Below are 112,187 nucleotides of genomic sequence, written 5' to 3' on the forward strand. Positions count from 1 at the left end.
TCCTGCGCGACGATCCGCAGGTACAGTCCTTCGCGGAGCGGGAGCTGGACGGGCTGCTGTGCGAGGCCGACGAGGACCTGCTGTCCGTCCTGCGCACCTACCTCGCCACCGGCCGCAACAAGTCCCGCACGGCCCAGCTCCACCACGTCTCCCGCCCGGCCCTCTACCGCCGCCTGGAGGCGATACAGGTCCGCCTCGGGGTGGACCTCGACGACTTCGAGCAGGCCGCCTCGGTGCACATCGCACTCCTCGCACACGACGCGCAACAGCAGTGAAACACGTGACCACCTGGGAAAACGGCGGTGAAACATGGACCCACGGAAGGGTGACACGGTGGCACGCCGCACGCCCTCAGACGTGACACGGTGCAACTCAAAGAGGACTTCCGGACTTCCTAGGCTCACGGCACACCGAGCGACCGGAGGTCCCGATGAGCAGAGTGATCCGTGCCGCCGTCTTCCAGACCGCCTGGACGGGCGACAAGGAATCGATGATCCAGGTCCACGAGCAGGCGGCCCGCGACGCCGCCGCGCAGGGTGCTCAAGTCCTGTGCTTCCAGGAGCTGTTCTACGGACCGTACTTCTGCCAGGTCCAGGACCCGGCCTTCTACGAGTACGCCGAGCAGATCCCCGAGGGCCCCATCGTCCGGCGCTTCCAGGCACTCGCGAAGGAACTGGGCATCGTCCTGGTGCTGCCGATGTACGAGGAGGAGCAGCCCGGCGTCCTCTACAACACCGCGGCCGTGATCGACGCGGACGGCTCCTACCTCGGCAAGTACCGCAAGACCCACATCCCCCAGGTGCGCGGCTTCTGGGAGAAGTTCTACTTCCGCCCCGGCAACACCGGCTGGCCGGTCTTCGAGACGGCCGTGGGCAAGGTCGGCGTCTACATCTGCTACGACCGCCACTTCCCGGAGGGCTGGCGGGCACTGGGCCTCGCCGGCGCCGAGCTCGTCTTCAACCCCTCGGCCACCTCGCGCGGCCTGTCGGCCTACCTGTGGCAGCTGGAACAGCCGGCGGCGGCCGTCGCCAACGAGTACTTCATCGGCGCGATCAACCGGGTGGGCGTCGAGGAGTACGGCGACAACGACTTCTACGGCACGTCGTACTTCGTGGACCCGGAGGCCCAGTTCGTCGGCGAGGTCGCGAGCGACAAGCAGCCCGAACTGGTCGTCCGCGACCTGGACATGGCCAAACTCCGCGAGGTCCGCGACCGCTGGCAGTTCTACCGGGACCGGGCGCCGGGGGCGTACGGACCGCTGACAGCACCTTGAGACGTCCGCGGGGGACGTGCCCTCAGGGGCGCGGGGAACTGCGCGATCAGCCACTGACGACCCGCACCAACCCACAGCGAGGAGCGACCACGACATGAGCAGCCGTACCGTCATCCGCGGCGGCCTCGTCATCACCGCATCCGACGAGATCCACGCCGACGTCCTGATCGAGAACGGCCGCATCGCCGCCCTCGCAGCCTCAGGCACACCCGCCGCCGAGACATTCACCGCGGACCGCACGATCGACGCCACCGGAAAGTACGTCATCCCCGGCGGCGTCGACGCCCACACCCACATGGAGCTGCCCTTCGGCGGCACCTTCGCCTCCGACACCTTCGAGACCGGCACCCGCGCCGCCGCCTGGGGCGGCACGACGACGATCATCGACTTCGCCGTGCAGAGCGTCGGGCACAGCCTCCGCGAGGGCCTGGACACCTGGCACGCCAAGGCCGACGGCAACTGCGCCATCGACTACGGCTTCCACATGATCGTCTCCGACGTCAACGAGCACACGCTCAAGGAGATGGACCACCTGGTGGAGGAGGGCGTCACCTCCTTCAAGCAGTTCATGGCCTACCCGGGCGTCTTCTACAGCGACGACGGCCAGATCCTGCGCGCCATGCAGCGCTCCGCCGACAACGGCGGCCTGATCATGATGCACGCCGAGAACGGCATCGCGATCGACGTCCTGGTCGAACAGGCGCTGGCCCGCGGCGAGACCGACCCGCGCTACCACGGCGAGGTCCGCAAGGCCCTGCTGGAGGCCGAGGCCACCCACCGTGCCATCAAGCTCGCGCAGGTGGCCGGTGCGCCCCTGTACGTCGTGCACGTCTCGGCGACGGAGGCGGTCGCCGAGCTGGCCCGGGCCCGCGACGAGGGGCTGAACGTCTTCGGCGAGACGTGCCCGCAGTATCTGTTCCTGTCCACGGACAACCTCGCCGAGCCGGACTTCGAGGGCGCCAAGTACGTGTGCAGCACCCCGCTCAGGCCCCGGGAGCACCAGGCCGCGTTGTGGCGGGGCCTGCGCACGAACGACCTCCAGGTCGTCTCCACCGACCACTGCCCCTTCTGCTTCGTCGGCCAGAAGGACCTCGGCCTCGGCGACTTCTCCAAGATCCCCAACGGCCTCCCGGGCGTCGAGAACCGGATGGACCTGCTCCACCAGGCGGTCCTCGACGGGCACATCTCCCGCCGCCGCTGGATCGAGATCGCCTGCGCCTCCCCGGCCCGGATGTTCGGCCTGTACCCGAAGAAGGGCACCATCGCGCCCGGCGCCGACGCCGACGTCGTCATCTACGACCCGCACGCCGAGCAGGTCATGTCGGCCGAGACGCACCACATGAACGTCGACTACTCGGCGTACGAGGGCAAACGCACCACCGGCCGGGTCGAGACGGTCCTCTCGCGCGGCGAACTCGTCATCACCGAGCGGGAGTACACCGGGCACGCCGGGCACGGCGTCTTCACCCCGCGTTCCACCTGTCAGTACCTCAACTAGGAGTGGTGCGGATGGACTTCGGACTCGTCCTGCAGACGGACCCGCCGGCCTCGCGGGTGATCAGCCTGATGAAGCGCGCGGAACGGAACGGCTTCTCGTACGGCTGGACCTTCGACTCCGCCGTGCTGTGGCAGGAACCGTTCGTGATCTACAGCCAGATCCTGGCCAACACGACCAGACTGAAGGTCGGGCCGATGGTGACCAACCCGGGCACCCGTACCTGGGAGGTCACCGCCTCCACCTTCGCCACCCTCAACGACATGTTCGGCAACCGCACGGTCTGCGGCATCGGCCGCGGCGACTCCGCGATGCGCGTGGCCGGCCGCAAGCCCAACACGCTGGCCCGGATCAGCGAGGCCATGAAGGTCATCCGGGAGCTCGGCAGCGGCCGGGAGGCCGACCTCGGCGGCACCGTCGTCCGGTTCCCGTGGGTCGGTGAGGGCGCCGAACTGCCCGTGTGGATGGCCGCGTACGGCCCCAAGGCCCTGAAGATGGCCGGGGAGGAGGCGGACGGGTTCATCCTCCAGCTGGCCGATCTGTATCTGACCGAGTACATGGTCAAGGCCGTGAAGGACGCGGCCGTCGCCGCCGGCCGTGACCCCGCCGAGGTGACCATCTGCGTCGCCGCCCCGGCCTACGTCACCGAGGACGACTCGCCCGAGGCGCTGGCCCACGCGCGTGAGCAGTGCCGGTGGTTCGGTGGCATGGTCGGCAACCACGTCGCCGACCTGGTCTCCAAGTACGGCGAGCACTCCGCCCAGGTACCCGACGAACTCACCGACTACATCAAGGCCCGCCAGGGCTACGACTACTCCCACCACGGGCGCAGCGGGAACCCGGACACCCAGTTCGTGCCCGACGAGATCGTCGACCGGTTCTGCCTGATCGGCCCGGTCGAGCGGCACATCGAGAAGCTCGAAGCGCTGCGCGCGCTCGGCGTGGACCAGTTCGCCGTCTACGACATGCACGACGCGCAGGAGGCCGTGATCGACGCGTACGGGACGCGGGTCATCCCGGCGATCGTCGGCTGACGTACCCGCCCGGCCGCACCTCCCCTCGAACTCCCCCTTCCCGGCGGCCCGGGAAGGGGGCCAGGACGCTCCCGAGCGCACCCCCCATCGGCGTCACCCGCATGGCCTTTCCCGACCCACCTCCCCTGATTGGCCTGGCACATGACCGATACCGCTCCCACGGCCACACCGCCGACCTCCCAAGTCACCCTCGCCGACGGCCGGGTGGAGATCGCCCCGGGCGCCCCCGCACCGACCGGTCCCTACGCCAACGAGGACCTGCTGCCGGTCCCCGTCGAGAAGCGCACCTGGACCACGTACAACTTCTCCGCGCTGTGGGTCGGCATGGCCCACAACACGGCCTCCTGGACCCTGGCCTCCGGGCTCATAGCCGTCGGCATGGACTGGAAGCAGGCGGTGCTCACCATCGCCCTGGCCAACGTCATCGTGCTGATACCGATGCTGCTCACCGGGCACGCCGGACCGAAGTACGGCATCCCCTTCCCGGTCTTCGCCCGTGCCTCCTTCGGCATCCGCGGGGCCAACCTGCCCGCCGTGGTGCGGGCGTTGGTGGCGTGCGGCTGGTTCGGCATCCAGACGTGGATCGGCGGCGAGGCCATCTACTTCCTGGCCGGCAAGCTCATCGGGAGCGGCTGGACGGACGCCGCGAAGGTCGGCGGCTACGCCTGGACCATGTGGCTGTCGTTCGCGATCTTCTGGGCGCTGCAGGTCGTCATCATCTACCGGGGCATGGAGACGATCCGCCGCTTCGAGAACTGGGCGGCGCCCTTCGTGCTCGTCGGCGCGTTCGTGATGCTGTGGTGGATGAGCGACAAGGCGGGCGGCTTCGGCCCGCTGTTCGACCAGCCGTCGAAGCTCGGCTGGGGCGCGGACTTCTGGAAGCTGTTCGCACCCGCCCTGATGGGCATGATCGGCTTCTGGTCCACGCTGTCGCTGAACATCCCCGACTTCACCCGCTACGGCAAGAGCCAGAAGGCGCAGACCCGGGGCCAGGCGCTCGGCTTGCCGACCACCATGACCCTCTTCGCCTTCCTGTCGGTGATGGTCACCTCGGGCTCGCAGGCCGTCTACGGCGAGGCCATCTGGGACCCGGTGCAGCTCGCGGCCAAGACGGACAGCACGGTGGGCCTGCTCTTCGCGCTGGTCACGGTCCTGGTGGCGACACTGTCGGTCAACGTCGCGGCCAACCTGGTCTCACCGGCCTTCGACTTCTCCAACATCGCGCCCCGCAAAATCAGTTTCCGCGCCGGGGCCCTCGCCACCTGCGTCCTCGGTGTGCTGATCTTCCCGTGGAAGCTGTACTCCGACCCGCAGGGCTACATCTTCACCTGGCTCGGCCTGGTCGGCGGGCTGCTCGGCACCGTCGCGGGCATCCTCATCGCCGACTACTGGATCCTGCGCCGCGGCCGGTTGGACCTGGCCGACCTGTACCGCGCGGGCGGCCGCTACTGGTACGAGGGCGGCTGGAACTGGCGGGCCGTCGTCGCCTTCGCGGCCGGCGGCATCCTCGCCGTCGGCGGCGCGAGCTTCAAGCCGCTGACCGACGGCCGCCCGATCCCGGCGCTGGCCGACCTGGCCGACTACGGCTGGGCGGTGGGCCTGGGCACGTCGATGGTCCTGTACCTGGTGCTGATGGCGCCGCGGGGCCGTCGCACCACCGTCTGACACGGTGGGTGCGCTGGAGGGCGATCAGCCCTTGCCGCCTTCGGCCTCCAGCGCGGCCACCGCTTCCTTGGCGGCCTTGATGGCGCCCTTGTTGATCGTGTCCGTACTGGGTGCCTTCTTCGACTCGAAGTCACTGCCGTTGTACGTGATGGTCACCAGCGCGTTGGACGCGGCGACGAACACCTGGCCCTCGCGGGTCTCCTGCTTGTCCTCGGTGGTGAGGTTGACGATGGAGTACGCGGTGTCGCCGAGGCCGGGGACGGCGCCGCCGCCGCTCTTCTCCTCGGTGTGCTTCCGGTAGGCCTTCTGCGCCGCCTCGTCCGACTCCAGCACCTCGTAGGACACGTCGAGCCAGCGGTAGTCGTACCCCTTGAGCGCGTTCCAGGAGCAGGTGCGGCGCAGCTTGGAGTCCGTGGACGGGATCTCCTTCCCGGCCGTCTTGGCGCCCGGCACCAGCGACTCGACCGTCTTCTTGGCGACGCTCTCGCACGGCGCCGGCGCGGCCGAGTACGCCTTCGACACCGTCTCCGTCGACGGGCCGGACGCGGACTGGGTCTCGGTCTTCTCTTCGGCCGTGGTGTGCTCGGCGGCCTGCGGCGCGGCGAGCGGACCGGACGACAGAGCCCAGCCCATGGTCGCGAGCACGACCACCGGGGACAGGCGTGCGGTCAGGGCCAGGGGCAGAGGTAGGGAACGCACGGCGCCCTTCTGTGGGGGACAGACGGTGCGGAGCGGGCCCGCACGGCGGACGGGACGACAGTGTCACATGCCTCCCTGTGGGGCGGAAGTGCGGCCTCCCACCTACGTCTCCCGAATACCGTGCGCGTCGGCGCCGTCGCGCTGCGCTCAGCGCATCCTGCCGTCGTCACCCCGGACAAGGCCGGACATGCCTCAACTTCCCGCGACAGTAGGGGACATTCACTCCACGGTCGACGCCCGCAGCGCGTGGTCGAGGAAGCGCCGGGTGATCGGCGGCATGGCGCGGGAACTCAGCCAGGCGATGCCGATGTCCCGGGCGCCTCGTACGTCGGTGATCTCCAGGTAGCGGATCGGGGACTCGGAGGCCGCCGTGATGTCCGGCGACGGCGGGATCAGGGACACCCCCAGACCCGCGGCGACCAGACCGCGCAGGGTCTCCACCTCCTCGCCCTCGAAGGCGATGACCGGCGTGAAGCCGGCCTCGCGGCACAGCCCCGCGGTGATGTCACGCAGCCCGTATCCCTGCTTGAGCAGGATGAACCGTTCCTCGGCCACCTCGGCCAGGCGGATCCGGCGGCGCCTGGCCAGCCGGTGCCGGGACGGGACGGCCAGCCGCAGCGGCTCCACCAGCAGACGCCGCCATGTGATGAGGGGGTGGCCGGGGTCGCTGCTGGTGATGACCAGATCCGCGGTGGTGTCGAGGAGGTGCCGGGTCAGGCCCATCTCGCCGTCCTGTTGCAGCCCGAACTGCGCCTGCGGGAAGGTCCGCCGGAAGTCGGTGACGAGCCGGGGGACCAGCCAGGTGCCCAGGGTGTGCAGGAAGGCCAGCGACACCACGCCCGAGTCGGGGTGGACCATCTCGGCCACGGCTCGTCGGCCCCGGTCGTAGTTGTCGAGCACCCCGTCGACGTACTCCTTGAACACCCGCCCCGCCGGGGTGAGGCGCAGCACGCGCCCGACTCGCTGGAGGAGCTCGGTGCCGACCTCGTCCTCCAGCCGGGCCAGGGCGCGGGACAGGGCGGGCTGGGTGATACCGGCGTCCGTCGCGGCGTCGGTCACCGTCGTTCCCTCCGCGACGGACTGGAAGGAACGCAGCACCTGGAGATCCATGGTGCCATTCTTCCCCGTCATGGGTCGCTGACGACCCAGGCGGCGGGAGCATGGATCACCCCAGCGCCGGACTGGGATCCGCTCCGCCGGGCTGGGATCCGCTCTATCGGACCGGGTTCGCCGCACCCGCGACCGCGTGCCCGGTCACCTGGTCGCAGAGCTGCTCGGCCGCCGTGATCGCGCTCTCCAAGCCGGGCAGCGGCCGCCCGCGGCGGGCCGGTTCTCGCCGGGCGTGAGCGACCGTCCGCCGTGCCTCGGCCAGCTGGTGGTAGGCGGCACGGCGCAGCGCCTGCCGCTGGACCGTACCCGCTTCCGGCGCGGCGTCGCGGTAGCGCCGTGCGGCGGCCACGGCGGCCTCGGTCTGTGCCTCGGCGCGGTGGGCGGAGGAGTCCGGCCACACCGCGAAGTGCGCGACGAGCACCAGCGCGGACGCCACCGCCGTGTCCACCACCCGCGTGCCGTACAGCGGACGGTGGTCGCCCAGCAGGTCGAGCAGCACGAACACGACGGCGGTCAGGCCCAGCGTGGCGAGCGCGTAGTGGTGCCGCACGCCGATGGCCATGAGCGCGCCGAACACGGCTACGACGCCCACCACGGCGTACGTACCGGGGGCCGCCGCGGACACCGCCCCGATGGCGGCCACCCCGACGATCGTGCCGACGCACCGGTGCAGTGCGCGCGGGAACAGCGGGCCGAAATCGGGCTTGTAGACGAAGGCCACCGTCATGGGCAGCCAGTATCCGCGAGGGTGGTGCAGCACCTCCGCGAGCACATGGGCGGCGAGCACGCATCCGGCCAGCAGCAGGGCGTACCGCACACGCGCCGCCCGTCCGGGCCCGTCGTGCGCCGGCAGGCGCAACTCCGGGTCGGCCCCGTCCGGTTCACCGTCCACGGCGGTGACCAGTTCGGCCAGGGCGCGCCTGCCCGGCGAGCCGGTCACCGGTGCCGGCCGCGCCGCGCGGTCCTCCGGCACCGCGAGGTGTCCCGGCAGCAGACGCCCGGCCAGGTGCCGCGGTACGCGGGTCAGGGCGGGTGGGAGCGCACGGCCCTCCCACACCACCGCCGTCACGGCCTCGCCCAGCCGCACGGCGTAGTGGAACGCTCGGACCAGGTCCCCGGTCTTGGCCCGCTGCCGCCGCCCGCGTGGGCCGAGATGGGGGGCCATCACCTCGTGGGCGTGGTTCAGGGCCAGCGTCATCCGCAGGCGGGCCTCCTCGGCGGCATCGGTACCCGTCGCGGCCAGGGCGTCGCCCGCGCTCCGGTACACGGCGAGCACGGCGGCCCGTTCGACGTGGTGCCGGCGCCACAGCCACGGGGCCGCGGACAGCACGAGGACGAGGGCGACACCGGCGAGCAGCGCCAGCGGCGGCTGCCACCACGGCCCCGGCACGGGGATGCCACTGCCGATCGTGACACCGAGCAGCAGGTGCATGCCCGACACGGACGCGATCCGCCCGTGCAGGCTGACCCCGCCCGCCACGAGCGCGCCCGTCACCAGACACCCCGCCACCGCCGCCGGCTCCCCGCTGCGCAGGGCGACTTCACCGGTGAGCAGGCCGAGCGCACTGGACACCCCGGTCCAGCCCAGTCGCCGCACCCGGACCCGGTACGGATCGGAACCGTCCTGGCTCACCCCCCACAGGGCGCCGATGGCGGCGATCACCGACAGCACGACCCATCCGGTGGCGAGTCCCGCGAGCAGGGGCAGGGCGAGCGCGACGGCCCCCCGCGCCGCCGCGGCCCACGGCAGGGATCCGGGCAAGCGGCCGAGAACGGAGCGCGGCCACCACGGGCGCGACGGGCGGCGCGGACGATCCGGTCGCGAGTCTGCAGCTGGTGTCATGAGGCCGTGTCCTTTCGGGGGGATCGGCTGCAAGGCGGGTGCGGAGCGCGTGAGGCGTGGCCCCGGCAGCGCTGCCGGGGCCACGCCAGCGCTGCCGCGACCGCGGTCAGCCGACCAGCTCGATGAGCAGGGGCAGGGTGACGAAGGAGAGCAGCAGGCTCAGTACGACGGCGGAGCCGATGGTCCGCACGTCCTTGCCCGAGCCGTGCCGGGCGGCGAACATCAGAGGGACGGGCGAGACGGGGAACGCGAGAATCAGCGCGGCCTGGGCGGCGACCGCCTCGGAGGCCAGGAGCAACCCCGTCCCGTAGACGAGCAGGGGCAGGACGACCACGCTGGTGAGCGAGATCGCCCACACCGCGGGGGACAGCGTGGGCCGGCCGATCCGGGCGACGGAGACGCCGACGTACAGCAGGGCCGTCGCCGAGGCGGCGCCCGCGAGCAGACTCAGCGCGGAGTCCGCGATCTCCGGCACACCGACCCCGGCGATCGACAGCACCAGGCCCAGGACAGGGCCCCAGCAGAACGGCTCGCGCAGCGCGTGCCCGACGGTGCGCAGCGCGGAGGGGCGAGGGCCGGGCGACCCGGCCTCGGCGTGGACCGGCCGGGCGGCCGCCTCGGGCGTACCCCCGCCGGCGGTGACGAGGGCGGGCCGCCGAGCGAGGGCCGCCGCCCCGGCGGTGACCGTCCGAGGCTCCGCATGTTCCGGCATGCCGAGGAGGATCAGGACGACCGGGTCGAGAACGACGTTGACGATGATGCCCGCGACGGCGATCGGCACGGCGGCCTCAGCGGTCCCGAACAGGCCTCCCAGGATGGACGTGCCCATGAAGGCGTACTGCGGCTGGACGCACGCCAGCGCGAACAGGGCCGCCCGCCGGAGCGGCCGACGGGCCGCGAGACGCAGCACGCCCAGCAGGACGGCGTACACGGCGAGGAACCCGAAGGCCAGCAGGCCTACCAGGGGCAGCTGCTCGACCAGCACGTGCCGTGGTGTCTGCCAGATGCTCAGCAACAGGGCGGCGGGGAGCGCGAGTTGCATGGTCAACTCGCGCAGCGCCTGTGCACCGCCCGCGTCGAAGAGCGCCCGGCGGCCGGTGCCGTAGCCGACCAGGATGAGGAGGAAGACCGGCACCACAACGGTGAAGATCTCGGCGAAAGACATGACTGCGTCAATCCTTGAAGTAAGGCGGGGGTGCGACCGTGCGGGCCGGTGACGGTACGTCAGAGAGCCGAGTGAGTCCGGTCGGCGCCCCCCTGGGGGTGGGGAGCGATACCCGGGCGGAGGCCCGTCAGACGGCCTCGATCGGCGGATACACGGGATGCCACATGGCCGCTCGGACGCGCTCCTCGATCGTCTCGTCGGCCGTCTCCCGGGCGACGCCGCCGGCGACCGCGGCGCGGGCCACGGCCACGGCCACGGCCACGGAGGTGGTGCGCAGCCGGTCGATCGGGGGGAGGATCGGCGCGCCCGGTGCCGCGGGGTCGGTCTGGTCCGCGATGGCGCGGGCCGCGGCCACCAGCATGCCGTCGGTGATCCGCTCGGCCCGGGCGACGGCCGTGCCAAGACCCAGGCCGGGGAAGACCAGTGCGTTGTTGGCCTGCCCGATGTGGTGGGTGACGCCGTCCGTCTCCACCGGTTCGAAGGGGCTGCCGGTGGCTATCAGGGCCCGGCCGCCGGTCCAGGCGAGCAGGTCGGCGGGGACGGCTTCGGCCAGCCGCGTGGGGTTGGACAGGGGCAGGATGACCGGACGGTCGGCGTGCGCGGCCATGGAGCGGACGATGTCCTCGGTGAAGGCGCCGCCCTGCCCCGAGGTGCCGATCAGGACGCTCGGACGTACCCGGTCGACGACCTCGGCCAGCGGCACGCCGCCGAGGTCCTCGTCGTGCCGCCAGCCGGCCACCTCGGCGCGGCTGCGGGCGAAGGGCATCTGGAAGTCCCGCAGCCCCTGCTGGCCCTCGGTCAGCAGGCCGTGGCGGTCGACGGCCCAGATGCGCTCCGCGGCCTCCCGCGGCGTCAGCCCGTCGGCGATCATCGCGTCGCGGAGCTGCTCGGCGATCCCGACGCCGGCGGTTCCCGCCCCGAAGAGCACCACCCGGTGGTCGCGCAGCGCGGCCCCGCCGGCGCGCACGCCGGAGAGCACGGCGGCCAGATTGACGGCGCCGGTGCCCTGGATGTCGTCGTTGAACGTCAGCGTCTTCTCGCGGTAGCGGTCCAGGATGCGGCGGGCGTTGGACGAGCCGAAGTCCTCCCAGTGCAGCAGGGCGTCGGGGAACAGCTTCGTGGCCGTGGCGACGTAGGCGTCGACGAACGCGTCGTAGCTGTCCCGGTCCACGCGCGGGTGCCGGTTGCCCAGGTACAGCGGGTCGTCCAGCAGCTCCTGCCGGTCGGTGCCGACGTCCAGCATCACCGCCAGGGTACGGGCCGGGTCGACCCCGGCGGCGGCCGTGTACACGGCGAGCTTGCCCACCGCGATGTCGATGCCGCCCACCCCCCAGTCGCCGATGCCGAGGATCGCCTCGCCGTCCGTCGCCACGATCAGGTCGACGTCGTCGGCACCCAGCCCGGAGGCGCGCAGGGAGCGCTCGATGGCGTCGGGGTCGTCGACCGAGAGGTACACGCCGCGCGGGCGGCGGTACTCGTAGCTGTAGCGCTCGATCGCCGTACCGACGGTCGGGGTGTACACGATCGGCAGCATCTCGGCCAGATGGTCACCGAGGAGCCGGTGGAAGAGCACCTCGTTGCGGTCGCGCAGTGCCGTCAGATAGACGTTCTTGGCGAGGTCGTCGGGCTGTGACCCGAACTGCGTGTAGGCGCGGGCGGCCTGCTGGTCCTGCGTCAGGACGTGTGGCGGCACCAGACCGACCAGTCCGAGCTCCTGCCGCTCCCGCCGGGTGAAAGCCGTACCCCGGTTCAGACGCGGACTGTTCAGGACGGAGTGGCCTCGCGCACTCGTCCGGATGACACCGTCGACGGTGCTCCTCTCTGTGCCCATGATGACTCCTCAGTGGTCGGGACCGGGGCTCGTTCCAGACTGTGACGGCGCGTCGCATGCGTCCAATGCCTGGTAGGAAGGAGATCCATAACCTGTAGACATTCGGGCTCTGACCTGCTGGTTTTCACGGGTCGGAAGCCGGTGGAGCCGACGACTGTGATTGACATCGCCAGGCCCGGGGCAGCGAAGGGGAGAAGGCTCCGGACCCGAGCGCTCCGGCTCCTGGTCCCATGTCCCCAGGCCCGGTGAGAGGTCAGATGTTCACCACCCGCCCGACCCTCCAGGGCACCTTCGGCATGGTGTCCTCCACCCACTGGCTCGCCTCGCAGTCGGCGATGGCCGTCCTGGAGGACGGCGGCAACGCCTACGACGCGGCCGTGGCGGGCGCCTTCGTGCTGCACGTCGTCGAGCCGCACCTCAACGGCCCGGCCGGCGAGGTGCCGATCCTGCTGGCCCCGGCCGGCGGCGAGGTGCGGGTGCTGTGCGGGCAGGGCGTCGCACCGGCCGGGGCGACCGTCGCGCACTACCGGTGCCTCGGCCTGGACCTCGTCCCCGGCACCGGGCCGCTCGCCGCCGCCGTACCGGGCGCGTTCGACGCCTGGATGCTGCTGCTGCGCGACCACGGCACCAAGTCGCTCGCCGATGTCCTGAAGTACGCCATCGGGTACGCCGAGCACGGGCACGCGCCCGTGGAGCGCGTCGGGGAGACCGTCGAGACCGTGCGCGAGCTGTTCGAGACGGAGTGGACCTCGTCGGCCGACGTGTACCTGCCCGGCGGGAAGGCGCCGCGCCCCGGCGAGCTCTTCGCCAATCCCGTGCTCGCCGCCACCTGGAAGCGGCTGCTCGGCGAGACCGCCGGGGCCGGCGACCGGGAGGCGCGGATCGAGGCCGCGCGGCAGGTGTGGCGCACCGGATTCATCGCCGAGGCCCTCGTGCGCCAGGCCGCGCGCCCCACCCTGGACACCAGCGGCACCCACCACACCGGCACCCTCACGGCCGCCGACCTCGCCGCCTGGTCCGCGACCTACGAGACGCCGGCGACGTACGACTGGAACGGCTGGACCGTGTGCAAGCCCGGCCCCTGGAGCCAGGGCCCGGTCCTCCTCCAGCAGCTCGCCCTGCTCCCGCCCGAGCTGCCCCGGTACGGCTCGGCCGACTACGTCCACCTCCTGGTCGAGGGCTGCAAACTCGCCATGGCCGACCGGGAGGCCTGGTACGGGGACGCCGCCGACGTGCCGCTCGACGACCTGCTGTCCGACGGGTACAACACGGCCCGGCGTGCCCTCGTCGGCGAGCGGTCCGACCACGACCTGCGGCCCGGCAGCCCCGGCGGACGCACCCCGAGGCTGTGCGCCCACGCGCGCGTGGCGGCTGCCGCCCAGGAGGGCTTCGACGCCCTGGGCGCCGGTGAACCGACCGTCGCCAAGAGCCCGACGTCCCCGGTGCCGGGCGAACCGGAGGTCCTCGCCGACGGGACCACCCGGGGGGACACCTGCCACCTCGACGTCGTCGACCGCTGGGGCAACATGGTCTCGGCCACGCCCAGCGGCGGCTGGCTCCAGTCCAATCCCGTCGTGCCCGAACTGGGCTTCCCGCTCGGCACCCGGCTCCAGATGACCTGGCTCGAGGAGGGCCTGCCGGGCTCCCTCACCCCCGGCCGCCGCCCTCGCACCACCCTGACGCCCTCGATCGCCCTGCGCGAGGGCGTGCCCGTCATGGCGTTCGGCACCCCGGGCGGCGACCAGCAGGACCAGTGGCAGTTGCACTTCTTCCTCGCGGTCGCGCTGCGCGCCCAGGTCCGCGGCGGCCCTGACCTGCAAGGCGCGATCGACGCCCCCAACTGGCACAACGACAGCTTCCCCGGTTCCTTCTACCCGCGCGGCATGCGTCCGGGGAGCGTCACCGTGGAGTCCCGCACCGACCCCGGGGTCGTCGCGGAGCTGCGGCGGCGCGGCCACGACGTGACCGTCGGCGGCCCCTGGTCGGAGGGCCGGCTGTGCGCGGTCGCGCGCGACCCGGAGACGGGCGTCCTGTCGGCGGCGGCGAATCCGCGGGGCATGCAGGGGTACGCCGTCGGCCGGTGATCCGGCAGGGCCCGCCGCTGTCCGGCCCGCCCGGACACGTCGCTGTTCATCGTGATGCCATCCGGAGTGCACCCGGAGGGTGGGGATTGTCAGTGGCGCGTGTTGTCATGGAGGGGTGATCGACAGCAACGAAACCATCGAAGAGTTTCTCGCACAGCACGCCTCCGACGTCGAGGAGGCCATCCGCAAGGCGGCCGCCACCGAGATCATGCCGCGCTGGCGCCGGCTCGCCGCGCACGAGGTCGACGAGAAGGACGGCCCGCACGACCTGGTGACGGACGCCGACCGCAAGGCCGAGCTGTATCTGACCGACGTCCTGGTCGACCTGCTGCCCGGCTCGGTCGTGGTCGGCGAGGAGGCCGTCCACGCCAACCCGGCGTCGTACGAGGCGATATGCGGCGACGCCCCGGTCTGGATCGTCGACCCGGTCGACGGGACACGCCAGTTCGTGCACGGCGACGCCGGGTTCTGCACCCTGGTCGCGCTGGCGCACGGCGGCACCCTGCTCGCCTCCTGGACCTACGCCCCCGCCCGCGACCAGTTCGCCACCGCCCAGCGCGGCAAGGGCGCCTACCTCGACGGGGAGCGGCTGTTCGCCGGTGTGCCGGAGCCCGGCCGGGACCTCCGCGTGGCCACCTCCCACCCGGACTACACGACGGACGAGCAGAAGCACGCCCTGACCGGCCTGCGCACCGAGGGCGTGGCGCCGCGCCCGTGCGGCTCGGCCGGTCTGGAGTATCTCGCCATCGCCCGGGGCGAATTGGACAGTACGGCATTCTCGTGGGAAGCCGCCTGGGATCACGCCGCCGGGCTGCTCCTGGTCGAGGAGGCCGGCGGCACCCACCTGACCCGCACGGGCGAGCCGTTCCGCATCACGGGTGGCAACGACCTCCCCTTCACCGCGGCCCGCGACGCGGCCACGGCCCGCCACGTGGCCGGACTGCTGTCGGGCGGAGCCTGACGGTCACCGACCGTACACACCCCGTCGCCCGAAACGGCGCTCCAGGCGTCCTCCAGGCGTTCTCCAGGCATCGTCCGGGCCAGAAAGCACCCGCGGCCGGTGACTGTCAGTCTCCGGGCATATCCTGATCCTCAGTGGCCGTCGGCTGACGAAGGGGTCCGAGGTGCGGTCGATGCTCGATGCCGTCGTAGTGGGTGCGGGACCGAACGGACTGACCGCGGCCGTGGAGCTGGCCCGCCGCGGCTTCTCCGTCGCCGTCTTCGAGGCCCGGGGCACCGTGGGCGGCGGAGCCCGCACCGAGGAGCTCACCCTGCCCGGCTTCCGGCACGACCCGTGCTCCGCCGCGCACCCGCTGGGCATCAACTCACCGGCGTTCCGCGCCCTGCCCCTCGAGCGGTACGGCCTGGAGTGGCTGCACGCCGAGCTGCCCATGGCACACCCCTTCCCGGACGGCACGGCGGCCGTGCTGTCCCGGTCGGTGGGCGAGACGGCCGCCTCCTTCGGGCCGCGCGACGCCGGGGCGTACCGCAGGCTCGTCGAGCCCTTCCTGCCCAAGTGGGACACCCTGGCCCGGGACTTCATGTCCCTGCCGCTCACCGCGCTGCCCCGCGACCCGGTCACCCTCGCCCGCTTCGGCCTCGTCGGCCTGCCCCCGTCGACCCTGCTGACGCGCCGCTTCCGCGACGAACCGGCCAGGACGCTGTTCGCCGGGCTCGTCGCGCATGTCATGGCACCGCTCGGCGGCTTCGCCACCGGCGCCATCGGCCTGGTCTTCGCGCTCGCGGCACACGCCCGCGGCTGGCCCGTCGCCCGCGGCGGCTCCCAGGCCCTCTCCGACGCCCTCGCCGCCTACCTGCGGGACCTCGGCGGCAGCGTCCACACCGACTACGAGGTCAAGCGCCTCGACGACCTGCCCCCGGCCCGGGCGTACGTCTTCGACACCTCACCCACCGCCCTGGCCCGCATCGCGGGCTTCGGCGACTACTACGCCAACTACCGCTACGGCCCGGGCGTCTTCAAGATCGACTACGCGCTGGACGGCCCCGTGCCGTGGACCGCGAAGGAGGCCCGCGTCGCCGGCACGGTCCAGATCGGTGCGAACAGCGCGGAGATCGGCACCGCACTGCGCGCGGCGTCCCGGGAGGGCCGGGCCCCCGACAAACCGTTCCTGATCACGGTCCAGCCGAGCGTCGTCGACCCCACCCGGGCCCCGGCGGGCAAGCACGTCTTCTGGGCCTACGGCCACGTCCCGCACGGCTGGACCGGCGACCTCACCGACGCCATCGAGCGCCAACTGGAGCGCTTCGCCCCGGGGTTCCGCGACCGTGTCCTGGCCCGGGCCACCGCCGGCCCGCCCGAGATCGCCGCCCGCAACGCCAACTACGTCGGCGGCGACATCGCCTCCGGTGCGGTCTCCGGACTCCAGCTCCTGCTGCGCCCCCGAGTGACCCCGTTCCCGTACCACACCCCCCACCCGGCCGTCTTCATCTGCTCGTCGGCGACCCCGCCCGGCCCCGGGGTGCACGGCATGTCGGGACACAACGCGGCGAAGGCCGTATGGCGGCGGCTGAGGCAGTCATGACCACTATCGAACTGGTCCGGGGCGACATCACCCGAGAGAGCGTCGACGCCATCGTCAACGCGGCCAACTCCTCCCTGCTGGGCGGGGGAGGGGTCGACGGAGCGATCCACCGGCGCGGCGGCCCCGCGATCCTCGAGGACTGCCGCAAGCTGCGTGCTTCCCACTACGGCAAAGGCCTCCCCACAGGGCAGGCCGTTGCCACCACCGCGGGCGACCTGGACGCCCGCTGGGTGATCCACACGGTCGGCCCCGTGTTCAGCGCGACCGAGGACCGCTCGGACCTCCTCGCCTCCTGCTACCGCGAGTCCCTGCGCGTCGCCGACGAACTCGGCGCCCGCACCGTCGCCTTCCCGGCGATCTCCACCGGCGTCTACCGCTATCCGATGGAGGACGCCGCCCGTATCGCGGTGGACACGGTGCGCACGGCGCGGACCGACGTCGAGGAGGTCCGGTTCGTCCTCTTCGACGAGCGGGCGTACGAGGCGTTCTCCGGACAGCTCCGCTGAGGCACCCACGCACTCAGACCGGCTCGGGCTCGAAGTGCCGCAGCAGGTCACGGCCCGGCTGGACGACGCCGTAGCTGCTCTCCGGTACGGCGTTCCAGACACCGGGCAGATCGCCCAGCGGCTCCGACACGACCAGCCGGGTCTCCTCGGAGACATGCCTCAGGAACGCGAGGTCGGGGTGGAGGGCACGCACGTCGTCCACCCGGCTGCTGTAGTACAGCGACCGCGAGTCCCCGCCGCTGGAGTACCGGAAGAACCACACCCGTTCGCCGTCGGTCACCGCCACCGTCATCTGCAGCGGCTGCGCCACTCCGTGCTCGTGCCCCAGCCGCTCGACGAGCCCCGCCATCCGGGCCACCGCGCCCGGCGGATCGCCGTCGAGCCCGAACGTGAGGGCCACGTGGAACATCACCTCGGAGTCCGTCGTGCCCTCCAGCGCCGGGAACAGCGCCGGGTCCACGGTCAGCATGAGGTCCCGGCGCAGGTCGTGGAACCCGGAGATCGCCCCGTTGTGCATCCACAGCCAGCGTCCGTGGCGGAAGGGATGGCAGTTGGTCTGCTGCACGGTCGTCCCGGTGGAGGCCCGCACATGGGCGAAGAACAGCGAGGAGCGGACGTGGTCGGCGATCTCCCGCAGATTACGGTTGCTCCAGGCCGGACCGGTGTCGCGGATGACGGCGGGCGTCCGCAGATGCCACGCGTACCAGCCGACCCCGAAGCCGTCGCCGTTGGTGGTCTCGACCCCCATCCGCGCGTGCAGGCTCTGGTCGATCAGCGAGTGCTGCGGCCGGTAGAGGACGTCGTCGAGCAGCACGGGGGTGCCCGAGTAGGCGAGCCAGCGGCACATGGTCGGTACCCCCGTTCCGAGCCGCCCGGGCCGTGCCGCACGGCTGCGTAGGTGGTGTGTGTGGACCTCAGCGAACCTCGGCCGCCCCGCGGGCGCATCGCCCGTCGCGGGTGGTTGCGCGGCAGCCGTCGAGGCCGGTCACGGCCCGGCCGTGGGGTGCGCAGGGGGGTGAGGCTTGAGATCCTGGGTGATACGAGCGCTGCTCGTGATCCGACGGACGGCAACCAGGGTGGGCCCCATGGCCGTGACCGAGGAGACCGGTGCGGAACCGGCGTCCGCGCGCGTCGACCCGACGGGCGACCCGCTGCTGCGCACCCGGTTCTCCCCGCCGAAGCGGCCCGCCACGTTTCTGCGCCGCTCCCGTCTGGTCCGGCACCTCGACCAGGCTCTGGGGACGCCGCTGACGATGGTCAACGGAGCGGCCGGTGCCGGCAAGACCCTCCTGGTCGCCGACTGGGCCGCCGGCCTGACGGAACCGGTCGCCTGGCTCACGACCGACACCGCCGACCAGGCCCCCGGGATCTTCTGGGCGTATCTGCTGGAGGCACTGCGTGCCGCGGGCGTACCGGTGACGGGCGACGTCGGCTGCCCGGCGGAGGCGGCCCATGTGGACCAGCGGACACTGACCTGCCTGGCCGCCGACCTGGAGCGCCGGGACCACACCACCGTCGTCGTACTGGACGAGTTCGACCGGGTGACCTCCCGCGAGATCGCGGAGCAGTTGCAGTTCGTCCTGCACCACGCCGGACGAGGCATGCGCCTGGTCCTGGTCTCCCGCACGGAACCCCTGCTGCCGCTGCACCGCTACCGGGCGTCGGGCGAGATCACGGAGATCCGGAACGCCGAGCTGGCCTTCACCTCCGAGGAGGCCCATGAACTGCTGTCGCGGCACGGACTGCACCTGGGGGCAGGCGCCGTACGGGCTCTGGTGGAGCGGACCCAGGGCTGGGCCGCGGGACTCCGGCTGTGCGCCCTGGCCGCCCGGCAGGGCGCCGACGCCGACGCCTATCTGAAGCAGTTCGAAGCCGACCACAGCGCGGTCGCCGACTTCCTGCTGGCAGAGGTGCTCGACCGGCAGCCACCCGGCACCCAGGACCTGCTGCTGCGCATCAGCGTCCTGGACCGCTGCTGCCCCGACCTGGTGAACGCGCTGACGCTGCGCACCGACGCGGAGCCGATCCTGGCCGCGCTGCAGCGCGAGAACGCGTTCGTCCACTACCTCGGACACTCCTGGTACAGCCTGCACCCCCTGTTCGCGGAGATCCTCCGGGCCCACCTGAGGGAGCGCTTCCCCGGCCTGGAGCCGGAGCTGCGCAGCCGGGCCGCCCAGTGGCTGCGGCGTTCCGGAGCCCTGCCCGACGCGCTCGTCCAGGGGGCCGCCGCGGACGACTGGGAGTTCACCGCCCGCGCCGTGGTCGACGATCTCGCCATCGGGCAGCTCTTCACCGGGCTGCGCTCCGAGGAGCTGTCCGCCCTGTTCGCACGGATGAGCCCCGAGGCCACGGGACCGGCGCCCGACCTCGTGCGCGCCGCCCGCGAGCTGGGCCTACGCGATCTCGACCACGGCCTGGAGCATCTGCGCCGGGCCGAGGAGGCGCTGGGCCGGGACGGCGCCGGTGCGGGAGCCGGTGCGGCACCGGCGCGGCTCAGCAGCGCGCTCCTCGAAGCCCTGGCGGCCCGGCTGACCGGCTCTCCCGACCGGGCGGAGCGTGCCGCCGAGCAGGCCAGGCTCCTCCGGCGGGAGGTCCCGGGGCAGCTCCTCGACGAGCACCCGGAAATCACCGCCCTCCTCCTCACCCACCTGGGCTCCGCCCGCCTGTGGGCCGGGCGCTTCGACGACGCCCGGACCGCCCTGTCGGCGGTGGCCGGGTCCCCGGACGGAGCGGCTACGGCACTGCCCCGGTGGGAGGCCCTCGGCCATCTGGCACTGATCGACTACCTCAACGGCCGGCCCGGCCCGGCCGAGCACAAGGCCCTCGCGGCGGCAGGCCAGGCGGAGCGGTACAGCCTCCCGCAGCGCTCCTTGTCCGGCATCGGCCCGCTGGTCCTGGCCGCCGTCCTCATCGACCGCGACGAACTCGACGAGGCGCAGGCGCTCCTCGACGAGGCGGCCGTCTCCCAACCGCTCGTCGAGGACCCGGTGGTGCGGGCCGGCCGGGCACTCACCCGAGGGCGGCTGTTCCTGGCCAGGGGGGACGCCCGGGCCGCGCTGGCGGCAGCGGCGGACGCGACCGTCCCGGCGGCCGTGAGCTCACCCTGGGCGGAGGACCACGCCGCCCTGCTCGCGTCCGCCGCCCATCTGGCCGAGGGGCATCCCGAGCCGGCCCGGCAGGCAGTGGAGAGGGTGGCGCACCACCGGAGGGCGTGCGCCGTCGAGGCGGCCCGCGTCCGGCTCGCGGCGGGCCACCCCGAAGGCGCGCTCGACCTGCTCGACAGCGCCCCGGAGAACGACCGGCCCGGCCCTGCCGTGACCGTCCGCGCCACGCTGGTACGCGCCCGGGCCGCCCTCGACACCGGGGACCCCACCACCGCCCGTCGCCTGGTCGCCCGGGCACTTCTGGACGGCCGGCGCGAGCGGCTGCGCCGCCCGTTCCTGGAGGCCGGTCCCTGGATCCGGCCGCTGCTGAGCACCGGCCGGCCCCGGGAACTGGCCGCCGGCTGGCTCCTGCCGGGCCTCGGCCGGTACCGCGCCCCCGGGCCCGCCCCACCGGACGGGGCCCCGGAGCTCGCCGTCGAGGAGCTGAGCGCCCGCGAGCGTGACGTGGTGCGGCGCGTGGCCGAGATGAGGTCGACGGAGGAGATCGCCGCGGACCTCCACGTGTCCGTGAACACCGTGAAGACCCACCTCAAGAGCATCTACCGCAAGCTCGCGGTCACCCGGCGCGGCGACGCCGTCCGCCGCGCCCGCGAACGGCGGCTCCTGTGAGGGAGACCCCGACGACGGCCCGTGGCCCCGCTCGGCGGACACGGGGTGCCGAGCGGCGGTCCCGCGCCGACTACACCGGCGGCGTCTACGGCTCCATGCTCGCCGCCTCCGTGGTGATCGGTGTCGGAACCCTGGGCTCGCTGCCCCGGGTGGAACTCGTGGCGCTGTTGCTGCTGACCGGTGCGGTGTTCTGGCTCGCGCACGTGCACGCGCAGCTGTTCGGGGCGCGTCTGGCGCAGGGGGCCGTGGGCCGCCGGGCCGTGCTCCAGGTGTGCCGCGAGGAGTGGCCGATCCTTGAGGCCGCCGTCCCGCCCGCCGCCGCCGTGGCCATCAGCCCGCTGCTGCCCCTGGACATGCCGGGCACCCTGTGGCTGGCGCTCTCCGTGGCGGTGGCGGGACAGGTCGGCTGGTCGCTGACCGCCGCGGCCCGGGCCGGCGCCTCCTGGAAGCAGATGGTCCTCTCCGCCTCGGTGAACCTGCTGCTCGGTCTGCTGATCATCATCCTCAAGATCGTCCTGAAGGAATGAGGTGTGCCGCAGGTTCACCTGCGCCGGGTGAGGGCGGACGGCGGGCCAGGGCGGACCATCGCAAGGGAAGGGCGCGCACGGCCCGCCCCACGCCGCCCCCCGCGGGAGAGCAGCTCATGCGCTACGAGATCCGTGTCGACGGACACATGTCGGAGACGCTGGCCAGGGTCTTCCCGGAGCTGGATCACGTGGTGATGTCCGGTCAGACGGTCCTGTTCGGCTCCGTCATCGACGAGGCCCACCTGTACGGACTGCTGACCCGCTTCCAGTCGCTGGGTCTCAGGGTCGTGGAGATGCGCCAGCTGCCGGAGTGAGCGTTGGCGTGCGTCCAGCCCAGGAGGCTTGGCTCAGCCCTCCGGCCGTGCGGAGATCGGCTCAGCCCTCCGGCCGTGCGGAGAAGTCCTCCGGCGGCTCGTCGCCCCGCCTGCGCAGCCCGGCCTGGACCGCGCCGGCGAGGATCCGTGCCGCCACGCCCACCAGCAGCAGCCCGCCCGCCATCTGAAGCATCGTCAGCACCCGCCCCGTCTGGGAACGGGCGACGATGTCGCCGTACCCGACGGTGGTGAGCGTGGTGAGCGTGAAGTACAGGGAGTCCGTCTTGGTCAGCGGCTCGCTGAAGGAGCCCGGGGTGGAGTGCTCCAGCAGGAAGTAGGTGCCCGCGAAGAGCACCAGGAACAGGGCCAGCGTGGTGGCCAGAGTCTCGATGGCCTTCAGCCGGGGAAAGGGCGAGTGGGTGATGGCCTGGACCTCCCACCAGAAGACCACGACGACCAGCACCAGGCCGCAGACCAGAAGCGCCGAAGTGCTGCCCGTACTGCGCCCGTCCAGGGGCAGCACGTAGTAGACGGTGACGAGTCCGGTCGCGATGAGCGCCGCGCGCACCAGGACGGCGACCCTCGCGCGCCGCCTCCGGCCCTCGTGCTGTCGGTGCCGCTCCGGCATCTTTCGAGGCCGGGTGGGCTCGGTCCGGGCGGCCGCTGGGTCGTTCATCTCATGTCTCTCGATCCTGTGGGGTGCGCTCGCGCCCTCCACCTCACCGCCACGGCGCCGGATACGGATCACCCGCCGCGGGTGACCCGGCGGCCGGCGGGGGGCGGGAGGCTGGCCGCGTCGCCGATGGTCCGCGGACAACCCGCCCGCAGCTGAGGAGGCAGTCATGACCATGCCGTCCGGTCAGGTGCCGCCCACCGGGGCGGAGCCCGGGCCCGGGGGAACGGCGCCCGATCCCGCGCAGCTGCTGGCGGCCGTGGGGCGCTCCTGGAAGTGGATCCTCGCCTCGGCCGTCGCGACCCTCGTACCGGGCATCCTGGTCCTGGTCTGGCCGGAGGCGACCCTGCACGTCGTCGCGGTCCTGGTCGGCCTGTACCTGCTGGCGGCCGGAGCGTTCCGCTTCGTGGAGACCTTCGCCCGGCAGGAACAGGGCCACCGTCTGCCCCGCCTGCTCCTGGCCGTGCTGAGCGTCCTGGCCGGGGTGCTGTGCCTGAGGAACCCGCTGCAGACCGTCACCGCGCTGTCACTGATCGTCGGACTGGTCTGGCTGGCGTCCGGCATGCTCACCCTCTACACGGCCCTCGCCGCCCGGGACCTGCCGCACCGCGGCTTCGTCCTCGGCGCGGCCGTGCTCGGCATCGTCGCGGGCGTCGTGGTGCTGGCCCTGCCGGCGGAGTCGGCCCGCGCGCTGACCCGGCTGCTCGGCCTGTGGCTCGTCCTGCTCGGGCTGGCCGAGGCGGGGCTCGCCTTCGCATGGCGGGCGGCGCTCCGCGGTACCGGCACGCTCACCCGTCCCGGGTGAGGCGGCCCCGTCCCGGACATGGGCACGCTGAGAACGGCACGGAACGGCTGCCGGGCGTGCGCCCGGGACGGAGGAGTGACATGAGTGCGCAGACCTACCTGGCGTACGACTTTCCGTTGTTGAGCGCCTTCTGGGCGATGTTGTGGTTCTTCCTGTGGATCATGTGGTTCGTGCTGCTCTTCCGGGTCGTCTTCGACATCTTCCGTGACGACGATCTGAGCGGCTGGGCCAAGACCGGGTGGCTGGTGTTCTGCATCGTCCTGCCCTTCATCGGCGTGTTCGTCTACGTCATCGCGCGCGGCAAGAACATGGGCCGCCGGGAAGTGTCCCAGGCCCGCGCGCAGCAGGAGGCCTTCGACAGCTACATACGGGAGACCGCCAAGGGCGGCGAGGGACGGGGGAGCAGTGCCGACGAACTCGCCAGGCTGTCCGAGATCCGCGCCCGCGGCGACATCACGGACGACGAGTTCCGCAGGGCGAAGGAGCTGGTCCTGAGCGGCTCCGGCCCGTCGGAACACTAGCCCCCGACAGAAACGAGGCAGCAGGATGACCGCCACACACCCTACGCACGCGCACACGGCGAAACGCGAGTGGGCCGTCGGTCTGATGGTCTTCGCGGCCATCATGCTCATGATCGGTGGGATCCTGGGCATCATGCGCGGTATCGCGGCGATCGCCGAGGACGAGGTGTTCCTCTCGACCCCCAACTACGTCTTCGCGTTCGACCTCACGAGCTGGGGCTGGATCCACCTGGCGCTGGGCGCGGTCGCCGTGCTCGTCAGCATGGGGCTGTTCCAGGCGTCGACGTGGGCACGTGTCGCCGGCGTGGCCATCGCCGGACTCATCATCATCGCCAACTTCCTCTCCCTGCCGTCCTACCCGGTCTGGTCGGTCGTGATGATCGCGATCTCCGGGTTCATCATCTGGGCCCTGTGCACGGTGAAGAAGGACGACGCCTGGGAGCCGTTCGAACAGACCCCGAGCAATCCGTGAGGTCCCTCTTGGCGCTCCGGGCAGGCGGCTGAGCCCGCCCGGAGCGCCGCGCCGTCAGCGTGTCGTCGTGCCCACCCCCGTCTCCGCCCACCGCCGCTGCGACAGTGCGAGGCGCGGCCACGTCGCGATGTCGCGCCGCAGTTGGCGGTCGTGGGTGGCCAGGACGACGGCCGCCTGCGTGGAGTGCAGCGCTTCGGTGAGTTCGTCGAGCAGGGCGATGGACAGATGGTTGGTGGGCTCGTCCAAGAGCAGGACGTGGGGGCGGGACGCCAGGGCCAGGGCCAGGTCGAGGCGCCGCTGCTGACCCATCGACAGCTCGGCCACCGGCTTGTCGGTGTCGCGTGAGGTGAGCAGGCCCAGCGAGCCGAGCCCCACCACCTCGCCCTCCTTCAGCACGCCCGCCGTGACGAGCTTGAGTCGCCGACCGTGCGCTCGTCCTCGGCCGGCATCTCCTGCTCGGCCAGGGCGAGGGTGCCCACGCGGTGCACGGTCCCCTAGTCCGGGGCCAGGAGGCCGGCCAGGACGTGCAGCAGGGTCGACTTGCCGCGGCCGTTCTCGCCGACGACGCCCCAGCGCGACCTGGGGGAGACCTTCATGTCGACGTCGTGCAGCACGGTGCGGCCACCGCGGTCGACGCGGATCGCGGCGCAGGTCAGCTGGGCCCGGTCGCGGGCAGGCAGAACAAGGGTGGTCACGTTCTCTTCCTCCGTGAGGAGGCACACTTCAGCCCCGGCGAAGGGCGGGGATGCGAGCGGGCCATCGGATCCGACGGGCGGCCGGGCCCAGAACAGGGCGGGCCGTGGGCGACGTCGCGGCTCTCAGCGCCCCGTGCGAGGGCGGAGCCGGTGGCCCGGATCAGAGGAACGCTCAGACGCGCGTGCGGACCAGCAGCAGCGCCACGTCGTCGTCGGGCTCCGGGCTCAGCGCGCTGAGGAGGCTGTCGCTGGTCCGCTGCAGATTGGGTCCCGCGTTCCGCAGGAGGTGGGTCAGCGTGCTGAGGCCCGTGTCGATCGGCTCCCCGCGCTTCTCGACCAGCCCGTCCGTGTACAGGGCGAGCAGCGAGCCCGGGGGAAGCTCCACCTCCACGGTGCCGAACTCCACGCCCCCCACCCCGAGCGGTACGCCGCCGGGCACGTCGACGAGTTTCGCGCTGCCGTCCACCCCGGCGAGCACGGGCGGCAGATGCCCCGCGCTGGACAGGGAGCAGGTGCCGCGCCGCAGGTCGCACACGGCGTACACGCACGTGGCGATCGCGTCGCCGAGCGAGCCTGCGATGTCGTCGAGGTGCCGCAGCAGCTCGGCGGGCGGCAGATCCAGCCGGGCCAGCGCGCGCGTCGCCGTGCTCAGCTGCCCCATGATCGCCGCGGCCTGGACGCCCTTGCCCATGACGTCCCCGACGACGAGCGCGGTGCGCCCCGGGCCCAGCGGCAGTACGTCGTACCAGTCGCCGCCGACCTCGCTGAGCGCGGGACGGTAGCGGGCGGCGATGTCGAGCCCCTCCTGCTCGGCGGGCGCGGCGGGGAGCAGGCTGCGCTGGAGAGTGAGGGCCGTGCCGCGCTCGCGTCCGTAGAGGCGGGCGTTGTCGATGCAGATGGCGGCACGCGCGGCGAGCTCCGAGGCGAGCACCCGGTCCCGGTCGTCGAAGGGGCGTTCGTCGACCGTGCGGTACAGGGTGAGCGTGCCGAGCACCTTGCCCCGGGCCATCAGGGGCACCGCCAGGTAGGAGTGCGCACCGGCCTCGTGCAGGGTCTGGGCGGCCCGGGCGTCCCGGGCGATGCGCCGCATCATCTTCGCGTCCACGCGTTCGACCAGGACGGGGCGGGCGCTGCGGACGCACTGCGTGATGATCCGTGACGAACCGTAGGTGGCGAGCTCGCCGACCGGGTCGGCGGCGTGGATGGCGTCGGTGGGGTAGCCGGCGGCGACGGCCAGTGCTCGGAACTCGGCGGGCGCGCCGCCCGACACCGGCGCGATGGTGCCGTGCGCCACGACGGATTCCAGGACGTCCACGGCGGCCAGGTCCGCGAGCTGCGACACCACCACGTCGGCCAACTCCCGGGCGGTCTGCTGGAGGTCCAGCGTGGTGCCGATCCGCACCCCGGCGTCGGCGATCACCGACAGGTGCTGGCGGGCCTGGGCGACCTCGGCCGCGGCCTGCTGGCGCTCGGTGACGTCCAGGACGGCCATCGCGAGGCCCAGCACCCGCCCGTCGGTGTCCTCGATGCGGTGGTAGGACTCCGAGTACGCGCGGTCCTGGACGTCCGCCGCCGTACGGCCGATGGTCTGCTGGTCGAGCAGGGGTCTGCCGGTCTCCAGGACGTGCCGCATCCGGGCCTCGATGGCCTCCACGTCCAGGTCCGGCAGCACCTCGCCGACCCGGCGCCCCAGCACGGCCTCCTCGGGCACGCCGTTCATCCGCTCCAGCGCGGGATTGACCCCGACCCAGCGCAGGTCGTTGTCGAAGACGGCGATGCCGAGCGGAGTCTGGTTGACGAGGCTGTGCGAGAGGGCGAGGTCCCGCTCCACGATCCGTACGGTCGTCGCGTCCGTGGCGAGGCCCAGCAGATGGGGCTGGCCCTCGGGGTCGAGGAGGCGCATCGTGCGGAACTCCACGGCGCGGTCCGTGCCGTCCTTGTGCCGCAGCGGGAAGACACCGGCCCAGCGGGCTCCCGAGCTGACCTGGGCGAACAGCTCCCTGCCCCGGGTCCGGTTCTCGGGCGCCACCAGGAGCGTGTCGGCGCGCTGGCGCAGGGCCTCCGCCGGGGTGTAGCCGAGCAGCTGCTCGATCTCGGGGCTCCACAGGGCGATGTGCCCGCCCGCGTCCAGGACCACGGCCGCGACCTTCAGCAGGTCCAGCAGCCCCCCGGGCGCGGCCGTGACGGAGTCGCGATCCGAGGTCGCATACCCGTTCATGCGAGCCGCTCCTTCCGGCGCGGCAAAAGGTCCGGCCAAGATCCGTTGCGCAGGCTGTCCGATGAGGTCACAGTACGGTCGGAGGAGCGACACTGTCGCGCCGAAATGACAAAAAATCGCGGGTCGGAACGGGGTTCCGTCCTCCGGCCGGTCGCGGAGCACGGCCATGTCTCCGGGCGGGTGCCCGCGCCGCCGCACCAGGCCGGGCCGCCCTCCACCGCCAGATCGCGCCGGCGGCTGCTCGCCTCCTCCGAGGCTGAACCATCAGGACCGCACAAAGTCCGACGGGGTCATTGATTCGATTGTGTGCGAGTCCTAGGGTGTGCCTGCTCAGCAGTTGCTCCGTCACCGTCAGTTGACACGCATCCCAACAGAAACACCCATCACGGATGTGCAGTTGAGGATCGCGTCTGACGTGCCCTCAGTCCGTGCAGCACCCTGTCGTACCGAGGAAGGCCACGGTCATGCCGCACCCGCACCCGCTCCCGTCTCCCGCCGACCGGCCCGTAGTCAGCCGCCGTCGTCTGCTCGAAGGGGGCGCCGCCGTGCTCGGCGCGCTCGCCCTCTCGGCGTCGCCCACCGCAGCGCACGCGGCCGGCCGGCGCCCGGCGGCGGACGGCCCTCCGGAGTGGAACGACGGACTGAGCGTGTACCGGGTGGGCACCGAGCCACCGCACACCACGCTCATGCCGTACGCGGACCTCGGGCAGGCACTGGACGCCGACCGCACGCGCTCGCCGTACCGGCAGAGCCTCGACGGCAAGTGGAAGTTCGCCTACGCCGACCGGCCCGACGACCGGGACACCGACTTCTACCGCACCGACGTCGACGACTCCGGTTGGGACACCATCCCCGTGCCCTCGGCCTGGCAGCTGCAGGGCTACGACTTCCCGATCTACATCAACATCACCTACCCCTGGTGGGGCCCCAACGGCGGCGGCGAGGACGCGCAGCCACCGGCCGCCCCGACCCGCTACAACCCCGTCGGCCAGTACCGCCGTACGTTCACCGTCCCGAGGAACTGGTCGGGCCGGCGCACCTTCCTGCACTTCGAGGGCGTCAAGTCCGCCCACTACGTGTGGATCAACGGCGAGTTGGTGGGCTACCACGAGGACTCCTACACGTCCGCCGAGTACGACATCACCCGCCACCTCAAGCCGGGCACCAACCAGATCGCCGTCGAGGTGTACCGCTACTCCGACGCCGAGTGGCTCGAGGACCAGGACATGATCCGGCTGAGCGGCATCTTCCGCTCGGTCCACCTGTACTCCACGCCCTCCGTGCACCTGCGCGACTTCAAACTGGACACCCCGCTCGGCGACGACTACGCCTCCGCCGACCTCAAGGTCACCGCGCACGTCCGCGACTACGGCGGCGAGGGCGCGGGCCGCTACACCGTCGAGACCCAGCTCTACGACGCGCGCGGCCACGCCGTCTGGTCCCGGCCGCTCCAGCAGCCCGTCGACGTCCCGGCCGGCGACGAGGCCACCGCCGAGGCGTCCAGAGCCGTCCCCTCGCCGAAGCTCTGGTCGGCCGAGCACCCGAACCTCTACACCGCCGTGCTGCGGCTGCGCGACCCGGCCGGAAAGGTGGTCGAGACCCTCTCGCACCGGGTCGGCTTCCGCGAGTTCGCGCTCAAGGACGGCCTGATGCGCATCAACGGCAAACCGGTGTCCTTCCGAGGCACCAACCGGCACGAGATGCACCCCGTCACCGGCTCGGCGCTCACCAGGGCCCAGATGATCGAGGACATCGAGATCATCAAGCGCCTCAACATCAACAGCGTCCGAACCTCGCACTACCCCAACAGCCCGCTGTGGCTGGAGCTCGCCGACGAGTACGGCCTGTACCTCGTGGACGAGACCAACCTGGAGACCCACGGCATCCGCGACAAGTTCCCCGGCAGCGGCCACCCCGAGTGGACCGAAGCGTGCGTGGTCCGCGCCCGGAACATGGTCCACCGCGACAAGAACCACGCCTCGGTGGTCATCTGGTCCCTCGGCAACGAGGCGGGCGGCGGCACCACCTTCAACGCCATGTACGACTGGATCCGCGGCTACGACCCCACGCGCGTCATCCAGTACGAGGGCGACGACCGCCCGGGCATCAGCGACATCCGCTCCGAGATGTACGACAGCCCGCAGCGCGTCGAGGCCCGTGCCAAGGACACGAACGACAAACGGCCGTACGTGATGATCGAGTACTCCCACGGCATGGGGAACTCCAACGGCAACTTCAAGAAGTACTGGGACATCGTCCGCCGCTACGACGTCCTCCAGGGCGGCTGGATCTGGGACTTCGTCGACCAGGCCCTGAGCTGGCCCACCCCGGCGCGCAAGCTGCTGACCGAGTCCGGCCCGGGCGCACTGCGCGGCGAGGTCATCGCGTCCGCCGGCACCTTCGACCGTGCCAAGGGTGTCTCCGGCGGCACCGTCTTCCCCCGCGACGCCCGCCTCGACCTCACCGGCTCCCTCACGCTGGAGGCCTGGGTCACCCCGCACGTGACCGGCTTCCACCAGCCCATCATCGCCAAGGGCGACACCCAGTACGCCCTCAAGCAGTCCGACAGGACGCTGGAGTTCTTCATCCACGGCGGCGGCCAGTGGGTCACCGCGAGCTGGGCGCTGCCCGACGACTGGACGGGCAGGGAGCACCACGTCGCCGGTGTCTTCGACGCGGACGCGGGGACGCTCACCCTGTACGTCGACGGATCGGTGCGAGGCACCCGTACGACCACCCGGCGCCCCAGCGACAACACGGCGTCCCTGGCGCTCGCCACCGACGTCGACAACCCGACCCGGGAGTTCAGCGGCACCATCCGGCGCGCTCGCGTGTACGCCCGCCCGCTGAGCGCGGCGGAGCTGGCCTCGGACGACCGCGGCCCGGACGACGAGGGCGTACGGTTCTGGTTCGACGCCGCCACCGTCGGGCTCACCGAGAAGCGCCCGCGCGACAAGACCTTCTACGCCTACGGCGGCGACTGGGGCGACAACCCCAACGACGGCGCCTTCTCCGGCGACGGCATCGTCACCGCCGACCGCGGCCACACGGGCAAGGCCGCCGAGGTCAAGCAGATCTACCAGGCGATCAACGCCGCCGCGGCCCCGGGCGGCCCCGGTGCCGTCAAGCTCACCAATGAGTACCTGTTCACCAACCTCCGCGAGTTCGACGGCCGTTGGTCCCTCGTCGCCGACGGCAAAGTCGTCCAGCGCGGCCGGCTGACCCGCGACCAGCTCGATGTGGCGCCGCTGACCGGCAAGGAGATCAAGGTGCCGGTAAGGCTGCCGGCCAAGCCCGAGCCGGGCACGGAGTACTTCCTCCAGCTCTCCTTCACCACCAAGGAGCCCGCCAAGTGGGCCAAGGCGGGCTTCGAGGTGGCCAAGCAGCAACTGGCCCTGGACGCAGGCAGCCCGGCGGTGAAACCGGCGCCGCTCGGCAGCGTGCCCACCCTGCGCCACACGGACGGGGACAAGACCCTCTCGGTCAAGGGCAAGAACTTCTCGGTGACGTTCGACAAGAGCACGGGAACCATCACGTCGTACGAGGCGGCCGGCACGCCTCTGATCACCTCCGGCCCCGTCCCGAACTTCTGGCGGGCGCCCACCGACAACGACCGGGGCAACGGCCACCACACCCGCAACCAGCTGTGGCGCGACGCCGGAGCGAAGCGGAAGGTGACGGACGTACGGGTGCGGCCCCTGGGCGACCGGGCCGTCGAGGTCACGATCACCGGCACGCTGCCCACCGGCACGGAGTCCACGTACTCCACCACCTACACGGTCTTCGGCAACGGCGAGATCAAGGTCGACAACACCCTGCACCCGGGCGCCTCGAACCTGCCGTACATCCCCGAGGTCGGCACCCTGCTGTTCCTGCCGCGCCGGCTGGACCGGCTGCACTACTACGGCCGCGGACCCGAGGAGAACATGTGGGACCGCAACAACAGCACCGACGTGGGCCTGTACTCCGGCACCGTCTCCGGGCAGTGGACCTCCTATCTGCGCCCCCAGGAGAACGGCAACAAGACCGACGTCCGCTGGGCCGCGCTGACGGACGGCGGCGGACGCGGACTGCTCGTCTCCGCCGAGCCGCTGCTTGAGGTCAACGCCTCGCGCTTCACCCCGGAGGACCTGTCGGTCGGCGCCCGCCACGACTACCAGCTCACCCCGCGGGACGCGGTGGTCCTGCGGATCAACCACCGCCAGATGGGCGTGGGCGGCGACAACAGCTGGGGCGCGCACACCCACGACGAGTTCAAGCTGCTCGCCGACCGCGACTACGCGTTCACCTACCGGCTGCGTCCGCTGACGCGGGTGAGCGAGGCGATGGAGGCCGCACGCCGGCCCACGGCGGCCGAATAGCACGAACGGTGGGACAGCGGCGCCGCCTCAGTCGGCGGTGTCGCTGATCCCCAGGCGCAGATGCTCCACGTGGTACACGGCCTGGTCGAGCAGCTCGGCGACATGGTGGTCGTGCAGCGCGTACACGACCGAACGGCCCTGTCGTTCGCCCACCACCAGACCCAGATTGCGCAGCAGCCGCAGCTGGTGCGAGCAGGCCGACTGCTCCATGCCCACCTCCGCCGCCAACTCCGTGGCAGGCAGCGGGCCTTCTCGCAGCCGCGCCAGGATCAGCAGGCGGGAGGGTGTGGACAGGGCCTGGAGCGTGGTGGCCACCTTCGCGACGTTGTCCGCGTCCAGGCGTACGCGCTCGCCGGCGTCCTGCGCGGTGGTGACGGCTCCATGACCCATGACGTCATCGTACCGGGCGCACACGAACACATGAATGAATCTTCATCTGTCCCGGTCCGGGCAGGTCGATGTCGGATTCTCGCCAGACCCGCCCGTCGGCGGTGACCGATGCTGGACGTATGCAGATGGGGATGCACACCGACACCGAGCGCTGCGTACGCGCCGTCCGGTCCAAGGACGCGCGCTTCGACGGCTGGTTCTTCACGGCCGTCCTGACGACCCGCATCTACTGCCGTCCCAGCTGTCCGGTCGTACCGCCCAAGCCGGAGAACATGGTCTTCCACCCGAGCGCCGCGGCCTGCCAGCAGGCCGGGTTCCGGGCCTGCAAGCGCTGCCGGCCCGACACCAGCCCGGGCTCCCCGGAGTGGAACCAGCGCGCCGACCTCGTGGCCCGCGCGATGCGGCTGATCGCCGACGGCGTCGTGGACCGCGAGGGCGTGCCGGGCCTCGCCGGCCGGCTCGGCTACAGCACCCGGCAGGTCGAGCGCCAGCTGCTCGCCGATCTGGGCGCGGGCCCCCTCGCGCTCGCCCGGGCCCAGCGCGCCCAGACGGCCCGGCTGCTCATCGAGACGACGACCCTGCCGATGGCGCGGCTCGCCTTCGCCGCCGGCTTCGCCTCGATCCGCACCTTCAACGACACCGTCCGCGAGGTCTTCGCCCTGTCCCCGAGCGAGCTGCGCACCCGGGCCCCGCGGCGGCAGGGCACGAGCACGCCCGGCGCGCTCGCCCTGCGGCTGCCGTTCCGGACCCCTTTCAACCCCGACAACCTCTTCGGCCACCTCGCCGCGACGGCCGTGCCCGGGGTGGAGGAGTGGCGCGACGGCTCCTACCGCCGCACGCTGCGCCTCCCGTACGGCCACGGCATCGTGGCCCTCACCCCCACCCCCGACCACATCGCCTGCCGCCTCACCCTCAGCGACCTGCGCGATCTGACCGTCGCCATCAGCCGCTGCCGCCGCTTGCTCGACCTGGACGCCGACCCGGTCGCGATCGACGACCAGCTGCGCACCGACCCGGTCCTCGCGCCGCTGGTCGACAAGGCGCCCGGCCGGCGTGTCCCGCGCACGGTGGACGAGGCCGAGTTCGCCGTCCGGGCCGTGCTCGGCCAGCAGGTCTCCACCGCCGCCGCCCGCACCCACGCCGCCCGCCTGGTCACCGCGCACGGCGAACCGGTCGACGACCCCGAGGGCGGCCTCACCCACCTCTTCCCGGCACCCGAGGCCCTCGCGGCCCTGGACCCCGAGTCACTGGCGATGCCCCGCAGCCGCCGCACCACCTTCACCACCCTGGTCCGTCGACTCGCCGACGGCGAGCTCCACCTGGGAGTGGAGAGCGACTGGCCGCAGAGCCGCGCCCAGCTCCTCGCCCTGCCCGGCTTCGGCCCCTGGACGGCCGACGTCATCGCCATGCGGGCCCTCGGCGACCCGGACGCCTTCCTCCCCACCGACCTCGGCATCCGCCGCGCCGCCCGGGAACTCGGCCTGCCCTCCACGCCCGCCGCGCTCACCGCACGCGCGGCGGCCTGGCGCCCCTGGCGGGCCTACGCCGTCCAGTACCTCTGGGCGACGGACAGCCACCCGATCAACTTCCTCCCGGTATAAGGACGTTCGATGAAGCAGCACACCGTGACCGACAGCCCCTACGGCCCCCTCACCCTCGTCGCCGACGACGGGGTCCTGTGCGGCCTCTACATGACCGACCAGCGCCACCGCCCGCCGGAGGAGACCTTCGGCACCCGCGACGACACCCTGTTCGGGGAGGCGGAGGAACAACTCGAGGCGTACTTCGCGGGTGACCTCGAGGAGTTCACCGTCGAACTCCGCCTGACGGGCACCCCGTTCCAGCGCACCGTCTGGGAGCAACTGAGCCGCATCCCGTACGGCGAGACCCGCACCTACGGCGAACTCGCCGCCGTCCTCGGCACTCCCACCGCCTCCCGGGCGGTCGGCCTCGCCAACGGCCGCAACCCCGTCGGCATCATCGTCCCCTGCCACCGCGTCCTCGGCGCGAACGGCAGCCTCACGGGTTACGGCGGCGGCCTGGACCGCAAGCGCCGCCTGCTGGAGTTCGAGAGCGCACCACGCTCCCGTGCCGCCTCACCGAGCTGACGCAGGCGCGTCAGTGGTGGTCGCCGTGCCGGCCCAGGGTCTCCACGGGGGTCGCGCCGGGGCGGGTCCACTGCGGCACGGGGCGGCTGGCCGGGCCCCAGGTGGCGTTCCCGTCCGCGTCCGAGCGCCAGTACCAGCAGGCCTGGCGGCCCACGGCCGGGTGCCCCTCGCGGACATCGCCGAGCACGGGCCGGCCCTCGGGGTTGTCCTCCCACGCCTCGCCGCGGCCGTAGGGCGTCATGTCGAGCAGGCTCAAGGACCCGTTGACCGGCTCGTTGCCGCGGCCCGTCGTGGAGTAGGTGAGGAACACCCGGTCGCCGTCGCGCAGGAAGCAGGCGATGTGCCCCATCTCTCCGCCGACCGGTGCCTCCACGCCCCGCACCGAGTACCAGGGCTGGGTGTAGCCCATGAACGCGACGTAGGCGGCCACCTCGTCCCACGGGCCCGAGGTCAGAACGGCGAACGAGACGCCCCGGGCGTTGAGGTACACGGCGTCCTTCACATGCCAGGCCGTGGTGGTACAGCCCTCGCACTGCCCCTGGTGCGGTGCTCCGTCGTACCACATGTGCTGGTAGACCACGAGCTCGTCGCGCCCCTGGAACAGGTCGAGGAACGGGACCGGCCCGTCGGCGCCGGTGACCGCGACCGTGCCGTCGAGCTCGACCATCGGCAGCCGCCGCCGGGCCGCGGCGATCGCGTCGCCCTCACGGGTGTGCGCCTTCTCGCGGACCAGCAGCTCCTCGCGCGCCGCCTGCCAGGTGGCGAGGTCGACGACCGGCGGCTTGCCGGGGAGGTCGCCGCTCGGGTTGCCGGGCGTGGTCGTCATGGTGGCCTCCAGGGTGTCTCGTGCCGGGCAGCGTCGTACGACGTGCCACGACGCTCACCGGAAGAGACTCGCGCCCCGGCCGGAACTCATCGCGGCAGGAGGCGCCCTCAGCCGATCCGCTTCAGCAGGGCCGGGAGCGCCGTGCCGATGGGTTCCCGCACGATCTCGTCGGCGCGCTCGTCGTACGGCGTCGGCTCGGCGTTGACGATGATCAGACGGGCGCCGTGGTCGGCGGCGACACCGGCGAGGCCGGCGGCGGGCTGGACCTGGAGGCTCGTGCCGACGGCGACGAACACCTGGCAGGCCTTGCTGATGGCGGCCGCCTCGCCGAGGACGACGGGGTCGAGCCGCTGGCCGAACATCACCGTCGCCGACTTCAGGACACCGCCGCACTCCAGACACGGCGGATCGTCCTCACCGGCCTCGACCCGGGCGAGCGCGTCCTGCATCGGGCCGCGGGTGTGACAGCCGGTGCACACGAAACTCCGTGCCGTGCCGTGCAGTTCGAGGACCTTGCGGGCGGGCATCCCGGCGAGCTGGTGCAGCCCGTCCACGTTCTGCGTGATCACCCGCACCGGCACCCCGGACCTCTCCAGGTCGGCGATGGCCCGGTGGGCGGCGTTGGGCTCGGCCTGCAGCGTCCGGTTCTTGCGCCGCATCTGCCACGACCGCCGCCGGATCTCCGGATCGCCCATGTAGTACTCGTACGTCACGAGCTTCTCGGCCTCCGGATCCCGCCGCCACAGCCCGTTCGGCCCGCGGTAGTCCGGGATCCCGGAGTCGGTGCTGATCCCGGCACCGGTGAGGAGGGCGACTAGGGGCTTGGCCATGAGCCGAGGGTAGGACGCCGGGCCGTACGGGGCGAACGGATATCCGAGGGACGTGCTGGGCGGCGCCGACCGGTGTCGTACCACCCCCTGGGCGGAGGGGGAGGACCGGCCGAAGTACGCCGCACTGTTTCAGCCGACCCGGTCGCCGTTCTCCAGCTCCGCCGTGCCCGAGCCGTCCGCCAGGACGTCCAGGGCGGTGAGGACGCGGCGGCCGAGAGCGCCCGGGAGGTACTCGGTCAGCTCCTCGCGCGGTACGAGCCGCCAGGACAGCAGTTCCTCCTCCTGGAGGCGGATCGCCTTGAAGTCGTCCTCGCCCAGCACCCCGCCGTCGTACAGATACGCCACCAGCGGCGGACGCCCCGGGCCGTGCACCCAGTCCACCGCCAGCAGCCGGCCGAGCTCACGGTCCAGGCCGATCTCCTCGGCCGTCTCGCGCCGCGCGCCCTGCCGAGGGGTCTCGCCGTCGTCGGACTCGATCGTGCCGCCGGGCAGCGTCCAGCCGTCCCGGTAGTTGGGCTCGACGAGCAGCACCCGGCCCTCGCCGTCCCGGAACAGCGCGGCAGCGCCGGCCAGGACGCGGGGCAGGGACGCGATGTAGGCGGCGAAGTCAGCAGAGGTCGTCATGGGGGCAGGGTAGCTTTACGGTCGGGTTCGACCGGCGTCGTCGGGTGAGGAGCGCCTGGCCGGAATCGGCCGGTTCGCTTCGGTCAGGCCTCCAGCTCGGCGAGCCGCAGCGTCCGCTCCGCCAGCTCGCTGATCCGCACCCCGTCGAAGCCGAACACCGCGCTGCGGACCGTGTCCTCCAGCGGGGCCTTCCAGCGCTCCGGGATGGCGGCCGCCCCGCCGAACACGCCCGCCACCGAACCCGCGGTCGCGCCGTTGGAGTCGGTGTCCAGACCGCCGCGGACGGTCAGGGTGATGGTGCGCGTGAAGTCGCCGTCGCCGTAGAGCAGGCCTGCGGTCAGGACAGCGGCGTTCGGAACGGTGTGGATCCAGCCCATCCCGACGGTCTCCTCGGCGATCGTGGTGAGCGTGTCCTCCCAGGACATCCGGGTGTCGTGCAGGGAGACCACCCGGCGTACGGTGCGGGCCAGGCGGCTGCTCGCCGGGATCACGGCCAGGGCCTGGTCGACGGCGTGCCGCACGGTGGGTGCCGTGAACGCCGCCGCGATCAGCGCCGCGGCCCACATCGCCCCGTAGACCCCATTGCCGGTGTGCGACAGCACCGCGTCCCGCCGGGCCAGCGAGGCGGCCCGGCGCGGCACGCCCGGGCAGGTCCAGCCGTAGATGTCGGCCCTGATCAGCGCCCCGATCCACTCCTGGTACGGATTGTCGTACGTCGCCGTCAGCGGCGGCTTGAGCCCGTCGGCCAGGTTGCGGTAGGCGGCCCGCTCGGCGGTGAACGTCTGGAGGTACGGCAGCCGCAGCAGCCACAGGTCGCCGACCTGCTCGGTGCTGAAGCCGAAGCCGTGGGTCTCCAGCAGGTCGAGGCCGAGGATCGCGTAGTCGACGTCGTCGTCACGGCAGCTGCCGTGGATCCGGCCGCGCACACACTGGCGCCACTCGGGCCGCAGCGCGGTCGCGTCGTCGCCGGTGGGCTCGGGCAGGTAGTCGGTCAGGGGGAGGGCGGCGGCCTGTCTGAGGTAGCGGTCGATGCGGTCACGTGTCCAGACCTCGCCCTGTTCGACCGGTTTGCCGAGCATGTTGCCCGCGATGCGGCCCAGCCAGCCGCCGAGGATGCGGTCGGCGAGTCCTGCTTCGGTGTCGACGAGGGTCATGGTTACGGTCTACCCGTTTCCGCGGGATCGCCCGAGGGGGTGGGGCCGCCGGTCCAGGAGTCGGGCAGATGCTGACGCCCGGGGCGTGCTCCGGTTAAGGTCACAGCGGCGCGACTGGCCCTGACGTGCGTGAGGGCCCGGAGAGCAAGGGGAGTGCAAGTGGCGGACGCTGCAGTGAGCGGGACCCGAACGACGCAGCGGGTGCTCGTCGCCGCGGACAAGTTCAAGGGGTCGCTGACGGCCGTGGAGGTCGCCGAGCGGGTGACGGCCGGGCTGCGCCGGGCCGTGCCGGACCTCGAGGTCGAGGCGCTGCCCGTGGCCGACGGCGGCGACGGAACCGTGGCCGCGGCGGTCGCGGCCGGGTTCGAGCGCCGCGAGGTACGGGTCGCCGGCCCCCTCGGCGGTGAAGTGACGGCGGCGTTCGCGCTGCGCGACGGCACCGCGGTCGTGGAGATGGCCGAGGCGAGCGGACTCCAGCGGCTGCCCGCCGGGGTCTTCGCCCCGCTCACGGCGTCCACGTACGGCTCCGGCGAGCTGCTGCGGGCCGCCCTGGACGCGGGGGCCCACACGATCGTCTTCGGGGTCGGCGGCAGCGCCACCACGGACGGCGGCGCCGGGATGCTGTCCGCGCTGGGCGCCCGGTTCCTGGACGCGGACGGCGAGCCGGTACCGCCGGGCGGCGGCGGCCTCGCCGATCTGGCCACAGCCGATCTGTCGGGCCTCGACCCGCGCCTCACCGAGGTCGAACTGGTCCTCGCCAGCGACGTCGACAACCCGCTGACCGGCCCGAAGGGCGCGCCCGCGGTCTACGGCCCGCAGAAGGGCGCCTCGCCGGACGACGTGGCGGCGCTGGACACCGCCCTCGCGCACTTCGCGAAGGTGCTGGAGGGGCCGGCCGGCTCGAAGGCCGCCGAGTACGCCGCCTCGCCCGGCGCGGGCGCGGCGGGCGGCATCGGCTACGGCGCCCTGCTGCTGGGCGCCCGGTTCCGCCCCGGCATCGAGGTGATGCTCGACGTCCTGGGCTTCGCGCCCGCGCTGGACCGTGCCGATCTGGTGATCACCGGCGAGGGCTCACTCGACGAACAGACCCTGCACGGCAAGGCCCCGGCGGGTGTCGCCGCGGCGGCCCGCGCCGCCGGCAAGGACGTCGTGGCGGTCTGCGGCCGCCTCGCCCTGCCCCCGGAGGTCCTGGGCCGGTCCGGCTTCCGCCGGGCCTACCCCCTGACGGACGCGGAGCCGGACGTGGCGAAGTGCATCGCCGAGGCGGGCCCGATCCTGGAGCGGGTGGCCGAGCGCATCGCCAGGGACTTCCTGACCTGAGCAAGCAAAGGGCCCCGGACCGAAACCCGGTCCGGGGCCCACGCGAGAGTCAAACGCTACGGAAGCTGCGCCGCCCGCGCCTCGCGCCGGTTGCCGCGGAAGTTGTTCACCCGCCGGGCCGTCGCGAACAGCGGAATCACCGCACCCATGACCAGCTGAAGCGCACATCCCGTCTGCAGCAGCAGCTGTCCGCTCGGCGCGTCGAACGCCCACGCCGTCAGCAGCCCCATGCTCAGCACGATCCACGACAGCATCGCCACGGCGAGCCGCCCCCGCGGCTTCGGGTACTCGACCCGGCTCACCATGAGCCACGCCGTACCCAGGATCGCCAGCAGCGTCGCCACGAAGGGCAGCTCAAGCAGCACGATCGAGACGACCGTCAGCGCCCCGAACGGCGACGGCATGCCCTGGAACGTCCCGTCCTTGACGGTGACGCACGAGAACCGCGCAAGCCGCAGCACCACCGCCAACAGCACGACGATCGCGCCCACCGCCGCGACCCGCTCATGCGCGTCCCGCGCGACCATGCCGTACACGAGCACGAAGTACGCGGGTGCCAGGCCGAAGCTGATCAGATCGGAGAGATTGTCCAGCTCCGCACCCATCGGGGACGACCGCAGCTTGCGGGCGACGAGGCCGTCGAACAGGTCGAAGACAGCCGCGCACAGCATCAGGATCACGGCCGTGGCCGCGCTGTTGCGGGCCATGCCCAGATCGTCACCCGAGAGGTGCGGGATGAGGATGCCGGTGGTCGTGAAGTACACCGCCATGAACCCGCACGTGGCGTTGCCGAGTGTCAGAGTGTCCGCTATCGAGAGGCGAAGGGAGAGGGGCATCTCCTCTTCTTCGTCCACCTCGTCGGCCTCCGGGACCCAGCCGGCCTTGGTATCAGGATCAATCACGGTCAATGCGAGTCACCCCAGCCACGGTCTTCTGACCGACCTCGACGTCTACCTCCACGCCCTCGGGCAGGTAGATGTCCACACGCGAACCGAAACGGATCAGGCCGATCCGCTCGCCCTGCTCGACCTTGGTGCCCTGGGGCACGTAGGGAACGATGCGACGGGCGACCGCGCCGGCGATCTGGATCATCTCGATGTCGCCGAGCTCGGTGTCGAAGTGCCACACGACCCGCTCGTTGTTCTCGCTCTCCTTGTTGAAAGCGGGAACAAAGCCACCGGGGATGTGCTCGACGGACGTCACCGTGCCGGCCAGCGGCGCGCGGTTGACGTGCACGTTGAGCGGGCTCATGAAGATCGCGACGCGGGTGCGGCCGTCCTTCCACGGCATGATGCTCTGCACCACACCGTCGGCGGGCGAGATGACCCGGCCCTGGGTGATCTCGCGCTCGGGGTCGCGGAAGAACCACAGCATCCCCGCCGCGAGCGCGGTGGCGGGAACGGCGACGGCCTTGGCGGCGCCGGAGCGGCGGGCACGGGCCAGGCTGAGGGCTGCGGTGGCGACGGTCGGAAGGAGCCACGGCGATGCTCCGCGCGCGAGGCGTACGCCGGCCCGGCTGTCGCGTGGTGCAGAGGTTTGGCTGTGGGGCATGGATGACCTTCGTAGCGGATGAGGCCGCACTCTGACGGGGGACGGCGGCTTTCCGGCGATCGTAGCGGCTCGGGGCCGTAACTGGGTAAGCCAGGCAGCCGAGTCGGCGGCTGAAGAGTGCTGACGGGGTGTGATCTTCTTCTCCAAGAAAACACCCCGTATCCGGACATCTAGCCCTGGAATCGATACTCTTCGAGCAGTCGCCGACCGATGATCATTTTCTGGATCTCGGCGGTACCTTCACCGATGAGCAGCATCGGCGCCTCACGGTAGAGGCGCTCGATCTCGTACTCCTTGGAGAAGCCGTAGCCGCCGTGGATCCGGAAGGCGTCCTCGACGACTTCCTTGCAGTACTCGGAGGCGAGGTATTTCGCCATCCCGGCCTCGAGGTCGTTTCGCTCCCCGGAGTCCTTTTTGCGAGCTGCATTCACCATCATCGCATGCGCGGCCTCGACCTTGGTAGCCATCTCCGCGAGCTTGAACTGGATCGCCTGGTGCTGGGCGATCGGCTTCCCGAAGGTGTGACGCTGCTGCGCGTACTGTACGCCCAGTTCGAAGGCACGCTGAGCGACGCCGCAGCCACGTGCCGCCACATTGACGCGCCCGACCTCGACCCCGTCCATCATCTGGTAGAAACCACGGCCCGTGACCCCGCCGAGCACGCGATCCGCAGGAATCCGCAGGCCATCCATGATGAGTTCGGTGGTGTCGACACCCTTGTAACCCATCTTGTCGATCTTGCCGGGGATGGTGAGGCCGGGGCGGACCTCGCCGAAGCCGGGCTCCTTCTCGACGAGGAAGGTCGTCATCGACTTGTGGGGCGCGGTGCCCTCGGGGTGACCTTCGTCACTTCGGACCAGAACGGCCACCAGATTCGACGTCCCGCCGTTCGTCAGCCACATCTTCTGGCCGTTCAGGACGTACTCCTCGCCGTCCCGCACCGCCTTCGACGTGATCGCCGAGACGTCCGAGCCGAGGGCCGGCTCCGACATCGAGAACGCGCCACGAATGTCGCCCGCCGCCATCTTCGGCAGGAAATGGTCCTTCTGTTCCTGCGTGCCGTGCTGCTTGAGCATGTACGCCACGATGAAGTGGGTGTTGATGATGCCGGACACCGACATCCACCCGCGGGCGATCTCCTCCACGCACAGCGCGTACGTCAGGAGAGACTCGCCCAGGCCCCCGTACTCCTCGGGGATCATCAGGCCGAACAGGCCCAACTCCTTCAGCCCGTCGACGATCTGCTGCGGGTACTCGTCGCGGTGTTCCAGCTCCGTCGCGACCGGGAGGATCTCCTTGTCCACGAAGTCCCGGACGGTGGACAGGATCTCCTGCTGGATGTCCGTCAGACCGGCTGTCTGGGCGAGTCGCGCCATGGCTACTTCTCCTGCTCCTTGAGCTCGGGGCGGCCGGGCTGCTCGCCGCCGCGCTCCTTGATGTACGTCTCGGTCGGCACCATCACCTTGCGGCGGAACACGCAGATCAGCGTGCCGTCCTGCTTGTAGCCCTTGGTCTCGACGTAGACGATGCCGCGGTCGTTCTTCGACTTCGACGGCCACTTGTCGAGCACGGTCGTCTGGCCGTAGACGGTGTCGCCGTGGAAGGTCGGCGCCACGTGCTTGAGCGACTCGATCTCCAGGTTGGCGATCGCCTTGCCGGAGATGTCCGGGACGGACATGCCGAGCAGGAGGGAGTAGATGTAGTTCCCGACCACCACGTTCTTGCCGAAGTCGGTCGTCTTCTCGGCGTAGTTGACGTCCATGTGGAGCGGGTGGTGGTTCATGGTGAGGAGACAGAACAGGTGGTCGTCGTACTCCGTGACCGTCTTGCCCGGCCAGTGCTTGTACGTCGCGCCGACCTCGAACTCCTCGTAGGTGCGTCCGAACTGCATCGCCGTCACGCCTCCGGGATCTCGAACTTGGTGGTGCGCCGCATGCCGGCGGCGCGTCCCTTGCCGGAGACGACCAGGGCCATCTTGCGGCTGGCCTCGTCGATCATCTCGTCGCCGAGCATCGCGGAGCCCTTCTTGCCGCCCGCCTCGGACGTGTAGTAGTCGTACGCGTCCAGGATCAGCTCGGCGTGGTCGTAGTCCTCCTGCGAGGGCGAGAAGATCTCGTTGGACGCCTCGACCTGGCCCGGGTGCAGCACCCACTTGCCGTCGAAGCCGAGGGCGGCGGCGCGCTGGGCGACCTCGCGGTAGCCGTCGATGTTGCGGATCTGCAGGTAGGGGCCGTCGATCGCCTGGAGGTTGTTGGCGCGGGCGGCCATCAGGATCTTCATCAGGATGTAGTGGTAGGCGTCCGCCGGGTAGCCGGGCGGCTGCTCGCCCACGACCAGCGACTTCATGTTGATGGAGGCCATGAAGTCGGCCGGGCCGAAGATGATCGTCTCGACGCGCGGGGAGGCCGTCGCGATCTCGTTGACGTTGTTCAGGCCCTGCGCGTTCTCGATCTGCGCCTCGATGCCGATCTTGCCGACCTCGAAGCCCATCGTCTTCTCGATCTGGGTCAGCAGCAGGTCGAGGGCGACGACCTGCTGGGCCGTCTGCACCTTGGGCAGCATGATGCAGTCGAGGTTCTGGCCGGCTCCCTCGACGACCGTGACGACATCCCGGTACGTCCACTCGGTCGTCCAGTCATTGACGCGCACGACGCGCGTCTTGCCCGTCCAGTCGCCCTCGTTGAGGAACTTGACGATGGTGTGCCGCGCGTCGGGCTTGGCGAGCGGGGCGCACGCGTCCTCCAGGTCGAGGAAGACCTGGTCCGCCGGGAGGCCCTGCGCCTTCTCCAGGAAGCGGGGGTTGCTTCCCGGCACCGCGAGACACGAGCGGCGGGGACGCAGACGGTTGACGGTCATGCGGGGACCTCCAGGGGGTCGAGCTTGTTCGCTTTCCGGATCTCGTCGACGATGCGGCCGATGATTCCGGTGATGTCGAAGTCCTTCGGGGTGAAGACGGCGGCCACTCCGGCTTGCCTGAGCTGCTCGGCGTCACCATTCGGGATGATGCCACCGGCGATCACGGGTATATCTGTGGCACCGGCCACACGGAGCCGTTCGAGGACGTCCGGGACCAGCTGGGCGTGCGAGCCGGACAGGATGGACAGGCCGACCGCGTGCACGTCCTCGGCGAGGGCCGCGTCCACGATCTGCTCGGGCGTCAGCCGGATGCCCTGGTAGACCACCTCGAAGCCGGCGTCACGCGCGCGCACGGCGATCTGCTCCGCGCCGTTGGAGTGCCCGTCCAGGCCCGGCTTGCCGACCAGGAAGCGCAGCTTGCCGACGTCCAGGTCCTTGGCCGTCAGATCCACCTTGCGGCGGACCAGGGCCAGCGCGCTGCCCTCCTCGACCGGGACGGCCACGGGCGCCGACGAGACGCCCGTCGGGGCGCGGAACTCGCCGAACACCTCGCGCAGGGCCCCGGCCCACTCGCCGGTCGTCGCCCCGGCGCGGGCGCACTCCAGGGTGGCCTCCATGAGGTTCTCGGTGCCGCGGGCGGCCTCCTTCAGCCGCTCCAGCGCCTTGCAGGGGCGCGGGTGGTTGAAGGGCGGCTGGTAGCGGTTGTCGCGCCACTGCTGGAGCGAGGCGATGACGCGGGCCTCGACCGCCGGGTCGACCGTCTGGATCGCGGTGTCCAGGTCGGCGGTCAGCGGGTTCGGTTCGGTGCCCTCGAAGGCGTTGACACCGATGATCTTCTCCTGGCCCGACTCGATGCGGCCCCGGCGTTCCGCGTGCGAGGAGACCAGCTGGGACTTGAGGTATCCGGACTCGACGGCCGCCATCGCGCCGCCCATCTCCTGGATGCGGTCGATCTCGGCGAGGGCGGATTCGACCAGTTCCCCGACCTTCGTCTCGATCACCTTCGAGCCGTCGAAGATGTCCTCGTACTCCAGCAGATCGCTCTCGTAGGCCAGCACCTGCTGGATGCGCAGCGACCACTGCTGGTCCCAGGGGCGGGGCAGGCCCAGCGCCTCGTTCCAGGCGGGCAGCTGCACGGCACGCGCGCGTGCGTCCTTGGAGAGGGTCACGGCCAGCATCTCGAGCACGATCCGCTGGACGTTGTTCTCCGGCTGGGCCTCCGTCAGGCCCAGGGAGTTGACCTGGACGCCGTAGCGGAAGCGGCGGTGCTTGGGGTTCTCGATGCCGTACCGCTCACGGGTGACCTTGTCCCAGATGCGGCCGAAGGCGCGCATCTTGCACATCTCCTCGACGAAGCGGACGCCCGCGTTCACGAAGAACGAGATCCGGCCGACGACATCGCCCATGCGCTCCTGCGGCACCTGGCCGGAGTCGCGCACGGCGTCGAGCACGGCGATCGCGGTGGACATCGCGTACGCGATCTCCTGCACCGGCGTGGCGCCCGCCTCCTGCAGGTGGTAGCTGCAGATGTTGATCGGGTTCCACTTCGGGAGGTGGGAGACCGTGTACGCGATCATGTCCGTCGTCAGACGGAGCGACGGCCCCGGCGGGAACACATGGGTGCCGCGGGACAGGTACTCCTTGACGATGTCGTTCTGGGTCGTGCCCTGGAGCTTGGTGATGTCCGCACCCTGCTCCTCGGCGACGACCTGGTAGAGCGCCAGCAGCCACATGGCCGTGGCGTTGATGGTCATCGAGGTGTTCATCTGCTCCAGGGGGATGTCCTGGAACAGCCGGCGCATGTCACCGAGGTGCGCGATCGGCACACCGACCCGGCCGACCTCGCCGCGGGCGAGGATGTGGTCGGAGTCGTAGCCGGTCTGCGTCGGCAGGTCGAACGCCACCGACAGACCCGTCTGCCCCTTGGCGAGATTGCGCCGGTACAGCTCGTTGGACGCCTCGGCCGTGGAGTGACCGGCGTACGTGCGCATGAGCCACGGCCGGTCCTTCTGACGCTCACTCATGGACGGACCTCAGATGTTCCGGAAGCGGTTGATGGCGTCGATGTGCTTGGCGCGCTTCTCGTGGTCGCGCACGCCCAGGCCCTCCTCGGGGGCCAGCGCGAGCACGCCGACCTTGCCCTGGTGGAGGTTGCGGTGCACGTCGTAGGCGGCCTGGCCGGTGTCCTCCAGGGAGTAGACCTTGGAGAGCGTCGGGTGGATCTTGCCCTTCGCGATGAGCCGGTTGGCCTCCCAGGCCTCGCGGTAGTTGGCGAAGTGCGAGCCGATGATCCGCTTCAGCGACATCCACAGGTAGCGGTTGTCGTACTCGTGCATGTAGCCCGAGGTCGAGGCGCAGGTGGTGATGGTGCCGCCCTTGCGGGTGACGAACACGCTCGCGCCGAAGGTCTCGCGTCCGGGGTGCTCGAAGACGATGTCGATGTCCTCGCCGCCGGTGAGTTCGCGGATGCGCTTGCCGAAGCGCTTCCACTCCTTGGGGTCCTGGGTGTTCTCGTCCTTCCAGAACTTGTAGCCCTCGGCGTTGCGGTCGATGATCGCCTCGGCGCCCATCGCCCGGCAGATCTCCGCCTTCTGGGGGCTGGAGACGACACAGATCGGGTTGGCGCCGCCGGCCAGCGCGAACTGGGTGGCGTACGAGCCGAGTCCGCCGGACGCGCCCCAGATGAGCACGTTGTCGCCCTGCTTCATGCCGGCGCCGTTGCGGGAGACCAGCTGCCGGTAGGCGGTGGAGTTGACCAGGCCGGGGGCGGCGGCCTCCTCCCAGCTGAGGTGGCCGGGCTTGGGCATCAGCTGGTTCGACTTGACCAGGGCGACCTCGGCGAGGCCGCCGAAGTTGGTCTCGAAGCCCCAGATGCGCTGCTCGGGGTCGAGCATCGTGTCGTTGTGGCCGTCGCTGGACTCCAGCTCGACGGAGAGACAGTGCGCGACGACCTCGTCGCCGGGCCGCCAGGCGTTGACGCCCGGGCCGGTGCGCAGGACGACGCCCGCGAGGTCGGAGCCGATGACGTGGTACGGCAGGTCGTGGCGCTTGGTGAGCTCGCTGAGCCTGCCGTAGCGCTCCAGGAAACCGAACGTCGACAGCGGCTCGAAGATCGAGGTCCACACCGAGTTGTAGTTGACCGAGGAGGCCATGACGGCCACCAGGGCCTCGCCCGGGCCGAGCTCCGGGACCGGAACCTCGTCCAGGTGGATCGACTTGCGGGGGTCCTTGTCGCGGGTCTCGAGGCCCGCGAACATCTCCGTCTCGTCCTTGTGCACGGTGATCGCGCGGTACGACTCGGGGAGCGGGAGGGCGGCGAAGTCCTCCGACACGGAGTCGGGCGACTGGATCGCGGCCAGGATGTCCTTCATGGTCACGGTGTTGCCTCCGGCGGTGTGCGCCCTGAGGGAGGGGCGCTGAGGGTTACGTCGGTGCTGCTGAGGGTTGAGGGTGTGCCGTCGGTTCGGCGGTGGTGCTGTTCGGCAGCGCTTTGTGGCGCGGGAGGTTGCCTGTGACGCAGGCGTCCGGGCGAGCAGGCGGTGGGCTTGCTGGGACGTCGCCCGGACCTCTTCAACGTATGACACCGCGTGTCACCTCGCAAGGCACTGAGTGCCAGAACTTGCTCTCAGATGAAATCTTTACGTAACAAATGAGCGATGATCGATCGAATGGCCTCGGTGGGGCATGCCAAAACGGCCCCTGACATGCCAAAACGGCCACCCCGTGGGGTGGCCGTCATCACAGGTGGTGCGAGCGCTCAGCGCTCCTTGAGCGCCTGCTCGATCGTCCTCATGACCTCGTCCAGCGGGGCGTCGGTGCGGGCGACGGTCACCAGCACCTCGCCCTGGGTCGAGGCCGTGGCCGCGGCCGGCTGCGGGTCCGTGGAGCGCCCGGCCCCGATGCCCGTGCCGAAGGTCTTGCGCACGATCGCGAAGGCGTGGTCCAGCTGCGTCTCCACGTCCCCCTGCCCGCCGGCCCGCAGCCAGCGCCGCAGGACGTGGTTGTGGGCCGTGACCACGGCGGACGCGGCGACCTCCGCCAGCAGCGGGTCGTCGTTGGCGTCGTCGGCGTGCGCGCGCTCGTCGAAGTGGCCGAGGAGATAGCGGGTGAACAGGCGCTCGTAGCGGGCCACCGACGCGATCTCCGCCTCGCGCAGCGTGGGCACCTCGCGCGTCAGCTTGTAGCGGGCGACCGAGATCTCCGGCCGGGCCGCGTACATCTTCATGACTTCCTTGATGCCGCGGCACACCGTGTCGAGCGGATGCTCGTGCGCGGGCGCGGCGTTGAGCACCGCCTCGGCACGGATCAGGGTGTCGTCGTGGTCGGGGAAGATCGCCTCTTCCTTGGAGCGGAAGTGGCGGAAGAACGTGCGTCGGGCGACCCCGGCCGCGGCCGCGATCTCGTCGACGGTGGTCGCCTCGTACCCCTTGGTCGCGAACAGCTCCATCGCGGCGGCCGCCAGTTCCCGGCGCATCTTGAGCCGCTGGGCGGCGGCGCGAGAGCCTGCGGCACGTTCCGGCGCGTCGGTCGTAGCTGATGTACGTGAGGACTTGGCGGGCTGGGGCATGCCCTGAACGTACTGCATGTGCGCAGCTCGCTGCGCATGGCCTGGTTCGTGGAACCGGTCCGGGCCGAGCAGGCCACCCCACTCGGCGCCGGACCGGAACCAGTCGCCGGGACCCTCAGCGCTTGGCATATTCGCGGAAGCCACGGCCGGTCTTGCGGCCGAGGCAGCCCGCGGCCACCAGGTGCTCCAGCAGCGGCGCCGGGGCGAGCCCCGGGTCGCGGAACTCGCGGTGCAGGACCTTCTCGATGGCGAGCGAGACATCGAGTCCGACGACGTCCAGCAGCTCGAAGGGACCCATCGGGTACCCGCCGCCCAGCCTCATCGCCGCGTCGATGTCGTCGAGGGACGCGTAGTGCTCCTGCACCATCTTGATCGCGTTGTTGAGGTACGGGAACAGCAGCGCGTTCACGATGAAGCCCGCCCGGTCCCCGCAGTCCACGGCGTGCTTCCTGATCCGGCCGCAGACCTCGCGCACCGTCGCGTGGACGTCGTCGGCCGTCAGCACCGTACGGACGACCTCGACCAGCTTCATGGCCGGCGCCGGGTTGAAGAAGTGCATGCCGATCACGTCCTGCGGGCGCGAGGTGGCACGGGCGCAGGCGACGACCGGCAGGGACGAGGTGGTGGTCGCCAGGACCGCGCCCGGCTTGCAGACCTTGTCCAGGGCGGCGAACAGCTGCTGCTTGACCTCCAGGTCCTCGGCGACGGCCTCCACGGCCAGGTCGACGTCGGCGAAGTCGTCGTACGTGCCCGTCGGCGTGATGCGGTCCAGGGTCTGCGCGGCGGCCTCGGCGGTCAGCCGGCCCTTGTCGACCGAGCGGGCCAGGGACTTGCCGATCCGGGCCTTCGCGGCCTGGGCCTTCTCCTCGCTGCGGGCGGCGATGACCACGTCGTACCCGCCCTTGGCGAAGACCTCGGCGATACCGGAGGCCATGGTGCCCGAGCCCGCGACACCGACCGAGCGGACCTCCCGGCCCGCGGTCAGGCTGCCGCCCTCCAGCGGGGTCAGCGCGTCCCGCACGACGACCGGGCTGTCCGGCGCCTCGTACGTGTAGAAGCCACGCCCCGCCTTACGGCCGGTCAGGCCCGCCTCGCTCAGCTGCTTCAGGATCGGGGCCGGTGCGTGCAGACGGTCGCGGGACGCGGCGTACATCGCCTCCAGGACCGTGCGCGCGGTGTCGACGCCGATCAGGTCGAGCAGCGCCAGCGGGCCCATGGGCAGCCCGCAGCCCAGCCGCATCGCGGCGTCGATGTCCTCGCGGGAGGCGTACTTGGCCTCGTACATCGCGGCGGCCTGGTTGAGGTAGCCGAACAGCAGGCCGTCGGCGACGAAGCCCGGGCGGTCGCCGACCGCGACGGGCTCCTTGCCCAGGTCCAGGGCGAGGTCGGTGACTGCCGTGACGGCCGCCGGCGCGGTCAGCACCGAGGAGACGACCTCGACCAGCCGCATCGCCGGGGCCGGGTTGAAGAAGTGCAGGCCCAGCACCCGCTCCGGACGGGAGGAGTCGGCGGCCAGCCGGGTGACGGACAGGGCGTTGGTGCCGGTCGCCAGGATCGTCCCCGGGCGCACGATCCCGTCCAGCTCCCGGAAGATCTGCTGCTTGACCTCGTACGTTTCCGGCGCCACCTCGATGACCAGGTCGGCGTCGGCCGCCGCCCCGAGGTCGGTGGAGGTGCGGACCCGGGCGAGGATGTCGGCGCGTTCCTGCTCGGTGAGCCGCTCGCGCTCGACGCCACGGGCGGTGGAGGCCTCCAGGGCGGCGACGCACTTCGCGGCCTGGGCCTCGCTGATGTCGATGCCGACGACCTCGCGGCCGGCCTTGGCGAGGACCTCGGCGATGCCGGTGCCCATCGTGCCGAGGCCGACGACGGCGATGGTCTGCAGCGGGGACTGGGACGGGTCGGACAGGGGAGTGGCCATCGCGGGACTCCAGGAATGAGGGTGACGACGGGGAACACGCCCGGGTACGCCTAGGGGCGCACCGGGTGCGTGAGAAGTGCGGGTGTTGCCGGGCTGCAAGCGCACACGCCCGGTGAAGGAGGACCGGCCCTGTCCCGGGGCCGAGTCGCACCGCGGTACTGAATGAAGTACCGAACCGACTGCTCTCACGACGGCCGCGTCACCAGACCGCCGCGAGGAAATACGAGTGGGTAACTCGCTCGTCTGAGCTTAACTGGCGGGTAACGAGCGCGCCAGCCCTCGTCTTTGTGATGTACGTCCCGCGCGGCTCCCGGCACCCCTAATCTCTCCACCATGGACGAAGAGTTGCGATCACTCACGCTGCGCTTACGGCAGGAGTCGGGGGCGACGCCCGCGTTCGAGCGGCTCGTGGCGACCGACGACGTCGACGCCCTGGCAGGCGTGCTGACCGAGCCCGGGCAGCAGCTGTGGGCGAGGGAACTGGCCGCGTTCCGGCTCGGGCTCGCGCGGGACCGGCGGGCCTTCGAGGCCCTGGTGCTGCTGCTGAACCACCGGGACCCGCCGCGCTGCGCCTCCGCCGCCTACGCCCTCGCCCGCCTCGGCGACCCGCGCACCGCCCGCGCGGCCGCGGCCCTCGCCACCAACGAGCTGCGCGTCGCCTACGCCCTCCACCCCGTACGGCTCCTGGTCGAGCTGCGCGCCCCGGAGGCCGTGCCCGCGCTGATCACCACCCTGCGGCGGCGGCTGCGGCCGCACGACCCCTACCGTCGTGTCGCCCTCGCCTGTGTGGACGGACTCGGCACGCTCGGCGACGCCCGGGCCAGGCCCGTCCTGGACGAGGCCCTCGCCCATCCCGTGCTCGCCGAGGCGGCGGTGCGTGCGCTGGGGAGGATTCCGAAGCAGCGGTGAGGTCAGCGGGGGAGCGGTCTCGCGTAGCGCACTTCGGGGACGGTGGTGCCCTCCACCTCGAAGGGCTCCTCGGCACCGTCCGCGAGGAAACCGGCCCGTTCGTAGAAACGGCGGGCCCGGCCGTTCTCCTTGAGGACCCACAGGAGCAGCCGGCCGTGTCCCGCGCGGGAACAGCGCCCGACCGACTCCGTGAGCAGCGCCCGCCCCACGCCGCGTCCCAGGTGCTCCGGGTGGACGTAGATGGCGTACAACTCGGCGTCCGGCGTAAGGACTTCACCGTCCCGGTACGGGCCGTGGCAGGCCCAGCCGACGAGCTCGCCGCCGGCGTCCTCGGCGACCAGGTTCACCACGCCGCCGTCGGCCTGCGCGAAGTACGTACGGCGGCGCTCCGCGTCCTCGGTGGGGTCAAGGCCGTCCAGATACCCCTGCGGGATCAGGCCGCGGTACGCGCTCTGCCAGCCGCGTACGCGGATCTCCGCGACACGGTCGCAGTCGGAGAGCACCATCTCCCGGATCCGGAGCGCCTTCATTCCGCCACCACGGCGAAGGCCTCGACTTCCATCAGGAACTCGGGCCGGACCAGGCCGGCGACCCGCACCGCCGAGGCGGCCGGCAGCCGGTCGTCGGGTATGTGCTCGGCGCGGGCCGCGCGGATGGCCGGCATATGGGCCATGTCCGTGACGAAGTAGGTGAGTTTGACGACGTCGTCGAAGGTCGCCCCGGCCGCGGCCAGGCAGCGCCCGAGGTTCTCGAAGACCTGGCGGGCCTGCGCCGCCGGGTCGCCCTCGCCGACCAGCCCGCCCCGCTCGTCCAGCGCGAGCTGACCGGCGACGGCCACGAAACGGCCGGTGCCCATGACGACGTGGCTGTACTGGGCCGCGGCAGCGACCCCGTCGGGGGCGGGGATCCTCGTCAGCTCGCTCATGGGTCCATAGTGGACCACGGGTCTGACAGTGCCCGCCCCGACGGACGGTCAGATGCTCAGCCGCGGAAGCCGAGCAGGCGGTGCAGTGTCGAGCCGCGTGCGGACATCGACGCGGTCTTCGACGTCAGCGGCTTGGGGTCCGGCAGGGCGTCGCACGTCGCGTCCCGTGTGCCGACACCACGCGGCACGGTGCCGTCGGACAGATAGGTCGCCAGGTACTTGTCCAGGCAGGCGTTCCCGCTCAGCGTGATGCCGTGGTTGCCGCCGCCCTGCTCGACGACCAGGCTGGAGCGTGCCAGCAGGTCGTGGACGGTGACGCCGCCCTCGTACGGAGTGGCCGCGTCGTTCGTCGCCTGGAACAGCAGGGCCGGCGGCAGCTGGCCGTTGGCGATGCTCACCGGACGCGCCGCGTCGGTCGGCCAGAACGCGCACGGTGCGTTGTACCAGGCGTTGTTCCAGGTCATGAACGGCGCCTTCTCGTACGCCGCCCAGTTGTCCTTGCGCCACTGGTGCCAGTCACGCGGCCAGAACGCGTCCCGGCACTGCACCGAGGTGTAGATGCTGTAGCTGTTGTCGTCGGCGGCGTCGATCGCGCCGAAGTTCTTGTACACCTCGACCAGCGGGGCGGTGGTCCTGCGGTTCACGTATGCCGCGAACGCCTCCGCCAGATAGGGCCAGTAGCCGTTGTAGTAGGTGCCCGGGACGAAGGTGTCCTCCAGCTCGGCGGCGCCCACCTTGCCGCCCGCCGGGTCCTTGCCCAGCGCCGCCCGCATCGCGTACCACGTGGCTTCGATCTTCTCCGGGTCGGTGCCGAGCCGGTAGCGCTCGTCGTGCCTGGCGACCCAGGCCATGAAGGCACGGTGGCGGTCGTTGAAGGCGTGGTCCTGGTTGAGGTTCGCGGTGTACCAGACGTCGGTGGGGTCGACGATCGAGTCCAGGACCATGCGCCGGACGTGCTGCGGGTACAGCCGCCCGTAGACCGCGCCCAGATAGGTGCCGTACGAGTAGCCGAAGTAGTTGATCTTCCGCGCGCCCAGGGCCTGCCGGATCGCCTCGATGTCGTGCGCGGCGCTGACCGTGTTGATGTACGGCAGCAGGTGCCCGTACTTCTCGGTGCAGGAGACGGCGAAGGACTTGGCGCGGGCGAGGTTGGCCCGCTCGACCTCGGGCGTGCTCGGCACGGAGTCGGGGCGCACCGGGCCGAAGTAGCCGGGCCGGCAGTCCAGTGCGGGCCTGCTCTCGCCCACGCCGCGCGGGTCGAAGCCGATGATGTCGTACTGGGCCGCGACCTCCTTGGGCAGCGAGGTCGCGACGAAACCGGCGAGCGTCAGACCGTCGCCGCCGGGGCCGCCGGGGTTGACCAGCAGCGGGCCCTGGAACGTCTCGGCGGTGTGCGGGACGCGGGACAGCGCGAGGGTGATCTGCGGACCGCGCGGGTTCGCGTGGTCGAGCGGCACCTTGACAGACGCGCACTGGAGCATCGGATAGTCGGTGGTGCCGCACTTCTTCCAGCCGGGTTTCGCGGCGCGAAACGTTTCCGCGGAGTGCGGTGCGCTCGCCTCGGCGGGCACGGCCGTAAGGCTCCCGGCCAGCACGACGGCAGCGCCGCACAGCACGGCTGCGCGTGTTCTCATGGAGTCCTTCCAGGACGGAGAGGCGTCGGACCGCGGAGTTCACGGTCATCGCGGATTCGTCCCGGCAAGCGGCTCTGGAAGAACGTGTTCTGTCAAGACTTGACCCGATTGGGTCGCGAGATGCGCTCGAACGCTCCTATATGAGCGACAGTTGGGTGGGTTCGGACGTCGGCGGCCCGGCCGGTTCGGGCGGCCGGATCCGGCGCGGCAGGTCCGCGCGCGTGGGCCCGATGCCGTACTCCTCCGCCAGCTCGTGGACCTGACGGGTGATCCGGCGCTGGTACCACTTCGGGGCGTAGGAGCCCTCCGCGTACAGCCGCTCGTACCGGGCCACCAGGTGCGGATGGTGCTGACCGAGCCAGGCCATGAACCACTCGCGGGCGCCGGGCCGCAGATGCAGCACCAGCGGCGTGACGGACGTGGCGCCGGAGGCCGCGATCGCCCGCACGGTGGACCGCAGTTGGGCCGGCCGGTCGCCCAGGAACGGGATCACCGGCGCCATCAGCACCCCGCATCCGATGCCGTGCTCGCTCAGGGTCCGTACGACGTCCAGGCGCCGCTCCGGCGCGGGCGTGCCCGGCTCGACGGTGCGCCACAGCTCGGCGTCGGTGAAGCCGACCGAGACGGAGACGCCGACGTCGGTCACCTCCGCGGCCTGCTTGATCAGGTCCAGGTCGCGCAGGATCAGCGTGCCCTTGGTCAGGATCGAGAAGGGGTTCGCGTGATCGCGCAGGGCCGAGATGATGCCCGGCATCAGGCGGTAGCGGCCCTCGGCGCGCTGGTAGCAGTCGACGTTCGTGCCCATCGCGATGTGCTCGCCCTGCCAGCGCCGCGAGCCGAGCTGCCGGCGCAGCAGCTCGGGCGCGTTGACCTTGACCACGATCTGGGTGTCGAAGCCGAGGCCCGTGTCGAGGTCGAGGTAGCTGTGCGTCTTGCGCGCGAAGCAGTACACGCACGCGTGCGAGCAGCCGCGATAGGGATTGACCGTCCACTGGAACGACATCCGCGAGACCGCCGGCACCCGGTTGATGATCGAACGGGCCCGGATCTCGTGGAAGGTGATGCCCGCGAACTCCGGCGTGTCGAAGGTGCGGGTGGTCACCGCGTCCGCGCCGAACAGCGCGGAGTCGGCCCGGCTGTGTTCGGAGTCCGTGGTGAGGTTCTCCCAGCGCATGACGCCTCCTCGGTAGCACTGCCCACAGAATAGAACACATGTTCCCTTAATCGTGCGAGGGTGTTTTACGAACGTGTTCGACCGGGTTCGGGGACCCCGATTTGGGGGGCCGGGCGGCGGGGTGGTTGGCTTGCCCCGACCCCCGAGAAACCATGTCCTGGAGGAACCTGATGGCGCAGGTCGAGGCCACTACGGAGCGGATCGTCGCGGCGGACGCGGAGACGGTGTTCGACGCCCTCGCCGACTACAGCGGGACGCGCGAGAAGCTGCTGCCCGAGCACTTCAGCGAGTACGAGGTGCGCGAGGGCGGCGACGGCGAGGGCACCCTCGTCCACTGGAAGCTCCAGGCGACCAGCAAGCGCGTGCGCGACTGCCTCCTGGAGGTCGGCGAGCCCAGCGACGGCGAGCTGGTCGAGAAGGACCGCAACTCCTCCATGGTCACCACCTGGCGGGTCACCCCGGCCGGCGAGGGCAAGTCCCGGGTCGTCGTGACCACCACCTGGACCGGCGCCGGCGGCATCGGCGGCTTCTTCGAGAAGACCTTCGCCCCCAAGGGCCTCGGCCGGATCTACGACGCGATGCTCGTCAAGCTCGCCTCCGAGGTCGAGAAGTAACCGCCCGTCTCCCCAAGATCCAACCGTGCGGGGGCCGTTGCGCCCCCTCACCGGTTCGGGTGATCTCCGGGCGGACCCGCCGCATGCCGTAACTCGTCGTGCTTGCTCATAGTTGTCGCTTTTACGCGGGAATTGTGCGGCAGTGCGACGAGGGGAGCGGTAGGTGGGCGGAATCACTCTGGCGCAGGACGAACCGGCGGTGGCGCCACCCGACATCCCCGCCCCACCACCGGCCTCGGCCGCCGAACTGAGCCCCCGCCGGGTCCGGTTGATCTTCTTCGCGCTCATGTCGGCCCTGCTCCTGGCCGCCCTGGAGCAGATGATCGTCGCCACCGCGCTCCCGAAGATCGTCGGCGAGCTGCACGGCCTGGACCGGATGTCCTGGACGATCACCGCCTACCTGCTCACCGCCACGGTCGGACTGCCGATCTACGGCAAGCTCGGCGACCTGCTGGGCCGCAAGGGTGTCTTCCAGTTCGCCATCGTCGTCTTCGTGGCCGGCTCCGCGCTCGCGGGCCGCGCGCAGACCATGGACCAGCTGATCGCCTTCCGCGCCCTCCAGGGCGTCGGCGCGGGCGGTCTCATGATCGGCGTCCAGGCGATCATCGCGGACATCGTGCCGCCCCGGCGGCGCGGCCGCTACATGGGCCTGATCGGCGCCGCGTTCGGCCTCGCCTCCGTGGCCGGGCCGCTGCTCGGCGGCTACTTCACGGACCATCTCTCCTGGCGCTGGTGCTTCTACGTCAACGTGCCCTTCGGCCTGGTCACCCTCGCCGTCGTCGCCGTCGCGCTGAAGCTCCCGAAGCCGGCGGTCAGGGCCCGGCTGGACGTCCTCGGCGCGCTGCTGCTGACCGCCGCCTCCACCTGCCTGGTGCTGCTGACCAGTTGGGGCGGCACCGAGTACGCCTGGGACTCGCGCATGATCCTCGGCCTCGGTGCCGGAGCGGCCGCGGCGACCGTTCTCTTCCTCGTCGTCGAGCGATTCGCCGTCGAACCCCTCATCCCGCTGCGCCTGTTCAGGGACTCCGTCTTCAACGTCACCGGTCTCGTCGGCCTGGTGACCGGAGCCGGACTGTTCGGCGCCGCCAGCTATCTGCCGACCTGGCTGCAGATGGTCGACGGGGCCTCCGCCACCGAGTCGGGCCTGCTCATGCTGCCGATGACGGGCGGCATCGTCGGCGCCTCGATCATCGCCGGACAGCTCATCAGCCACACCGGCCGCTACAAGGCCTACCCGATCCTCGGCGGCGCCCTCTCCGTCGCCGGCATGTGGCTGCTCTCCCGCCTCGACGCCGACACGCCCCGGCTGCACTACAGCGTCTGGATGGCCGTCCTCGGCGCCGGCATCGGCATGGTGATGCCGGTCCTGATCCTCGCCGTGCAGAACTCGGTGCGCCCCGCCGACCTCGGGACCGCCACCAGTGCCAACAACTACTTCCGGCAGATCGGCGGCAGTGTCGGAGCGGCCGTCTTCGGCACCCTCTTCGCCGGCCGGCTCGCCGACGCACTGGCCCACCGCCTCCCCACGCGCGCGGGCGACCGGCTGCCCGACCCGGAGTCCATCACCCCGCAGCTCGTGCACACGCTGCCCCCGGCACTGCGCGACGGCTACATCCGGGCGTACGCCGACGCCATGCCGCGGATCTTCCTCTACCTGGTGCCGGTGCTCGTCCTCGGACTGGTCATCGCCTTCTTTCTCAAGGAGAAACCACTGGTGTCCCACAACGCCCCCGCCACCGACCCGGACACGGCGCTCGGGAACGCCCCGATCCCGCAGGCGCGCGCACCGCACGCGGCCGGAATGCCCGTCTGCGGCTCGGTGCAGCACCACGACGGGACCGTGGTGCCGCGCGCGGCGCTCACGCTCATCGACGTCACCGGGCAGCAGACCGGGCGCGGCGCGAGCGGCGAGGACGGGCGCTACGCGCTCCCCACCCCGGGCCCCGGCGCCTATGTGCTGATCGCCGCCGCGGGCGGGCACCAGCCGCAGGCGGTCTCCGTGACGGTCGGCGAACGCCCCGTCGAACTGGACATCGTCCTCGGCGGCGCGGGAAACCTCGTCGGCAGCGTCGTCACCGCCGACGGCACCCCCGTGCGGGACGCCACCGTCACGCTCACCAACGCGCACGGCGCGGTCGTGGCCACCACCCGCAGCGGCCGGGAGGGCGGCTACGTCATCACCGAACTGGTCGCGGGGGAGTACACCCTCGCCGCCGGAGCGCCCGCCTTCCGCCCGGCCGCGCTGCTCGTCACCGTCCAGGCCGATCGCGAGACCCGCCGGGACATCGAACTGGCCGGCGGCGCCGTCCTGCGCGGCACCGTCCGGGCGGGCGGCGGCCGCCCCGTGGAGGACGCCCGCGTGACCCTGCTGGACGTGGCGGGCAACGTCGTCGACACCCTCACCACGGGCCCCGACGGGACGTTCCGGTTCGTCGACCTGTCCTCCGGCGAGTACACCGTCATCGCCGCCGGATACCCGCCCGTCGCCACCGTCCTCCAGGTGGCCGGGGGCGGCCGTACCGAGCGGGACCTCCAGCTGGGACACGAGGACTGAAGCGCACCGGCGCGCAGGGTCGTACGCCGGTGCGAGGCCCGCGCGAGCAATTCCCGCATTGCCTCACATCGTCACCGGCGAGCGCCGTACGGTGGTGACGCCGGCGCAGATCTCGCGGATCCGTGGGGAGAGAGGGCCTGGGCCATGGACCGTGGCACCGAGAGGGACGCATCCGCCAGCCCCGGAGCTGGACACGGCGCGGTGACGGAACCCGGTGAGCCCGGCCGGGTTCCCCTGGCCGTCGTCGTGGTCGACCGCGAAGGCCTCGTGTCCCACTGGAGCCGGGGCGCACGGCGCCTGTTCGGCGTCCCCAAGGACGAGGCGATCGGCCGTCCGGCCCTCGATCTGCTCCCCGTCTCGGGCGCCCTGCCCGAGGAGGACACCACCCCGTACGCCGCCTACGACGGCCTCGGGCCCGACCTCGAATCGTCCCTCGACGGCGGCCTCTCCTACCCGGCGGCGGGCCGCGCCCGGCTCAGCGCACCCGGCCGCGACCGGGTCGACGTCCTGTGGTGGGCCTACCCCCTGGTCGGCCCCGGGCCGGAGCGGCTGCTCGTGCTGGCCGCCGACGCGGACGTGCTGCGCGCCGGCGACATCGGAGCCGGGGCGCTGGAGCGGATAGCGCCCGGCTTTGCACTGCACACGGACTTCCCCGGGGCGGAGGATCTCGCCCGCCGGCTGCCCGAGATCCTGCCCAGCATGAGCGTCGGCGAGAGCGCCCGCATCGTCGGACAGGTCCTCGAACTCGGTTACCCGGTCCTGGAGTTCAGCCACAACGACCGGGTGCCCGTCACCCCCGACTGGGGCGTGGCCCGGCGCGCCGAGCGCAAGGCACGCAGGGAACGTGCCGCCCGGGCCCTGGCCGCAGGCGAGCCCGTCCCGGAGGAACTGCGCGACGAGGGCGAGGACCTCGAGTACGCGGCCGTCCGCGAGCATCTGGAGTTCCTCAACGAGGTCAGCGGCCGCATCGGCACCTCCCTCGACCTGTCCCGCACGATCATCGAGGTCAGCAGGGCCGTCGTGCCCCGGTTCACCGACGTCGCCGGGACGTATCTGCGCGAACAGGTCGTCGCCGGCGAGGGGTTCCCGGACGGTGTGCCCGACACGACCACGATGTGGCACCGGGTCGCCGTGGAGCACACCGACGAGCCCGGCCGCTGGGACGACGTCGTACCGGTCGGGGAGGCCATGCCGTTCCCCGCGCACACGCCGTTCTTCCAGTGCATGACCTCCGGCGAACCCGTCCTCGTGCCGCGCATCAGCGAGGAGATGGGACACGCCATCGCCGCGCAGTTCGAGAAGCGCGACATCCGGCCGCTCATCACCGGCCGCTCCATGCTGGTCGTTCCCCTGAAGGCCCGCCATGTCGTGCTCGGCTTCATGATCCTGCTGCGGCACCCGGAGCGGCCCGTCTTCAACGACATGGACCGTGTCACCGGCGCCGAACTCGCCGCCCGCGCCGGCCTCGTGCTCGACAACGCGCGCATGTACACCTACCAGGAGAACGTCGCCGAGACGCTCCAGGACAGCATGCTGCCGCACATCCCGCCCCGCATGGCGGGCTGCGACATCGCCACCCGCTATCTGCCGGGCACGCTGCTCGGGCGGGTCGGCGGCGACTGGTTCGACGCGGTGAAGCTGCCCGGCGGCCGTACCGCGTTCGTCGTCGGCGACGTCATGGGCCACGGACTGAACTCGGCCGCGATGATGGGCCAGTTGCGGACGGCCGTACAGACCATGGCCGGACTGGACCTGCCGCCCGCCCAGCTGCTGCGCAACCTCGACGACCTCGCCCAACGCCTCGGCGACACCTACCTCGCCACCTGCCTGTACGCCGTCTACGACCCGATCGCGAGCGAGCTGCACCTCGCCAACGCCGGGCACATCCCGCCCGTACTGGTCCGGGCCGACGACGGGCGCAGCGAACTGCTGGACCTGCCCACGGGAGCGCCCATCGGCGTCGGGGGAGTGCCCTTCGAGGCGGAACGCCTGCGTGTGGAGCCGGGAGACCGGCTGGTGATGTGCACCGACGGGCTGGTCGAGGTGCGGGGCGAGGACATCGGGGTGGGCCTCGCGACCCTCTGTGAGTCGGCCGCCCACCCGGCGGCGTCCATGGACGACGCCTGCGACACCATCATCCGGTCCCTCAACACCTGCGGCGGACGCAAGGACGACGTGGCGCTGCTGATGGCTCGGCTGAACGGCATCGAGCCGGACGACGTCGCCGAGTGGCGGCTCGCGCTCGACCCGGCCGAGGCCGGCCGGGCCCGCGCGGTGGTCCGCGAGCAACTGCACGACTGGGGCCTGGCGAAGCTGGTGGCGTCCGCCGAGCTGATGGTCAGCGAACTCGTCACCAACGCCGTACGGCACTCCCACGCACGCCCCGTGGAACTGCGCCTCGTCCGCGGCGACACCCTGCTGTGCGAGGTGGACGACGACGACCACGAGCTGCCGACGCTGCTGAGCAGCGGCTCTCTCGACGATGCCGGGCGCGGTCTGCGTGTCGTCAGCACGCTGTCCCGCGCGTGGGGCACCAGCCGCACCAAGGCGGGCAAGAGCGTGTGGTTCGAACTGACGCTGCCCAGGCGCTGATCCGCCTCGGGCCCTTCTCGAACGAGCCGTGAAAGAAGCACGCCGGACGCTTGTCGTGGCCCGCGCCGCGCGGTACACCGTACTCGCCCGCCGGATGGCGGGATTCGTTCGCACCCTGGGGAGTTGGGCATGAGCGTGACGAGTCGGTACCGGGAGGCGTGGGAGGGGTTCTGGCGTGCGGCGTCCGCCGAACCGGGGGCGGTGTTCTGGGACGCCGAGCCGGTCCTGACCGCCGGCCCGCACCTCGCCCTGTTCGAACCTCATGTGGCCGATCCCGCTCTGCCGATGGTGGACCTCGGCTGCGGCAACGGCACCCAGACCCGCTACCTCGCCGACCGCTTCCCGCGGGTCGTGGGCGCCGATCTGTCGGCCGCGGCCCTCGACCACGCCCGGCGGGCCGACCCGGCCGGGCAGGCCACGTACCGGCAGCTGGACGCCGCCGAGAAGAGCGAGACGCAGACCCTGCACGCGGAGCTCGGCGACACCAACGTCTACATGCGGGGTGTACTGCACCAGTGCGAACCGGAGGACCGGCAGTCACTGGTGGACGGGATCGCCACGCTGGTCGGCGACCGCGGCCGTGCCTTCCTCGTGGAGCTCTCCGGGGCCGCCAAGCCGGTGCTGATGGGTTTGGCGAGCCGCCCGGCCGGTCCGCCGCCCAAGCTTGCGCCGGTGTTCCGGCACGGCATCGCACCGGGCGAGGTCTCCGACGAGGCTGTCCTCGAGTGTCTGCGCTCGGCCGGCCTCACCGTTCTGGCGAGCGGCGAGATGCCCCTGACGACCACCGAGTACCGCCCGGACGGCACGCGCATCGAGCTGCCCTCCAGGTGGCTGGTGGCGGGGCGTATCGCCTGAGGCGAGCGGTCAGTGGTCCGGGCCGCCCAGCCGGTCGGCCAGACAGGCCAGGTAGAGGGCCATGGCCGTCCGGTGCTCGCGCAACGAACGCCCGGTGAGCTGCTCGATCTTGTTCATGCGGTAGACGACGGTGTTGCGGTGGATGTGCAGCGCCGCGGACGCCCGTACGAGGTTGAAGCCGCTCTCGCACCAGGCCGTGATCGTGTCGCGGAGCGCCGGCCAGTCCGGCTGGTCCCGCAACCGCGCGGCCGTGAGGTCGAGCAGGCGGGTGCGGGCGGACTGGCTCACCGCCGCCAGCAGTTGGTGGACCCGCAGATCGCTGATCGAGTGGACGGTGGAGCCGCCGCCCACCCGGGCGCCCAGGCGCAGCGCGTCGCACGCGTCCTGGTACGAGTCGTGCAGACCTCCGACGGAGGTGGTCGGCTCGCCGATCCCCGCGCGGGCGGCGAGCCCGTCCTGGGCGGCGATGACGTCCGTGACCCGGCGGCAGGCGGCGGTCGGCGAGTCCGCCGGGCCGCGGGGCGGAAGCCGGTGCAGGACGCCGATCCAGCCGGGGGCCGTGCCCGCGACGATGTCCTGCGGGTCGGCGAAGACATCACGGACCGTACGCAGCAGCTCCGAGCGGACCAGCGCCATGTCCCGGGCCGGAGCGCCGCGGCGGGCGCCCGGGTCGGGCACGGTCACCTCGAACGCCACAGCGACCCGGCGCAGCCGCAGGTCGAAGCCGAGTTCCGCGGCCCGGAACATCAGGAAGTCGCCCTCCACGACCAGCGGGTCGTAGGAGGCGATGTCGGCGAGCAGTTTCTCGGCCGCCCGCTCGGCGAGCAGCCGGGAGCGCAGCATCACGGACTCCCTCAGCAGGATCTCCGTCTGCCGCTTCACCAGCAGGCCGAAGCGGCGCACCTGGGCGGGTGTGCCGGTGATCCCGACGGTCCCCACCGCCTGCCCGTCCGTGACCAGGGGCAGCGTGACCCCGGGCCGTACCCCGCGTAGTGAATGGGCCTGTGACGCGTTGTGCGTGGCGGGTTCCTTGGTGCGGATGACCTCGACGGACGCCTCGTGGAAGGTGCCGACGCGGCTGCTGTCGCCGCTGCCGATGACCATGCCGTCCGCGTCGGTGATCAGCACGTTGAAGCCGATGACCGCGGAGGTGTCCCCGGCGATCTCCTGCGCGAGTGACGGGCTCAGCACGGCGTTCCTCCCGTCGGCGGACGGTCCGAGGTTGGACGCACCGTACAGGGGAGGGGGCGATTCCAGCCACAAGTTCGTACGAAGTGAACGGTGACGCGGGGCTGGGAGCTGCCTAGCGTAATGGCCCAATCGAACCCCCGCCGGGGACCGGTGCGGTGAGACGGCGGGTTCCTTCAGCACCGAGACGGAAGGCCCGAGCCGATGATCCGTGTGCGCTCGCTCGCTCTCGCTTTGTCCGCGATGCTCCTGATGTCCACGGCCGCCGCCTGCGGCTCGGGCGGGGACGACGCCCCCAAGAACGTGTCGGCCGAGACTGCCGCGCTGGGCACGCTCACGCCCGGCGTCATCAAAGTGGCCGTCCAGCCCTACGCGCCCTACACCAGCGTCCAGGGCGGCAGAATCGTCGGACTCGACGGCGACATCCTCGCCTCCGTCGCCAAGAAGCTGGACCTGAAGGTCGAGCCCGAGGTGACGGACTTCGCCGGCATGCTCGCCGGGGTGCAGTCCCGCCGGGTCGACCTCACCGTCGGCGGCGTGGCCTGGTCCGAGGAACGCCAGAAGCAGGGGCTGTTCACCGATCCGCCCTACTACTCACCCCCGGCGATGGCCGTCCGCAGCGGCAAGACGTACAAGACGGTCAGCGATCTGGAAGGCCTGAACCTGGGCACCGTCGAGGGCTACGTCTGGGTCAAGTCCATCCAGGCCGTGCCCGCTGCCAAGCTGCACGCCTACCCCGACGCCAACGGCGTCTTCGACGACCTGGGCGCGGGCCGGGTCGACGTCGGCTTCCTCGACCCGCTGCTCATCATCGCGGCCCGGAAGCAACGCCCGGACCTGAAGATCGACACCGAGTACCTGACGCCGCCGACCGCCGCGCAGGTCAAGGCCAAGCCCGCCTACCAGTACTTCCAGCCGTACCAGACCGGCTTCTACCTGCCCAAGAAGGCCACCAGGCTGGAGCGGGCGATCTCCGCGCAGATCGACGCCATGTACGCGAGCGGCGAGATGGAGAAGCTCGTCAGGAAGTACGGCGGCGACCCGAAGCAGTTCCTCGTGCCCGCCGCCGACGTCGCCCCGGCCCGCCGCGGTGTGGACCGGCCCCAGGACTGGACGCCCCCGTCCATCGCCCAGTGAAAGCAGACGCCATGTCCGGTCTCTTCGAGGTTCCCTGGTCCGACTACCGGCCCGATCTCATCGACGCGCTCGGGCGCACCGTGTCCTACACGGTGGCCGGCTTCACCGGCGCGGTGCTCCTCGGCCTGGCCGTGGCGCTGCTCAGGCTCAGCAGGGCCTGGCCCGCGCGCGCCCTCGCCGCCGTCTACACCGAGGTGTTCAAGAACGTCCCGCTGCTCGCCATCATCTTCCTGATCTACTTCGGCCTGGCCTCCGCCGGGATCCGGCTGGACGTCTTCACGGCCGGCTGTCTCAGCCTGATCGTCTTCTACGCCGCCTACCTGTCCGAGATCTTCCGCTCCGCGATCAGCGGTGTGCACGCCGGGCAGACCGAGGCCGGTGAGGCCCTGGGGCTCGGCAGGACGGGCATCTTCGGCCACATCGTGCTGCCCCAGGCCCTCCGGCTGGCGCTGCCCGGCACCAACACCATGCTGGTCGACCTGCTCAAGTCCACCTCGCTGCTGGTCACCGTCTCCGCCGCCGAGCTGATGTCCGAGGGGCGGCTCATCACCTCCGCCACCTTCCGGGCCCTGGAGGTGTACCTGGTCATCGCGGCGATCTACTTCGCCCTCTGCTACCCGCTGTCGCAACTGCTGCTGCTCCTGGAGCGGAAGGTCCGCTCGGGAGTGCCCCTGTCGCCGTGGCGACGACGGCGCCTGCGGGCGGCCCGCGCCCTGCTGGCCGCTGATCCGGTCGCCGGCGTACCCGTGAAGGAGGCTTCCGTATGACCGAGTCAGTGGCCGCCGTGCCCCCTGCCACCGGGGGGGCCTCCTCCGAGGCCGTCGTACGGATCGAGGGGCTGTGCAAGTCCTTCGACGGACGGCTCGTGCTCGACCGGGTGGACCTCGAGGTCCACCGGGGCAGCATCGTCAGCGTCATCGGGCAGAGCGGCGGGGGCAAGACCACTCTGATGCGCTGCGTCAACCTGCTGGAACGCCCGGACCGAGGCACGGTCGAGGTCGCCGGGGAGGTGGTGCACCAGGGCGGCCGCACGGTCTGCCGTGATCTGCCCCGGCTGCGCCGCACGGTCGGCATGGTCTTCCAGCGGTTCCATCTCTTTCCGCACCTGACGGCCGTCGAGAACGTCGTGCTCGCGCAGCGCAAGGCGGGCGTGCCCGAAGAACGGGCGCTGGAGCGGGCCGTGGCGCTGCTGCGGCGGGTCGGTGTGGCCCACCGTGCCCTCGGCCGGCCCGAGCAGCTCTCCGGTGGCGAACAGCAGCGCGTCGCCATCGCGCGCGCCCTCGCCCTTACGCCCGAGGTGCTGCTCTTCGACGAGCCCACCTCCTCCCTGGACCCCGAGGCCACCCGGGAGGTACTGAGCGTGATGCGTGAACTCGCCGCCGACGGGATGACGATGCTGCTGGTCACTCACGAGCTGCCCTTCGCCCGCGAGGTGTCCGACCATGTCGTCTTCGTCGACGGTGGCCGGATCGTGGAGGAGGGCCGGCCCGAGGACGTCCTGGACACCCCCGCCGAGGCCCGCACCCGGGAGTTCCTCGCGTCGTACGGGAACGCGTCATGAGCGCCGCGTCCGGTTCGAGCGGCCCGGTCGTCGTCGTGGGCGGCGGTGTCGTGGGGCTGTGCACGGCGTACTACCTGGCCGCAGCGGGCCGTGAGGTGGAGGTGGTCGAGCGGCGGCAGCTGGGTTCCGGGGTGTCGCGGGGCAACGCGGGCTGGGTCTGCCTCAGCCACTCGACGCCGGTGCCGGCCCCGGGCGTGGTGCGCTACGCCCTGCGCTCGCTCGGCCGCCCGGACTCTCCGCTGTATCTGCGGCCCCTTCCGGACCCGGCGTTCGTCCGGTGGCTCTGGCGGTTCTGGCGCAGCAGCACACCGGCCGCCTTCCGGCGCGGCTACGCGGCGATCGCCGAGCTGAACCGTGACACCTTCGGCCTGTTCGACGGGATGCGCGAGGCAGGCGTGGACACGACGCTGACCCGGCCCGGCATGGTGCACGCCTTCCTGTCGCCGGCCGAGGCACGGCACCACCTCGCGATCCAGCGGGAGATGGCGGACGGGCACTATCCCGTGCCCGACGACATCACCACGGGCGCCGAGGCTCGCCTCCTGGACGAGGCCCTGTCACCGGCCGTACGCGCGGCCTACCTCGTGGCGGGGGAGGGCGTGGTCGACCCGGAGGCGTTCGCGCGTGCCCTGGGTGAGGCGCTGGCCGCCGCGGGCGTGAAGATCCACGAGAACGCCGAGATCACCGGGTTCCGGTCGGCGGGCGGCCGGGTCACCGCCCTGCGCACCGCCGACAGCGAGCTGCCCTGCTCGGCGGTCGTCGTCGCCGCCGGCATGCGCTCCCCGGGACTGCTCCGGCGGCTCGGCCACCACTTGCCCCTCCAGGCCGGCAAGGGCTACAGCTTCTCCGTGGACCTCGATCCGGCGCCCCGGCACACGCTGTACTTCGGCGAACGCCGGGCCGTCGCCTCACCGATCGGCGGCACCACGCGGATCGGCGGCACGATGGAGCTCAGCGGCAACAACAACCGTCTCGACTGGCGCCGTATCGTCGCGGTCGCCCTTGCGAGCCGGCACTACCTGGGCCGCTGGTTCGACGACCCGGACGACCTGGTCGGCCTGATCCGTGACCCCTGGGTGGGCGGGCGGCCGTTCCTCCCCGACGGGCTTCCGGTGATCGACCGTGTCCCGGGGCACGACAACGCCTTCGCGGCCACCGGCCACGGCATGCTCGGCGTCACCCTGGGCCCGGTCACGGGGCACAGGCTCGCCGAGTACGTGGTCACCGGGCGGCGGCCCGAGGCTCTCGTGCCCTTCCGCTTCGGCCGGCTCCGCAGCTGAGCGCGACGCGGCCTGGTGGGCGAGCTTTTTGTCGGTGTACGGTCATTCTGCCCGGTCCGTGCACCTGTCTCGTCCTCCGGAGGACAGTCATGACGTTGCCCTGGTTACGGATGCTGGTCGCGTCGGCCGCGTCGACGGTGTTGCTCGGCACGTCCGCCGTGGCCACCACCGCCGCACCGGACAAGAAATCGGTGGCGGCGAGCGTGCACACCGCCGGGCGGGTCGAGGACGGCGGGGACGTGCTCCGGTACAGCTGGCCGGGCGTGTACTTCGAGGGCCGGATCAGGGGCACCGGCGTCGGCATCGTGCTCGACGACCCGGCCGCCGACTACGACGTCCAGGTCGACGGAGCGACGGTGGCGACCCTCGTCACACCGGGCAGGACCACCCACTGGGTCGACGGCCTGGGCAAGGGAGTGCACACCGTACGGCTCGTCAAACGCAACGACACCCCGTGGAGCACCAGCGCGTTCGGCGGCTTCGTCGCCGCGCCGGGCGGTGCCGTGCTGGCCCGGCCGACCGCCCGCAGCCGCCAGATCGAGTTCGTCGGCGACTCCCTCACGGCGGGCTACGGCAACCTCTCGGCCTCCCGCGACTGCACCGGCGAGCAGGTCGCCCGCACCACCAACGCCGACGTGAGCTATGCCGCCCTCACCGCCCGGCGGCTGCGCGCCGACTACCAGATCAACGCGTACTCGGGCCGGGGCATAGTGCGCAACTACAACGGAGGCTCGCCGGAGGAGAACTACCGCACCTTCTACGACCGCGCGCTGCTGAACGTGCCGGGCGACGTCTGGCAGAACCCGGGCACCTGGCGGCCGCGGCTCGTGGTGGTCCACCTCGGCACCAACGACTTCTCGACCCCGATCAACCCGGGCGAGCCCTGGACGGACGAGAGCCTCGCCGCCGCGTACCGGAGCGCCTACAGCGGCTTCCTCCAGAAGCTGCGGACGCGCTACGGGCCCGGGACCACCCTGCTGGCCGTCGGTGCGGGGCCGTTCGCCGGACATGTCGAGCAGGTGGTCCAGGAGCACACCGGCGCCGGCGACCGCCGGGTCCGCTACTGGCGGCTCGACGACACGGGCCTGGACCACACCGGCTGCCACTGGCACTACTCGGCCCAGGACCACCGGCTCCTCGCCGACCGGCTCACCTCTTTCCTCGGCGACCTGCCGATCCGCTGGTGACGTCGTAGCCGGTTCTGCCCGCAGCGCGTAACGTGACGAACCATGAAGATCTCCATCCGGGACGGGTCGTCATGAGAATCCTCATCAGCGCCGACATGGAGGGCGCCACCGGGGTCACCTGGCCGGACGACGTGGTGCCGGGCGCCGCGCAGTGGGAGCGCTGCCGTTCGCTGTTCACCTCGGACGTCAACGCCGCCGTGCTCGGCTTCCACGACGGCGGCGCCGACGAGGTGATCATCAACGAGGCGCACGCGACGATGCGCAATCTGCTGCTGGAGCAGCTGGACGAACGGGCCCAGCTGCTCACCGGCCGGCACAAGGCGCTGTCCATGGTGGAGGGCGTGCAGCACGGCGACGTCGACGGCATCGCGTTCGTCGGCTACCACGCGGGCGCCGGCATGGAGGGCGTCCTCGCCCACACCTACCTCGCGAACCAGATCACGGGCGTGTGGCTGAACGACGTACGGGCGAGCGAGGGGCTGCTCAACGCCCGTGTCGTCGCCGAGTTCGGGGTGCCGGTCGTGCTGGTCACCGGGGACGACGTCGCCTGCGAGGACGCCCTCGGGTACGCGCCCGAGGCGCTGAAGGTCGCGGTGAAGGACCATGTGTCGCGGTACGCGGCCGTGTGCCGCACCCCTGCCCGGACCGCCGCCGACATCCGCGCGGCGGCCAAGGAGGCCGCCGCACTGGCGGTGCGTCACGAACCCGTGCACGGCGGCCCGTTCACCGTCGCCGTCGAGTTCGACGCGGAGCATCTGGCGATGGCCGCCACCGTCGTGCCGGGTGTGGACCGGATCGGGGAGCGGAAGGTGGCCTGCACGAGCGAGACCATGTACGAGGGCATCCGCGCCTTCAAGGCGGTCACCACGATCGTCTCGGCCGCGGTGGAGGAGCAGTATGGCTGAGCAGGTGGACGGGCGGGCGCTGGACGAGGTCGTGACGTTCACGTCCGACCTGATCCGGATCGACACCACCAACCGGGGCGGCGGCGACTGCCAGGAGCGGCCCGCCGCCGAGTACGCCGCCGCGCGGCTCGCCGAGGCCGGGATCGAGCCGACGCTCCTGGAGCGCACCAAGGGCCGGACCAATGTCGTCGCCCGCGTCGGGGGCACCGACCCCGGAGCCGGCGCGCTGCTGCTCCACGGCCATCTGGACGTCGTACCCGCCGAGGCGGCCGACTGGAGCGTGCACCCGTTCTCCGGGGAGGTCCGCGACGGGGTCGTCTGGGGGCGCGGCGCCGTCGACATGAAGAACATGGACGCGATGATCCTCGCCGTGCTGCGCGCCTGGGCCCGGCAGGGCGTACGGCCCCGGCGGGACATCGTCATCGCGTTCACCGCGGACGAGGAGGCCAGCGCCGAGGACGGCTCCGGGTTCCTCGCCGACGCACACGCCGCCCTGTTCGAGGGCTGCACCGAGGGCATCAGCGAGTCGGGCGCCTTCACCTTCCACGACGGCAACGGGCGGCAGATCTACCCGATCGCGGCCGGGGAACGCGGAACCGCCTGGCTGAAGCTCACCGCGCGCGGACGCGCCGGGCACGGCTCCAAGGTGAACCGGGACAACGCGGTGACCCGCCTGTCGGCCGCGATCACCCGGATCGGCGAGCACGAATGGCCCCTGCGGCCGACCGCGACCGTGCGCGCGGCGCTCACCGAACTCGCCGCGCTCTACGGCATCGACAGCGACCTCACGGACATCGACGCGCTGCTCGACAAGCTGGGCCCCGCCGCGAAGCTCGTCGAGTCGACCGTACGCAACAGCGCCAACCCGACGATGCTGAACGCGGGTTACAAGGTCAACGTGATCCCCGGGGAGGCCGTGGCACAGGTGGACGGCCGGTATCTGCCCGGCGGCGAGGACGAGTTCCGCGAGACCCTCGACCGGCTCACCGGACCGGACGTCGAGTGGGAGTTCCACCACCGCGAGGTCGCCCTGGAGTCGCCGGTGGACTCGGCGACGTTCGCCCGGATGCGGGCCGCCGTCGAGGAGTTCGCCCCGGAGGGACACGTCGTGCCGTACTGCATGTCAGGGGGCACGGACGCCAAGCAGTTCTCGCGCCTCGGCATCACCGGCTACGGCTTCACACCGCTGAAGCTGCCGGAGGGCTACGACTACGGGGCCATGTTCCACGGGGTCGACGAGCGGGTCCCGGTCGAGGCGCTGCACTTCGGTGTGCGGGTACTCGACCGGTTCCTGCGGACGGCCTAGGGGAGTGGGGGAGAGCGTGCGGACGCTGGCGTACGGGGCGTGGCCCTCGCCCATCGACGCGGCCCTGGCCGCCGCGCACGACGGGCACCCGGAGTACGTGGGCTTCGTCGGCGACGAGGTGTGGTGGACCGAGCCCCGCCCCGCCGAGGGCGGCCGGCGCACCCTGGTGCGGCGGCACGCCGACGGCACGGAGGAGTCGCTGCTGCCGGCGCCGTGGAACGTGCGCAGCCGGGTCATCGAGTACGGCGGCCACCCGTGGGCCGCACGCGCGGGCGACGACGGCCCGCTGGTGGTGTTCGTGAACTTCGCCGACCAGCGGCTGTACCGCTGTGAGCCCGGCGGAGAGCCTCGCCCGCTCACGCCGGTGTCTCCCGTGGGCGCGGGCCTGCGCTGGGCGGAGCCGCTGCCGCGGCCCGAGCGGGGCGAGGTGTGGTGCGTGCTGGAGGAGTTCACCGGCGACGGACCCACCGATGTGCGCCGCGTCCTGGCCGCGGTCCCGCTCGACGGCTCCGCCGCCCAGGACCGGGACGCCGTACGCGAACTCACCGACGCCCGGCACCGGTTCGTGACGGGCGCGAAGCTCTCCCCCGACGGGCTGCGGGCGGCCTGGCTGGCCTGGGACCATCCGCGCATGCCGTGGGACGGTACCGAACTGATCCTCGCCGACGTCGGCCCCGACGGCACCCTGCACGACGCCCGGACCGTGGCCGGCGGGCCCGGCGAGTCCATCGCCCAGGCCGACTGGACCCACGACGGCCGCCTCCTGCACGCGAGCGACCGCAGCGGCTGGTGGAACCTCTACCTCGACGGGAGGCCCCTGTGCCCGCGCGAGGAGGAGTTCGGCGGGGCGCTGTGGAAGCTCGGCATGCGATGGTTCGCGCCGCTCGACAGCGGGCTGATCGCCATCGTGCACGGCCGGGGCGCCACCGCCCTGGGCATCCTGGATCCCGAGACCGGCGAGGTCGTCGACGCGGCCGGGCCCTGGACCGAGTTCGCGCCCACCCTCGCCGCGCACGGCGAGCGGGCCGTCGCCGTCGGGGCCAGCCCGCGCAGCGCCTACGAGGTCGTCGAGCTGAACACCTGCACCGGCCGGGCCCGCGTCATCGGCGCCGAGCACGACGACGCCGTGGACCCCGCGTACTACCCCGAGCCGCAGATCCGCACCTTCACCGGCCCGGACGGACGCGACATCCACGCCCACATCTACCCGCCGCACCACCCCGGCTGCGTCGCGCCCGGCGACGAGCTGCCGCCGTACGTCGTCTGGGCGCACGGCGGGCCCACCGGCCACGCACCCCTCGTGCTCGACCTGGAGATCGCCTACTTCACCTCGCGCGGCATCGGCGTCGCCGAGGTGAACTACGGCGGCTCCACCGGCTACGGCCGCCCGTACCGCGAGCGGCTGCGCGAGCAGTGGGGCGTGGTGGACGTCGAGGACTGCGCCGCCGTCGCCCTGGCCCTCGCCGACGAGGGCACCGCCGACCGCGGCCGGCTCGCCGTCCGGGGCGGCAGCGCGGGCGGCTGGACCGCGGCCGCCTCGCTCACCACGACCGATGTCTACGCCTGCGGCACGATCAAGTACCCCATCCTGGACCTCACCGGCTGGGGCACGGGGGAGACCCACGACTTCGAGTCGCAGTACCTGGAGAGCCTGATCGGGCCGCTCGCCGAGGTGCCCGCGCGCTACGCGGAGCGCTCGCCCGCCACCCACGCCGACCGCCTCGGCGTGCCGTTCCTGCTGCTCCAGGGCCTGGACGACCCGATCTGCCCGCCCGTCCAGTGCGAGCGGTTCCTGGCCCGGCTGGAGGGCCGGCGGGTGCCGCACGCCTATCTCGCCTTCGAGGGGGAGGGGCACGGGTTCCGGCGGGCGGAGACCATGGTGCGCGCCCTGGAGGCCGAACTCTCCTTGTACGCACAGGTGTTCCGACTCGATCCGCGTGACATCCCGACTCTGGAGCTCAGCACGTGAACCAGCTTCTGCGACCGCCCCGGCTCGCCCCCGGCGCCCGTGTCGCCGTCGTCGCGCCGAGCGGGCCCGTGCCCGAGGAGCGGCTCCAGGCCGGGCTCGACATCCTGCGCGGCTGGGACCTCGACCCCGTGGTGGCGCCCCATGTGCTCGGCCGGCACCGCGCGTTGGACTACCTGGCCGGCACGGACGCCGAGCGAGCCGCCGATCTGCGGGACGCCTGGTGCGACCCGTCCGTCGCCGCGGTGCTGTGCGCCCGGGGCGGGTACGGGGCGCAGCGCATGGTCGACCTGCTCGACTGGGCGGCGATGCGGGCGGCGGGCCCGAAGGTGTTCGCCGGGTTCAGTGACATCACCGTCCTGCACCAGGCCTTCGCCAACCGCCTCGGACTGGTCACCCTGTACGGCCCCGCGGTCGCCGGCGTCGACTTCCTCAAGAACGCCCGGGCCCAGGAGCATCTGCGGGCGACCCTCTTCGAGCCGGAGTCGGTGCGGACCGTCAGGGCCGTGCCCCCGGGCGGCGGGGCGCTGGTGCCCGGACGGGCCCGGGGCGTCACGCTGGGCGGCTGTCTGAGCCTGCTCGCGAGCGATCTGGGCACCCCGCACGCCCACGCGGCGGCCCGGGGCGGTCTGCTGCTGATCGAGGACGTCGGCGAGAGCCCGTACCGCCTGGACCGGTACCTGACCCAACTCCTGCGCACCGGCTGGCTGGACGGGGTCGCCGGGGTCGTGCTCGGGTCCTGGGCGACCTGCGGCCCGTACGAGGACCTGCGCGCGGTCTTCGCCGACCGGCTCGGCGGACTCGGTGTCCCGGTCGTGGAGGAGTTCGGGTTCGGGCACGGGGAGGGCGCGCTGACGATGCCCTTGGGGCTGGTGGCCGAACTGGACGCCGGGACGGGCACGTTGACCTTCGGCGAACCGGCCCTGAGCTGAACATGCCGTTACTGAAATCCTGTCAAGAAACCCTCGTTTCGGTGATTGACGCTCCCTGACACGTGTCACACGATGACTACCGACCAAGTACCTACTGGTCGGTATTCGGGTTGTCCCCACCGTGGAGGTCCGTGTGTCCCGACGCGTGCCCAGATCCCGCGCGCCGCTCGCTCTCGCTCTGGGCGCCGCCCTGGCCGCCCCCCTCGCCCTCACTCCGCCCGCCGCCGCGGCGGATTCCTACACCGTCACCCCGCTCAAGTTCACCGTCCGGGCGGGCGGCCGGCCCTGCACGGTCGACGCCGACCTGTACCGCCCGGCGGGGGTGGACCGGGACCACCGGGCGCCCGCCGTGCTCGGCACGAACGGCTTCGGCGGCAGCAAGTCGGACGGTTCGACGGACTCCATCGGCAAGGCCTTCGCCCAGCGCGGCTACGTCTCCCTCATCTACTCCGGGCTCGGATTCGGCCGCAGCGGCTGTCTCATCTCCCTCGACGACCCGGCCATCGACGGGGCCGCCACCGCGCAGCTGGTCGACTTCCTGGGCGGCAAACGCGCCGCCGACGACGGCACCACCGCCGACTTCGTCACCCTCGACCGGCCCGGCGACCCACGGGTCGGCATGATCGGCGGCTCCTACGGCGGCGCCGTCCAGCTGGCGACGGCCGCCGTCGACCACCGCCTCGACGCGCTCGTCCCCATGATCACCTGGAACGACCTGGCGTACGCGCTGGACCCCAACAACGCCACCGGCGGCACGGGCGTCCCGGGCGCCTTCAAATGGCAGTGGACCAACGGCTTCTACCTCATCGGCGAGGGCCAGCCCCTGCTCCAGCCCAGCCTCGACCCGTCCCGCATCAACCGCCTCTCCTGTCTGCACTTCGTCACCAACGCCTGCCGGACCATCCACACGCTCAACTCCGGCGGCTACCCCGCCGACCGGACCGCCGAGCTGCTCGCCTTCGCCCGCAGCGTCTCCCCGGCGTCGTACCTCCACCGCGTGAAGACCCCCACGCTGCTGGTCCAGGGGCAGGCCGACACCCTCTTCAACCTCAACGAGGCGACGGCGACGTACCGGACGCTCCGTGCCCAGGGCACCCCCGTGAAGATGATCTGGCAGTCCTGGGGCCACAGCGGCGGGCTCACCGGCCCGGCCGCCGGTGAACTCGATCTGTCGAAGGGCAACCTGGAGACCAGCTACGTCGGCCGGCGCGTCCTCGCCTGGTTCGACCGCCATCTGCGCGGCCGGACGCAGGCCGACACGGGACCGGCGTTCGCCTATCACCGGGACTGGATCACCGACCCGGACCGCGCCTACGCCACCGCCGACGACCTCCCCGTACCGAGCCGCACGCTGTATCTCTCCGGCGACGGCAAGCTCGTCGACAACCGCAACAAGGTGGCCCGGGGCAGCCGCGGTTACACCAACTGGGCGATCCCCACGAGCCATTCGGAGAGCTCGCTGGCCGGCCTCATCGGGCTGCCCGACACACCACCGCACGACACCGAGGGCACCTACCTCGACTGGACCAGCACGCCGCTGTCACGCCCCCTCGATGTCGTGGGCGCGCCCCGGGCCACGCTCAAGGTGCACTCCCCGAAGGCCGAGCGCACCCAGAACTCCGGCGACGCGGCCGACAAGCTCGTCCTGTTCGCCAAGCTCTACGACGTCGCCCCCGACGGCACCCGCACCCTGGTGCGCCGCCTGGTCGCGCCGGTCCGGGTACCGGACGTGACCAAGAGCTTCACCGTCACGCTGCCCGGGATCGTGCACCGCTACGAGAAGGGGCACCGGCTGCGGTTCGTGATCGCGGCGAGCGACGACGCGTACTTCGGCAACCGGGGGATCAAACCGGTGACCGTGGTCAGCGGGCCGCGGAACACCGGGGTGCTCCGGCTGCCGGTCGCGGGCTCCTGACGGGAGGCCCGGCTACTGTGGCGGGGTGCCCCACAACGCATCCCGCTACCTCGCCGAAGGCCCCCGGGTGGGCATACGCCACTTCACCTACGGGGACGGCGCCGAGTTCACCGCCCGGGCCCGGGAGAGCAAGGACCTGCACCACCCCTGGCTCTTCCCGCCCGAGAGCGCCCAGGCCTACACCGCGTACGCCGGCCGGCTGATCGAGGACCCGTCCAAGGCCGGCTTCCTCGTCTGCGAGAAGGGTGACGTCCGCGAGAAGGGCGACGGGGCCATCGCCGGGTTCATCAACATCAACAACATCGTCGACGGCGGCTTCCAGTCCGGGGCGCTGGGCTACGGCGCCTTCGCGCACGCCGCCGGGCGGGGGCTGATGCGCGAGGGGCTGGACCTCGTCGTGCGGTACGCGTTCGGCCCGATGCGGCTGCACCGGCTGGAGATCAACGTCCAGCCCGCGAACGCCGCGTCGATCGCCCTGGCCCGCGGCTGCGGGTTCCGCCTGGAAGGCTTCTCGCCGAAGATGCTCTTCGTGGACGGGGCCTGGCGCGACCACGAACGCTGGGCGATCACCGCCGAGATGGTCACGGGGCCGGGGCGGCGCTGAGCCCGGCCCCGGCGGAGATCACGCGTTGCGGTCCACGTACTCGTAGATCGACCCGTCCGGGTGCAGCGCGATCAGATTGCGGCCGGCCGGCGACGCGATGGGGCCCGCGACGATGTGGGCGCCCAGTTCGGTGAGCACCCGGTGGGTGTCGTCGACGTCCTTGACGGCGATCGTCGCGGAAACCTTGCGCAGCACCTCCAGTTCGGCCGGGGGACCGCTCATCAGCAGGAAGCAGCCGATCGCCGCCACCTCGACACCGCCCCGTTCGAAGCGCTGGGCGTCACCGCCCGCCAGCCGCTCGTAGAAGGGGATCGCGGTCTCGAGGTCGTCGACGCAGACGCGCAGTGTGGCACCCAGAATCTCCATGAGGACGAGCCTAGTTACGCGCCAGGGGGCGAGGGTACCCGGCCGGGTATGAAGCCGATGGATCACCTGGAGCATCTGGACAAACATCTGGTTGACGAGCTGGCACAGGTGGCGCGTGAGACCGTACGGGACGAACTGCGCGAGCAGACACGCAAGCAGCGCCGCAGGGCCACGCTGTACGCCGCGTCCGGCGCCCTCGCCCTGTACGCGGGCGCGGCCCTCGCACTCGCCGTGGGACTGGCCCTCGCCCTCGGCCTGCCCGACTGGGCGGCGGCGCTGATCACCGCCGCGATCCTGGGCGCCGCGGCCTATGTGCTGCGCGGCATGGCCCGGCCGGACCGCCCGGGTTCCGGGCACGGGGCCGGTGCGGTCCCGGGCCAGGATGACGCGGGCCGGGCCGCCGCCGCGGCCGATGGTCTGCCGTATCCGCCCGTGCCGCCGGCCCCGCCCGCCGGGCCCGCCCCGGGCACGGTGCCCCCGCGGCCGACGGACGCCCCGGACGTACCCCGCCCCAAGGGGTGACGCGGGTGCGCTCCGCCGGACTTCAACACCCGCTCGAACGACCGGGTGTTGAAGTCCGGCGAAGCGTCAGAGGCTCTGCTGGAGCTGCGGCAGCACCTTCGTGCGGTAGAAGTCGAAGAAACCCCGCAGGTCGGGGCCGATCTGATTGACGTAGACGCGGTCGAAGCCCGCGTCGGAGAACCGCTGCAGCTCGGCCACGTGGTCGTCCACGTCGTCCCCGCACACCCGGTTCTCGCGCACCATGTCCTCGGTGACCAGTCGCTGCGCCTGCTCGAAGTGTTTCGGGGAGGGCAGCACCTGGCCCAGCTCCCCCGGCAGCTGCTCGTTCGCCCAGAGCCGGTGGACGGTCCGCACGGCCTCGTCCTTGTCCGTGTCGTAGCAGACCTTGGTGCCGCCGCTGACCAGTTTTCCGCCGCCTCCGCCCTTGCGGTACTGCTCCACCATCGCCTCGTCCGGCGCGACGGTGATGTAGCCGTCGCCGACGCGGGACGCCAGCTGGGTCGCCGCCGGGCCGAAGCCGGAGATGTCGATCGGGACGGGCTCGTCCGGCACCGTGTACAGGCGGGCGTTCTCCACCGTGTAGTGCGGCCCGTGGTGGTTCACCTCCTCGCCCGTGAACAGCCGGCGCATCACCTGGATGGCCTCCTCCAGCATGTCCAGACGGACATGGGCCGGCGGCCAGTGGTCACCCAGGATGTGCTCGTTGAGCGCTTCGCCGGAGCCGACGCCGAGCCGGAAGCGGTTGCCCGTCATCACCGCGCTGGTCGCCGCGGCCTGCGCCACCACCGCCGGGTGCATCCGCACGGTCGGACAGGTCACCGCCGTCTCGATCGGCAGGGACACCGCCTCGGACAGCGCGCCGATCACCGACCAGACGAACGGGCTCTGGCCCTGCTCGTCGTTCCACGGGTGGTAGTGGTCCGAGATCCACAGCGCCTGGAATCCGGCCTGCTCGGCCATCCGCGCCTGCTCGATCAGCTCGGCGGGTCCGTACTGCTCGCACGAGAGGAAATAACCGTACTCGGGCATGGGGGAGTGCCTCCGCGACGTGGGCGGTCCGTATCCCGCCCCGGGTACCCGGGCGCCGGGGCGGAAACCGGCGGGGTGCGGGCCGGGCGGACGTTTGGGTGCCCTGGCCAGGGGGACGCGGAAGGCTCCCGAGGTACGCGACAGCGCCGGAGGTGAACCGTGAGTCGACCCCGCATCGTGATCGTCGGTGCCGGCTTCGCCGGTTACCGTGCCGCGCGCACCCTGGCCCGGCGGACCCGGGGCCGGGCCCACATCACCCTGCTGAACCCCACCGACTACTTCCTGTATCTGCCGCTGCTGCCCCAGGTGGCCGCCGGCATCCTGGAGCCGCGCCGGGTCACGGTCTCCCTCTCGGGCACCCTGCCGCACGTACGGCTGGTGCTCGGCGAGGCCGACCGGATCGACCTCGACGAACGCACCCTGCACTACACCGGCCCCGAGGGCGAAGGCGGCACGCTCGCCTACGACCGGCTGGTGATCGCCGCCGGCAGCGTCAACAAGCTGCTGCCCGTCCCGGGCGTCGCCGAGCACGCGCACGGCTTCCGCGGGCTGCCCGAGGCGCTGTACCTGCGCGACCACGTGACCCGGCAGGTGGAGCTGGCGGCCGCCGCCGAGGACCCCGAGTCGTGCGCCGCGCGCTGCACCTTCGTCGTGGTCGGCGCCGGCTACACCGGCACCGAGGTCGCCGCGCACGGGCAGATGTTCACCGACGCGCAGGTCCGCAAGCACCCGCTGCGGCAGGGCATGCGACCGCGCTGGATCCTGCTGGACGTGGCGCCGCGGGTGCTGCCCGAGATGGACGACAAGCTCTCCGCGACGGCCGACCGTGTGCTGCGGCAGCGGGGCGTGGACGTGCGGATGGGGACCTCCGTGAAGGAGGCCCTGCCCGACGGGGTCGTACTGAGCGACGGCGAGTTCGTCGAGACCCGGACGCTGGTGTGGTGCGTGGGCGTACGGCCCGATCCGCTGGTCGAGTCCCTCGGGCTGCCGTTGGAGGAGGGGCGGCTGCTCGTCGACCCGCACCTCCAGGTGCCGGGGCGGCCGGAGCTGTTCGCGTGCGGTGACGCGGCCGCGGTGCCCGATCTGGAGAAGCCGGGCAGCTATACGCCGATGACCGCGCAGCACGCCTGGCGGCACGGCAAGGTCGCGGCCGAGAACGTCGCCGCGTCGCTCGGCCTCGGCGGGGAGCGCAAGCCCTACCGCCATCGCGACCTGGGCTTCGTCGTCGACCTGGGCGGTGCGAAGGCGGCGGCCAATCCGCTCGGCGTGGCGCTGTCCGGGGTACCGGCGGGTGCGGTGACGCGTGGCTATCACCTCGCCGCCATGCCCGGCAACCGGGTCCGGGTCGCCGCCGACTGGCTGCTGGACGCCGTACTGCCGCGCCAGGCCGTGCAGTTGGGGCTCGTACGGTCCTGGTCCGTGCCCCTGGACACGTCGTCTCCGGAGGTGGCCCGGGTCCCGGGCGGGCCCGGGAGGCGGCACGAGGCGAGCGCCCGCTCGGGGCCGGGCGCCGCGGTCCGGGCCGACACCTACGACGGGGGGACCGGCGCCGGTCCCGGGAAGGGCCGGGCCGGAGACGAGCCCGCGAAGGGGCAGCCCGGATCCGGGGTGAAACTGTCCGGATCCGGGGCCGCGGAGCGCCGCTCGGAAACGGAGCTCGCCAAGGGCCGGCCGGGTGGCGGGCCGGCCAGGACCTGGCCCGCCGACAAGCCCGCCAAGGGACCGCTCGGCGGTACCCGGGCCAGGAGCCGGCCCGGCGGCGAGCCTGCCGAGGGGCGGCCGGGTGGTGAGCCTGCCGAGGGGCGGCGGGGTGGTGAGCCTGCCGAAGGGCAGCCGGGTGGCGAACCCGCGCGGAACCAGCCCGGCGGTGAACCCGCGCGGAACCAGCCCGGCGGTGAACCCGCCAAGAGCCAGCCGGGCGGCGAGCCCGCCAAGAGCCAGCCCGTGCCCGCTCCAGAGCCCCCTGACGATCAACCACCCCCGGGCCCCGATATCGCCCCCGGCCCCGTCAAGCGTTCCGACGCACCGGACCACTCCGCGAAAGGAGACTCATGAACACCGGTGAACTCACCGAACTCGGCCAGCAGCTGCGCGTGGACAGTGTCCGCGCTGCCGCCGCCGCGGGCTCCGGGCACCCGACGTCCTCGATGTCCGCGGCCGACCTGCTGGCCGTCCTGCTCGCACACCACTTCCGCTACGACTTCGACCGCCCCGCCCACCCCGGCAACGACCGCTTCGTCCTGTCCAAGGGACACGCCTCGCCGCTGCTGTACTCCGCGTACAAGGCGGCCGGCGCCATCGACGACGAGGAACTGCTCACCTTCCGCAAGCTGGGCAGCCGCCTCGAAGGGCACCCCACACCGCAGCGCCTGCCCTGGGTCGAGACGGCCACCGGCTCGCTCGGGCAGGGCCTGCCGGTCGGTGTCGGCATCGCGCTGGCCGGCAAGCGGCTGGACCGCACCGGCTACCGCACCTGGGTGCTGTGCGGCGACAGCGAGCTGGCCGAGGGATCCGTGTGGGAGGCCGCCGAGCACGCCGGGTACGAGCACCTGGACAACCTCACCGTGATCGTCGACGTCAACCGGCTCGGCCAGCGCGGCCCGACCCGGCACGGCCACGACCTGGACGCCTACGCCCGCCGCTTCCAGGCCTTCGACTGGCACACCATCGAGGTCGACGGGCACGACGTGGACGCCGTCGACCGTGCCTACGGTGAGGCCGCCTCCACCAAGGGCCAGCCCACCGCGATCCTCGCCCGCACCCTCAAGGGCAAGGGCGTCGAGGGCGTCCAGGACCGCGAGGGCCTGCACGGCAAGCCGCTGCCGGAGGCCGAGGAGGCGATCGCCGAACTCGGCGGTCCGCGGGACATCCGCGTTCAGGTGCAGGAACCGCCGGCCGCCCGCATGCTGCACGCCGTCCACACCGGGGACTACGAACTCCCCAGGTGGGACAAGGGCGAGGAGGTCGCCACCCGCAACGCCTTCGGCGAGGCACTCGCCGCGCTCGGCACCGGCCGCGGCGACATCGTCGCCCTGGACGGCGAGGTCGGCGACTCCACCCGCGCCGAGTTCTTCGCCAAGGAGCACCCCGACCGCTACTTCGAGTGCTACATCGCCGAGCAGCAGATGGTCGCCTCGGCGGTCGGGCTCGCCGCACGCGGCTGGATGCCGTACGCCGCCACGTTCGCGGCCTTCCTGACCCGGGCCCACGACTTCATCAGGATGGCGTCCGTCAGCGGCTCCGGCATCAACCTCGTCGGCTCGCACGCCGGGGTCGCCATCGGCCAGGACGGGCCCAGCCAGATGGGCCTGGAGGACCTGGCGATGATGCGGGCGGTGCACGGCTCGACCGTGCTGTACCCGTGCGACGCCAACCAGACCGCCCGGCTCGTCGGCGCGATGGCCGGTCTCGAGGGCGTCCGCTACCTGCGCACCTCGCGCGGCGAGAGCGCGGTGCTCTACGGCCCCGACGAGGAGTTCCCGGTCGGCGGGAGCAAGGTGCTGCGCTCCTCCGAGCACGACCGGCTGACCCTCGTCGCGGCGGGCGTCACCGTGCACGAGGCACTGGCCGCCGCCGACGCCCTGGAGCGGGAGGGCATCCAGGCGCGGGTGATCGACCTGTACTCCGTGAAGCCCGTCGACCGGGCCACCCTGCGCCGGGCCGCCGAGGAGACCGGCTGCCTGGTGACCGTCGAGGACCACCACCCGGAGGGCGGCATCGGGGACGCGGTCCTCGACGCCTTCACCGACGGGCGGCCCGTCCCGCGCCTGGTGCGGCTCGGCGTACGGTCGATGCCCGGCTCGGCCTCCCCGGCCGAGGCGCTGCACGCCGCGGGCATCGACGCCGAGTCGATCGCGGCGGCCGGGCGGCTGCTGGTGGAGGAGGCGGTCGTGCCGTGAGCGGCGGCGACGGCACGCGCAGGGTGCGGGCCGGCCGTCGCACCGTGGAGGTCCACCGGCCGGACAAGGTGCTCTTCCCCGGTGGCGGGGACGCCAAGGAGTACACCAAGGGCGACCTGGTGGACTACCACCGGGCCGTCGCGCCCTTCATGCTGCCGCACCTGCGCGGCCGTCCGCTGATGCTGGAGCGGCATCCGGACGGGCTCGGCGGCCCGAGGTTCATGCAGAAGAACACCCCGGACGGCTACCCGGAGTGGATCACCCGCGTCGAGGTGGCCAAGGAGGGCGGCACCGTCCGCCACACCGTCTGTGACGACACCGCCACCCTCCTCTACCTGGCCGACCAGGCGAGCATCGCCCTGCATCGCTGGCTGTCCCGTGCCGACAGCGTCGACCACCCCGACCGGTTGGTCTTCGACCTCGACCCCGCCGGCGACGACTTCGAGGCCGTACGCGAGGCCGCCCGGCTGCTCGGGGAACTCCTCGACGAGCTGGAGCTGCCCTCGGCGCTGATGACCACCGGCTCGCGCGGACTGCACGCGATCGTGCCGCTGAACGGCCGGCACGACTTCGACGAGGTGCGTTCCTTCGCCCGGGACGTCGCCGACACCCTCGCCGACGCCCACCCCGACCGGCTCACCACCGCCGCCCGCAAGAAGGACCGCGGCGAGCGGCTCTACCTCGACGTGCAGCGCAACGCCTACGCCCAGACCGCCGTCGCGCCCTTCACGGTCCGGCCCCGGCCGGGCGCGCCCGTGGCGACCCCCATCACCTGGGACCAGCTCGACGACCCGGAGCTGCACGCCCGCTGGTGGACCATCGCCGACGCCGTCGAGCAGGCCCGCACCAACCCCTGGTCCGGGCTGCTGAGCCGCGGCCGGGCGCTGGGACCGGCCCGGCGCCGGCTCGACGCCCTGCGCGCCTGAACAACCCGCGCCTCCCCGGGGCGGATGGCAGATGCATGGGACCGCAGAGGTTTGGCGAACACTCTTGCGGCCACACGGAGGGGGAGGTGGCCATGTCGAACACAAGAAACACGCAAGAGTCACAGGATTCACAGAAATCCCAGAACTCACAGAATTCGCGCAAATCGACTGACAGCGCGGCCGGAGACCGGCCGAGCCCCATGGAAGTGCTGCGCCAGGCGCGCGGCCAGCTCGCGGAACTCACCGGCATGGACGCCGAGTCCGTGTCGTCCTTCGAGCAGACGGAGGAGGGCTGGGCGCTGGAGGTCGAGGTCCTCGAACTCGAGCGCGTGCCCGACACGATGAGCCTGATGGCGAGCTACCAGGTCGACCTGGACTCCCAGGGGCAGCTCACCGGTTACCGGCGCGTGCGCCGCTACGAACGCGGCAGGTCCGACGCGCGCAGGCCCGGCGGCCGCTAGGCCGCCCGACCGGACCCACACCCAACGACAAGGAGGGACATCCGGCATGACAGTCGTACCGGCACAACAGTCCGGCGGCGGAGGCGGTAGCAGCGGTCTCTACGACGTACTTGAACTTGTCCTGGACAGGGGGCTCGTCATTGACGCATTCGTGCGAGTCTCCCTGGTCGGCATCGAGATCCTCAAGATCGACGTACGCGTCGTCGTCGCCAGCGTCGACACCTATCTGCGCTTCGCCGAGGCGTGCAACCGGCTCGACCTGGAGGCCGGGCCGCGCAAGGACCCGGGCCTGCCCGACCTGGTCGGGGAGATCACCGAGTCCGGAGCGCGCGGCAAGTCCAAGGGGGCGCTGTCCGGTGCCGCCGAGACCATCTCCGACGCCTTCAAGGAGGCCCGGTCCGAAGGCTCCGAGCGTGCGACCGAGTCACGTCCGCGGGCTCGCAAGAGCACGTCCGCCCGCCGGAAGGAGGGGCAGGAGTGAGCATCTACGTCTACGGAATCGCGGCGAGCTCGCACCCGGCGCTCCCCGAGGGCATGGGCGGCGTCGGCGACCCGCCCCGCCCGCTGCGCGTCCTGAAGGAGGGCGAGCTGGCGGCCGTCGTCAGCGACGCGCCCGAAGATCTGCGGCCCAAGCGCAGGGAACTGCTCGCCCACCAGAACGTACTCAGTGAAGCGGGCGCGGGCGGCTGCGTGCTTCCCATGCGGTTCGGCAGTGTCGCCCCGGACGACAAGTCCGTCACCGGGGTGCTCGCCGAGCGTGCCGAGCACTACAAGGAGCGACTGCGGGCTCTGGACGGCCGGGTCGAGTACAACATCAAGGCCAATCACGTGGAAGAGGCCGTACTGCACCAGGTGATGGCCGAGAGCCCGGACATCCGCGGTCTCGCGGAGGCCAACCGGGAGTCCGGCGGCGGCAGTTACGACGACAAAATCCGGCTCGGCGAGCTGGTCGCGGCCGCGGTCAAGGCCAAGGAGGCCGACGACGCCGCCGCACTGCAGGCCCTCCTGGAGCGTGCCGCCGACTCCGTGAGCGTGGGCCCCGAGTCCACCGGCTGGCTGGCCAACGTGTCGTTCCTGGTCGACCGGGAGACGGCGGAGGACTTCCTCGCGGCCGTGGAACAGGCGCGCAAGGACCTGCCGCACCTGGAGGTGCGGATCAACGGACCGCTGCCGCCGTACAGCTTCGTCGAGCCCGGCCCGACCGAGCCGGCGGGCACCGTGGCGAGCGGTACGGACACCGGAGTGGGGTGACGACATGGGCCTGATCTCGGAGGTGCTGCTGCTGCCGTTCGCACCGGTACGCGGCAGTGCCTGGGCCATCAGACAGGTGGTACAGGAGGCCGAGCGGATCTACTACGACCCCGCCACGATCCGGGCTGAACTGGCTCGCCTTGAGGAGCAGATGGAGGCCGGGGAGATCACGGAGGAGGAATTCGACCGCCTTGAGGACGACCTTCTCGACCGGTTGGAGATCGCTTCGCGCGGGAGCGCGGGAACGGGCAACGGGACGACACCATGAACCGAGTGGGACTGGGTCTCGCCATAGGGGCCGGATATCTCCTGGGACGGACCAAGAAGCTGAAGATGGCGGTGGCCGTCGGCGGCCTGGTCGCCGGGAAGAAGCTGAACCTGAGCCCGCGCATGGTCGCGGAGCTGCTCCAGGAGCAACTGCGGAACAACCCGCAGTTCAAGGAGATCGGCGACCAGCTGCGTGAGGATCTGCGGGGTGTCGGCAAGGCCGCCTCGGGTGCCATGGTCGAGCGGCAGATCGACGCCCTCGCCGACCGGCTGCACGGCCGGACCGCCCAGGTGCGCGACCAGCTGACGGGCGTGGTGCCCGGCGGTCAGGACGACGACGCCGAGGACGCCGAGTACGAGGACGCCGAGTACGAGGACGAGGAGCCCGAGGAACCCGAGGACTCCGGACTCGACGAGGACGAGGAGCCCGAGGGCTCCGGTGCCGACGAGGAGGAGGGCGAGGAAGAGGACGAGGAGCCTCAGGCGAAGAAGGCTCCCGCCAAGAAGGCCCCCGCCAAGAAGGCGCCGGCGAAGAAGGCGGCGAAGAAGGCTCCCGCCAAGAAGGCCCCCGCCAAGAAGGCTCCCGCGAAGAAGACTGCGGGCCGCAAGGCGGCGGCGAAGAAGACCACGCCCGCCAAGAAGGCGACCTCCGGGCGCCGGGGCGGCGGCGCCCGGTCCCGGCTGCCGAAGGGAGGCGGTGAGGGATGAGTGACACTCTCGGCTCGGCGAAGTCCGCCGCCAACGGAGCGACGAACAACCCGCTCACAGACCTGGCCCACAGCGAGGCCGCCGACCGGCTGAAGGCCGAACTGCAGGAGTACCTCACCGCTCAGGCCACGCGCATGCTGACCGGTGTGGGCCGCAAGCTCGGCGAGACCACCGGCAAGCTGAACGACATCGCCGAGGGCAACAGCCCCGGCTTCGCGAAGCTCGCGCTCGACGGCGGCCGCAAGATCGCCGAGGGCAAGGGCCCGCTGCGCGCCGCACTGGAGACCGGCGGCTCACGTATCAAGGACAAGGTCACCGGGGCCGTGAAGGGCCTGGCTGGCGGAGGCAAGGGCAAAGGTAAGGGCAAGGGCCGTTCCGGCAACAAGCCCACCGTCATCATCGAGCACATCGATGTCGGCGTACCGCTGCGCACGGCGTACGACCAGTGGACCCAGTACCAGGACTTCAGCACCTTCGCGAAGGGTGTCAAGGCCGCGAGCAAGGCCGACGACACCACCTCCGACTGGCAGTTGAAGGTCTGGTGGTCCAACCGCAGCTGGAAGGCGACCACGACCGAGCAGGTCCCCGACGACCGCATCGCGTGGACCTCCGAGGGCGCCAAGGGCACCACGAAGGGCGTCGTCTCCTTCCACCGGCTCACCGACAACCTGACGCGCGTCCTGCTGGTCATCGAGTACCACCCCGCCGGCTTCTTCGAGAAGACCGGCAACATCTGGCGCGCCCAGGGCCGCCGTGCCCGGCTCGACCTGAAGAACTTCGTCCGCTTCATCACGATCAAGGGCGAGGCGGAGGACGGCTGGCGCGGCGAGATCCGCGACGGCGAGGTCGTCCTCAGCCACGAGGACGCGCTCGCCGAGGAGGAGTCCGAGGAGGAGCGCCCCGAGGGCGAGGAGCCGGACGACGAGTACGAGGAAGAGGAAGAGGAAGAAGAGGAAGAACCCGAGGGCGAGTACGAGGACGACGCCGAGGCCGAGTACGACGAGGAGGCCGAAGGCGAGGAAGAGCCCGAGGAGGAAGCCGAAGAGGAGCCTGAGGAGGAGTACGAAGAAGAGGACGAGGACGAGTACGCCGACAGCGGGAGCCGTCGATGACAACGCCCAGCAGGATGCCCGAACCCTACGGCCAGGGGAGCAGTGCCAACCTGGCCGACATCCTGGAACGGGTGCTGGACAAGGGCATCGTCATCGCGGGCGACATCCGCATCAACCTGCTCGACATCGAACTCCTCACGATCAAGCTCCGGCTCATCGTCGCCTCCGTCGACAAGGCCAAGGAGATGGGCATCGACTGGTGGGAGAGCGACCCGAACCTGAGCTCTCGGGCCCGCCGTGATGAACTGACCCGTGAGAACGCCGAGTTGCGCGAGAGGCTGGCCCGGCTGGAGGAGCTGGAGCCGGGCCGCGCGGAGAAGAAGGAGGCCCAGTGACCGGACTGCGGTACGTCTACGCCGTCTGCCGCCCCTTCGGTACGCCGCTCCAGTCCCAGCTGTCGGGGGTGGCGGGCGATCCGCCCCGCGCGCTGACCCACCACGGTCTCGTCGCCGTGGTGAGTCATGTGCCGGAGCGGGACTTCGCCGAGGAACCGCTCCACGCCCATCTGGAGGACCTGGACTGGCTCACCGAGACCGCCCGCGCCCACCAGGGCGTGATCGACGCGCTCACCACCGTCACGACCCCGCTGCCGCTGCGGCTCGGCACCGTGTTCCGGGACGACAGCGGCGTTCGGACGATGATGGAGGCCCGCGAAGGGGACTTCCAGAGCACCCTCGACCGGCTGGAGGGCCGGGTCGAGTGGGGCGTGAAGGTCTATGCCGAGTCCGAACAGCAGGAAAGTCCCCGGCCCGCGCAGAAAGCCACGTCGGGCCGGGACTATCTGCGGCAACGGCGCATGCAGACCAGGTCGCACGAGGAGATGTGGCAGAAGGCCGAACATTTCTCGAACCGACTGCACGAAAATCTCTCCGCATTCGCGGAGGATTCCCGGCTGCACCCCCCGCAGAATCCCGCGCTTTCCAAGGCGACCGGGCGCAACGTAATGAATGCCGCATATCTGGTGCCGCGCGCCAATTCCGAGGAATTCGTGGAACTGGTGGACCGCACGAAGGGCGATGTGCCCGGACTGCGCATCGAACTCACCGGCCCCTGGGCGGCCTATTCGTTCGCCGGGGAGGCCCTATGACCGACGGAGAGAAGCCGTGACCGTAGTGGAACGCCGTGAGGTCGCCCTCGTGGACCTGCTCGACCGGCTGCTCGCCGGCGGCGTCGTGATCACGGGGGACATCACGCTGCGCATCGCCGACGTCGACCTGGTCCGCATCGACCTCAACGCGCTCATCAGCTCGGTGAACGCCCAGGTGTCCTCACCGTTCGAGGAGTTGCTGTGACGTCAGCCGACAGCCCCCGGCCCCAGCCCCGGCCCAACCCTCGTCCGCAGCGCAACCGGATGGACCTGGAGCCCGACACCGTAGAGCGTGACCTGGTCAAACTCGTGCTGACGGTGGTGGAACTGCTGCGCCAGCTCATGGAGCGCCAGGCGGTGCGCAGGTTCGACGTGGGGGATCTGACCGAGGAGCAGGAGGAGCGGGTCGGGCTCACGCTGATGCTGCTCGAGGAGCGGATGGCGGAACTGCGCGATCGCTACGGACTGCGGCCCGAGGACCTCAATCTGGACCTCGGGCCGCTCGGACCGCTGCTTCCCCGGGACGGGGGCTGAATCAGCTTCCCCGGGACGGGGGGTTGAATCAGCGGCTAATTCACCACCTGTACCACCGGCCCCGGCTCCCGGATGCCGACGTGCCCCGCACGAGGAATCCCAGCAGCCACAGCACGAGAACCGCCAACGCGATCCACCAGAGTACCTTTACTGCAAATCCGGCACCGAACAGAACCAAAGCCAGAAGCAGCACCAGCAGAATGGGAACCATAATGTGAACCTCCTGCATTCAGGGTGTCCCCGAAATGGCGATTCAGGCTTCCTTTCGGCAGAGAATTTCTCCGTGCAGCACGCTGAACCAGCCGTCCTCCTGCTCACCCCACGCGCGCCACGCCCCGGCCGCGGCCCGCAGCTCCTCCTCGCCGGCGTGCCCGCCCAGCCGGGCCCGGTCCGCGTACGTCGAGGCAAGGGTGCGGTCGGCCCATAGTCCGCTCCACCAGGCCCGCTCCTGAGGCGTGGCGAAGGTCCACGTCCCGGAGCTCGCCGTGACGTCCGTGAGCCCGGCTCGCAGCGCCCAGGCCTTGAGCCGGCGCCCGGCGTCCGGCTCACCGCCGTTGGCCCGGGCGACCCGGCGGTAGAGGTCCAGCCAGTCGTCGAGCCCCGCGGACGCCGGATACCAGGTCATCGCCGCGTAGTCCGCGTCCCGCACGGCGACGATGCCGCCGGGCCTGACGACCCGCTTCATCTCCCGCAGGGCCCGTACCGGATCCCCCACGTGCTGGAGCACCTGATGGGCGTGGACCACGCAGAAGGTGTCGTCCGGATAGTCCAGGGCGTGCACGTCGGCAACGGCGAAGTCGACGTTGGCCAGTCCCCGCCCGGCCGCCGTGGTGCGCGCCTGCTCCAGGATCTCCGGCACCCGGTCGACACCGGTGACCCGTCCGCCCGGCACCAGCTCCGCCAGGTCGGCGGTGATGGTGCCGGGGCCGCAGCCGATGTCCAGGATCCTCATGTGGGGCTTGAGCGAGGGCAGCAGATAGGCGGCCGAGTTGGCGGCGGTCCGCCAGGTGTGCGAGCGGAGCACCGACTCGTGGTGCCCGTGCGTGTAGACGGCGGTCTCCCGTGGTTCCGGCATGGCGGATCCCACCCCTTCCGTTCTTCCGGTCGGCATGGGATCACCGTACGCACCGGGGCCGAATGATGAGACCCGCATCCTGCTATATGGACTGACGGAGCGTCAGTCAGTATCCGGTGATGGGCCGGTACACGGTCAGCGCCTCGGGCAGCTTCTCCAGGGTCACGCTCCCCTCGACGTCGATGACCTCGCCGTCGTGGGCGAGCAGCGTGCCGGGGGCCACGTGGTCCAGGCGCAGCCGCCCCACCTGGACGGCCGCGTGGACGGGCGAACGGGTCAGTGGTCCCGCGAGGGCGGCGGCCAGCAGTCGTGCGGCGGGCCGGCGCCCACCGTGCACGACCCGGACGTCGAGTTGTCCGTCCGCGAGGTCCAGCCGGCGCCCCGGCGCGAGCCCCACGCGGTGATAGGTGCCGTTCCCGGCGAACAGCAGCCACAGCGGACGCGTACGGCCCTGGAACTCGGCCTCCAGCGGATGCCGGCCGGTCCGCAGCACGCGCCGGGCCGCGAGCACGCCCGCCGGCCAGCCGCCGATCCGGTGCGACCAGCGCTCCCGCTCGCGCACGAGCTCCGGATAGACGCCGACACTGCAGGTGTTGAGGAAGACGCCGTGCTCGTCGCCGCAGCTGAACCGGCCGACGTCCACGCGTACGGCATCGCCCTGGCGCAGCGCGCGGGCCAGGTCGCGTGCGTCCTCCACGCCCAGGTCGTAGGCGAAGTGGTTGAGGGTGCCGCCGGGCAGCACGGCGAGGGGCAGCCGGTGCCTCAGGGCGACGCGGGCGGCGGTGTTCACGGTGCCGTCGCCGCCGCACACACCGAGGGCCCGGGCGCGGCCGGCCGCCTTCTCCAACTCGGCTGCCACGTCCTGCGGTTCGCACTCGACGATCTCGGCCCGCGGGAGTTCGTCGCGCAGGGCGCGGGCCCGCTCGGCGGTTCCCGCGGCGGTGTTCGCCACAAGCACGAGCCCCTCGCCCTCCAGCAGCGCGGGGACCTCGGCACGGGGGCGGGCCGGCGGGGTGACCTGCGACCGTGTCGGCACCAGGCCCCGCACGGCGAACGCGGCCCCCACGCCCAGCGCCGCGCCGGCCAGGACGTCGTTCGGGAAATGGACGCCGGTGCAGACACGGGACAGGGCGACCGAGGCGGCCACCGGGGCGACGACCGCGCCCCACACCGGGGACTCCAGGGCGACACCGGCCGCGAAGGCGGCGGCCGACGCGGCGTGCCCGGAGGGGAACGACGTGGTGATCGGCTGCCGCTTCAGCTGCCTGATCAGCGGGACCGGGTCCAGCGCCGGGCGGGGGCGGCGCACCGAGCGCTTGCCGAGGGTGTTGACGGCGAGGGAGGCGAGGCCCAGCGAGGCCAGACCACGGGTCGCCGCGCGGCGGGCCCGGGGCGTGCGGCTCGCCGCGAGGGCGGCGGCCGCCGCGAACCACAGGGCGCCGTGGTTCGCGCCCCGGCCGAGCCGGGGCAGGACGGGGTCGGCTCCGGGCCAGTGCCGGCCGGCGGCGGCCTCGAAGAGACGGCGGTCCAGGGCGAGGACGCGGTCGCGCAGGGGGTGGTGCCCGGGCTTCGTCGTGGTGAGGTCCAGGTCGGGGGTTGTCATGGGGCTGCGGGTACCCGGAGGGGGGTGGGCACACCGATGCCAAATCCGTTTGCCCGGGAAGCCCCGGCCCCGGAGAATCCCTGCCCATGGGTCACCTCGAAGCCGCGCACCTGGAGTACTACCTGCCTGACGGAAGGGCGCTGCTGGGTGATGTGTCGTTCCGGGTGGGGGAGGGGGCCGTCGTGGCCCTGGTGGGGCCCAACGGCGCGGGGAAGACCACCCTGCTTCGTATGCTCGCCGGTGAGCTGAAGCCGCACGGCGGGTCCGTCACCGTCGGCGGCGGCCTCGGTGTGATGCGGCAGTTCGTCGGATCCGTACGGGACGAGACGACCGTACGGGACCTGCTCGTCTCCGTCGCGACTCCCCGGATCCGCGAGGCGGCCCGCGCCGTCGACGCCGCCGAGCACGCCATCATGACCGTCGACGACGAGGCCGCCCAGCTCACATACGCCCAGGCCCTCGCCGACTGGGCCGAGGCGCGCGGCTACGAGGCCGAGACGCTGTGGGACATGTGCACCACCGCGGCCCTGGGCATCCCTTACGACAGGGCCCAGTGGCGTCTCGTCCGCACCCTCTCCGGCGGCGAGCAGAAGCGGCTCGTGCTGGAGGCACTGCTGCGCGGCACCGACGAGGTGCTGCTGCTCGACGAGCCCGACAACTACCTGGACGTACCCGGCAAACGCTGGCTGGAGGAGCGGCTCGCCGAGACCCGCAAGACCGTGCTGTTCGTCTCGCACGACCGCGAACTCCTCGCCCGCGCCGCACACCGCATCGTCGCCCTGGAAACGAGCCCCGCGGGTGCCGATGCCTGGGTGCACGGCGGCAGCTTCACCACGTTCCACGACGCCCGCCGCGAACGCTTCGCCCGCTTCGAGGAGTTGCGCAGGCGCTGGGACGAGAAACACGCCCAGCTGAAGAAGCTGGTACTGACACTCCGTCAAGCAGCGGAGAACAGCGCCGACCTGTCCTCCCGCTACCGCGCGGCCCAGACCAGGCTCCGCAAGTTCGAGGAGGCGGGCCCGCCCCCGGAGCCGCCGCGCGAGCAGGACATCAAAATGCGCCTCAAGGGCGGCCGCACCGGTGTCCGCTCGGTCACCTGCGAGCACCTGGAGCTCACCAACCTGATGAAGCCCTTCGACCTGGAGGTCTTCTACGGCGAACGCGTCGCCGTCCTCGGCTCCAACGGCTCCGGCAAGTCCCACTTCCTGCGGCTGCTCGCCGGTGGCGACGTGGCGCACACGGGGCGCTGGAAGCTGGGCGCCCGCGTCGTGCCCGGCCACTTCGCGCAGACGCACGCCCACCCGGAGCTGGAGGGCCGCACGCTCCTGGACATCCTGTGGAAGGAGCACGCGCAGGACCGCGGCGCCGCGATGTCCCGGCTGCGCCGCTACGAACTGACGAACCAGGCCGAGCAGACGTTCGACCGGCTGTCCGGCGGTCAGCAGGCCCGGTTCCAGATTCTCCTGCTGGAGCTCCAGGGCGTGACGGCGCTGCTGCTCGACGAGCCGACCGACAACCTCGACCTGGAGTCCGCCGAGGCGCTCCAGGAGGGCCTGGAGGCGTTCGAGGGCACGGTCCTCGCGGTCACCCACGACCGCTGGTTCGCCCGCTCCTTCGACCGCTACCTGGTCTTCGGCAGCGACGGCCGGGTCCGGGAGACCCCGGACCCGGTGTGGGACGAACGCAGAGTGGAACGCGCCCGCTAGGGGCGCGGGGAACCGCGCGACCAGCCACAACGCACCCGCACGCGCACTGCGGCAAGCACCCCGATGGCGGCTGGGCGCACAACGGCTCCGCTCACTTCCAGCGCAGCAACGCCCCGAGTCCACCCACCGGCGCCTCCTCCTCCGCAACCGCCAGCGCACGCGCGTCCGTGGCCACCGCCGACCGGATCAACGCGTCATCCACCCGGGCCGGCCACGAGTGCTGCTCGCCGAGGATCTTCAGATCCGTGCGCCGCACAGCCACCTGGTCCGGATCCTCGCCGATCCACACCTCGCGATGTGCGTCCGGCCCGTTCGGCCTGATCAGCAGCTCGTCGATCCGGTGCTCGCGCGCCGCCTCGATCAGCGCGGGCACACCCTCCACGGCCCGGGCCCGGCCCTCGTCGTCCGGGTTCCGGCCGGCCCGGAACCGCTCCAGCTCCGCCTCGGCCTGCCACGCCACATGCTCGGCGCGGGCCCGTTCCACGTCCTCGTCGAGGAGCCGGCTGCCGCTGCCGTGCGGCGCCTCCACGACCAGGTCGTGCAGCCGCTTCGGCAGCCGGTCGTGCACGGACCGCCGCTCCCGGTCGTCGCCGACGAGAATCAGCAGGTCGGCCTGCGTCTCCTCCTGGCACACGGCGAGCGCGTCGGCGATCTCCGCGGCGTTGTGCTCCCAGGTGTTCTCCACCCGCAGCTGGAAATGCCGCTCGGACCAGTCCGCGGAGCCCGTCCGGTGCACCGGCCACTGGCGCCCGGTGACGCCCCCGGCGCCCTCCCGGCTCAGTGCGCTGCGCAGCTCGAAGTCCGCGCCCTTGCGGTCGACGTAGGCCACCACGCACACCGGGTCCTCGCCGGCCAGCTCCAGCAGTGGTGTGACGCGCGGCAGCGGGGCCCATTCGGCCCAGTCGCCGGTTTGCGGGGGACGGGCCAGCGACGGGTCGAGGACGACCTCGCCCTCGCGGGCGAAGAGAGCCCGGCCGTGGGGTTCGGAGGAGTGTCGCAGATCCTCGATCGCGTTCTGCACGGCCCTGCAGGTCGCCTCGTCCGCGCCCTGCGCGGTCAGCTGCCTGGCCATCGCCTGGGCCGTCAGCTGACGCTCGTGAGGCGTGTCCTCCGTGTGGCGGGAGGTGTCGACGTACACAGAGGCCCACGGCCCCGAGTGTTCGTAGAGTGGGTGCAGAAAGGCGAGATCCATGGCTCCCTCCCGGGTGCCGATCGGGTGTGGTGCTCAGTTGCACCGGGCGGGTACCCGTACCGCATGAACGAACACGACGAGCGGGGCGACACCATGACCGGAGTGGACCCTGACCGGCTGGACGAACAGCAGCTCATGAAGGAGCTGGAGACCATCCACCGCACGCGTCACGACACGCTGCTGTACGGGTCGAACGACGCGCTGCGGGCCCACAACGAGCGCATGGCGCAGCTCGAGGGCGAGTATCTGCGCCGCAACCCGCGCCGCCCCGTGGCCGCGGGCCGCACACGTGAAGGGGCCCGGGAGCGGGGGAGCGGGGAGTCGGCGACTCCCACGACCCCCGGCACCTGAGCCCCTCGAAGGTCACACGACCGGCGACAGCGCGGCAGACGCCATCAGCCGGCCTCCTCGGCGAACACGTCGAGGAAGGTCTCGCAGAACGCCTTCAGGTCGTCCGGCTTACGGCTGGTGACCAGCTTGCCCGCGCCGTGGTCGCAGACCTTGACCTGCTTGTCCACCCAGGTGCCGCCCGCGTTGCGGATGTCGGTCCGCAGGCTCGGCCAGGAGGTGAGCTCCCGGCCGCGTACGACGTCCGCCTCGACCAGCGTCCAGGGCGCGTGACAGATCGCGGCCACGGGACGGCCCTGCTCGAAGAAGTCCCGGACGAACGCGACGGCCTTGTCGTCCATCCGCAGAAAGTCCGGATTCGCCACGCCACCCGGCAGCACCAGCGCGCCGAACGAGTCCGGCGCGGTCTCGCCCACGACCTCGTCCACGGGGAAGGTGTCCGCCTTGTCGAGATGGTGGAACGCCTGGATCTTCCCCTGCTTCGTCGACACCAGCACGGGCTCGTGGCCGGCGTCCTTCGCCGCCTGCCACGGATCGGTCAGCTCGACCTGCTCGACGCCCTCGGGTGCGACCAGAAACGCGATACGCATGATGCTCAATGTCCTTTCCCGGAACGCGCGGTGCTCCGGCGCGCCGCGTCGCCCCACGCGTTGCTGCGGTTCTTCTCGTCCTCGATGCCCGTGATCGTGCTCACGCACCGCCCCGGGCGTCCGGCTCGGCGCGGCTGATGTCGGCGAGCGCCGACGCGGGGTCCTCGGCCTCGGCCAGGTCGCCGAGACTCACCATGCCGACCGGCAGCCCGTTCTCCACCACCGGCAGCCGGCGCACCGCGTGCTCGCGCATCAGCGTGGCCGCGGTCGCCACCTGGTCGTCCGGCGACACCGTCACCGGATCCGGAGTGCACACGGTCTGCGCGCTCACCGTCATCGGATCGGCGCCGTCGGCGACGGCCCGCACCGCGATGTCACGGTCGGTGAGCACTCCGATCACGTCCTGCCCGTCGGCGACCACCACGTCCCCGATGTTCTGCGTGCGCATCAACTGGGCCGCCTCGACGAGCGAGGCGTCCGGGCGCACGGCGACCACACCCGGAGTCATCACGTCCTTCACCAACTCGGCCATCACTGAGGCCCTCTCTCCGTTCCCAGGTCGGCGGGGGTACCGCGGCGCACCGGCCGGTGCGCCGCGGTACCCCCGCGCGGTCACTGCGCGTATTCCTCAGGCCCGGTCTCGCGGGCCCGGACCAGAGCCTGGGCCAGCTCCTGGACACTGCCGTAGCGCTCCTGCCGCGGCAGCCGCTCCAGAGCCTCGACGAGGGTGTCGGGCGCCTGGTGGCCGCGCAGCTCGCGGGCCAGCTCACGCGAGCTCGCGGGGAACGCCTTGCGGCCCAGGATCCGGGCCAGATCCAGCCGCACCGACTCCAGAGACGTCGGCGCACGGCTCGGTGTCACCGGCCCGTACGCGACCTCGGGGTCGTCCTCGGCGGCCGGCTCCGGGTCGTGCCACTCCTCACTGCGCGTGGGGTGCCCGGACCTGAGCAGACCCTGCAGTTCGTGCTTCATCTCGTCGTCCCGGTGGACGCTCAGCCGGTCGCTGCCTCGCTGCATGTCTCCCTCCAGACCTTCGGGGGTCCGCACCGCGTACCCGAACACCGGAAGCCGACACGGGTTCGGCACACCGGATCGCCACACCCGCCCTGGTTTGCGCCACGGCCTGGGGGAGACCCGGGTCACATCCCCCACACCTCCCTGGGGAAGGACCCGCCATGGCGATGCTCGCTGTGCTCATCCCGCTGCTCATGCTCGGAGTGGTGCTCGTGCTGGGCCGGTACGAGGAGCTGCTGCTGCCGCAGGAGAACGCCGACCGGCGCGAACCGGCCGGCGTACCCGTGTCCCCCGCCTCCGCGGCCGCCACTCCCTCTCCCGCTCCGGCCGGAACTGCCGCCCCCTCGCCCTGAAGCCCTGCTCGACCATCGCTCCCCGGTCCGCGTCGGGTCACCCTGCGCGACCGCGACAGACCTCTCCGGGTTTGTGTGTGAGGGCCGGGGGCAGGCGCACCTCAGTGCTTCGGACAGGAGGCACGCCCGTGGGAGCGGCGTGAAGCGTCGCCACCGGCGCCCCTGTCCCGCAGCGGATGCGCTCCCACGGTGACGGTCCGAACCAGAGCATCTGCAAGGGAATCGCGACGCATCATGCCGACTCACACGAGCTCGAAGCAGCACCCCCACGACGACGCCCCCGACACCGCCGAGGCCTTCCGCAGGCTCGCCGCCCTCCCCGCCGGCCCGGAGCGCGACGCGCTCCGCGACGAGATCGTCGAGGCCTGGCTGCCCATGGCGGACCGCCTCGCCGGACGCTTCCGCAGCCGCGGCGAGAACCTGGACGATCTGCGCCAGGTCGCGGCCCTCGGCCTGGTCAAGGCCGTGGACCGGTACGACCCCGAACTCGGCAACGCCTTCGAGAGCTATGCCGTGCCCACCGTCACCGGCGAGATCAAGCGGCACTTCCGTGACCACATGTGGACCCTGCACGTACCCCGCCGGGTCCAGGACCTGCGCAACCGTGTCCGGTTCGCCTCGCAGGACCTGTCCCAGACCATCTCCGGCCGCCGGCCCACCGTGGCCGAGATCGCCGAGCACGCGAAGATGAGCGAGGAGGACGTCAAGACCGGCCTGGAGGCGCTGGAGAGCTTCACGGCCCTGTCCCTGGACGCGGAGCTGCCCGGCAGCGAGGACGGGTACTCCCTGAGCGACGCGCTCGGGTCGCCGGACCCCGCGCTGGACACGGTCGTGGACCGGGAGGCGGTGAAGGACCGGCTGGCCGCGCTGCCGGAGCGGGAGCGGGCGATCCTGTACATGCGGTTCTTCTCCGACATGACGCAGAGCCGGATCGCCGAGGAGCTGGGGATCTCGCAGATGCATGTGTCCCGGCTGATCAGCCGGTGCTGCGGGAAGGTGCGGGAGCAGGTCATGCGGGATGTGGCGTAGGGCCGCCCCTGCGGGGGGACGTTCCGCGTCACCCGGTTGGAGGGTGCTGTCCCGCTAATGGGGTCCGGACGCGCGCGGCGGTCCGCTGGGCGGGCTGTGATGGCAGAGGGACATTCTGCCGTCGCCCGAAGGAGTCCCCTCCATGCGCCGCACCGTGCACGCTCTCTCCGCCGCCGTTCTCGCCGGGTCCGCGCTGCTGGGCTTCGCACCCGCCGTCTTCGCCGAACCCGCCGCCGAGGTCAGTCCCGCCACCGTCGAGCCCGGAGGGACGCTCACCGTCTCGGTCAGCTGTGATCCGACCGGTGGGCCGCCGCCCGACACCATCGACGCCACCTCGCAGGCCTTCGACGAGGGCACCGTCCCGCTGCGCAGGGTCACCGGCAACGACGACAAGGCGTCCGGGCCCGCCTACCGGGGCACGGCCCGCATCGCGTCCGCCGAGAACTTCGAGGGCGATCCGGACGCCCTCGGTGAGGACTCGGCGTGGACCGTCGACGGCACCTGCCCGGCCGCTCCCGGCGGGGAGGGCAAGGAGTGGAGCGCGACGTTCACGGTGGCCCACGGCGGCGGTGGCCACCACAAGCCGTCTCACCAGCCCACTCACCGGCCCACCCACAAGCCCTGCCCTGAATCGCACCACCCCCACGACACCGAGTGCGGCGGAGCGGTGATCCAGCGCGGGGTACGGGCCGGTGACGGCGGTGCCTTCACCGACTCCGTGCCGGCCCTGGTCGCGGGCGGGCTGCTGATCGCGGGCGCGTTCGGCGCCGCCGCGCACCGGCTGCGCAACCGGGAGAGCGACCCCTGCCGCTGACCTGCCCGGACCCTTCCGCGGCGCGGCGGAAGGGCCCCGCTTCCCCGGCCCGGCCCGCTCATGCTGTGACCGTCACAACCCGGCGGGTGCCCATGGGGCGGCAACACCCTGGGTACTCAGTGGCCGAGGGCACGAGCCGCACCGGACGGATCACCAGAACACGGCGGCACCAGGCACTGCGGAGGTATGGATGCGGCGGACGGACCCGCAAGGCCACGGCCCCGTCCGGTTCGGGCCGCCACTCCCCGAGGACGGGCTGCCGGTTCTGCCGGAGCTGTCCGCGGTGCTCGCCGCGGCGGCGTCCCGCGGCGGCCTCGAGCCGGTCGGCGGCGGCCCCGCGCTGCGGGAGGCCGCCTGCGGCTACTGGGACCGGCGCGGACTGCACTGCGCCCCCGACCGCGCGGCCGCCGGCCCCGGTGCGCCCTCCCTGCTGCTCGCGCTGACCGCCGCCCTGGGCGGTGACGTTCTGGTGCCGAGACCCTGCGCGGCCTGGTGGGCTCCGTACGCACGCCTGCTGGGGCGGCCCGCCTTCCATGTGCCGACCCCGCCCGAGAGCGGCGGCGTCCCCGATCCGTACGCCCTGCTGGAGACCGTGCGCCGGGTCCGCGCCGAGGGCGGCGACCCGCGTCTGCTGGTGCTGTCCGTCGCCGACGACCCCACCGCGACCGTCTCCCCTCCCGAGCTGCTGCACGAGACCCTCGAGGCCGCCCAGGGGGAGGGCCTGCACCTGGTCAGCGACGAGACCTGGCGCGACACCCTGCACGACCCGCACGACACCGTGCTGCTCAGCCCCGCCGAGATGCTGCCCGACCGGGTCACCGTCGTCACCGACCTGGCCGGTTCCCTGCTCCCGCCCGGCTGGCCCGCCGCCGTGGCCCGTTTCCCGGCCGGCGAGGACGGCGACGGCCTCCACGCGCGCGTGCTCGACGTCCTCACCGCGCTCGACGCCCGCGTCGCCGCCCCGGTCGCCGCGGCGGCCGGGTACGCCCTGGCCGAACCGGAACCCGTCACGGCGCGCGTGGCCGCCACCGTACGCCTGCACGCGGGCGTGGCCGCCGCCGCGCACTCCGCCGTCGTCGCCGCCGGTGCCCTGTCCCGGCCCCCGCGGGCCGGCCGGCACCTGTACGTGGACCTCGCTCCGCTGCGCCCCGCGCTGACCGCGCACGGCGTGGGCGACGCACAGGAACTGGAGGACTTCCTCTCCGCACGCCTCGGCATGCCCGCGCCGGGCGGCCACCGCTTCGGCGACGACCTCGAAGCCCCGCGCGTGCGGCTTTCCACCGGCGCACTGCTGCCCGCCTCCGACCCGGAACGCGCGGAATGCCTCACCTCACCCGCGCCGTTGGAACTGCCGCACGTGCGAGACGCGTTGGTCCGGCTGAAGTCGGTCTTCGACGATCTCCGCGACGAAGCTCAGCGATGGGAGCCTCCTCGATGACGCAGCAGTCCGAGTCGACCACAGGTACGACGACCACCCAGGAAGCCGACGCCCCGGCACTCCCGTCCCCGCTCGCGCCCCCGTACCCGCCCCTGGCCGAACCCCGGCCGCCGGCCGAGCGGAGAGTGTGGCCGCGCACCTTCCACGACCGGCTGACCGCCCCGCTGCCCGGCCTGAAGGCCATCGCCCGCTTCGCCCGCGAGGGCTCCGTGAGACCGAGTCCCGAAGGCCTCGCCGACATCCCCCGGCTCCCCTACGCCCCCGGCCCGCTGCCCCGCGTCGACGCCCGCACCATCGCCGTCACCTGGGCGGGGCACGCCAGTTGGGTGCTGCGCGTCGGCGGCCTCACGGTCCTCACCGACCCGGTCTGGTCCCGCCGGATCCTCGGCACCCCCGCCCGCATCACCCCCGTGGGCGTCCCCTGGGAAGACCTGCCGCGCGTCGACGCCGTCGTCATCAGCCACAACCACTACGACCACCTGGACGCCCCCACCCTGCGCCGGCTCCCGCGCGACACCCCCGTGTTCGCCCCGGCCGGGCTCGCCCGCTGGTTCCACCGCCGCCGCTTCACCCACGTCACGGAACTCGACTGGTGGGAAGCGGCCGAACTGGACGGCGTCCGCTTCGACTTCGTCCCGTCCCACCACTGGTCCAAGCGCACCCTCACCGACACCTGCCACAGCCTGTGGGGCGGCTGGGTGCTCACCGACCGGGACGGACAGCGCGTCTACTTCGCAGGCGACACCGGCTACGGCCACTGGTTCTCCCGCATCGGCCGGCGCTACCCCGGCATCGACCTCGCCCTCCTCCCCATCGGCGCCTACGACCCGCGCTGGTGGCTCAGCGACGTCCACTGCAACCCGGAGGAGGCGGTCCGGGCCGCCCAGGACCTGGGCGCGACCAGGATGGCCCCCATGCACTGGGCGACGTTCGTCCTGTCGGCGGAGCCGGTCCTGGAGCCGCTCACGCGCGTACGAGCGGCCTGGGAGAAGGCGGGTCTGCCCCGGGAAAACCTCTGGGACCTGCCGGTGGGCGCTTCCAAGGTGCTGCTCGGGAGCTGACCTCTCAGGGGCGCGGGGAACTGCGCGAACAACCACGAACAACCCGCACTCCGCGAACAACCGCGCCTCGAACGGCGCTACCGAACCCGCCGCACCAGACTCGGCACCGCGCTGATCACCAAGGTCAGCGCGATCGCCGCCACCACGCCCTCCCACGGCTCGTCGAACAGCGACCCCCCGAGAATCCCGATCAACTGATACGTCACGGCCCACGCCAGACACGCCGGCAGGTTCCCCCGGGAGAACCGCCGCAACGGCCACTCCGCCAGAAGACAGGCCAGCATCACCGGGATACGCCCCGCCGGCACCAGCCGGGAGAGCACCAGCACAGCGACACCGTGCGCGGCGAGTTTCTCCTGCGCCTGGGCGAGCCGGTCCTCCGGCGCCCGCGCCCGGATCGCCTCCAGCCAGCGCGAGCCGTTCCTCGACCTCAGCCCGCGCCGCCCCAGCCAGTACAGCGTCGCGTCCCCGAGAAACGCCGCCAGCGACGCCGTCAGGAACACCATCGCCAGCGAGAACGGCGACGCCTGGTGCACGGCGACCACGGCCGCCGAACTCACCAGCGCCCCCGTCGGAATCACCGGCACCAGCGCCCCGAGCAGCACCAGCAGGAAGAGCGTCGGATAGCCGACCGCCTGCTGTGTGGACGTCGGCACGATCGACGCCGGGGTGACGGCCGAAGCCGCCAGCAGGGGCAGACCGGCCTGCGCCACGGGCGCGGTCCAGGTCACCGCGCCACCTTCAGGCGCACGCTCTCCCCGTGCCCGAGCCGGTGCACCGCCACGCCGGGTGCGCGCCGGGCCGCCAGCCGTACGAACTCGTCGCCCGGCGCGTGGAACTCGTGGGGGCGCACGGCGTCCATCCCGATCGGCCAGTACGTGCCGTAGTGCACCGGCACCGCACTGCACGGCGCCAGTTGTGCCAGCGCCTCCGCCGCCCGTCCCGCGTCCAGATGTCCCTCGCCCAGGTACGGCCCCCAGCCGCCGACCGGCAGCAGCGCCACCTCGACCGGCCCGACCTCCTCGGCCATCGTGTCGAACAGCCCGGTGTCCCCGGCGAAGTACGTCCGGGCCTCGCCGGCTATGACGTAGCCGAGCGCGGGGGCGCGGTGCGGTCCGAGCGGCAGCCGCCGCCCGTCGTGCCGCGCGGGCACGGCCCGTACGACCACCTCGCCGACCGGGATCTCGTCCCCGGGCGCCACCTCGCTCACCCGCAGGTGCGTGAGCCGGCGCAGTCCGGGCACGGCCCGGCGCGCGCCCCGGGGCACGAGCAGGCGCGTGCCCGGAGCGAGCCGCATCAGCGAGGGCACATGCAGATGGTCGGCGTGCAGATGCGAGACCAGTGCCACGTCCGCGTCACGGGCGCCGGACGGCGGCAGGGCTCCGCGCCGGCGCCGCAGGTGCGCGAGCCGGCGCGCGAACAGAGGATCGGTGAGCACGCGTACGTTCGAGTCCTCGACCGTGCAAGTGGCGTGACCCCACCAGGTGATCTCCACCGGCACTTCTTTGCCTCCTTCGCGCGACTCCCCGAAGCCTACGGGCAGGAGTAGGGTCGGCGGCGAAACCGGAGGTGAGGGGGGACGCCATGGTGCCGGTCCGGGTCACGGCGATCGCGAGTCTGACGCCGCTGGAGGAGCTGGACGACGATCCGTTCCTGGTCGACTCCCGCAGCCAGCACGCGATGTGCGCCCGCTGGGCCGCCGAGCGGGGCTATGTGGTCAGCCGGGAGTTACTGGTCCGGGGGCTGCGCCCCGACCACGGTGCCCTCTGGGACGGCGTCCGGCCCGGCCTCGACCTGTTCGTGGCGCCCAGCCGGCGGGTACTCGAGAGCGCGCTCGCGTCCGTGGAGGAGTTCACCGCGGAGTGCGCGAGGCGCGGGGTGCGCGTCGAGACGGTGGGGCACGCGGAGCCGGCGTACGACGCGGCGATGAAGGCGTGCGTGCACCGCCGGCTGTCGATGCCGACGGCCGGATACGACGGGCGCTGACGCGGCGACAGCGAAGGCGTGCCCTCGGCCCTGCTCGTCCCCGCTCGGCAGTGCGAGGGACAAAAGGCGTTCCCCGGGCGTTGTGACAGGGTGGACGAGGGCCCGCGGCGGCGGGCCGGGACGTGAGGTGGCTGGGCGTGCGGGGCGTGCGGTGGCGGCGGGTCGCCAGTCAGATCGGGCGGAGCGTCGCCGTGTGGGCGGTCTCCACCGTCACCCTGCTCCTGCTCGCCGGGATCCTGCCGGACTTCCGGCTCCGGTCGGCGGACGGCGACAGCGCCACCGACATCGCCGTCACGGCCGCCTTCGGCGCCGGCGCCTTCGGTCTGCTGTCGGCCGTGGTCTGGCCGCTGCTCGTCCGGCTCCTGCTCCTCGTACCGGCGCTCGTGCTCGGGCTGCTGGTGTTCTTCCTGAACGGCGCGCTGCTGCTGCTCGCCCTGCGTCTCAATCCCGCCGAGCGCGGCGCCGCCGCCCCGGAGACCGCCGTCGTGGTCGCCGCCGTGATGTCCGCCGTGGCGTCCGCCACCGGTGCCGCCCTGGCCGTGCGCGACGACGACGCCTACCGCCGCAGGCTGTACCGCCTCTCCGACCGCCGCCGCCGGTCCGGACCGCCCAGCCCGTCCAGCCCCGGCACGGTGTTTCTCCAGCTCGACGGCGTCGGCCACGACGTCCTGCTGGACGCGGTCGGCAAGGGCCTGATGCCCACCGTCGCCCGCTGGCTCGACTTCGGCGACGGCGGCCGCTCCACCCACCGCCTCACCCCCTGGCGCACCGACTGGTCCAGCCAGACCGGCGCCAGCCAGCTCGGCATCCTGCACGGCAGCAACCACGACGTCCCCGCGTTCCGCTGGTACGAGAAGGACACCCGCGAGGTGGTCGTCTGCAACCGCCCGACCAGCGCCGCCGAACTCCAGCGCCGCGCCGTCGGATACGCCGGACACGGCGGTCTGCTCGCCGTCGACGGCGCCAGCCGCGGCAACCTGTTCAGCGGCGGCGCCGAACAACAGGCCCTCGTGCTGTCCATCGCCACCCGCCGCCGCAGCCGCGAGAACCGCTCCCGGGCGGGCTACTTCGCCTACTTCTCGGATCCGGCCAACGCCGTGCGCACCGCCCTGTCCTTCGTCGCCGACGTCGGCCGGGAGATCGGCCAGTCCACCCGGGCCCGCCTGCGACAGCAGCGCCCGAGGGTCTCCCGCGCGGGCCTCTACCCGTTCGTGAGGGCCTTCGCGACGATCGTCGAGCGGGACGTCGTCGTCGCCTCGGTGACCGGCGACATGCTCGTCGGCCGCACGGCCGTCTACGCCGACCTGGTGGCCTACGACGAGGTCGCCCACCACTCCGGCCCGGCGAGCCGCGACGCGCAGAAGGTCCTCGAAAGCCTCGACCGGTCGCTCGCCCTGATCGAGAACGTCGCCGAGCACGCCCCGCGCCCGTACCGGATCGTCGTGCTGTCCGACCACGGCCAGAGCCCCGGCGAGACCTTCCGCTCCCGCTACGGCCTCACCCTCGGCGACCTGGTACGGGCCGGCTGCGGACTGCCCGTGTCGCGCAGGGCGGAGCGCACCCGCAGCGGGGCGGAGGCCCGCGCCGCCGTGCGTGCCGCCCTGCGTATCCCGGTCGAGGAGGGCGGCGAGCGGCACCGCCCCGCGCGCCGCTCCGAGCCGATCGTGCTGGCCTCCGGCAACCTCGGCCTGGTCTCCTTCCCGGACGTCACGCACCGGATGAGCAAGGAGGAGATCGACGCCCGCCACCCCGCGCTGCTGCCCACCCTCGCCAACCACCCCGGTGTCGGCTTCCTGCTGGTCCGCAGCGACGAGCACGGCGGCGTCGTCCTCGGCGCGAACGGCGCCGAGATCCCGCTGGCCGGCCTCGACGAGGACCCGGGCCCGCTCGCCGCGTTCGGGCCGGGCGCGGCCGACGCGGTGCGCCGTACGCACTCCTTCCCGCACACCGCCGACATCATGGTCAACTCGTTCCACGACCCGGCCGACGGCGAAGTCCTCGCCTTCGAGGAGCAGATCGGCTCCCACGGCGGGCTCGGCGGCGCCCAGGGCAGGCCCTTCCTGCTGTCCCCGCTGGTCCTCTCCGCGCCGGTGGCGGACGGGGCGGAACTCGTCGGCGCCGAGCACGTCCACCGTGTCCTGCGCCGCTGGCTGCGCGAGTCGAACGGCCCTCAGGTGCCGCTGGAGAGCAGCGAGGAACGCGCGGCCTGAAATTCGGCGCGTGCGCGGACGCGACGCCACGGGTGTGATCGGATGGGGGAAGGGGACCCGGAGACGGGCCCCACAGCGAGTCCGTACGCGAAAGGAAGAACCGTGGCTACCACGCGCTCCGCACACACCGTCTGGGAAGGCAGCCTGCTCGAGGGCAACGGCGTCGTCACCTTCGACTCCTCCGGTGCGATCGGCGAGCAGCCGGTCACGTGGGCGTCGCGCGCCCAGGAGGCGAACGGGAAGACCAGCCCCGAGGAGCTGATCGCCGCCGCCCACTCCAGCTGCTACTCCATGGCCTTCTCCAACATCCTGAACAAGGCCGGGACGCCGCCCACCAAGCTCCTCACCTCCGCCGACGTCTCCTTCCAGCCCGGCGAGGGGATCACCGGCATCCACCTCACCGTCGAGGGCACCGTCCCCGGCATCGACGAGGCGGCCTTCCTCGCCGCCGCCGAGGAGGCCAAGGTCGGCTGCCCGGTCAGCCAGGCGCTGAAGGCCACGCCCATCACGCTGACCGCCAAGCTCGCCTGACCAGATACACCCCCGTCGCGCGGGCCCGCCCACCAGGGGCGGCCCGCGCGTCGTCGGTTCGCCACCCGCGGCCGGGGTAGGAACCAGACGCTCTGGAACCGACGGGCCGGAAGGAACGCGATGCTGCCGGGAACGTCCCCGAACGCGACGGTGCTCGACTCCGCCACCCGTGACCGGACCCGCGTCCTGCTGCTGTTCAGCCTCTCCGGACGGCTCCGCCCCCGGGACACCGCCCTCGGCGCCCTCGTCGACCGCTACGACTACGGCCGCTTCGCCTCCCACCTGATGACCAGCCAGGACGTGCTCCCCGTCCCGGTCCTCGACGAACACGTCGCGCCCCGCCGGCTGCGGCTGCCGCACGGCGACCACGGCCTGGGCCTGGCTTCCCTGCGGATCCTCGTCGTCGCCACCCCGCGCGGTGACGCCACCCTGGTCGTGGACTGCGCCTTCGCGGGCGAGACCACGGCCGGCGACCTCGCCGCCTGGCTGGCCACGACCTGCTTCGACCGGGAGCGCATCGAACTCGACGACCGCCCGCTCCTCCAGACGCTGACCGAGCAGCTGGGCCGCCCGCTCGCCCTCGGCCAGAAAGTGCACCAACTCGTCTTCCCCGGCGGCCGGTTACAACGCGAACTGCTCAGCGCCGACGAGGCCCGCAAGGCCATCCTGCTGAACGAGATCGTCTACCGCGGCCGGATGCCCTGGAACCCCGCCACGCCCTACGACGCGAGCCTCGCGCCGCACCTCAGGAACCACGGCCTCACCCTGTCCGCCCTCGGCCGGGGCGTCTCCGTCCAGGCCGGCTGGGCCCCGCACGTCGAGAACGGCCTGATGCTCGTCGCCGTCGGCATGGTCTCCGCCCTCGCCGTGCTCCAGCGCACCCGGCTCGCCGCCTTCGCGATGATGAAGGCCAACGAGCAGGCCCTGACCGACTCGCCCACCGAGATCCGCTCCCTGATCTCCCGCCTGTCCGCCGGCGTCAACGAACTCCAGCTGGACCTCGCCTTCGGCGTCGAGGCCTACGTCGACAGCCTGCTGATCCCCGAGATGGTCATGGAGGCCTTCCAGTCCTCGCAGCGCGACGCGCTCGGCATCCGCGACAGCCTGGAGAACTCGGCCCGCATGGTCGAGCGCCTGACCTCGGTGATCAGCGCCCGCTCCGCCGCCCTGGACGCCGAACTCGCCGAACGCGACGAGCGCCGCGACCGCACCGTGTCCGGCCTCGTCGCCGCCGCCACACTGATCGCCCTGCCGCCGACCCTGCTGCTCGCCTTCTTCGGCGTGAACGGCACGAACGTCGACGACCACCGCTCCATCCTCGACCTGCGCGCCTACGGAACGGCCTACGCGCTGGCCTGGCTCCCCTTCGTCGTCCTCGTCGTGATCGGATACGTCCTGCTCAGACGCATCAGCACCCGCTCCGGCTCCCTGCTGCCCACGTCCGACGACGACGCCGTGCCCGTACCGCCGCCACGCCCGCCCTCCGGGAGCCCCCGACCATGACGCCACGCCCCGCCGTCTCCGCCCACCGGGGCGGCTCCGAGCGCGCCGACGCCGCCACCTGGGAGGCGTACAAGGACGCGCTGGAGTCCGGCGCGGAGTACGTCGAGTTCGACATCCGCCGCACGGCCGACGGTGTCCTCGTCGTCTACCACGACCCCCGGGTCGGGCCCACCGGGCCGCCGCTGTCCCGGCTCACGCACGCCGAGCTGAGCGAGCGGGCCGGATACGACGTGCCGGTGGTGGACGAGGTCATGGCGCTGATCGCCGGGCGACTCGTGGCGCACCTGGACCTCAAGGAGGTGGGCTACGAGCAGGACGTGGTCGACCGGGCGGTGGCCCTTCTCGGCACGGACGGACTCGTCGTGACGACGCTGGAGGACCGTTCCCTCGCCGCCGTGACACAGGCCTTCCCCGGGGTGCGCACCGCGCTGTCCCTGGGGCGCGACCGCAGGGACCTGGCCCTGGCCCGGCTGCCGGGGACCCGGCTGAGCGAGCTGTTCCCCGCCCGCCGGATCCGCGCCTGCGGTGCTCACGGCGTCGCCGTGCACCAGCGGCTGGCCAGGACCACCGTGCTGCGCGAGGCGACCCGGCGCGGCCTGTTCACCATGGTGTGGACGGTCAACGACGACACCCTGATGCGGGCCTTCCTCGCCCACCCGCGCGTGGACGTGCTGGTCACGGACCGGCCCCGGCGCGCCGTGGCCCTGCGCGGGCCCATCACCCCTTCGCGGCATTGACAACGGCGCACTCAAGTTTTGTGCTGGAGAGTGGGGAGTGCCCTGACGGAAGGGGACAGCGATGGGACGAGCGGTCGGGATCGACCTCGGGACCACGAACTCGGTGGTGGCCGTGCTGGAGGGCGGTGAGCCCACGGTCATCGCCAACGCGGAGGGGGCCAGAACCACACCCTCGGTCGTGGCGTTCGCCAAGAACGGCGAGGTGCTGGTGGGGGAGGTCGCCAAACGGCAGGCCGTGACGAACGTGGAGCGCACCGCCCGCTCGGTGAAGCGCTACATGGGCGACGCGAGCTGGCGTTTCCCGGACCAGGGCGACGTGGACGGCACCCGCTACCGGGCGCAGGAGCTGTCCGCCCGGGTGCTGCAGAAGCTGAAGCGGGACGCGGAGTCCTACCTCGGCGAGGACGTCACCGACGCGGTGATCACCGTCCCGGCCTACTTCGACGACACGCAGCGGCAGGCGACCAAGGAGGCCGGGGAGGTCGCGGGCCTGAACGTGCTGCGGATCATCAACGAGCCGACGGCGGCGGCGCTGGCGTACGGGCTGGACAAGGAGAACGACCAGACGGTCCTCGTCTTCGACCTCGGCGGCGGCACCTTCGACGTCTCGCTGCTGGAGATGGGCGAGGGCGTCATCGAGGTGAAGGCCACCAACGGCGACACCCACCTCGGCGGCGACGACTGGGACCAGCGGATCGTCGAGTACCTCGTCAAGCGCTTCAAGGGCCAGTACGGCGTCGACCTCGCGGGCGACAAGATGGCGGTGCAGCGGCTGCGCGAGGGCGCCGAGAAGGCCAAGATCGAGCTGTCCAGCTCCACCGAGACGACGATCAACCTGCCCTACATCACGGCCTCCGCCGAAGGGCCGCTGCATCTCGACGAGAAGCTCACCCGGGCCCAGTTCCAGGAGCTCACCTCCGATCTGCTCGACCGCTGCAAGGCGCCCTTCCACCAGGCGGTCGACGACGCCGGGGTGAAGCTCTCCGCGGTCGACCACGTCATCCTCGTCGGCGGCTCCACCCGGATGCCCGCGGTGACCGAGCTGGTCAAGGAACTCACCGGCAAGGAGCCGCACAAGGGCGTCAACCCCGACGAGGTCGTGGCGCTTGGTGCAGCGCTCCAGGCGGGCGTCATGCGCGGCGACGTCAAGGACGTCCTGCTGCTCGACGTCACCCCGCTGTCCCTGGGCATCGAGACCAAGGGCGGCATCATGACGAAGCTCATCGAGCGCAACACGACGATCCCGACCCGGCGTTCGGAGATCTTCACGACGGCGGCCGACAACCAGCCCTCGGTCGGCATCCAGGTCTACCAGGGCGAACGGGAGATCGCCGCCTACAACAAGAAGCTCGGCGTCTTCGACCTGACGGGCCTGCCGCCGGCACCGCGCGGCGTCCCGCAGATCGAGGTGGCCTTCGACATCGACGCCAACGGCATCATGCACGTCTCCGCCAAGGACATGGCGACCGGCCGGGAACAGAAGATGACCGTCACCGGCGGCTCGGCCCTGGGCAAGGAAGACATCGACCGCATGATGCGCGAGGCCGAGCAGTACGCCGAGGAGGACCGGGGCCGCCGCGAGGCCGCCGAGACCCGCAACCAGGCCGAGCAACTCGTCTACCAGACGGAGAACTTCCTCCGCGAGAACGGCGACAAGATCCCGGCCGACACCAAGACCGAGGTCGAGTCGGCCGTCACCGAGGTGAAGGGACAACTGGAGCAGCAGGCGGACACCGCCGCCCTGCGCACCGGGGTCGAGAAACTCGCCTCGGTCAGCCAGAAGATGGGCCAGGCGATGTACGCCCAGGCCCAGCAGGCCCCCACCGAGGAGTCTCCCGGCACCGCGCGGGAAGAAGAGGGCGTGGTCGACGCGGAGATCGTGGACGAGGAGAAGGACCAGCGGGACGAGAAGGGCGGCGCCGCATAGGCCGGACCACCCTCGGCAGTCCTAGGCCGTGTCCGGACCGGTGTGCGCGGGCGGCAGCGTCGCACACACCGCGTCCAGGACCGTCGCGTACGGCGTACCGAAGTCGGTGAGCCTGGACCGGAGCCCGTCGAGGCCGTCGCGGTGCTCCGTCAGCAGCTCGATGCTGCCCGTGCGGGCCGCGAATTCCAGGACCGCGGGCAGGAAGTCGGGTGGTTCCTCGCCGGTGGTCTCCAGGCCGTGCGCGCGGTAGACCTCCTCGGAGGGCGCCGGTGCCGCCTCGCGCCAGACGCTCAGGTAGAGGCTGTGGTCCTGCCCGGCCTCGAAGACCTCGACGTAGTGCGCGGCCAGCTCCCGGGGCGGGGTGACGGCCGCGTGGTCGGCGAACTCCCTCAGCTGCGGGGCGGCTTCGCGCAGCAGCTGCAGCCGGGCGCGGAAGTCGTCGTCGGGGTACATCAGGCACAGCGCGGCCGCCTGGTACAGCAGCTCGAATCCGGGCATCGGACCTCCTTCGCGTGCGCTCCCTTGCCTGCGCCGTGCTGCCGACGCTAGGGGCGGGCCGGGGAGGACACCCGTCGACGGGGCCCGTACGGGTCAGAACCCCTCGCGGTACTCCCGCAGGAGCGTCTCCGTGCGCTGTGCCGAGCCCGCGCGGGCCGTCATGTGGTCCAGGACCTCCAGATGCGTGGAGACCTCCTTGCGGGAGTCCAGGTACAGCGCGCCCGTCAGATACTCGGTGAACACCATGTCGGGCAGTTCGGGCTCGGCGAACCGGAACAGCGAGAACGGCGCGTACGTCCCCGGATGGGGGCCGTCCTTGAACTCGGCGATCTGGAGCGTGACCCGGTCGCGCGCGGCGTACTCCAGCAGCTTGTCCAGCTGGTCGCGCATCACCTGGCCGTCGACGCTCACCGGGCGGCGCAGCACCGTCTCGTCCATGATCACCCACAGGTGCGGCGGGTTCTCGCGCTCCAGGAGCCGCTGCCGCTCCATGCGCAGCGACACGTGCCGCTCCACCGCCTCCGGTCCCGCGTTCGCGATGGTGCCGGCCTCCAGCACCGCACGCGCGTACCCCTCGGTCTGCAGCAGCCCCGGCACGAAGTGCGGCTCGTACGAGCGGATGATCCGGGCGGCGCCCTCCAGGCTCACGTACAGGCTGAACCACTCCGGCAGCACGTCGTGGAACCGCTGCCACCAGCCCGGCCGGTTCGCCTCCTCGGCGAGGTCGACGAAGGCGGTCACCTCGTCCTCGGACACGCCGTACGCGGTCAGCAGGATCTGCACGTACGGGATCTTCAGTGCGACGTCGGCGGTCTCCATCCGCCGGACGGTCGCGGGGGCGACGCGCAGCACCCGGGCGGCCTCGTCACGACTGAGGCCCGCCGCCTCGCGCAGCTCCTGCAGCCGCTTGCCCAGCACCACCTGGCCCACCGTGGGTGCGGCCCGCCGTTCACTCACGCCACGCCTCCCCAACGCGCCCAAGCCCGCGATCAGTCTGCCACGTACCGCCGCCAGTCTCCCAGGGCCGACGGCGAGGAGATCACGGGAGAGGACGTGTCGCCGGGGCATTACCCCGCGGGTAATCGACCGGGCGCGGCCGGAAAGCGATCGTGGACGTACCGGACCCCGGGCCGGCGCACTCCGGCCCGGGGCCCGGCTCCCAGCCGCACCATGACCCGACGGAGAGTGATGCCCCATGTCCGCGATCCAGCTCGCCGCACTCGCCCGGACCTCCGAGCCGCAGTCGATGCTGCGCCGCTTCCTGGCCCTGGACGCCGTGGTGACCGGCGCCAACGCTCTCGCCTACCTCGCGCTCCCCGGCCCCCTCGGACGCTTTCTCGGCGTCGGCTCCACGCTGCTGCTCGCCCTGGGCGCGTTCCTCGCCGCCTACGCGGCGGCCGTCGGCCTGCTGGCCTCCCGCCGGCACCCACCGGCGTTCGGGGTGCGGGCCGTCGTCGAGGCCAACCTCGCCTGGACGGTGGTGAGCCTGGTGGCCCTGGCGCTGTGGCTCACGCCGAGCACGGCGGGCGCCGTGTGGACGGTGCTCCAGGCGCTGACCGTGGCCGGGTTCGCCGTCCTCCAGCACACGGCCCTGAAGGCACGTCAGGACAGCAGCGACTGAAGGTACTTGGCCGTCGCCGGGTCGGCCGGGAGGAGCGTCTCGATGGCCAGCTCTGCGACGGTCACGTCCATCGGGGTGTTGAACGTGGAGATCGAGGAGATGAACGACAGCGTCCGCCCCTCGTGCTCGATCCGCAGCGGCAGCGCGAAGTACGGCACCGGCTCCGGGGGCTCCTGAGTCCCGGCCCCCGGATCCTCCTCGGGCACCGGATACGCCGCCACCTCCTCGTACAGCTCCCGCAGCGGCTCGGAGCGGTGCAGGGCGATCTGCCGCTCCATCTGCTCCAGCAGGTGACCGCGCCAGGCGCGCAGATTGCGGATGCGGGGGGCCAGGCCCCGCGGGTGCAGGGCGAGCCGCATCGCGTTCAGCGGCGGCTCGAGCAGGGACGCTGAGACGCCGTCTACCAGCGTCATGATCCCCCGGTTGGCCGCCACCACGTTGTACAGCGCGTCCACCACCAGCGCCGGATACGGCTCGTAGCCACCGATCAGCCGCTCGATGCCCTCGCGCAGCGCGCCCAGCGCCGGGTCGTCCAGCGGCGTCTCCGGGTAGCGGGGGGCGTAACCGGCCGCCAGCAGCAGCGCGTTGCGCTCCCGCACGGGGACGTCCAGATGCTCGGCCAGCCGCAGCACCATCTCCTCGCTCGGCCGGGACCGGCCCGTCTCGACGAAGCTGATGTGCCGGGCCGAGGAGTCCGCGCGCAGGGCCAGCTCCAGCTGGCTGACCCGGCGCTGCTCCCGCCAGGCCCGCAGCAGCGGACCCACGCCCTGATCGGCCGTGGACGGGTGAGTGGTCATGCCGGGACCGTAGTCGAGAACCGGCCGTGCCGGACAGGCGCACGCCTCTGACCAGGGTCTCGGGCGCCTCGCTGTGGCAGGCTGAGAGGACACCGAGGACCCCGGCGCAAGGGAAGGAGCGCAGCCCATGCCCGTCGAACCGCTGTCGCAGAAGGAGGTCGAGGACCGGCTGGCCGAGCTGCCGGGCTGGTCGCTCGACGGAGACCGCCTCACCCGCTCCTACCGGCTCGGCTCGCACTTCTCGGCGACGGCGATGGTCGTGCACATCGCCCAGGTCCAGGAGGAGCTCGGCCACCACTCCGACCTCACGCTCGGCTACAACACCGTCTCCCTGTCCGTCCACACGCACAGCGCGGGCGGCGCCGTCACCGAGAAGGACGTCGAGCTCGCCCGCAGGGTGGAGGACCTGGCCCCCGGGCACGGGGCACACTGACCGCGTGCTCGACTACGACAAGGAAGCGGCGCGGTACGACGCCTCGCGCGGCGGCGAGCCCAGGGCGGCCGCCGCCGCGGAAGCGGTGCTGAGCCTCGTACCGCCACAGACGCGCAGCCTGCTCGACCTCGGCTGCGGCACCGGCATAGTGACCCGGCGGCTCGCGGCCGCCCGCGACGGCATGCGGGTGACCGGCGTGGACCTCGCCCTCGCGATGGCCCGGCAGGCCGCCGCCCGGCTGCCCGGCGCGGTCGTGCTCGCCGACGGCAGACGGCTGCCCTTCCGGGACGGGGAGTTCGACGCCGTCAGCAGCGTGTGGCTGCTGCACCTGGCCGCCGGGCCCGCCGAGGTGCGGACCATCGTCGGCGAGTGCGCTCGGGTGCTGCGGCCCGGCGGGGTCTACGTCACCACGGTCGACAAGGCCGCCGCCCACAACGTGGGCAGTGACATCGATGTCGTCCTGTCCTCCCGTCCGCCGAGCCCGGTCCGCGACGGAGCGGCGGACGTCGTGTCCGGCGCCGCCGGACACGGCCTGGTCCCGGCCGGGCAGGCCCGCTTCCGGGGCCA

At 72.0% G+C, this 112,187-nt stretch carries 108 protein-coding genes (2 of these 108 only partly in view); 65 read left to right on the forward strand and 43 right to left on the reverse strand.

All coding sequences use genetic code 11. From position 1 onward, the window contains the following. The 5 genes from OHU35_RS34705 to OHU35_RS34725 all read left to right on the forward strand — a co-directional run. On the forward strand, positions 1–275 hold the 3' end of the coding sequence (locus OHU35_RS34705; RefSeq protein WP_359887918.1) for a PucR family transcriptional regulator. 1,291 nt of this gene lie to the left of the window's left edge; the window shows 275 of its 1,566 coding nt (coding positions 1,292–1,566); its start codon lies beyond the left edge, outside the window; the stop codon is at positions 273–275. 155 nt (positions 276–430) lie between these two features. Then, a complete protein-coding gene (locus OHU35_RS34710; RefSeq protein ID WP_189726282.1) occupies positions 431–1,273 on the forward strand; it encodes a nitrilase-related carbon-nitrogen hydrolase in 843 nt (280 codons plus the stop codon). A gap of 94 nt (positions 1,274–1,367) precedes the next feature. Next, positions 1,368–2,771 carry a dihydropyrimidinase gene (gene hydA, locus OHU35_RS34715; RefSeq protein WP_359887915.1) on the forward strand — a complete coding sequence of 468 codons (1,404 nt, stop codon included), beginning with the start codon at positions 1,368–1,370 and terminating at the stop codon, positions 2,769–2,771. A gap of 11 nt (positions 2,772–2,782) precedes the next feature. Beyond that, on the forward strand, positions 2,783–3,802 hold the full coding sequence (locus OHU35_RS34720) for a TIGR03842 family LLM class F420-dependent oxidoreductase (protein WP_189726280.1): 1,020 nt from the start codon (positions 2,783–2,785) through the stop codon (positions 3,800–3,802). A gap of 141 nt (positions 3,803–3,943) precedes the next feature. Then, complete coding sequence (locus OHU35_RS34725) at positions 3,944–5,467, forward strand: NCS1 family nucleobase:cation symporter-1 (protein WP_189726279.1); 1,524 nt, start codon at positions 3,944–3,946, stop codon at positions 5,465–5,467. 24 nt (positions 5,468–5,491) lie between these two features. Here OHU35_RS34725 and OHU35_RS34730 read toward each other — a convergent pair whose 3' ends face one another. From OHU35_RS34730 to OHU35_RS34750, 5 genes are all read right to left on the reverse strand, one after another. Then, a complete protein-coding gene (locus OHU35_RS34730; protein ID WP_189726278.1) occupies positions 5,492–6,166 on the reverse strand; it encodes a hypothetical protein in 675 nt (224 codons plus the stop codon). 219 nt (positions 6,167–6,385) lie between these two features. Then, entirely contained in the window at positions 6,386–7,276 is an 891-nt protein-coding gene (locus tag OHU35_RS34735; protein WP_189726277.1) for a LysR substrate-binding domain-containing protein, read from the reverse strand. A 103-nt stretch (positions 7,277–7,379) separates the two neighbouring features. Beyond that, on the reverse strand, positions 7,380–9,038 hold the full coding sequence (locus OHU35_RS34740) for an FUSC family protein (protein ID WP_308400942.1): 1,659 nt from the start codon (positions 9,036–9,038) through the stop codon (positions 7,380–7,382). Between the two features lie 187 nt (positions 9,039–9,225). After that, positions 9,226–10,284: an AEC family transporter gene (locus OHU35_RS34745; protein WP_189726275.1), complete on the reverse strand. Its 1,059-nt coding sequence runs from the start codon at positions 10,282–10,284 to the stop codon at positions 9,226–9,228. 127 nt (positions 10,285–10,411) lie between these two features. Continuing rightward, a complete protein-coding gene (locus OHU35_RS34750; protein WP_189726274.1) occupies positions 10,412–12,115 on the reverse strand; it encodes an NAD-dependent malic enzyme in 1,704 nt (567 codons plus the stop codon). Between the two features lie 257 nt (positions 12,116–12,372). Here OHU35_RS34750 and OHU35_RS34755 point away from each other — a divergent pair, with 257 nt between their 5' ends. The 4 genes from OHU35_RS34755 to OHU35_RS34770 all read left to right on the forward strand — a co-directional run bounded on the left by OHU35_RS34755 (position 12,373) and on the right by OHU35_RS34770 (position 17,248). Further along, positions 12,373–14,199: a gamma-glutamyltransferase family protein gene (locus OHU35_RS34755; RefSeq protein WP_405508111.1), complete on the forward strand. Its 1,827-nt coding sequence runs from the start codon at positions 12,373–12,375 to the stop codon at positions 14,197–14,199. A 115-nt stretch (positions 14,200–14,314) separates the two neighbouring features. Continuing rightward, complete coding sequence (locus tag OHU35_RS34760) at positions 14,315–15,160, forward strand: inositol monophosphatase family protein (RefSeq protein ID WP_189726272.1); 846 nt, start codon at positions 14,315–14,317, stop codon at positions 15,158–15,160. A gap of 172 nt (positions 15,161–15,332) precedes the next feature. Continuing rightward, entirely contained in the window at positions 15,333–16,742 is a 1,410-nt protein-coding gene (locus OHU35_RS34765; protein WP_405508113.1) for a phytoene desaturase family protein, read from the forward strand. Beyond that, positions 16,739–17,248, forward strand: coding sequence for an O-acetyl-ADP-ribose deacetylase (locus tag OHU35_RS34770; RefSeq protein ID WP_405508114.1), 510 nt, complete (start codon positions 16,739–16,741; stop codon positions 17,246–17,248). The genes OHU35_RS34765 and OHU35_RS34770 overlap by 4 nt, the downstream gene beginning before the upstream one ends. A 13-nt stretch (positions 17,249–17,261) precedes the next feature. On the opposite strand, the gene OHU35_RS34775 is transcribed toward OHU35_RS34770, so the two are convergent. Further along, on the reverse strand, positions 17,262–18,095 hold the full coding sequence (locus tag OHU35_RS34775) for a class II glutamine amidotransferase (protein WP_189726269.1): 834 nt from the start codon (positions 18,093–18,095) through the stop codon (positions 17,262–17,264). A gap of 238 nt (positions 18,096–18,333) precedes the next feature. On the opposite strand from OHU35_RS34775, the gene OHU35_RS34780 reads away from it, so the two are divergent. The 3 genes from OHU35_RS34780 to OHU35_RS34790 all read left to right on the forward strand — a co-directional run bounded on the left by OHU35_RS34780 (position 18,334) and on the right by OHU35_RS34790 (position 21,862). Continuing rightward, entirely contained in the window at positions 18,334–21,021 is a 2,688-nt protein-coding gene (locus OHU35_RS34780) for a LuxR C-terminal-related transcriptional regulator (RefSeq protein WP_405508117.1), read from the forward strand. Further along, positions 21,018–21,548 (forward strand): hypothetical protein, encoded by a 531-nt coding sequence (locus OHU35_RS34785; RefSeq protein ID WP_405508119.1) that lies wholly within the window; start codon positions 21,018–21,020, stop codon positions 21,546–21,548. Before OHU35_RS34780 ends, OHU35_RS34785 begins: the two co-directional genes overlap by 4 nt. Before the next feature lie 116 nt (positions 21,549–21,664). Continuing rightward, entirely contained in the window at positions 21,665–21,862 is a 198-nt protein-coding gene (locus OHU35_RS34790; protein WP_184588589.1) for a hypothetical protein, read from the forward strand. Between the two features lie 61 nt (positions 21,863–21,923). Here OHU35_RS34790 and OHU35_RS34795 read toward each other — a convergent pair whose 3' ends face one another. Further along, positions 21,924–22,538: a potassium channel family protein gene (locus tag OHU35_RS34795; protein WP_189726266.1), complete on the reverse strand. Its 615-nt coding sequence runs from the start codon at positions 22,536–22,538 to the stop codon at positions 21,924–21,926. 166 nt (positions 22,539–22,704) lie between these two features. Between OHU35_RS34795 and OHU35_RS34800 the strand changes: the two genes are divergently transcribed. The 3 genes from OHU35_RS34800 (at position 22,705) to OHU35_RS34810 (ending at position 24,333) form a co-directional block, all read left to right on the forward strand. After that, on the forward strand, positions 22,705–23,340 hold the full coding sequence (locus tag OHU35_RS34800) for a DUF308 domain-containing protein (protein ID WP_359889151.1): 636 nt from the start codon (positions 22,705–22,707) through the stop codon (positions 23,338–23,340). A gap of 80 nt (positions 23,341–23,420) precedes the next feature. After that, positions 23,421–23,861, forward strand: a complete 441-nt coding sequence (locus OHU35_RS34805) for an SHOCT domain-containing protein (RefSeq protein WP_189726264.1) — start codon at positions 23,421–23,423, stop codon at positions 23,859–23,861. A 25-nt stretch (positions 23,862–23,886) separates the two neighbouring features. Next, positions 23,887–24,333, forward strand: coding sequence for a hypothetical protein (locus tag OHU35_RS34810; protein ID WP_189726263.1), 447 nt, complete (start codon positions 23,887–23,889; stop codon positions 24,331–24,333). A gap of 54 nt (positions 24,334–24,387) precedes the next feature. On the opposite strand, the gene OHU35_RS34815 is transcribed toward OHU35_RS34810, so the two are convergent. The 3 genes from OHU35_RS34815 to OHU35_RS34825 all read right to left on the reverse strand — a co-directional run bounded on the left by OHU35_RS34815 (position 24,388) and on the right by OHU35_RS34825 (position 27,246). Further along, complete coding sequence (locus OHU35_RS34815; RefSeq protein WP_405508122.1) at positions 24,388–24,729, reverse strand: AAA family ATPase; 342 nt, start codon at positions 24,727–24,729, stop codon at positions 24,388–24,390. A gap of 98 nt (positions 24,730–24,827) precedes the next feature. Then, positions 24,828–25,028 (reverse strand): ATP-binding cassette domain-containing protein, encoded by a 201-nt coding sequence (locus OHU35_RS34820; protein ID WP_405508124.1) that lies wholly within the window; start codon positions 25,026–25,028, stop codon positions 24,828–24,830. Positions 25,029–25,200: 172 nt separating this feature from the next. Then, positions 25,201–27,246 carry a SpoIIE family protein phosphatase gene (locus OHU35_RS34825; protein ID WP_189726261.1) on the reverse strand — a complete coding sequence of 682 codons (2,046 nt, stop codon included), beginning with the start codon at positions 27,244–27,246 and terminating at the stop codon, positions 25,201–25,203. A 464-nt stretch (positions 27,247–27,710) separates the two neighbouring features. On the opposite strand from OHU35_RS34825, the gene OHU35_RS34830 reads away from it, so the two are divergent. After that, positions 27,711–31,607 (forward strand): glycoside hydrolase family 2 TIM barrel-domain containing protein, encoded by a 3,897-nt coding sequence (locus tag OHU35_RS34830; protein WP_405508126.1) that lies wholly within the window; start codon positions 27,711–27,713, stop codon positions 31,605–31,607. Between the two features lie 27 nt (positions 31,608–31,634). Here the strand turns inward: OHU35_RS34830 and OHU35_RS34835 are convergent, their stop codons facing one another. After that, positions 31,635–31,997, reverse strand: a complete 363-nt coding sequence (locus OHU35_RS34835) for a metalloregulator ArsR/SmtB family transcription factor (RefSeq protein WP_189726259.1) — start codon at positions 31,995–31,997, stop codon at positions 31,635–31,637. A 131-nt stretch (positions 31,998–32,128) separates the two neighbouring features. On the opposite strand from OHU35_RS34835, the gene OHU35_RS34840 reads away from it, so the two are divergent. Beyond that, positions 32,129–33,598 (forward strand): AlkA N-terminal domain-containing protein, encoded by a 1,470-nt coding sequence (locus OHU35_RS34840; RefSeq protein WP_405509382.1) that lies wholly within the window; start codon positions 32,129–32,131, stop codon positions 33,596–33,598. A 9-nt stretch (positions 33,599–33,607) separates the two neighbouring features. Further along, entirely contained in the window at positions 33,608–34,105 is a 498-nt protein-coding gene (locus OHU35_RS34845; RefSeq protein WP_189726258.1) for a methylated-DNA--[protein]-cysteine S-methyltransferase, read from the forward strand. A gap of 10 nt (positions 34,106–34,115) precedes the next feature. Here OHU35_RS34845 and OHU35_RS34850 read toward each other — a convergent pair whose 3' ends face one another. The 4 genes from OHU35_RS34850 to OHU35_RS34865 form a co-directional block, all read right to left on the reverse strand. Continuing rightward, positions 34,116–34,931 (reverse strand): DUF899 domain-containing protein, encoded by an 816-nt coding sequence (locus OHU35_RS34850; protein ID WP_359889163.1) that lies wholly within the window; start codon positions 34,929–34,931, stop codon positions 34,116–34,118. 107 nt (positions 34,932–35,038) lie between these two features. Next, positions 35,039–35,761, reverse strand: coding sequence for an SIR2 family NAD-dependent protein deacylase (locus OHU35_RS34855; protein ID WP_405508129.1), 723 nt, complete (start codon positions 35,759–35,761; stop codon positions 35,039–35,041). Positions 35,762–35,890: 129 nt separating this feature from the next. Further along, complete coding sequence (locus OHU35_RS34860; RefSeq protein WP_189726255.1) at positions 35,891–36,385, reverse strand: NUDIX hydrolase; 495 nt, start codon at positions 36,383–36,385, stop codon at positions 35,891–35,893. An 83-nt stretch (positions 36,386–36,468) separates the two neighbouring features. Then, positions 36,469–37,539 (reverse strand): ADP-ribosylglycohydrolase family protein, encoded by a 1,071-nt coding sequence (locus OHU35_RS34865; protein ID WP_405508130.1) that lies wholly within the window; start codon positions 37,537–37,539, stop codon positions 36,469–36,471. A gap of 201 nt (positions 37,540–37,740) precedes the next feature. On the opposite strand from OHU35_RS34865, the gene OHU35_RS34870 reads away from it, so the two are divergent. After that, on the forward strand, positions 37,741–38,859 hold the full coding sequence (locus tag OHU35_RS34870) for a glycerate kinase (protein ID WP_405509383.1): 1,119 nt from the start codon (positions 37,741–37,743) through the stop codon (positions 38,857–38,859). A 56-nt stretch (positions 38,860–38,915) separates the two neighbouring features. Here OHU35_RS34870 and pssA read toward each other — a convergent pair whose 3' ends face one another. From pssA to OHU35_RS34915, 9 genes are all read right to left on the reverse strand, one after another. Next, positions 38,916–39,695, reverse strand: coding sequence for a CDP-diacylglycerol--serine O-phosphatidyltransferase (gene pssA, locus OHU35_RS34875; protein ID WP_189726329.1), 780 nt, complete (start codon positions 39,693–39,695; stop codon positions 38,916–38,918). 58 nt (positions 39,696–39,753) lie between these two features. Continuing rightward, the gene (locus OHU35_RS34880; protein WP_215117587.1) at positions 39,754–40,410 is read right to left on the reverse strand and encodes a phosphatidylserine decarboxylase; all 657 of its coding nucleotides are present in this window, start codon (positions 40,408–40,410) and stop codon (positions 39,754–39,756) included. A gap of 170 nt (positions 40,411–40,580) precedes the next feature. Then, positions 40,581–41,786, reverse strand: a complete 1,206-nt coding sequence (locus OHU35_RS34885; protein WP_189726252.1) for an acyl-CoA dehydrogenase family protein — start codon at positions 41,784–41,786, stop codon at positions 40,581–40,583. A 2-nt stretch (positions 41,787–41,788) separates the two neighbouring features. Beyond that, a complete protein-coding gene (locus OHU35_RS34890; protein ID WP_189726251.1) occupies positions 41,789–42,301 on the reverse strand; it encodes a MaoC family dehydratase in 513 nt (170 codons plus the stop codon). Between the two features lie 5 nt (positions 42,302–42,306). Beyond that, positions 42,307–43,266: a CoA ester lyase gene (locus OHU35_RS34895; RefSeq protein ID WP_189726250.1), complete on the reverse strand. Its 960-nt coding sequence runs from the start codon at positions 43,264–43,266 to the stop codon at positions 42,307–42,309. Next, positions 43,263–45,290 (reverse strand): protein meaA, encoded by a 2,028-nt coding sequence (locus OHU35_RS34900; protein WP_189726249.1) that lies wholly within the window; start codon positions 45,288–45,290, stop codon positions 43,263–43,265. Before OHU35_RS34900 ends, OHU35_RS34895 begins: the two co-directional genes overlap by 4 nt. A 9-nt stretch (positions 45,291–45,299) precedes the next feature. Further along, positions 45,300–46,637 carry a crotonyl-CoA carboxylase/reductase gene (gene ccrA / locus OHU35_RS34905; RefSeq protein WP_189726328.1) on the reverse strand — a complete coding sequence of 446 codons (1,338 nt, stop codon included), beginning with the start codon at positions 46,635–46,637 and terminating at the stop codon, positions 45,300–45,302. 386 nt (positions 46,638–47,023) lie between these two features. Then, positions 47,024–47,833, reverse strand: coding sequence for a TetR family transcriptional regulator (locus tag OHU35_RS34910; protein ID WP_229873111.1), 810 nt, complete (start codon positions 47,831–47,833; stop codon positions 47,024–47,026). A 115-nt stretch (positions 47,834–47,948) separates the two neighbouring features. Next, positions 47,949–49,754: a 3-hydroxyacyl-CoA dehydrogenase family protein gene (locus tag OHU35_RS34915; RefSeq protein WP_189726247.1), complete on the reverse strand. Its 1,806-nt coding sequence runs from the start codon at positions 49,752–49,754 to the stop codon at positions 47,949–47,951. Positions 49,755–50,087: 333 nt separating this feature from the next. Between OHU35_RS34915 and OHU35_RS34920 the strand changes: the two genes are divergently transcribed. After that, positions 50,088–50,663, forward strand: coding sequence for an adenylosuccinate lyase (locus OHU35_RS34920; RefSeq protein ID WP_184588545.1), 576 nt, complete (start codon positions 50,088–50,090; stop codon positions 50,661–50,663). Positions 50,664–50,665: 2 nt separating this feature from the next. On the opposite strand, the gene OHU35_RS34925 is transcribed toward OHU35_RS34920, so the two are convergent. The 4 genes from OHU35_RS34925 to OHU35_RS34940 form a co-directional block, all read right to left on the reverse strand. Continuing rightward, the gene (locus OHU35_RS34925; protein ID WP_359889177.1) at positions 50,666–51,193 is read right to left on the reverse strand and encodes a GNAT family N-acetyltransferase; all 528 of its coding nucleotides are present in this window, start codon (positions 51,191–51,193) and stop codon (positions 50,666–50,668) included. Beyond that, the gene (locus OHU35_RS34930; protein WP_359889180.1) at positions 51,190–51,588 is read right to left on the reverse strand and encodes a RidA family protein; all 399 of its coding nucleotides are present in this window, start codon (positions 51,586–51,588) and stop codon (positions 51,190–51,192) included. Before OHU35_RS34930 ends, OHU35_RS34925 begins: the two co-directional genes overlap by 4 nt. Before the next feature lie 56 nt (positions 51,589–51,644). Continuing rightward, positions 51,645–53,222, reverse strand: coding sequence for an alpha/beta hydrolase (locus OHU35_RS34935; protein WP_405508134.1), 1,578 nt, complete (start codon positions 53,220–53,222; stop codon positions 51,645–51,647). 136 nt (positions 53,223–53,358) lie between these two features. Further along, positions 53,359–54,396, reverse strand: coding sequence for an Rv2578c family radical SAM protein (locus OHU35_RS34940; RefSeq protein ID WP_405508136.1), 1,038 nt, complete (start codon positions 54,394–54,396; stop codon positions 53,359–53,361). A 170-nt stretch (positions 54,397–54,566) separates the two neighbouring features. On the opposite strand from OHU35_RS34940, the gene OHU35_RS34945 reads away from it, so the two are divergent. From OHU35_RS34945 to OHU35_RS34960, 4 genes are all read left to right on the forward strand, one after another. Continuing rightward, a complete protein-coding gene (locus OHU35_RS34945) occupies positions 54,567–55,010 on the forward strand; it encodes an SRPBCC family protein (RefSeq protein ID WP_189726326.1) in 444 nt (147 codons plus the stop codon). Positions 55,011–55,173: 163 nt separating this feature from the next. Beyond that, positions 55,174–57,564 (forward strand): MFS transporter, encoded by a 2,391-nt coding sequence (locus OHU35_RS34950; RefSeq protein ID WP_405508138.1) that lies wholly within the window; start codon positions 55,174–55,176, stop codon positions 57,562–57,564. A 144-nt stretch (positions 57,565–57,708) separates the two neighbouring features. After that, on the forward strand, positions 57,709–60,156 hold the full coding sequence (locus OHU35_RS34955; RefSeq protein ID WP_405508140.1) for a SpoIIE family protein phosphatase: 2,448 nt from the start codon (positions 57,709–57,711) through the stop codon (positions 60,154–60,156). 129 nt (positions 60,157–60,285) lie between these two features. Next, on the forward strand, positions 60,286–61,011 hold the full coding sequence (locus OHU35_RS34960) for a class I SAM-dependent methyltransferase (RefSeq protein WP_405508142.1): 726 nt from the start codon (positions 60,286–60,288) through the stop codon (positions 61,009–61,011). A gap of 9 nt (positions 61,012–61,020) precedes the next feature. Here OHU35_RS34960 and OHU35_RS34965 read toward each other — a convergent pair whose 3' ends face one another. Further along, positions 61,021–62,202, reverse strand: coding sequence for a sugar diacid recognition domain-containing protein (locus tag OHU35_RS34965; RefSeq protein ID WP_189726240.1), 1,182 nt, complete (start codon positions 62,200–62,202; stop codon positions 61,021–61,023). 201 nt (positions 62,203–62,403) lie between these two features. On the opposite strand from OHU35_RS34965, the gene OHU35_RS34970 reads away from it, so the two are divergent. The 11 genes from OHU35_RS34970 to OHU35_RS35020 all read left to right on the forward strand — a co-directional run bounded on the left by OHU35_RS34970 (position 62,404) and on the right by OHU35_RS35020 (position 74,992). After that, entirely contained in the window at positions 62,404–63,336 is a 933-nt protein-coding gene (locus OHU35_RS34970; RefSeq protein WP_189726239.1) for an ABC transporter substrate-binding protein, read from the forward strand. Between the two features lie 11 nt (positions 63,337–63,347). After that, complete coding sequence (locus OHU35_RS34975; RefSeq protein WP_189726238.1) at positions 63,348–64,103, forward strand: amino acid ABC transporter permease; 756 nt, start codon at positions 63,348–63,350, stop codon at positions 64,101–64,103. After that, positions 64,100–64,897, forward strand: a complete 798-nt coding sequence (locus OHU35_RS34980) for an amino acid ABC transporter ATP-binding protein (RefSeq protein WP_189726237.1) — start codon at positions 64,100–64,102, stop codon at positions 64,895–64,897. The genes OHU35_RS34975 and OHU35_RS34980 overlap by 4 nt, the downstream gene beginning before the upstream one ends. Next, positions 64,894–66,177 carry an FAD-binding oxidoreductase gene (locus OHU35_RS34985; protein WP_229873109.1) on the forward strand — a complete coding sequence of 428 codons (1,284 nt, stop codon included), beginning with the start codon at positions 64,894–64,896 and terminating at the stop codon, positions 66,175–66,177. Before OHU35_RS34980 ends, OHU35_RS34985 begins: the two co-directional genes overlap by 4 nt. Before the next feature lie 89 nt (positions 66,178–66,266). Next, entirely contained in the window at positions 66,267–67,364 is a 1,098-nt protein-coding gene (locus OHU35_RS34990; protein ID WP_405508145.1) for an SGNH/GDSL hydrolase family protein, read from the forward strand. Between the two features lie 71 nt (positions 67,365–67,435). After that, the gene (locus tag OHU35_RS34995) at positions 67,436–68,269 is read left to right on the forward strand and encodes a M55 family metallopeptidase (protein ID WP_189726236.1); all 834 of its coding nucleotides are present in this window, start codon (positions 67,436–67,438) and stop codon (positions 68,267–68,269) included. Next, positions 68,262–69,575: a M20/M25/M40 family metallo-hydrolase gene (locus OHU35_RS35000; RefSeq protein WP_189726235.1), complete on the forward strand. Its 1,314-nt coding sequence runs from the start codon at positions 68,262–68,264 to the stop codon at positions 69,573–69,575. Before OHU35_RS34995 ends, OHU35_RS35000 begins: the two co-directional genes overlap by 8 nt. Before the next feature lie 4 nt (positions 69,576–69,579). After that, on the forward strand, positions 69,580–71,544 hold the full coding sequence (locus OHU35_RS35005; protein ID WP_405508147.1) for a S9 family peptidase: 1,965 nt from the start codon (positions 69,580–69,582) through the stop codon (positions 71,542–71,544). Next, positions 71,541–72,473: an LD-carboxypeptidase gene (locus OHU35_RS35010; protein WP_189726233.1), complete on the forward strand. Its 933-nt coding sequence runs from the start codon at positions 71,541–71,543 to the stop codon at positions 72,471–72,473. Before OHU35_RS35005 ends, OHU35_RS35010 begins: the two co-directional genes overlap by 4 nt. A 133-nt stretch (positions 72,474–72,606) precedes the next feature. Continuing rightward, on the forward strand, positions 72,607–74,388 hold the full coding sequence (locus OHU35_RS35015; protein ID WP_405508149.1) for a CocE/NonD family hydrolase: 1,782 nt from the start codon (positions 72,607–72,609) through the stop codon (positions 74,386–74,388). A 25-nt stretch (positions 74,389–74,413) separates the two neighbouring features. Further along, on the forward strand, positions 74,414–74,992 hold the full coding sequence (locus OHU35_RS35020) for a GNAT family N-acetyltransferase (protein ID WP_189726231.1): 579 nt from the start codon (positions 74,414–74,416) through the stop codon (positions 74,990–74,992). Between the two features lie 18 nt (positions 74,993–75,010). Here OHU35_RS35020 and OHU35_RS35025 read toward each other — a convergent pair whose 3' ends face one another. Then, positions 75,011–75,358 carry a VOC family protein gene (locus OHU35_RS35025; protein ID WP_359889228.1) on the reverse strand — a complete coding sequence of 116 codons (348 nt, stop codon included), beginning with the start codon at positions 75,356–75,358 and terminating at the stop codon, positions 75,011–75,013. Between the two features lie 48 nt (positions 75,359–75,406). Here OHU35_RS35025 and OHU35_RS35030 point away from each other — a divergent pair, with 48 nt between their 5' ends. Then, positions 75,407–75,880, forward strand: a complete 474-nt coding sequence (locus tag OHU35_RS35030; RefSeq protein ID WP_189726229.1) for a phage holin family protein — start codon at positions 75,407–75,409, stop codon at positions 75,878–75,880. Between the two features lie 66 nt (positions 75,881–75,946). Here the strand turns inward: OHU35_RS35030 and OHU35_RS35035 are convergent, their stop codons facing one another. Then, a complete protein-coding gene (locus tag OHU35_RS35035) occupies positions 75,947–76,909 on the reverse strand; it encodes an LLM class F420-dependent oxidoreductase (RefSeq protein WP_189726228.1) in 963 nt (320 codons plus the stop codon). A 159-nt stretch (positions 76,910–77,068) separates the two neighbouring features. Between OHU35_RS35035 and OHU35_RS35040 the strand changes: the two genes are divergently transcribed. The 13 genes from OHU35_RS35040 (at position 77,069) to OHU35_RS35100 (ending at position 87,154) form a co-directional block, all read left to right on the forward strand. Then, entirely contained in the window at positions 77,069–78,964 is a 1,896-nt protein-coding gene (locus OHU35_RS35040) for an FAD-dependent oxidoreductase (protein WP_405508151.1), read from the forward strand. Continuing rightward, positions 78,961–80,808 (forward strand): transketolase, encoded by a 1,848-nt coding sequence (locus OHU35_RS35045; protein ID WP_189726226.1) that lies wholly within the window; start codon positions 78,961–78,963, stop codon positions 80,806–80,808. Before OHU35_RS35040 ends, OHU35_RS35045 begins: the two co-directional genes overlap by 4 nt. Then, positions 80,805–81,734, forward strand: a complete 930-nt coding sequence (ligD, locus tag OHU35_RS35050; protein ID WP_405508153.1) for a non-homologous end-joining DNA ligase — start codon at positions 80,805–80,807, stop codon at positions 81,732–81,734. The genes OHU35_RS35045 and ligD overlap by 4 nt, the downstream gene beginning before the upstream one ends. 92 nt (positions 81,735–81,826) lie before the next feature. Further along, a complete protein-coding gene (locus tag OHU35_RS35055) occupies positions 81,827–82,195 on the forward strand; it encodes a gas vesicle protein (protein WP_189726224.1) in 369 nt (122 codons plus the stop codon). Between the two features lie 46 nt (positions 82,196–82,241). Continuing rightward, complete coding sequence (locus OHU35_RS35060; RefSeq protein ID WP_189726223.1) at positions 82,242–82,676, forward strand: gas vesicle structural protein GvpA; 435 nt, start codon at positions 82,242–82,244, stop codon at positions 82,674–82,676. After that, entirely contained in the window at positions 82,673–83,446 is a 774-nt protein-coding gene (locus OHU35_RS35065; RefSeq protein ID WP_189726222.1) for a GvpL/GvpF family gas vesicle protein, read from the forward strand. The genes OHU35_RS35060 and OHU35_RS35065 overlap by 4 nt, the downstream gene beginning before the upstream one ends. Before the next feature lie 4 nt (positions 83,447–83,450). Beyond that, positions 83,451–83,714 (forward strand): gas vesicle protein GvpG, encoded by a 264-nt coding sequence (locus OHU35_RS35070; protein ID WP_189726221.1) that lies wholly within the window; start codon positions 83,451–83,453, stop codon positions 83,712–83,714. Further along, positions 83,711–84,421 (forward strand): DNA primase, encoded by a 711-nt coding sequence (locus OHU35_RS35075; protein ID WP_189726220.1) that lies wholly within the window; start codon positions 83,711–83,713, stop codon positions 84,419–84,421. The genes OHU35_RS35070 and OHU35_RS35075 overlap by 4 nt, the downstream gene beginning before the upstream one ends. Then, on the forward strand, positions 84,418–85,533 hold the full coding sequence (locus tag OHU35_RS35080) for an SRPBCC family protein (protein ID WP_405508156.1): 1,116 nt from the start codon (positions 84,418–84,420) through the stop codon (positions 85,531–85,533). The genes OHU35_RS35075 and OHU35_RS35080 overlap by 4 nt, the downstream gene beginning before the upstream one ends. Next, the gene (locus tag OHU35_RS35085) at positions 85,530–85,868 is read left to right on the forward strand and encodes a gas vesicle protein (RefSeq protein WP_189726218.1); all 339 of its coding nucleotides are present in this window, start codon (positions 85,530–85,532) and stop codon (positions 85,866–85,868) included. The genes OHU35_RS35080 and OHU35_RS35085 overlap by 4 nt, the downstream gene beginning before the upstream one ends. Continuing rightward, positions 85,865–86,620 (forward strand): GvpL/GvpF family gas vesicle protein, encoded by a 756-nt coding sequence (locus OHU35_RS35090; RefSeq protein ID WP_189726217.1) that lies wholly within the window; start codon positions 85,865–85,867, stop codon positions 86,618–86,620. The genes OHU35_RS35085 and OHU35_RS35090 overlap by 4 nt, the downstream gene beginning before the upstream one ends. 16 nt (positions 86,621–86,636) lie before the next feature. Next, positions 86,637–86,825 (forward strand): gas vesicle protein, encoded by a 189-nt coding sequence (locus tag OHU35_RS35095; protein WP_184588487.1) that lies wholly within the window; start codon positions 86,637–86,639, stop codon positions 86,823–86,825. 59 nt (positions 86,826–86,884) lie between these two features. Next, positions 86,885–87,154 (forward strand): gas vesicle protein K, encoded by a 270-nt coding sequence (locus tag OHU35_RS35100; protein WP_229873118.1) that lies wholly within the window; start codon positions 86,885–86,887, stop codon positions 87,152–87,154. Positions 87,155–87,194: 40 nt separating this feature from the next. Here OHU35_RS35100 and OHU35_RS35105 read toward each other — a convergent pair whose 3' ends face one another. The 3 genes from OHU35_RS35105 to OHU35_RS35115 form a co-directional block, all read right to left on the reverse strand. After that, complete coding sequence (locus OHU35_RS35105; RefSeq protein WP_189726215.1) at positions 87,195–87,365, reverse strand: hydrophobic protein; 171 nt, start codon at positions 87,363–87,365, stop codon at positions 87,195–87,197. 42 nt (positions 87,366–87,407) lie between these two features. Continuing rightward, positions 87,408–88,229, reverse strand: a complete 822-nt coding sequence (locus OHU35_RS35110; protein ID WP_189726323.1) for a class I SAM-dependent methyltransferase — start codon at positions 88,227–88,229, stop codon at positions 87,408–87,410. Positions 88,230–88,335: 106 nt separating this feature from the next. Next, positions 88,336–89,832 (reverse strand): bifunctional phosphatase PAP2/diacylglycerol kinase family protein, encoded by a 1,497-nt coding sequence (locus OHU35_RS35115; RefSeq protein WP_405508159.1) that lies wholly within the window; start codon positions 89,830–89,832, stop codon positions 88,336–88,338. Positions 89,833–89,918: 86 nt separating this feature from the next. Between OHU35_RS35115 and OHU35_RS35120 the strand changes: the two genes are divergently transcribed. Then, on the forward strand, positions 89,919–91,538 hold the full coding sequence (locus tag OHU35_RS35120) for an ABC-F family ATP-binding cassette domain-containing protein (protein ID WP_189726213.1): 1,620 nt from the start codon (positions 89,919–89,921) through the stop codon (positions 91,536–91,538). A 91-nt stretch (positions 91,539–91,629) separates the two neighbouring features. Here OHU35_RS35120 and OHU35_RS35125 read toward each other — a convergent pair whose 3' ends face one another. Beyond that, positions 91,630–92,730: a Vms1/Ankzf1 family peptidyl-tRNA hydrolase gene (locus OHU35_RS35125; protein ID WP_189726212.1), complete on the reverse strand. Its 1,101-nt coding sequence runs from the start codon at positions 92,728–92,730 to the stop codon at positions 91,630–91,632. Between the two features lie 63 nt (positions 92,731–92,793). Here OHU35_RS35125 and OHU35_RS35130 point away from each other — a divergent pair, with 63 nt between their 5' ends. After that, positions 92,794–93,081 (forward strand): DUF6158 family protein, encoded by a 288-nt coding sequence (locus OHU35_RS35130; protein ID WP_189726211.1) that lies wholly within the window; start codon positions 92,794–92,796, stop codon positions 93,079–93,081. Positions 93,082–93,125: 44 nt separating this feature from the next. On the opposite strand, the gene OHU35_RS35135 is transcribed toward OHU35_RS35130, so the two are convergent. The 3 genes from OHU35_RS35135 to OHU35_RS35145 form a co-directional block, all read right to left on the reverse strand. After that, a complete protein-coding gene (locus OHU35_RS35135) occupies positions 93,126–93,668 on the reverse strand; it encodes a type 1 glutamine amidotransferase domain-containing protein (RefSeq protein WP_189726210.1) in 543 nt (180 codons plus the stop codon). Positions 93,669–93,768: 100 nt separating this feature from the next. Beyond that, the gene (locus OHU35_RS35140; protein ID WP_189726209.1) at positions 93,769–94,200 is read right to left on the reverse strand and encodes a CBS domain-containing protein; all 432 of its coding nucleotides are present in this window, start codon (positions 94,198–94,200) and stop codon (positions 93,769–93,771) included. An 80-nt stretch (positions 94,201–94,280) separates the two neighbouring features. Continuing rightward, a complete protein-coding gene (locus tag OHU35_RS35145) occupies positions 94,281–94,685 on the reverse strand; it encodes a DUF2795 domain-containing protein (RefSeq protein ID WP_189726208.1) in 405 nt (134 codons plus the stop codon). Positions 94,686–94,843: 158 nt separating this feature from the next. On the opposite strand from OHU35_RS35145, the gene OHU35_RS35150 reads away from it, so the two are divergent. The 5 genes from OHU35_RS35150 (at position 94,844) to OHU35_RS35170 (ending at position 99,377) form a co-directional block, all read left to right on the forward strand. Further along, a complete protein-coding gene (locus OHU35_RS35150; protein ID WP_189726207.1) occupies positions 94,844–95,035 on the forward strand; it encodes a hypothetical protein in 192 nt (63 codons plus the stop codon). A 234-nt stretch (positions 95,036–95,269) separates the two neighbouring features. Beyond that, positions 95,270–96,064, forward strand: coding sequence for an RNA polymerase sigma factor SigF (locus OHU35_RS35155; RefSeq protein WP_405508163.1), 795 nt, complete (start codon positions 95,270–95,272; stop codon positions 96,062–96,064). A gap of 142 nt (positions 96,065–96,206) precedes the next feature. Then, positions 96,207–96,878, forward strand: a complete 672-nt coding sequence (locus tag OHU35_RS35160) for a hypothetical protein (protein WP_189726205.1) — start codon at positions 96,207–96,209, stop codon at positions 96,876–96,878. Between the two features lie 190 nt (positions 96,879–97,068). Then, positions 97,069–98,316 (forward strand): aminotransferase class I/II-fold pyridoxal phosphate-dependent enzyme, encoded by a 1,248-nt coding sequence (locus OHU35_RS35165; protein WP_405508165.1) that lies wholly within the window; start codon positions 97,069–97,071, stop codon positions 98,314–98,316. Continuing rightward, positions 98,313–99,377: an MBL fold metallo-hydrolase gene (locus tag OHU35_RS35170; RefSeq protein ID WP_359889265.1), complete on the forward strand. Its 1,065-nt coding sequence runs from the start codon at positions 98,313–98,315 to the stop codon at positions 99,375–99,377. Before OHU35_RS35165 ends, OHU35_RS35170 begins: the two co-directional genes overlap by 4 nt. Before the next feature lie 77 nt (positions 99,378–99,454). Here the strand turns inward: OHU35_RS35170 and OHU35_RS35175 are convergent, their stop codons facing one another. Both OHU35_RS35175 and OHU35_RS35180 read right to left on the reverse strand, forming a co-directional pair. Further along, a complete protein-coding gene (locus tag OHU35_RS35175; protein WP_372498757.1) occupies positions 99,455–100,066 on the reverse strand; it encodes a DedA family protein in 612 nt (203 codons plus the stop codon). 38 nt (positions 100,067–100,104) lie between these two features. Further along, positions 100,105–100,878, reverse strand: coding sequence for an MBL fold metallo-hydrolase (locus OHU35_RS35180; protein ID WP_189726202.1), 774 nt, complete (start codon positions 100,876–100,878; stop codon positions 100,105–100,107). 83 nt (positions 100,879–100,961) lie between these two features. Here OHU35_RS35180 and OHU35_RS35185 point away from each other — a divergent pair, with 83 nt between their 5' ends. The 6 genes from OHU35_RS35185 (at position 100,962) to dnaK (ending at position 108,271) form a co-directional block, all read left to right on the forward strand. Further along, positions 100,962–101,363, forward strand: coding sequence for a hypothetical protein (locus tag OHU35_RS35185; protein ID WP_030843767.1), 402 nt, complete (start codon positions 100,962–100,964; stop codon positions 101,361–101,363). Positions 101,364–101,500: 137 nt separating this feature from the next. Next, positions 101,501–103,573: a phage holin family protein gene (locus OHU35_RS35190; protein WP_189726201.1), complete on the forward strand. Its 2,073-nt coding sequence runs from the start codon at positions 101,501–101,503 to the stop codon at positions 103,571–103,573. Positions 103,574–103,675: 102 nt separating this feature from the next. Then, positions 103,676–104,104, forward strand: a complete 429-nt coding sequence (locus tag OHU35_RS35195) for an OsmC family peroxiredoxin (RefSeq protein ID WP_189726200.1) — start codon at positions 103,676–103,678, stop codon at positions 104,102–104,104. A gap of 120 nt (positions 104,105–104,224) precedes the next feature. After that, a complete protein-coding gene (locus tag OHU35_RS35200; protein ID WP_405508169.1) occupies positions 104,225–105,607 on the forward strand; it encodes a hypothetical protein in 1,383 nt (460 codons plus the stop codon). Then, the gene (locus OHU35_RS35205; protein WP_405508171.1) at positions 105,604–106,344 is read left to right on the forward strand and encodes a glycerophosphodiester phosphodiesterase family protein; all 741 of its coding nucleotides are present in this window, start codon (positions 105,604–105,606) and stop codon (positions 106,342–106,344) included. The genes OHU35_RS35200 and OHU35_RS35205 overlap by 4 nt, the downstream gene beginning before the upstream one ends. A 61-nt stretch (positions 106,345–106,405) precedes the next feature. Next, positions 106,406–108,271 (forward strand): molecular chaperone DnaK, encoded by a 1,866-nt coding sequence (dnaK, locus tag OHU35_RS35210; protein WP_359889271.1) that lies wholly within the window; start codon positions 106,406–106,408, stop codon positions 108,269–108,271. 21 nt (positions 108,272–108,292) lie between these two features. Here the strand turns inward: dnaK and OHU35_RS35215 are convergent, their stop codons facing one another. Further along, a complete protein-coding gene (locus tag OHU35_RS35215) occupies positions 108,293–108,769 on the reverse strand; it encodes a nitrate reductase molybdenum cofactor assembly chaperone (RefSeq protein WP_189726196.1) in 477 nt (158 codons plus the stop codon). A gap of 93 nt (positions 108,770–108,862) precedes the next feature. Beyond that, positions 108,863–109,726, reverse strand: coding sequence for a helix-turn-helix transcriptional regulator (locus OHU35_RS35220; protein ID WP_189726195.1), 864 nt, complete (start codon positions 109,724–109,726; stop codon positions 108,863–108,865). Positions 109,727–109,964: 238 nt separating this feature from the next. Here OHU35_RS35220 and OHU35_RS35225 point away from each other — a divergent pair, with 238 nt between their 5' ends. Next, a complete protein-coding gene (locus OHU35_RS35225) occupies positions 109,965–110,390 on the forward strand; it encodes a hypothetical protein (RefSeq protein ID WP_189726194.1) in 426 nt (141 codons plus the stop codon). Here OHU35_RS35225 and OHU35_RS35230 read toward each other — a convergent pair. After that, entirely contained in the window at positions 110,372–111,187 is an 816-nt protein-coding gene (locus OHU35_RS35230; protein ID WP_189726193.1) for a helix-turn-helix domain-containing protein, read from the reverse strand. The two genes, OHU35_RS35225 and OHU35_RS35230, sit on opposite strands and share 19 nt — an antisense overlap. 127 nt (positions 111,188–111,314) lie before the next feature. On the opposite strand from OHU35_RS35230, the gene OHU35_RS35235 reads away from it, so the two are divergent. Together OHU35_RS35235 and OHU35_RS35240 are read left to right on the forward strand one after the other, a co-directional pair. Further along, positions 111,315–111,620 carry a 4a-hydroxytetrahydrobiopterin dehydratase gene (locus OHU35_RS35235; protein ID WP_189726192.1) on the forward strand — a complete coding sequence of 102 codons (306 nt, stop codon included), beginning with the start codon at positions 111,315–111,317 and terminating at the stop codon, positions 111,618–111,620. A gap of 4 nt (positions 111,621–111,624) precedes the next feature. Continuing rightward, positions 111,625–112,187, forward strand: partial view of a methyltransferase domain-containing protein gene (locus tag OHU35_RS35240; RefSeq protein WP_405508175.1) — the 5' portion only. Its footprint extends 199 nt past the window's final position; the window shows 563 of its 762 coding nt (coding positions 1–563); it begins with the start codon at positions 111,625–111,627; the stop codon falls past the right edge of the window.

This window comes from Streptomyces purpurascens (assembly GCF_045040895.1).
GTDB lineage: Bacteria > Actinomycetota > Actinomycetes > Streptomycetales > Streptomycetaceae > Streptomyces > Streptomyces purpurascens.

What these genes read in the sequence shown, in the direction of transcription:
- OHU35_RS34710 (WP_189726282.1), top strand. Translation starts at nt 431, where the DNA reads ATGAGCAGAGTGATCCGTGCCGCCGTCTTCCAGACCGCCTGGACGGGC.
- hydA (WP_359887915.1), top strand. Translation starts at nt 1,368, where the DNA reads ATGAGCAGCCGTACCGTCATCCGCGGCGGCCTCGTCATCACCGCATCC.
- OHU35_RS34720 (WP_189726280.1), top strand. Translation starts at nt 2,783, where the DNA reads ATGGACTTCGGACTCGTCCTGCAGACGGACCCGCCGGCCTCGCGGGTG.
- OHU35_RS34725 (WP_189726279.1), top strand. Translation starts at nt 3,944, where the DNA reads ATGACCGATACCGCTCCCACGGCCACACCGCCGACCTCCCAAGTCACC.
- OHU35_RS34735 (WP_189726277.1), bottom strand. Translation starts at nt 7,276, where the DNA reads ATGGATCTCCAGGTGCTGCGTTCCTTCCAGTCCGTCGCGGAGGGAACG.
- OHU35_RS34745 (WP_189726275.1), bottom strand. Translation starts at nt 10,284, where the DNA reads ATGTCTTTCGCCGAGATCTTCACCGTTGTGGTGCCGGTCTTCCTCCTC.
- OHU35_RS34750 (WP_189726274.1), bottom strand. Translation starts at nt 12,115, where the DNA reads ATGGGCACAGAGAGGAGCACCGTCGACGGTGTCATCCGGACGAGTGCG.
- OHU35_RS34755 (WP_405508111.1), top strand. Translation starts at nt 12,373, where the DNA reads ATGTTCACCACCCGCCCGACCCTCCAGGGCACCTTCGGCATGGTGTCC.
- OHU35_RS34765 (WP_405508113.1), top strand. Translation starts at nt 15,333, where the DNA reads ATGCTCGATGCCGTCGTAGTGGGTGCGGGACCGAACGGACTGACCGCG.
- OHU35_RS34770 (WP_405508114.1), top strand. Translation starts at nt 16,739, where the DNA reads ATGACCACTATCGAACTGGTCCGGGGCGACATCACCCGAGAGAGCGTC.
- OHU35_RS34775 (WP_189726269.1), bottom strand. Translation starts at nt 18,095, where the DNA reads ATGTGCCGCTGGCTCGCCTACTCGGGCACCCCCGTGCTGCTCGACGAC.
- OHU35_RS34780 (WP_405508117.1), top strand. Translation starts at nt 18,334, where the DNA reads ATGGCCGTGACCGAGGAGACCGGTGCGGAACCGGCGTCCGCGCGCGTC.
- OHU35_RS34790 (WP_184588589.1), top strand. Translation starts at nt 21,665, where the DNA reads ATGCGCTACGAGATCCGTGTCGACGGACACATGTCGGAGACGCTGGCC.
- OHU35_RS34795 (WP_189726266.1), bottom strand. Translation starts at nt 22,538, where the DNA reads ATGAACGACCCAGCGGCCGCCCGGACCGAGCCCACCCGGCCTCGAAAG.
- OHU35_RS34800 (WP_359889151.1), top strand. Translation starts at nt 22,705, where the DNA reads ATGACCATGCCGTCCGGTCAGGTGCCGCCCACCGGGGCGGAGCCCGGG.
- OHU35_RS34805 (WP_189726264.1), top strand. Translation starts at nt 23,421, where the DNA reads ATGAGTGCGCAGACCTACCTGGCGTACGACTTTCCGTTGTTGAGCGCC.
- OHU35_RS34810 (WP_189726263.1), top strand. Translation starts at nt 23,887, where the DNA reads ATGACCGCCACACACCCTACGCACGCGCACACGGCGAAACGCGAGTGG.
- OHU35_RS34825 (WP_189726261.1), bottom strand. Translation starts at nt 27,246, where the DNA reads ATGAACGGGTATGCGACCTCGGATCGCGACTCCGTCACGGCCGCGCCC.
- OHU35_RS34830 (WP_405508126.1), top strand. Translation starts at nt 27,711, where the DNA reads ATGCCGCACCCGCACCCGCTCCCGTCTCCCGCCGACCGGCCCGTAGTC.
- OHU35_RS34835 (WP_189726259.1), bottom strand. Translation starts at nt 31,997, where the DNA reads ATGGGTCATGGAGCCGTCACCACCGCGCAGGACGCCGGCGAGCGCGTA.
- OHU35_RS34840 (WP_405509382.1), top strand. Translation starts at nt 32,129, where the DNA reads ATGCACACCGACACCGAGCGCTGCGTACGCGCCGTCCGGTCCAAGGAC.
- OHU35_RS34845 (WP_189726258.1), top strand. Translation starts at nt 33,608, where the DNA reads ATGAAGCAGCACACCGTGACCGACAGCCCCTACGGCCCCCTCACCCTC.
- OHU35_RS34850 (WP_359889163.1), bottom strand. Translation starts at nt 34,931, where the DNA reads ATGACGACCACGCCCGGCAACCCGAGCGGCGACCTCCCCGGCAAGCCG.
- OHU35_RS34855 (WP_405508129.1), bottom strand. Translation starts at nt 35,761, where the DNA reads ATGGCCAAGCCCCTAGTCGCCCTCCTCACCGGTGCCGGGATCAGCACC.
- OHU35_RS34860 (WP_189726255.1), bottom strand. Translation starts at nt 36,385, where the DNA reads ATGACGACCTCTGCTGACTTCGCCGCCTACATCGCGTCCCTGCCCCGC.
- OHU35_RS34865 (WP_405508130.1), bottom strand. Translation starts at nt 37,539, where the DNA reads ATGACCCTCGTCGACACCGAAGCAGGACTCGCCGACCGCATCCTCGGC.
- pssA (WP_189726329.1), bottom strand. Translation starts at nt 39,695, where the DNA reads ATGCCCCTCTCCCTTCGCCTCTCGATAGCGGACACTCTGACACTCGGC.
- OHU35_RS34880 (WP_215117587.1), bottom strand. Translation starts at nt 40,410, where the DNA reads ATGCCCCACAGCCAAACCTCTGCACCACGCGACAGCCGGGCCGGCGTA.
- OHU35_RS34885 (WP_189726252.1), bottom strand. Translation starts at nt 41,786, where the DNA reads ATGGCGCGACTCGCCCAGACAGCCGGTCTGACGGACATCCAGCAGGAG.
- OHU35_RS34890 (WP_189726251.1), bottom strand. Translation starts at nt 42,301, where the DNA reads ATGCAGTTCGGACGCACCTACGAGGAGTTCGAGGTCGGCGCGACGTAC.
- OHU35_RS34895 (WP_189726250.1), bottom strand. Translation starts at nt 43,266, where the DNA reads ATGACCGTCAACCGTCTGCGTCCCCGCCGCTCGTGTCTCGCGGTGCCG.
- OHU35_RS34900 (WP_189726249.1), bottom strand. Translation starts at nt 45,290, where the DNA reads ATGAGTGAGCGTCAGAAGGACCGGCCGTGGCTCATGCGCACGTACGCC.
- ccrA (WP_189726328.1), bottom strand. Translation starts at nt 46,637, where the DNA reads ATGAAGGACATCCTGGCCGCGATCCAGTCGCCCGACTCCGTGTCGGAG.
- OHU35_RS34910 (WP_229873111.1), bottom strand. Translation starts at nt 47,833, where the DNA reads ATGCCCCAGCCCGCCAAGTCCTCACGTACATCAGCTACGACCGACGCG.
- OHU35_RS34915 (WP_189726247.1), bottom strand. Translation starts at nt 49,754, where the DNA reads ATGGCCACTCCCCTGTCCGACCCGTCCCAGTCCCCGCTGCAGACCATC.
- OHU35_RS34920 (WP_184588545.1), top strand. Translation starts at nt 50,088, where the DNA reads ATGGACGAAGAGTTGCGATCACTCACGCTGCGCTTACGGCAGGAGTCG.
- OHU35_RS34925 (WP_359889177.1), bottom strand. Translation starts at nt 51,193, where the DNA reads ATGAAGGCGCTCCGGATCCGGGAGATGGTGCTCTCCGACTGCGACCGT.
- OHU35_RS34930 (WP_359889180.1), bottom strand. Translation starts at nt 51,588, where the DNA reads ATGAGCGAGCTGACGAGGATCCCCGCCCCCGACGGGGTCGCTGCCGCG.
- OHU35_RS34935 (WP_405508134.1), bottom strand. Translation starts at nt 53,222, where the DNA reads ATGAGAACACGCGCAGCCGTGCTGTGCGGCGCTGCCGTCGTGCTGGCC.
- OHU35_RS34940 (WP_405508136.1), bottom strand. Translation starts at nt 54,396, where the DNA reads ATGCGCTGGGAGAACCTCACCACGGACTCCGAACACAGCCGGGCCGAC.
- OHU35_RS34945 (WP_189726326.1), top strand. Translation starts at nt 54,567, where the DNA reads ATGGCGCAGGTCGAGGCCACTACGGAGCGGATCGTCGCGGCGGACGCG.
- OHU35_RS34955 (WP_405508140.1), top strand. Translation starts at nt 57,709, where the DNA reads ATGGACCGTGGCACCGAGAGGGACGCATCCGCCAGCCCCGGAGCTGGA.
- OHU35_RS34960 (WP_405508142.1), top strand. Translation starts at nt 60,286, where the DNA reads ATGAGCGTGACGAGTCGGTACCGGGAGGCGTGGGAGGGGTTCTGGCGT.
- OHU35_RS34970 (WP_189726239.1), top strand. Translation starts at nt 62,404, where the DNA reads ATGATCCGTGTGCGCTCGCTCGCTCTCGCTTTGTCCGCGATGCTCCTG.
- OHU35_RS34975 (WP_189726238.1), top strand. Translation starts at nt 63,348, where the DNA reads ATGTCCGGTCTCTTCGAGGTTCCCTGGTCCGACTACCGGCCCGATCTC.
- OHU35_RS34980 (WP_189726237.1), top strand. Translation starts at nt 64,100, where the DNA reads ATGACCGAGTCAGTGGCCGCCGTGCCCCCTGCCACCGGGGGGGCCTCC.
- OHU35_RS34985 (WP_229873109.1), top strand. Translation starts at nt 64,894, where the DNA reads ATGAGCGCCGCGTCCGGTTCGAGCGGCCCGGTCGTCGTCGTGGGCGGC.
- OHU35_RS34990 (WP_405508145.1), top strand. Translation starts at nt 66,267, where the DNA reads ATGACGTTGCCCTGGTTACGGATGCTGGTCGCGTCGGCCGCGTCGACG.
- OHU35_RS34995 (WP_189726236.1), top strand. Translation starts at nt 67,436, where the DNA reads ATGAGAATCCTCATCAGCGCCGACATGGAGGGCGCCACCGGGGTCACC.
- OHU35_RS35000 (WP_189726235.1), top strand. Translation starts at nt 68,262, where the DNA reads ATGGCTGAGCAGGTGGACGGGCGGGCGCTGGACGAGGTCGTGACGTTC.
- OHU35_RS35025 (WP_359889228.1), bottom strand. Translation starts at nt 75,358, where the DNA reads ATGGAGATTCTGGGTGCCACACTGCGCGTCTGCGTCGACGACCTCGAG.
- OHU35_RS35030 (WP_189726229.1), top strand. Translation starts at nt 75,407, where the DNA reads ATGAAGCCGATGGATCACCTGGAGCATCTGGACAAACATCTGGTTGAC.
- OHU35_RS35035 (WP_189726228.1), bottom strand. Translation starts at nt 76,909, where the DNA reads ATGCCCGAGTACGGTTATTTCCTCTCGTGCGAGCAGTACGGACCCGCC.
- OHU35_RS35045 (WP_189726226.1), top strand. Translation starts at nt 78,961, where the DNA reads ATGAACACCGGTGAACTCACCGAACTCGGCCAGCAGCTGCGCGTGGAC.
- OHU35_RS35055 (WP_189726224.1), top strand. Translation starts at nt 81,827, where the DNA reads ATGTCGAACACAAGAAACACGCAAGAGTCACAGGATTCACAGAAATCC.
- OHU35_RS35060 (WP_189726223.1), top strand. Translation starts at nt 82,242, where the DNA reads ATGACAGTCGTACCGGCACAACAGTCCGGCGGCGGAGGCGGTAGCAGC.
- OHU35_RS35070 (WP_189726221.1), top strand. Translation starts at nt 83,451, where the DNA reads ATGGGCCTGATCTCGGAGGTGCTGCTGCTGCCGTTCGCACCGGTACGC.
- OHU35_RS35075 (WP_189726220.1), top strand. Translation starts at nt 83,711, where the DNA reads ATGAACCGAGTGGGACTGGGTCTCGCCATAGGGGCCGGATATCTCCTG.
- OHU35_RS35080 (WP_405508156.1), top strand. Translation starts at nt 84,418, where the DNA reads ATGAGTGACACTCTCGGCTCGGCGAAGTCCGCCGCCAACGGAGCGACG.
- OHU35_RS35085 (WP_189726218.1), top strand. Translation starts at nt 85,530, where the DNA reads ATGACAACGCCCAGCAGGATGCCCGAACCCTACGGCCAGGGGAGCAGT.
- OHU35_RS35100 (WP_229873118.1), top strand. Translation starts at nt 86,885, where the DNA reads ATGGACCTGGAGCCCGACACCGTAGAGCGTGACCTGGTCAAACTCGTG.
- OHU35_RS35105 (WP_189726215.1), bottom strand. Translation starts at nt 87,365, where the DNA reads ATGGTTCCCATTCTGCTGGTGCTGCTTCTGGCTTTGGTTCTGTTCGGT.
- OHU35_RS35110 (WP_189726323.1), bottom strand. Translation starts at nt 88,229, where the DNA reads ATGCCGGAACCACGGGAGACCGCCGTCTACACGCACGGGCACCACGAG.
- OHU35_RS35115 (WP_405508159.1), bottom strand. Translation starts at nt 89,832, where the DNA reads ATGACAACCCCCGACCTGGACCTCACCACGACGAAGCCCGGGCACCAC.
- OHU35_RS35120 (WP_189726213.1), top strand. Translation starts at nt 89,919, where the DNA reads ATGGGTCACCTCGAAGCCGCGCACCTGGAGTACTACCTGCCTGACGGA.
- OHU35_RS35125 (WP_189726212.1), bottom strand. Translation starts at nt 92,730, where the DNA reads ATGGATCTCGCCTTTCTGCACCCACTCTACGAACACTCGGGGCCGTGG.
- OHU35_RS35130 (WP_189726211.1), top strand. Translation starts at nt 92,794, where the DNA reads ATGAACGAACACGACGAGCGGGGCGACACCATGACCGGAGTGGACCCT.
- OHU35_RS35135 (WP_189726210.1), bottom strand. Translation starts at nt 93,668, where the DNA reads ATGCGTATCGCGTTTCTGGTCGCACCCGAGGGCGTCGAGCAGGTCGAG.
- OHU35_RS35140 (WP_189726209.1), bottom strand. Translation starts at nt 94,200, where the DNA reads ATGGCCGAGTTGGTGAAGGACGTGATGACTCCGGGTGTGGTCGCCGTG.
- OHU35_RS35145 (WP_189726208.1), bottom strand. Translation starts at nt 94,685, where the DNA reads ATGCAGCGAGGCAGCGACCGGCTGAGCGTCCACCGGGACGACGAGATG.
- OHU35_RS35150 (WP_189726207.1), top strand. Translation starts at nt 94,844, where the DNA reads ATGGCGATGCTCGCTGTGCTCATCCCGCTGCTCATGCTCGGAGTGGTG.
- OHU35_RS35155 (WP_405508163.1), top strand. Translation starts at nt 95,270, where the DNA reads ATGCCGACTCACACGAGCTCGAAGCAGCACCCCCACGACGACGCCCCC.
- OHU35_RS35160 (WP_189726205.1), top strand. Translation starts at nt 96,207, where the DNA reads ATGCGCCGCACCGTGCACGCTCTCTCCGCCGCCGTTCTCGCCGGGTCC.
- OHU35_RS35165 (WP_405508165.1), top strand. Translation starts at nt 97,069, where the DNA reads ATGCGGCGGACGGACCCGCAAGGCCACGGCCCCGTCCGGTTCGGGCCG.
- OHU35_RS35170 (WP_359889265.1), top strand. Translation starts at nt 98,313, where the DNA reads ATGACGCAGCAGTCCGAGTCGACCACAGGTACGACGACCACCCAGGAA.
- OHU35_RS35185 (WP_030843767.1), top strand. Translation starts at nt 100,962, where the DNA reads ATGGTGCCGGTCCGGGTCACGGCGATCGCGAGTCTGACGCCGCTGGAG.
- OHU35_RS35200 (WP_405508169.1), top strand. Translation starts at nt 104,225, where the DNA reads ATGCTGCCGGGAACGTCCCCGAACGCGACGGTGCTCGACTCCGCCACC.
- OHU35_RS35205 (WP_405508171.1), top strand. Translation starts at nt 105,604, where the DNA reads ATGACGCCACGCCCCGCCGTCTCCGCCCACCGGGGCGGCTCCGAGCGC.
- dnaK (WP_359889271.1), top strand. Translation starts at nt 106,406, where the DNA reads ATGGGACGAGCGGTCGGGATCGACCTCGGGACCACGAACTCGGTGGTG.
- OHU35_RS35215 (WP_189726196.1), bottom strand. Translation starts at nt 108,769, where the DNA reads ATGCCCGGATTCGAGCTGCTGTACCAGGCGGCCGCGCTGTGCCTGATG.
- OHU35_RS35225 (WP_189726194.1), top strand. Translation starts at nt 109,965, where the DNA reads ATGTCCGCGATCCAGCTCGCCGCACTCGCCCGGACCTCCGAGCCGCAG.
- OHU35_RS35230 (WP_189726193.1), bottom strand. Translation starts at nt 111,187, where the DNA reads ATGACCACTCACCCGTCCACGGCCGATCAGGGCGTGGGTCCGCTGCTG.
- OHU35_RS35235 (WP_189726192.1), top strand. Translation starts at nt 111,315, where the DNA reads ATGCCCGTCGAACCGCTGTCGCAGAAGGAGGTCGAGGACCGGCTGGCC.